Annotated in this window: 97 protein-coding genes and 2 pseudogenes (1 of these 99 running past the window's edge); 39 read left to right on the forward strand and 60 right to left on the reverse strand. The window is 39.1% G+C overall.

What is annotated here, in order from left to right:
- Window positions 1-58 precede the first annotated feature (58 nt).
- Both EKM65_RS00890 and EKM65_RS00895 read right to left on the reverse strand, forming a co-directional pair.
- Window positions 59-304, reverse strand: a complete 246-nt coding sequence (locus EKM65_RS00890) for a hypothetical protein (RefSeq protein ID WP_125604569.1) — start codon at window positions 302-304, stop codon at window positions 59-61.
- Between the two features lie 378 nt (window positions 305-682).
- Entirely contained in the window at window positions 683-1,807 is a 1,125-nt protein-coding gene (locus EKM65_RS00895; protein WP_125604571.1) for an A/G-specific adenine glycosylase, read from the reverse strand.
- A 196-nt stretch (window positions 1,808-2,003) separates the two neighbouring features.
- Here EKM65_RS00895 and EKM65_RS00900 point away from each other — a divergent pair, with 196 nt between their 5' ends.
- Entirely contained in the window at window positions 2,004-3,095 is a 1,092-nt protein-coding gene (locus EKM65_RS00900; protein WP_125604572.1) for an SLC13 family permease, read from the forward strand.
- Window positions 3,096-3,295: 200 nt separating this feature from the next.
- Here the strand turns inward: EKM65_RS00900 and EKM65_RS00905 are convergent, their stop codons facing one another.
- The gene (locus EKM65_RS00905; protein WP_125604574.1) at window positions 3,296-6,871 is read right to left on the reverse strand and encodes an FtsX-like permease family protein; all 3,576 of its coding nucleotides are present in this window, start codon (window positions 6,869-6,871) and stop codon (window positions 3,296-3,298) included.
- A gap of 10 nt (window positions 6,872-6,881) precedes the next feature.
- Window positions 6,882-7,583, reverse strand: coding sequence for an ABC transporter ATP-binding protein (locus EKM65_RS00910; protein ID WP_125604576.1), 702 nt, complete (start codon window positions 7,581-7,583; stop codon window positions 6,882-6,884).
- Between the two features lie 127 nt (window positions 7,584-7,710).
- On the opposite strand from EKM65_RS00910, the gene EKM65_RS00915 reads away from it, so the two are divergent.
- Entirely contained in the window at window positions 7,711-8,295 is a 585-nt protein-coding gene (locus EKM65_RS00915; protein WP_125604578.1) for a TetR/AcrR family transcriptional regulator, read from the forward strand.
- 660 nt (window positions 8,296-8,955) lie between these two features.
- Here the strand turns inward: EKM65_RS00915 and EKM65_RS00920 are convergent.
- Window positions 8,956-10,386 carry a 6-phospho-beta-glucosidase gene (locus tag EKM65_RS00920; protein WP_125604580.1) on the reverse strand — a complete coding sequence of 477 codons (1,431 nt, stop codon included), beginning with the start codon at window positions 10,384-10,386 and terminating at the stop codon, window positions 8,956-8,958.
- 150 nt (window positions 10,387-10,536) lie between these two features.
- Window positions 10,537-11,289, reverse strand: coding sequence for a MurR/RpiR family transcriptional regulator (locus EKM65_RS00925; protein WP_164506760.1), 753 nt, complete (start codon window positions 11,287-11,289; stop codon window positions 10,537-10,539).
- Between the two features lie 417 nt (window positions 11,290-11,706).
- Here EKM65_RS00925 and EKM65_RS00930 point away from each other — a divergent pair, with 417 nt between their 5' ends.
- On the forward strand, window positions 11,707-13,116 hold the full coding sequence (locus EKM65_RS00930) for a C69 family dipeptidase (RefSeq protein WP_125604584.1): 1,410 nt from the start codon (window positions 11,707-11,709) through the stop codon (window positions 13,114-13,116).
- A gap of 33 nt (window positions 13,117-13,149) precedes the next feature.
- Here the strand turns inward: EKM65_RS00930 and EKM65_RS00935 are convergent, their stop codons facing one another.
- Window positions 13,150-13,353 carry a hypothetical protein gene (locus EKM65_RS00935; protein ID WP_125604586.1) on the reverse strand — a complete coding sequence of 68 codons (204 nt, stop codon included), beginning with the start codon at window positions 13,351-13,353 and terminating at the stop codon, window positions 13,150-13,152.
- Window positions 13,354-13,966: 613 nt separating this feature from the next.
- Between EKM65_RS00935 and EKM65_RS00940 the strand changes: the two genes are divergently transcribed.
- Complete coding sequence (locus EKM65_RS00940; protein ID WP_125604588.1) at window positions 13,967-15,214, forward strand: MFS transporter; 1,248 nt, start codon at window positions 13,967-13,969, stop codon at window positions 15,212-15,214.
- An 81-nt stretch (window positions 15,215-15,295) separates the two neighbouring features.
- Window positions 15,296-16,414: an Mbeg1-like protein gene (locus tag EKM65_RS00945; RefSeq protein WP_164506761.1), complete on the forward strand. Its 1,119-nt coding sequence runs from the start codon at window positions 15,296-15,298 to the stop codon at window positions 16,412-16,414.
- A 177-nt stretch (window positions 16,415-16,591) separates the two neighbouring features.
- Here EKM65_RS00945 and EKM65_RS00950 read toward each other — a convergent pair whose 3' ends face one another.
- Window positions 16,592-17,710, reverse strand: a complete 1,119-nt coding sequence (locus EKM65_RS00950) for a baeRF6 domain-containing protein (RefSeq protein WP_125604592.1) — start codon at window positions 17,708-17,710, stop codon at window positions 16,592-16,594.
- Between the two features lie 612 nt (window positions 17,711-18,322).
- On the opposite strand from EKM65_RS00950, the gene EKM65_RS00955 reads away from it, so the two are divergent.
- Window positions 18,323-18,595 carry a type II toxin-antitoxin system Phd/YefM family antitoxin gene (locus tag EKM65_RS00955; RefSeq protein WP_125604594.1) on the forward strand — a complete coding sequence of 91 codons (273 nt, stop codon included), beginning with the start codon at window positions 18,323-18,325 and terminating at the stop codon, window positions 18,593-18,595.
- Window positions 18,588-18,848 carry a Txe/YoeB family addiction module toxin gene (locus tag EKM65_RS00960; protein WP_125604595.1) on the forward strand — a complete coding sequence of 87 codons (261 nt, stop codon included), beginning with the start codon at window positions 18,588-18,590 and terminating at the stop codon, window positions 18,846-18,848. Before EKM65_RS00955 ends, EKM65_RS00960 begins: the two co-directional genes overlap by 8 nt.
- A gap of 480 nt (window positions 18,849-19,328) precedes the next feature.
- Here the strand turns inward: EKM65_RS00960 and sdaAA are convergent, their stop codons facing one another.
- The 5 genes from sdaAA to EKM65_RS00985 all read right to left on the reverse strand — a co-directional run bounded on the left by sdaAA (window position 19,329) and on the right by EKM65_RS00985 (window position 23,747).
- Window positions 19,329-20,204 carry an L-serine ammonia-lyase, iron-sulfur-dependent, subunit alpha gene (gene sdaAA, locus EKM65_RS00965; RefSeq protein ID WP_125604597.1) on the reverse strand — a complete coding sequence of 292 codons (876 nt, stop codon included), beginning with the start codon at window positions 20,202-20,204 and terminating at the stop codon, window positions 19,329-19,331.
- An 11-nt stretch (window positions 20,205-20,215) separates the two neighbouring features.
- Window positions 20,216-20,881: an L-serine ammonia-lyase, iron-sulfur-dependent subunit beta gene (sdaAB, locus tag EKM65_RS00970; RefSeq protein WP_125604599.1), complete on the reverse strand. Its 666-nt coding sequence runs from the start codon at window positions 20,879-20,881 to the stop codon at window positions 20,216-20,218.
- 110 nt (window positions 20,882-20,991) lie between these two features.
- Window positions 20,992-22,122 carry an anhydro-N-acetylmuramic acid kinase AnmK gene (gene anmK, locus EKM65_RS00975; protein WP_125604837.1) on the reverse strand — a complete coding sequence of 377 codons (1,131 nt, stop codon included), beginning with the start codon at window positions 22,120-22,122 and terminating at the stop codon, window positions 20,992-20,994.
- A 715-nt stretch (window positions 22,123-22,837) separates the two neighbouring features.
- Window positions 22,838-23,482, reverse strand: coding sequence for a DUF1648 domain-containing protein (locus tag EKM65_RS00980; protein ID WP_125604601.1), 645 nt, complete (start codon window positions 23,480-23,482; stop codon window positions 22,838-22,840).
- On the reverse strand, window positions 23,466-23,747 hold the full coding sequence (locus tag EKM65_RS00985; protein WP_125604602.1) for an autorepressor SdpR family transcription factor: 282 nt from the start codon (window positions 23,745-23,747) through the stop codon (window positions 23,466-23,468). The genes EKM65_RS00980 and EKM65_RS00985 overlap by 17 nt, the downstream gene beginning before the upstream one ends.
- A gap of 256 nt (window positions 23,748-24,003) precedes the next feature.
- On the opposite strand from EKM65_RS00985, the gene EKM65_RS00990 reads away from it, so the two are divergent.
- From EKM65_RS00990 to EKM65_RS01015, 6 genes are read left to right on the forward strand one after another with little or no spacing between them, the layout of a single operon-like run.
- Window positions 24,004-24,153 (forward strand): teichoic acid D-Ala incorporation-associated protein DltX, encoded by a 150-nt coding sequence (locus EKM65_RS00990; protein WP_125604604.1) that lies wholly within the window; start codon window positions 24,004-24,006, stop codon window positions 24,151-24,153.
- Window positions 24,154-24,172: 19 nt separating this feature from the next.
- Window positions 24,173-25,678 carry a D-alanine--poly(phosphoribitol) ligase subunit DltA gene (gene dltA / locus EKM65_RS00995; RefSeq protein WP_125604606.1) on the forward strand — a complete coding sequence of 502 codons (1,506 nt, stop codon included), beginning with the start codon at window positions 24,173-24,175 and terminating at the stop codon, window positions 25,676-25,678.
- Complete coding sequence (gene dltB, locus EKM65_RS01000) at window positions 25,675-26,889, forward strand: D-alanyl-lipoteichoic acid biosynthesis protein DltB (protein WP_125604607.1); 1,215 nt, start codon at window positions 25,675-25,677, stop codon at window positions 26,887-26,889. Before dltA ends, dltB begins: the two co-directional genes overlap by 4 nt.
- A gap of 33 nt (window positions 26,890-26,922) precedes the next feature.
- The gene (gene dltC, locus EKM65_RS01005) at window positions 26,923-27,156 is read left to right on the forward strand and encodes a D-alanine--poly(phosphoribitol) ligase subunit DltC (RefSeq protein WP_125604839.1); all 234 of its coding nucleotides are present in this window, start codon (window positions 26,923-26,925) and stop codon (window positions 27,154-27,156) included.
- The gene (gene dltD, locus EKM65_RS01010; protein WP_164506762.1) at window positions 27,153-28,424 is read left to right on the forward strand and encodes a D-alanyl-lipoteichoic acid biosynthesis protein DltD; all 1,272 of its coding nucleotides are present in this window, start codon (window positions 27,153-27,155) and stop codon (window positions 28,422-28,424) included. The genes dltC and dltD overlap by 4 nt, the downstream gene beginning before the upstream one ends.
- Entirely contained in the window at window positions 28,421-29,644 is a 1,224-nt protein-coding gene (locus tag EKM65_RS01015) for a serine hydrolase domain-containing protein (protein WP_125604611.1), read from the forward strand. The genes dltD and EKM65_RS01015 overlap by 4 nt, the downstream gene beginning before the upstream one ends.
- A gap of 126 nt (window positions 29,645-29,770) precedes the next feature.
- Here EKM65_RS01015 and EKM65_RS01020 read toward each other — a convergent pair whose 3' ends face one another.
- Complete coding sequence (locus tag EKM65_RS01020; protein WP_125604613.1) at window positions 29,771-30,277, reverse strand: NUDIX hydrolase; 507 nt, start codon at window positions 30,275-30,277, stop codon at window positions 29,771-29,773.
- A gap of 194 nt (window positions 30,278-30,471) precedes the next feature.
- Between EKM65_RS01020 and EKM65_RS01025 the strand changes: the two genes are divergently transcribed.
- A complete protein-coding gene (locus tag EKM65_RS01025) occupies window positions 30,472-31,140 on the forward strand; it encodes an endonuclease III domain-containing protein (RefSeq protein ID WP_125604615.1) in 669 nt (222 codons plus the stop codon).
- Window positions 31,141-31,142: 2 nt separating this feature from the next.
- The gene (locus EKM65_RS01030) at window positions 31,143-31,484 is read left to right on the forward strand and encodes an iron chaperone (RefSeq protein ID WP_125604618.1); all 342 of its coding nucleotides are present in this window, start codon (window positions 31,143-31,145) and stop codon (window positions 31,482-31,484) included.
- A gap of 485 nt (window positions 31,485-31,969) precedes the next feature.
- On the opposite strand, the gene EKM65_RS01035 is transcribed toward EKM65_RS01030, so the two are convergent.
- The 4 genes from EKM65_RS01035 to EKM65_RS01050 form a co-directional block, all read right to left on the reverse strand.
- The gene (locus EKM65_RS01035) at window positions 31,970-32,170 is read right to left on the reverse strand and encodes a hypothetical protein (RefSeq protein ID WP_125604620.1); all 201 of its coding nucleotides are present in this window, start codon (window positions 32,168-32,170) and stop codon (window positions 31,970-31,972) included.
- A 123-nt stretch (window positions 32,171-32,293) separates the two neighbouring features.
- Entirely contained in the window at window positions 32,294-32,986 is a 693-nt protein-coding gene (locus EKM65_RS01040; protein ID WP_125604622.1) for a methionine ABC transporter permease, read from the reverse strand.
- Window positions 32,979-34,058 (reverse strand): methionine ABC transporter ATP-binding protein, encoded by a 1,080-nt coding sequence (locus tag EKM65_RS01045; protein WP_125604624.1) that lies wholly within the window; start codon window positions 34,056-34,058, stop codon window positions 32,979-32,981. Before EKM65_RS01045 ends, EKM65_RS01040 begins: the two co-directional genes overlap by 8 nt.
- Before the next feature lie 216 nt (window positions 34,059-34,274).
- Complete coding sequence (locus EKM65_RS01050) at window positions 34,275-35,096, reverse strand: MetQ/NlpA family ABC transporter substrate-binding protein (RefSeq protein ID WP_125604626.1); 822 nt, start codon at window positions 35,094-35,096, stop codon at window positions 34,275-34,277.
- Window positions 35,097-35,992: 896 nt separating this feature from the next.
- Between EKM65_RS01050 and EKM65_RS01055 the strand changes: the two genes are divergently transcribed.
- Window positions 35,993-36,856 (forward strand): helix-turn-helix domain-containing protein, encoded by an 864-nt coding sequence (locus EKM65_RS01055; protein ID WP_164506763.1) that lies wholly within the window; start codon window positions 35,993-35,995, stop codon window positions 36,854-36,856.
- A gap of 18 nt (window positions 36,857-36,874) precedes the next feature.
- Here EKM65_RS01055 and EKM65_RS01060 read toward each other — a convergent pair whose 3' ends face one another.
- The 11 genes from EKM65_RS01060 to EKM65_RS01105 all read right to left on the reverse strand — a co-directional run bounded on the left by EKM65_RS01060 (window position 36,875) and on the right by EKM65_RS01105 (window position 52,910).
- The gene (locus EKM65_RS01060; protein WP_125604629.1) at window positions 36,875-38,542 is read right to left on the reverse strand and encodes an ATP-binding cassette domain-containing protein; all 1,668 of its coding nucleotides are present in this window, start codon (window positions 38,540-38,542) and stop codon (window positions 36,875-36,877) included.
- Window positions 38,543-38,554: 12 nt separating this feature from the next.
- Complete coding sequence (locus EKM65_RS01065; protein ID WP_125604631.1) at window positions 38,555-39,676, reverse strand: lanthionine synthetase LanC family protein; 1,122 nt, start codon at window positions 39,674-39,676, stop codon at window positions 38,555-38,557.
- Window positions 39,660-40,274, reverse strand: a complete 615-nt coding sequence (locus tag EKM65_RS01070) for a thiopeptide-type bacteriocin biosynthesis protein (protein ID WP_125604633.1) — start codon at window positions 40,272-40,274, stop codon at window positions 39,660-39,662. The genes EKM65_RS01065 and EKM65_RS01070 overlap by 17 nt, the downstream gene beginning before the upstream one ends.
- Window positions 40,211-42,520 (reverse strand): lantibiotic dehydratase, encoded by a 2,310-nt coding sequence (locus tag EKM65_RS01075; RefSeq protein ID WP_125604635.1) that lies wholly within the window; start codon window positions 42,518-42,520, stop codon window positions 40,211-40,213. The genes EKM65_RS01070 and EKM65_RS01075 overlap by 64 nt, the downstream gene beginning before the upstream one ends.
- A 65-nt stretch (window positions 42,521-42,585) precedes the next feature.
- Window positions 42,586-42,729 carry a hypothetical protein gene (locus EKM65_RS11120; protein WP_164506764.1) on the reverse strand — a complete coding sequence of 48 codons (144 nt, stop codon included), beginning with the start codon at window positions 42,727-42,729 and terminating at the stop codon, window positions 42,586-42,588.
- A 765-nt stretch (window positions 42,730-43,494) separates the two neighbouring features.
- Entirely contained in the window at window positions 43,495-44,454 is a 960-nt protein-coding gene (locus EKM65_RS01080; protein WP_125604840.1) for an ATP-binding cassette domain-containing protein, read from the reverse strand.
- On the reverse strand, window positions 44,447-45,547 hold the full coding sequence (locus EKM65_RS01085) for an ABC transporter ATP-binding protein (RefSeq protein WP_125604637.1): 1,101 nt from the start codon (window positions 45,545-45,547) through the stop codon (window positions 44,447-44,449). Before EKM65_RS01085 ends, EKM65_RS01080 begins: the two co-directional genes overlap by 8 nt.
- Before the next feature lie 14 nt (window positions 45,548-45,561).
- Complete coding sequence (gene oppC / locus EKM65_RS01090) at window positions 45,562-46,503, reverse strand: oligopeptide ABC transporter permease OppC (protein WP_125604639.1); 942 nt, start codon at window positions 46,501-46,503, stop codon at window positions 45,562-45,564.
- A 2-nt stretch (window positions 46,504-46,505) separates the two neighbouring features.
- Window positions 46,506-47,993 carry an ABC transporter permease gene (locus EKM65_RS01095; RefSeq protein WP_125604641.1) on the reverse strand — a complete coding sequence of 496 codons (1,488 nt, stop codon included), beginning with the start codon at window positions 47,991-47,993 and terminating at the stop codon, window positions 46,506-46,508.
- Between the two features lie 75 nt (window positions 47,994-48,068).
- The gene (locus EKM65_RS01100; RefSeq protein ID WP_125604643.1) at window positions 48,069-50,075 is read right to left on the reverse strand and encodes a peptide ABC transporter substrate-binding protein; all 2,007 of its coding nucleotides are present in this window, start codon (window positions 50,073-50,075) and stop codon (window positions 48,069-48,071) included.
- Window positions 50,076-50,918: 843 nt separating this feature from the next.
- Complete coding sequence (locus tag EKM65_RS01105) at window positions 50,919-52,910, reverse strand: peptide ABC transporter substrate-binding protein (protein WP_125604645.1); 1,992 nt, start codon at window positions 52,908-52,910, stop codon at window positions 50,919-50,921.
- A 380-nt stretch (window positions 52,911-53,290) separates the two neighbouring features.
- On the opposite strand from EKM65_RS01105, the gene msrB reads away from it, so the two are divergent.
- Complete coding sequence (msrB, locus tag EKM65_RS01110) at window positions 53,291-53,725, forward strand: peptide-methionine (R)-S-oxide reductase MsrB (protein WP_125604647.1); 435 nt, start codon at window positions 53,291-53,293, stop codon at window positions 53,723-53,725.
- A gap of 78 nt (window positions 53,726-53,803) precedes the next feature.
- Here the strand turns inward: msrB and EKM65_RS01115 are convergent, their stop codons facing one another.
- The 4 genes from EKM65_RS01115 to EKM65_RS01130 are packed head-to-tail and all read right to left on the reverse strand — an operon-like array spanning window position 53,804 to window position 56,635.
- On the reverse strand, window positions 53,804-54,247 hold the full coding sequence (locus EKM65_RS01115; protein WP_225420364.1) for an NUDIX hydrolase: 444 nt from the start codon (window positions 54,245-54,247) through the stop codon (window positions 53,804-53,806).
- A 20-nt stretch (window positions 54,248-54,267) separates the two neighbouring features.
- Window positions 54,268-54,456: a hypothetical protein gene (locus EKM65_RS01120; RefSeq protein ID WP_125604651.1), complete on the reverse strand. Its 189-nt coding sequence runs from the start codon at window positions 54,454-54,456 to the stop codon at window positions 54,268-54,270.
- A 12-nt stretch (window positions 54,457-54,468) separates the two neighbouring features.
- The gene (locus tag EKM65_RS01125; RefSeq protein ID WP_125604653.1) at window positions 54,469-55,746 is read right to left on the reverse strand and encodes an ABC transporter permease; all 1,278 of its coding nucleotides are present in this window, start codon (window positions 55,744-55,746) and stop codon (window positions 54,469-54,471) included.
- Window positions 55,739-56,635, reverse strand: coding sequence for an ABC transporter ATP-binding protein (locus EKM65_RS01130; protein ID WP_125604655.1), 897 nt, complete (start codon window positions 56,633-56,635; stop codon window positions 55,739-55,741). Before EKM65_RS01130 ends, EKM65_RS01125 begins: the two co-directional genes overlap by 8 nt.
- Before the next feature lie 141 nt (window positions 56,636-56,776).
- Between EKM65_RS01130 and EKM65_RS01135 the strand changes: the two genes are divergently transcribed.
- Window positions 56,777-57,019 (forward strand): hypothetical protein, encoded by a 243-nt coding sequence (locus EKM65_RS01135; protein WP_125604657.1) that lies wholly within the window; start codon window positions 56,777-56,779, stop codon window positions 57,017-57,019.
- Window positions 57,020-57,687: 668 nt separating this feature from the next.
- On the opposite strand, the gene EKM65_RS01140 is transcribed toward EKM65_RS01135, so the two are convergent.
- Entirely contained in the window at window positions 57,688-59,373 is a 1,686-nt protein-coding gene (locus EKM65_RS01140; protein ID WP_125604842.1) for a glycoside hydrolase family 13 protein, read from the reverse strand.
- Between the two features lie 630 nt (window positions 59,374-60,003).
- Here EKM65_RS01140 and EKM65_RS01145 point away from each other — a divergent pair.
- Both EKM65_RS01145 and EKM65_RS01150 read left to right on the forward strand, forming a co-directional pair.
- Window positions 60,004-60,348: a helix-turn-helix domain-containing protein gene (locus EKM65_RS01145; protein ID WP_191987305.1), complete on the forward strand. Its 345-nt coding sequence runs from the start codon at window positions 60,004-60,006 to the stop codon at window positions 60,346-60,348.
- 99 nt (window positions 60,349-60,447) lie between these two features.
- Window positions 60,448-61,380, forward strand: a complete 933-nt coding sequence (locus EKM65_RS01150; RefSeq protein WP_125604659.1) for a TMEM175 family protein — start codon at window positions 60,448-60,450, stop codon at window positions 61,378-61,380.
- A gap of 115 nt (window positions 61,381-61,495) precedes the next feature.
- On the opposite strand, the gene EKM65_RS01155 is transcribed toward EKM65_RS01150, so the two are convergent.
- On the reverse strand, window positions 61,496-61,807 hold the full coding sequence (locus EKM65_RS01155; protein ID WP_125604660.1) for a hypothetical protein: 312 nt from the start codon (window positions 61,805-61,807) through the stop codon (window positions 61,496-61,498).
- 149 nt (window positions 61,808-61,956) lie between these two features.
- On the opposite strand from EKM65_RS01155, the gene EKM65_RS01160 reads away from it, so the two are divergent.
- Window positions 61,957-62,346 (forward strand): HIT family protein, encoded by a 390-nt coding sequence (locus EKM65_RS01160; RefSeq protein ID WP_125604662.1) that lies wholly within the window; start codon window positions 61,957-61,959, stop codon window positions 62,344-62,346.
- A 109-nt stretch (window positions 62,347-62,455) separates the two neighbouring features.
- On the opposite strand, the gene EKM65_RS01165 is transcribed toward EKM65_RS01160, so the two are convergent.
- Both EKM65_RS01165 and EKM65_RS01170 read right to left on the reverse strand, forming a co-directional pair.
- Window positions 62,456-63,427 carry an AEC family transporter gene (locus EKM65_RS01165; protein WP_125604664.1) on the reverse strand — a complete coding sequence of 324 codons (972 nt, stop codon included), beginning with the start codon at window positions 63,425-63,427 and terminating at the stop codon, window positions 62,456-62,458.
- Window positions 63,428-63,473: 46 nt separating this feature from the next.
- Window positions 63,474-65,120 carry a malolactic enzyme gene (locus EKM65_RS01170; RefSeq protein ID WP_318531106.1) on the reverse strand — a complete coding sequence of 549 codons (1,647 nt, stop codon included), beginning with the start codon at window positions 65,118-65,120 and terminating at the stop codon, window positions 63,474-63,476.
- A 245-nt stretch (window positions 65,121-65,365) separates the two neighbouring features.
- Between EKM65_RS01170 and EKM65_RS01175 the strand changes: the two genes are divergently transcribed.
- A complete protein-coding gene (locus tag EKM65_RS01175) occupies window positions 65,366-66,235 on the forward strand; it encodes a LysR family transcriptional regulator (RefSeq protein ID WP_125604668.1) in 870 nt (289 codons plus the stop codon).
- 619 nt (window positions 66,236-66,854) lie between these two features.
- On the opposite strand, the gene EKM65_RS01180 is transcribed toward EKM65_RS01175, so the two are convergent.
- Window positions 66,855-67,724, reverse strand: coding sequence for a helix-turn-helix domain-containing protein (locus EKM65_RS01180; RefSeq protein ID WP_125604670.1), 870 nt, complete (start codon window positions 67,722-67,724; stop codon window positions 66,855-66,857).
- A gap of 97 nt (window positions 67,725-67,821) precedes the next feature.
- Here EKM65_RS01180 and EKM65_RS01185 point away from each other — a divergent pair, with 97 nt between their 5' ends.
- Together EKM65_RS01185 and EKM65_RS01190 are read left to right on the forward strand one after the other, a co-directional pair.
- The gene (locus EKM65_RS01185; RefSeq protein WP_125604672.1) at window positions 67,822-69,408 is read left to right on the forward strand and encodes an ABC transporter ATP-binding protein; all 1,587 of its coding nucleotides are present in this window, start codon (window positions 67,822-67,824) and stop codon (window positions 69,406-69,408) included.
- Between the two features lie 664 nt (window positions 69,409-70,072).
- Window positions 70,073-71,617 carry a multicopper oxidase family protein gene (locus EKM65_RS01190; RefSeq protein WP_125604674.1) on the forward strand — a complete coding sequence of 515 codons (1,545 nt, stop codon included), beginning with the start codon at window positions 70,073-70,075 and terminating at the stop codon, window positions 71,615-71,617.
- 530 nt (window positions 71,618-72,147) lie between these two features.
- Here the strand turns inward: EKM65_RS01190 and EKM65_RS01195 are convergent.
- The 5 genes from EKM65_RS01195 to alsS all read right to left on the reverse strand — a co-directional run bounded on the left by EKM65_RS01195 (window position 72,148) and on the right by alsS (window position 76,747).
- Window positions 72,148-72,612, reverse strand: a complete 465-nt coding sequence (locus EKM65_RS01195) for a threonine/serine exporter family protein (RefSeq protein ID WP_125604676.1) — start codon at window positions 72,610-72,612, stop codon at window positions 72,148-72,150.
- 8 nt (window positions 72,613-72,620) lie between these two features.
- Window positions 72,621-73,379, reverse strand: coding sequence for a threonine/serine exporter family protein (locus EKM65_RS01200; protein ID WP_125604845.1), 759 nt, complete (start codon window positions 73,377-73,379; stop codon window positions 72,621-72,623).
- A gap of 371 nt (window positions 73,380-73,750) precedes the next feature.
- On the reverse strand, window positions 73,751-74,191 hold the full coding sequence (locus EKM65_RS01205) for a hypothetical protein (RefSeq protein ID WP_125604678.1): 441 nt from the start codon (window positions 74,189-74,191) through the stop codon (window positions 73,751-73,753).
- A 139-nt stretch (window positions 74,192-74,330) separates the two neighbouring features.
- Complete coding sequence (gene budA / locus EKM65_RS01210) at window positions 74,331-75,044, reverse strand: acetolactate decarboxylase (RefSeq protein WP_191987306.1); 714 nt, start codon at window positions 75,042-75,044, stop codon at window positions 74,331-74,333.
- 23 nt (window positions 75,045-75,067) lie between these two features.
- Entirely contained in the window at window positions 75,068-76,747 is a 1,680-nt protein-coding gene (gene alsS / locus EKM65_RS01215; protein WP_125604682.1) for an acetolactate synthase AlsS, read from the reverse strand.
- Between the two features lie 185 nt (window positions 76,748-76,932).
- Here alsS and EKM65_RS01220 point away from each other — a divergent pair, with 185 nt between their 5' ends.
- The gene (locus tag EKM65_RS01220; RefSeq protein ID WP_125604684.1) at window positions 76,933-77,370 is read left to right on the forward strand and encodes a MarR family winged helix-turn-helix transcriptional regulator; all 438 of its coding nucleotides are present in this window, start codon (window positions 76,933-76,935) and stop codon (window positions 77,368-77,370) included.
- Window positions 77,371-77,469: 99 nt separating this feature from the next.
- Entirely contained in the window at window positions 77,470-78,465 is a 996-nt protein-coding gene (locus EKM65_RS01225; RefSeq protein WP_125604686.1) for a tRNA dihydrouridine synthase, read from the forward strand.
- Between the two features lie 100 nt (window positions 78,466-78,565).
- Here the strand turns inward: EKM65_RS01225 and EKM65_RS01230 are convergent, their stop codons facing one another.
- From EKM65_RS01230 to EKM65_RS01250, 5 genes are all read right to left on the reverse strand, one after another.
- Window positions 78,566-81,106, reverse strand: a complete 2,541-nt coding sequence (locus EKM65_RS01230; protein WP_125604688.1) for a M1 family metallopeptidase — start codon at window positions 81,104-81,106, stop codon at window positions 78,566-78,568.
- Between the two features lie 276 nt (window positions 81,107-81,382).
- Complete coding sequence (locus tag EKM65_RS01235) at window positions 81,383-83,917, reverse strand: M1 family metallopeptidase (RefSeq protein WP_125604690.1); 2,535 nt, start codon at window positions 83,915-83,917, stop codon at window positions 81,383-81,385.
- 111 nt (window positions 83,918-84,028) lie between these two features.
- A complete protein-coding gene (locus tag EKM65_RS01240; protein WP_125604692.1) occupies window positions 84,029-86,011 on the reverse strand; it encodes an elongation factor G in 1,983 nt (660 codons plus the stop codon).
- Window positions 86,012-86,211: 200 nt separating this feature from the next.
- Window positions 86,212-86,679 carry a Dps family protein gene (locus tag EKM65_RS01245; protein ID WP_125604694.1) on the reverse strand — a complete coding sequence of 156 codons (468 nt, stop codon included), beginning with the start codon at window positions 86,677-86,679 and terminating at the stop codon, window positions 86,212-86,214.
- Between the two features lie 88 nt (window positions 86,680-86,767).
- Window positions 86,768-87,961, reverse strand: coding sequence for an acetate/propionate family kinase (locus tag EKM65_RS01250; protein WP_125604696.1), 1,194 nt, complete (start codon window positions 87,959-87,961; stop codon window positions 86,768-86,770).
- A 259-nt stretch (window positions 87,962-88,220) separates the two neighbouring features.
- Between EKM65_RS01250 and EKM65_RS01255 the strand changes: the two genes are divergently transcribed.
- Window positions 88,221-88,877 (forward strand): YoaK family protein, encoded by a 657-nt coding sequence (locus tag EKM65_RS01255; protein WP_125604698.1) that lies wholly within the window; start codon window positions 88,221-88,223, stop codon window positions 88,875-88,877.
- A gap of 145 nt (window positions 88,878-89,022) precedes the next feature.
- Here the strand turns inward: EKM65_RS01255 and EKM65_RS01260 are convergent, their stop codons facing one another.
- A complete protein-coding gene (locus EKM65_RS01260; RefSeq protein WP_125604700.1) occupies window positions 89,023-89,667 on the reverse strand; it encodes a nitroreductase family protein in 645 nt (214 codons plus the stop codon).
- Window positions 89,668-90,075: 408 nt separating this feature from the next.
- Between EKM65_RS01260 and EKM65_RS01265 the strand changes: the two genes are divergently transcribed.
- Together EKM65_RS01265 and EKM65_RS01270 are read left to right on the forward strand one after the other, a co-directional pair.
- On the forward strand, window positions 90,076-90,618 hold the full coding sequence (locus EKM65_RS01265; RefSeq protein WP_125604702.1) for an NAD-dependent epimerase/dehydratase family protein: 543 nt from the start codon (window positions 90,076-90,078) through the stop codon (window positions 90,616-90,618).
- A 32-nt stretch (window positions 90,619-90,650) separates the two neighbouring features.
- A complete protein-coding gene (locus EKM65_RS01270) occupies window positions 90,651-91,124 on the forward strand; it encodes an Rrf2 family transcriptional regulator (protein WP_125604704.1) in 474 nt (157 codons plus the stop codon).
- A 137-nt stretch (window positions 91,125-91,261) separates the two neighbouring features.
- On the opposite strand, the gene EKM65_RS01275 is transcribed toward EKM65_RS01270, so the two are convergent.
- Window positions 91,262-92,212 carry a GNAT family N-acetyltransferase gene (locus EKM65_RS01275; protein WP_125604707.1) on the reverse strand — a complete coding sequence of 317 codons (951 nt, stop codon included), beginning with the start codon at window positions 92,210-92,212 and terminating at the stop codon, window positions 91,262-91,264.
- Window positions 92,213-92,247: 35 nt separating this feature from the next.
- A pseudogene (locus tag EKM65_RS01280) lies at window positions 92,248-93,151 on the reverse strand (PhzF family isomerase).
- 185 nt (window positions 93,152-93,336) lie between these two features.
- On the opposite strand from EKM65_RS01280, the gene EKM65_RS01285 reads away from it, so the two are divergent.
- Window positions 93,337-94,053: a sulfite exporter TauE/SafE family protein gene (locus EKM65_RS01285; protein ID WP_125604709.1), complete on the forward strand. Its 717-nt coding sequence runs from the start codon at window positions 93,337-93,339 to the stop codon at window positions 94,051-94,053.
- A 231-nt stretch (window positions 94,054-94,284) separates the two neighbouring features.
- On the opposite strand, the gene EKM65_RS01290 is transcribed toward EKM65_RS01285, so the two are convergent.
- The 6 genes from EKM65_RS01290 to EKM65_RS01315 form a co-directional block, all read right to left on the reverse strand.
- Window positions 94,285-96,441, reverse strand: a complete 2,157-nt coding sequence (locus tag EKM65_RS01290; protein ID WP_125604711.1) for an ATP-dependent Clp protease ATP-binding subunit — start codon at window positions 96,439-96,441, stop codon at window positions 94,285-94,287.
- A 51-nt stretch (window positions 96,442-96,492) separates the two neighbouring features.
- Window positions 96,493-96,714 carry a transcriptional regulator gene (locus EKM65_RS01295; RefSeq protein ID WP_125604713.1) on the reverse strand — a complete coding sequence of 74 codons (222 nt, stop codon included), beginning with the start codon at window positions 96,712-96,714 and terminating at the stop codon, window positions 96,493-96,495.
- Window positions 96,715-96,827: 113 nt separating this feature from the next.
- The gene (locus EKM65_RS01300; protein ID WP_125604715.1) at window positions 96,828-98,060 is read right to left on the reverse strand and encodes an MFS transporter; all 1,233 of its coding nucleotides are present in this window, start codon (window positions 98,058-98,060) and stop codon (window positions 96,828-96,830) included.
- Window positions 98,061-98,554: 494 nt separating this feature from the next.
- Complete coding sequence (locus tag EKM65_RS01305; RefSeq protein WP_125604717.1) at window positions 98,555-99,202, reverse strand: TetR/AcrR family transcriptional regulator; 648 nt, start codon at window positions 99,200-99,202, stop codon at window positions 98,555-98,557.
- Between the two features lie 9 nt (window positions 99,203-99,211).
- Window positions 99,212-100,828: an ABC transporter permease gene (locus tag EKM65_RS01310; protein ID WP_125604719.1), complete on the reverse strand. Its 1,617-nt coding sequence runs from the start codon at window positions 100,826-100,828 to the stop codon at window positions 99,212-99,214.
- Window positions 100,818-101,747, reverse strand: a complete 930-nt coding sequence (locus tag EKM65_RS01315; RefSeq protein WP_125604721.1) for an ABC transporter ATP-binding protein — start codon at window positions 101,745-101,747, stop codon at window positions 100,818-100,820. The genes EKM65_RS01310 and EKM65_RS01315 overlap by 11 nt, the downstream gene beginning before the upstream one ends.
- Before the next feature lie 248 nt (window positions 101,748-101,995).
- Here EKM65_RS01315 and EKM65_RS01320 point away from each other — a divergent pair, with 248 nt between their 5' ends.
- The 8 genes from EKM65_RS01320 (at window position 101,996) to EKM65_RS01355 (ending at window position 110,574) form a co-directional block, all read left to right on the forward strand.
- On the forward strand, window positions 101,996-102,538 hold the full coding sequence (locus tag EKM65_RS01320; protein ID WP_125604723.1) for a CvpA family protein: 543 nt from the start codon (window positions 101,996-101,998) through the stop codon (window positions 102,536-102,538).
- Window positions 102,539-102,562: 24 nt separating this feature from the next.
- On the forward strand, window positions 102,563-103,381 hold the full coding sequence (locus EKM65_RS01325; protein WP_125604725.1) for a Cof-type HAD-IIB family hydrolase: 819 nt from the start codon (window positions 102,563-102,565) through the stop codon (window positions 103,379-103,381).
- Between the two features lie 336 nt (window positions 103,382-103,717).
- The gene (gene treR, locus EKM65_RS01330; RefSeq protein WP_125604727.1) at window positions 103,718-104,422 is read left to right on the forward strand and encodes a trehalose operon repressor; all 705 of its coding nucleotides are present in this window, start codon (window positions 103,718-103,720) and stop codon (window positions 104,420-104,422) included.
- A gap of 13 nt (window positions 104,423-104,435) precedes the next feature.
- Entirely contained in the window at window positions 104,436-104,921 is a 486-nt protein-coding gene (locus tag EKM65_RS01335; RefSeq protein WP_125604729.1) for a PTS sugar transporter subunit IIA, read from the forward strand.
- A 25-nt stretch (window positions 104,922-104,946) separates the two neighbouring features.
- A complete protein-coding gene (locus EKM65_RS01340; RefSeq protein WP_125604731.1) occupies window positions 104,947-106,461 on the forward strand; it encodes a PTS transporter subunit EIIC in 1,515 nt (504 codons plus the stop codon).
- A 138-nt stretch (window positions 106,462-106,599) separates the two neighbouring features.
- Window positions 106,600-108,942, forward strand: a complete 2,343-nt coding sequence (locus EKM65_RS01345; RefSeq protein ID WP_125604733.1) for a glycosyl hydrolase family 65 protein — start codon at window positions 106,600-106,602, stop codon at window positions 108,940-108,942.
- A 1-nt stretch (window position 108,943) separates the two neighbouring features.
- Window positions 108,944-109,618, forward strand: coding sequence for a beta-phosphoglucomutase (pgmB, locus tag EKM65_RS01350; RefSeq protein WP_125604735.1), 675 nt, complete (start codon window positions 108,944-108,946; stop codon window positions 109,616-109,618).
- A gap of 194 nt (window positions 109,619-109,812) precedes the next feature.
- Window positions 109,813-110,574, forward strand: coding sequence for a MerR family transcriptional regulator (locus EKM65_RS01355; protein ID WP_125604737.1), 762 nt, complete (start codon window positions 109,813-109,815; stop codon window positions 110,572-110,574).
- Window positions 110,575-110,747: 173 nt separating this feature from the next.
- On the opposite strand, the pseudogene EKM65_RS01360 reads toward EKM65_RS01355, so the two are convergent.
- The 3 genes and pseudogenes from EKM65_RS01360 to EKM65_RS01370 all read right to left on the reverse strand — a co-directional run.
- Window positions 110,748-111,485: pseudogene (locus EKM65_RS01360) on the reverse strand (DUF7916 family protein); the annotation flags it as partial.
- A 156-nt stretch (window positions 111,486-111,641) separates the two neighbouring features.
- Window positions 111,642-112,610, reverse strand: a complete 969-nt coding sequence (gene manA, locus EKM65_RS01365) for a mannose-6-phosphate isomerase, class I (protein WP_125604739.1) — start codon at window positions 112,608-112,610, stop codon at window positions 111,642-111,644.
- Window positions 112,611-112,716: 106 nt separating this feature from the next.
- Window positions 112,717-114,090 carry a glycoside hydrolase family 1 protein gene (locus EKM65_RS01370; RefSeq protein WP_125604741.1) on the reverse strand — a complete coding sequence of 458 codons (1,374 nt, stop codon included), beginning with the start codon at window positions 114,088-114,090 and terminating at the stop codon, window positions 112,717-112,719.
- A gap of 157 nt (window positions 114,091-114,247) precedes the next feature.
- Here EKM65_RS01370 and celB point away from each other — a divergent pair, with 157 nt between their 5' ends.
- On the forward strand, window positions 114,248-115,343 hold the 5' portion of the coding sequence (gene celB, locus EKM65_RS01375; RefSeq protein ID WP_125604743.1) for a PTS cellobiose transporter subunit IIC. It continues 176 nt past the right edge of the window; only the first 1,096 of its 1,272 coding nucleotides appear in the window; its start codon is at window positions 114,248-114,250; its stop codon lies beyond the right edge, outside the window.

Genomic DNA, 115,343 nt, shown 5'->3' on the forward strand with positions numbered 1-115,343 from the left:
TCGACTTATGATTCCGACTACTACGGCTCATAGCGGACTTTCACCGCCTAGATAACAATCATGCCGAGCGCACCAAACTTTCTTGTAAGTGGTAAACCACTAACAAGAATGCCGCGGCTGACCGCGATTTCCCTCCGGCACTGACGAACGAGATGATATGGCGTGTTTTAATAGCAAATTTGTGCTCCTGAAAGTTAGAAGCACTCCAACCACTTGTTAATTCAGCGCTTGCGCAAAGGTTGCCATCTTGCTTGTTTAGTGAGGGAAAATAAATACCGCTCAGTAGTGACATTAATGTTGGCAATTTATTGCTTACATTAAGGCTCGTATTTGAGACGATTTGTACTTCAATCGGCTCAAATCGACGCCCACTACGTTCCAGCGACTAGTATTTATTTGCCGCCACGTTACCCCGCACATTTCATAAGCGACCTTTGCGTAAGCGCGAAGAACCACAACAAAACAGTTTTAGTTGCCACTACCTTAATCAGCAGTGCCCACCACGTTCCAGCGAAAGTATTTATTTTTCCTCACGATACTCGCTACACTTCGTATGCAACCTTTGCGTAAGCGCGAAGAGCGGCAATACAATAGTTTTAGTTTCCACTATCTTAATTAGCAACGCCCACTAGTTCCAGCACAAAATATTCCTGTTTTCTCGCCGCAGCATAGCATTTTAGCCCTACTTTTCAAATAAACGACGATTGATTTTCTCCTGAACTGTTGGCATGGGTAGATTTTTTAGATCAGCTTGGGCAACCCACTGGCCCGGGAAGAATTCCAAATTTTCTGCCGTTGTTAATTCAGCTGTTACGATCGTAATTTGCCACTTTTGATGGGTGAAAGTATGCAGCACCGGCTTTAAGTTAGCATCATGAAGAACCAACTGAATACCAGACTGCTCAGTAAAAATAGTAGCTAATTGTTGTAAACTCGAAGTTGACGCCTGATCATCAAGATCATCAGCTTTAATCAAGGGCAACATCCATAAATGAGCTAACATTCCCTTTTCCGGACGTTGCTCAAAAAGCCAACCCGCTGGACTATGAATTGCTAAAGCATAGTAATTAATCAGCACCGGTTTGGCTTTTTTAGTGCGCACAGGATAGTTCAATTCGCTACCATCCTGCCAACTGGCATTAAATTCACGGACTGGTGAGTGTATACTATCAGGATTCTTCGCCGTCATATAACTTGATCCTAAATCCATAATTGCTTGATTAAATTCCCCAGGCCGTTGAGGATCGATCAACTGATTGCCGATTGCTTGAAAGACTGGTCGCGTTTTAGGCTTCGTGATATCCAAATCGATTTTCAAAAGCCGGGCAAGAACACGGAAGGCATTGCCATCAATAGCTGCCACTGGTTCATTAAAGGAAATACTAGCAATGGCACTAGCTGTATATGGCCCGATTCCAGCAAGGCTTTGTAATTCTACTGCAGTTCGCGGCCATTCCTCTTGATAGTCAATTACGATTTGGCGGGCCGCCCTTTGCAAGTTGCGTGCGCGTGAATAATAGCCCAATCCAGCCCAAACATTTAGCAACTCAGTTTCAGACGTATTGGCTAAATCAGCTACCGTCGGAAACCTAGTCAGGAAGTTTTGATAATAGGGCATGACGGTTTGCACTTGCGTTTGCTGTAACATTAACTCGCTGATCATAATATGGTACGGATCCTGATCAACTCGCCAAGGTAATTGCCGGCCTTCTTGATCGTACCAAGTCAATAATACCTTACGAAACTCACTAATTTTAGCTGGTGACCATTTTAAGAATCGGCTTACTTGCAACTCACTTGTTGTCATTACATTTACTCCCCACAATTCCACTCTTAGTAACGATAGTACCATATCATTTGTCGAATTCTCAGATTTCGTCATGATAAATTACGATATTAAAGCGCTGTCATTGTTCGGAAATAGAAAAAAGGCTTGCTGATAGCGGTTTTAAGGCGCAAAATAGTAATGTTGGACTCACGTTGAAAGGATTTCATCTGATAATATGATTAAATCGATCTTGAAAGATCGGCTCCTACAAATTACAGCCGTTCTTGCAGTATTGAGTTTGATTATGGCAAGGCCAAGGTTAGCGGACATTAACTTTGACACCTTGTGGTCACTCACTGCGATGATGATTTTGATTCAGATTTTTAACTATCTACACATCCTCGACTATTGTGCCTATCGCTTAACTGGATATGCAAATAATACACGACAATTAGTTTGGTTATTCCTGGCCTTAGCATTTATAAGTGCCATGTTTTTGACTAATGATGTTGCTGTTCTAACTTTAGTTCCCTTATATCTTTATGTTGCCAAACAATATAAGTTACCAGAAATTCTGCCAGTAACGCTGATTACCATGGCCGCAAATCTCGGTAGCGCTATAACGCCGTTCGGCAATGCTCATAACATCTTTGTTCTGGCCAAGTTTCACGTTAACGCCATGCAATTCTTCTCTTGGACGATTCCCATCGCCATTTTCAGCATCATTATGGCAACTGCCTATACTTTTTTACTGAAACCTACTCCAATTGATCACATTAGTACGCAAAAGATTTATATTCCCACTCGTCCGACGGTGCTGGCTGTTATTGCGGCACTGATCGTGTTCGCTGGTGTTTTAGGATTCATTCCCGCCTGGACCGGTACGATTGTTACCGCTGTTCTCGCGACGACCTTAAAGCCAAAAATTATGACTAACGTTGACTATGCTACTATTCTCACCTTTCTAGGCTTTTTCATTATTGTCAGCGATGTTAGTCAAAACGCCTTCGTTAAGCAAACCATTGCCAATTTTGTCACGACCCCTTCATCCGTCTATTTTGGTGCAATCGGTGTTAGTCAATTTATTTCTAACGTCCCAACAACAGTTTTATTTGCGAAATTTACCCACCATGTCGCCGCTTTACTCTATGGTGCTAATATTGGTGGCCTGGGTACTTTAGTCGGCTCTATGGCCAATTTATTGGCGTTTAAACAATATACCCGCTATGGAACGATCGATAGCCGCAAATTCCTAGTTCGCTTCACCGCATTAAACTTATTAACACTAACTATTTTCACCCTGTTTGGTTGGTTCGTCATTAAATAAATCAGAGTGCTCAAGCCAACGGGTTGGCGATATGAATTTAAATGGGAAGATCATTGCGTGACAGCGCAAGGAGATTCACACTTAAAGTCACTACCGCCAGTTGCTTTGAGCACATTTCAAACCACAAAGTAAAAGGAACTGAGATTTTTTTATCTCTCAGTTCCTTTTATATTGCATCATATTCACTTCATACATAACCATTAATCAACTGACTTCAATGCCTCTAACATATCAATATTTCTCAGTTTACGATTAACAACTAAACCTAGAATTGCGGTGATTAAGCCAATCATAACGACTGGACGCAGGAAGCTTAGTCCGGCTAGCGCAGGGTTAAACATTACGTCATCTGGCGGCACGACCGCAAGAATATAGCGATACAGAACATCGCCAATTCCGAAACCGGCTAAAATACCAATCAGTGTTAATAAAATTGTTTCGCGATAAATGTACATCGTGACTTCGTTATCGAAGAATCCTAACACCTTAACCGTCGACAACTCGCGAATACGTTCGGAAACATTAATGTTGGTTAAATTATAAAGAATGACAATAGCTAATAAAGCGGCAACGATGATCAAAACCATCATAATCTTGCTCAGTGACTTAACGATAGTGGCAATTTGATTCGTCAAGGTTGTATTTTGAACCACACCGGCAGTAGCACTTAGTTTCATAAACTTGGCCGCTTGGGTTTCCGTATTATTTCGACTACCGTTCTTGAGAATAATTAAATTACCATTGGTTTGATATTTTGTACTAAAGAATTTCTGATAAGCGGATTGATTCATTAAGATAAAATGTCCCATGTACATTTCTGTAATGCCACTAATCTTAATCTTACGTGATTGATTATCCGCATCTTTAATGGTAATTGTATCTCCCACTTTAACATTAAGCAATGTGGAAAGCCGCTCGGAAATAATCACACCATCGTTACTAAATGTAATTTTATCGTGTGACTTACGTGCGCGAACATCAATATAATCATTGAAGTGCTTCGTTGTTTGGGGAACGATTAACTTAATCTCTTGATTATCATGATTAGCACCCGCAACTTTCGTCAATTCTTCATAATGAACTGGTGCTTGTTGGGCAATAGCCTGACCGTGCAGTAAATTCTGATAATCAGTCTTCTGGTCAGCCGTCAAATGATCGTTTTGCGCCACAATCATATTGTAATGAATAATATCACCGAACTGAGTTTCACTCATTCCGGCCACAGAATTCCGCACACTGTAACCGGTGAAAAGCAACGCCACTGCACCGGCAACACCAAAAATTGTCATCAACATCCGTTTCTTGTAACGAAAAATATTACGTGCTGTAACTTTATGTGTAAAACTCATGCGCCGCCAAATTGGCGTGATTCGTTCCAATAAAATCTTTGAACCAGCAGCTGGTGGCTTAGGTAACAACAATTCGGCCGCACTAGCATTTAGTTCACTTTTAGCAGCAATATAAGCTGGCAAAACGGCACTCAGCAAGGCCAGTGCAAATGCAACTAACGTAATACCTAAATGGAAATGCAATTCAATTTCAGGAATTGTAAAGCCAGAATGATAGGCGTTATGAATAATTAACGGCAACAACGTGTGACCGAGAATCACCCCAGCCAAAGTGCCCAGCATACTCGACATAAAACTATAGAACGTAAACTTACGAATCACATCGCGATTGTCATAACCTAACGCTCGCAAAGTGCCAGAATTAATCCGTTCTTCATCTACAAAGCGCCCCATAGTTGTGAAAGTAACCAAAGCAGCAACAAAATAGAAGAAAATTGGAAAGACGTTAGCCAGAGCAGCAACGATTTCTGAAACCGTAGTATAAATCTTATAACCTTCACCACCAGGCATTTCTCGGCGGCTATTTAACGAATAAACTGGTGCTGTTAACTGTTTAATCTTACGCTTAGCATTGGTTAAAGTTGCCTGTCCAGCGGCAATCTCGCGTCGAGCTGTTGGTGCTTGGTCCTGATATTTCTGTTCTTGTTGTTGATATTCGGACTCTTTTTGCGCTAAGGTCGTGCGCGCCGTTGCTAATTGTTGTTCGCCATTTGCTTTTTGCGTTGCTAATTCAGCTTTACCTTGAGCTAGCTCAGCCTGCTTTTGTTGAAATGACTTTTGACCAGCTTGATATTTAGCTAGATTTTCTTGATAAAGCTGCGTCTTTTGCGCAAGTGTTTGTTCACCTTGAGCCAATTCAGTAGCACCTTTTTGATATTGTTGCTGGCCTTGCTGATAGGTTGCTAACTTCGTATTGTAGGTGGCTTGTCCTTGCTGCAATTCATGCTGTTTTTGTTGTAACGTTTGTTGATTAGCCGTTAATTCTTTTTGACCAGCAGCAATTTTTTGCAGGCCAGGATTATACGTTGTATTTTTAAAATCGGCATATTTTACTTGAGTTTGTTGTAGTTGAGCTTGTAATTCAGCTTGTTTTTGTTTTAAAGCCGCCTGTTGTGCTTCAGGCAAGTTCGGCGTTTGTAATTGTTGCGTAATCGCGGCGAGCCCTTGTTGAAGTTGCGCAATCCCGGCTGTGTATTGTTGATTTGCAGCTATTAATTGTTGCTTGCTCTGATTTAATTCCCTTTGTTTACTAGTTAAGGTTGCTTGACCTGTGGCAATTTGTTGCTTAGCACTTGTTAGTTGCTGTTGTGCTTGGTCCAATTGTGTTTTAGCAGTCTGTAGTTTTTGCTTAGCTGCTGCTAATTCTTGTTGCTTACTCGTTAACGTTTTTTGACCAGCGTCTAATTGCACTTTGGCTTGAGTAAGTTGTTGTTGCGCGGTTGTTAATTGGCTTTGAGCCTGTTTTAATTGAGCGGCACCATCTGCCAGTTTTTTGTTGGCAGCGGCAACTTTAGTATCTAATTCTTGCTGTTTAGTTTTGATCTCTGCAGCACCAGCATCTAATTGTTTACGTGCTGCACTTAATTTAGTTTTAGCGTCATCAAGTTTTTGCTGCGCATCATCAAGCTTGCGCTGATTTTTTGTAACTAACTTTTGAGCTGTTGCTTTAATCGCCGCCAAACGCTGTGTAGGTTGGCTTTTTAATTCCTGATTCAGCTTATCCTTATGAGCTTGTAGTCGATCTTGATAAGTGTCCGTATATGGATTAACATTGGCCAAATTCGTAAACGTCATCCGCGCGGTCATATAAACATCAGAATCAAACACAGCCGGCAAAACAACAGCATACCCCTTTAATTCACCAGTCCCGGCCGTTGTTTGACCTAAATTCACATCTGATAAAATTTCACCTGAATACACAAAACCGACAATTTTAAAGTTGGTGCGGCGCAGAACTTTATTTCCCGTTGCATCAGCCTTTTCACTAAAGCGAATTGTTTGGCCAACTTTATAGTCAGATGCGTATTGATAATCAAGGGCAATTTCATCGTTATGCTGTGGTAAACGTCCTTTTTTAACTTCATAAGTTGAAATTGACTTCGGTGCCGAAAACAATCGGAAACTTGTCTTGGTATTTTTAACCACCACATCTTTTAAATAGCCATATTCAACTTTTTTAAGTCCCTTGGTATCGTTTAAGATTTCACGATCACTTTTATCTAAGCCATAATTACTGACCACGGTTAAATCCGCCGCGTTTAATCGTTTAGCATAATTAGCTTCGGTGATCTGCATATCGGGGCCAGCAACTTTCAGCCCCACCAACGCGAACGAACCTAATAACATTAAGCCAAAGATTGATAAGAACCGACCTTTAGATTTACGGATTGATTGCAAAATATCGCGCCATAATATTTTCTTACTCATTGCACTTCTCCTACCACTCAATATTGGCTATTTCTTCAGGATGAGCATTAATCTCAACGCGTTGGATACGAGCATCGCGCAGATGGATAACGCGATTACCGATTGGCGCAATAGCGGCGTTATGGGTCACAATAATAACCGTGGCCCCCTTCTTGCGACACATGTCTTGAACAATTTGTAGCACTTGTTTACCTGTTTCATAATCCAGCGCACCAGTTGGTTCGTCACATAATAAAATTTTAGGATTCTTGGCAACAGCACGCGCAATCGCTACCCGCTGTTGCTCCCCACCAGAAAGTTGGGCCGGAAAATTATCAATTCGGTTAGCCAAGCCCACATCTTTTAGTGCTTGAGCAGAATCCTGAGCACCCTCAACAATTTCAGAAGCTAATTCAACGTTTTCTTTAGCCGTCAAATTAGGAACCAAGTTGTAGAACTGAAATACGAAACCAATATCCTTGCGCCGATATTCGGTTAATTGTTTCGCGTTATAATTGGCAATGTTTTGGCCGTCAATAATCACATCGCCCTCACTATTCGTATCCATACCACCTAAAATATTTAACACCGTTGATTTACCAGCACCAGAAGCACCAAGGATAACCGCTAACTCACCTTTTTCAATTTCGAAGCTAACATCATTGTTAGCTAAAATTTCCGTTTCGCCCATTTGGTAGCGTTTATAATTATGCTTAACTTCGATGTAACTCATTTTATTTTCTCCTTATTTAAACAACGTGTTGATTTAATATAGTAGTTATTATAAAATGAGTTCATCAGTATAACAATAAACAATCGTAGCAAAACTGTTGATTTAAGGAAGAAAGGAACGATTTTTCTTGCAAAAACGTCAAACCAGTTCAAAAACAAATATCAAAAAAGCCTTTGTCCATTTATTACAGACAAAAGGCTTGGAAGCATTGAGTGTTAGTGATATTGCCCGCGATGCACAAATCAATCGCGGTACTTTTTACATGCATTATGTTGATAAATATGATTTGCTGGCGCAAATTGAAGATGAGTTGATTGAACAGTTCACCGTATTACTGCTTGCACCAGATAACGAGGCAGCGGTTAATAATCCCCGGCAAATTATTCCTTATCATGCTATTTTAAACGCGCTATATTATGCTAAAGTAAATTACGACTTACTTAATGCCTTATTAATGGGCAACGATCCTAAATTCATCACTCGTTTTAAGGCCTTGCTTGAACAATTAATTGAACAACAAATTAAAAATTCTAAAAAACTTCGGCTAGCACGCCAAGGACTGCCTGAAGATTATGCCACAGAAATTCTTTTATCTAGTATTATCGGCATCATCACACTGTGGCTGCATAAGGGTGCTATCGAGTCACCGGAAACCATTGCAAATATCATTAGCAAAGCCAAACAAATTTCTCCTTATGAATTATTGATGTAGAATTATCAGCTACATCTCAAGATTCTCTAGCTGTAAAACAAATAGGCACACTATCAAAAAAAGACCAGCGACGATTTAAAGCGTTGCTGGTCTTTTCGGCATGTGGAATGAAACTGAATAAAGATTTCAATCCGTTTTTATTTTGATGTAGGGATGCTTACCCAGAGACGTGTATTTTTGAAACGTGCTTAAGCAACTGATGGCGAATAATTTAAGCGTAAATCTTGCTGCGTTGCCACGCATCAATCTTTCCATTTAAATTAATGCCATCAATCCGTTGTTTTCTGCACTCTGATTTTGAAACGTGCTGTGAACAACTGACTGCGTATAATTTAATCGTAAATCTCGCTGTGTTAACACACATCGATCTTTTCGTTTAAATTAAGGCAGTCAATCCGTTGTTCTCCGCACTCTGATTTTGAAACGTGCTCATGCCAACTGATTGCTATGCTTAAAGAGAAATCCCATCTGGGTTGGCACCCAGCTGTGCTTTCTCTTTAAGGCTACGCAATCAACCCGTTGCTTTTCGCACTCTGATTTGAAACGTGCTCATGCCAACTGGGTGTCGTGTATTTAAGCGTGAATCTCCTTGCGTTAACACGCAATGATCTTCCCGTTTAAATACAAACACCCAACCCGTTGGCTTTCGCACTCTGATTTTTACAGTTCATCACCATTACTAGCAATAACATTCTTGTACCAATAGAATGAATCCTTTGGTGAACGTGCTAAAGTACCGTGGCCTTCGTCGTCTTTATCAACATAAATGAAACCATAACGCTTGGACATTTGACCAGTTCCGGCCGAAACAAGATCAATACAGCCCCAAGGTGTGTAACCCATTAGATCAATGCCATCGTATTCAACAGCTAACTTCATTTGTTCAATGTGACGACGTAAATAATCAATGCGATAGTCATCATGGACCTTGCCGTCTTCAGTCATTTGATCAACGGCACCAAATCCGTTTTCGACAATAAACTGTGGTAAATGATAACGATCATTAAACCAGTTCATGCCATAACGTAGGCCCTCTGGATCAACTGCCCAACCCCATTCAGATTCCTTTACATATGGGTTCTTAGTGCGACCATGTTCTTCATCATAGTGATACTCTGGTCCATTATCGTGATCTTCAATTGCATTTGACATATAGTAACTGAAGCCGATGTAATCAACTGTTCCTGCTGCCAAAACATCCAAATCTTCTTCAGTAATATCAAGATTATAGCCATGACGTTCGAAGAATACTGGCAACCAGCTTGGGTAACGGCCATTGCAATGAACATCAGCGAACCAATAACGTGACTGCATTGCTTTTTCAGCCATCATAATATCGGCTGGCTTAGCTGTTAATGGATAAATTGGCACCATGGCAATCATGCAGCCAACTTGGTTGTTAGGGTCAACTTCATGGCCTTTTTGAACTGCTAAGGCACTGGCAACTAATTCATAATGAGCTGCTTGATACATTGTCCGTTCCATATCCTCACCGGGATGAACGGCCAAGCCAGAATTAGTCATTAATGCAAAATCACTGTCATAATTCGTTTGGTTGTTAATTTCGTTGAAGGTCATCCAATACTTAACTTTGCCTTTGTAACGTTTGAAACATACTTCGGCAAACTTAACGAAGAAGCCAATCAACTTACGGTTAGACCAACCACCATATTCAGTGACTAAGTGATAAGGAATTTCGAAATGAGACAAAGTAATCACGGGTTCAATGTTATATTTGTGCATTTCATCAAATAGATCATCATAGAACTTCAACCCTGCTTCGTTAGGTTCAGCATCGTCACCATTTGGGAAAATACGAGTCCAAGCAATTGACGTCCGGAAACATTTAAAACCCATTTCCGCAAATAATTTAACGTCTTCTTTATAATGGCCATAAAAGTCAATGGCATCATGATTAGGATAATTCTCGCCAGCAACAACACCAGCAGTAATTCGACGAGGCACACCATTAGCACCAGCAGTCATAATATCAGCAACACTGACACCTTTGCCGCCTGCTTGCCAACCGCCCTCTAATTGATGAGCAGCCACTGCGCCGCCCCAGAGAAAATCTTTTCGTAATTTCGACATTATTAACCTCTCCACATCTCATTTTCGGTTCAATTTTATTATAAAGAATTTCCTAAGCAAAAAATACGTTAACGCATAAATTGAAACAAGTTATTAAAAAAGAACATGTTTCAAACGGAAAACATGTTCCAACAATAGTGACCTTAGTGACTAAAGTTCTGGTGATTGACCACTTGCTTCAACAAATTGATTAACAAAAGTTTCTAGCAAATAAACCACCGGGACCTGAGTTGTCATGTTGGTGTGATTTTTAGTGCTTCGTTCTGGCATATAATAAGAAATTGTCAAATCAGCTAACTTGGTAATTGGCGAATTTTCATGATTAGTAATCGCAATAATCTTTGCATGACGCTGTTTAAAATCAGCCACCTTAGCTAAGACGTTTTCGGTATTTCCGGAAACGGATAATGCGACGACTAACGTTTCATCTAAATTATATTCACGAATAAACGCCGGACGAACAGGATCCGTCAACGCGAATGAAAAACCGCCAGCATTATTCAAAAAACGAGCGCCGTAGCTGGCGAGATTACCACTACTACCGATACCTACGAAAACAATAATTTTAGCAGCTAATGCCATCGCTACCCAGCGCGAAAGTTGTTCATCAAATTCATCACGAGAAACCTTAGTGAAGAAATCGGTCAATGGCGTGCTAATGTCATAGCTCGAGTAGGTTCGTTGCTCAGTTTGCAACTCATCGCGAATAACATATTTCAATTCGGAGTAGCCACTTAAATTCATCTTTTGACAAAAACGACTAATCGTTGTCGTCGAAACATGTGCTTCTTTAGCTAATTGCCGAATCGTCAATTGTTGAATCTTTTTAGGATGACTAATAATGTAGTTATAGACATCAAGTTCTAATTCGCTCAAACTTTTCAGATCAATATTGTGAAACATACCCGCATCACTCCTCTGCCCATATTGTAACATGTTTCAGCCTTGATAAAAGTTAATTTCACCCGATCTTTTCAACGAAATTGTTATTGGCATTAGGCCGTGAGTAAACCTACTTTTTTGCTAACTCAGGTGAATTAACATTTTAATTCACGATCCGCTGTTTTCTGTATTGCTTAGGAATTAAATTTTTAATAACGTTTGCTCCACCAATGTCACTGTGATCCAACGGTCCGAATTTAAACATCTTAACGACGACCACTCTGTGCAGCTAAAAATCTGAGTAAACAGAATGTCCTAGTTGATCATCAAATACCATTCATTCTTTGCAAGTTCAACGACTAGCCTCGGTTCGTCTTTATTTTTGATCAAGATTGGCATACAATTAACCCACTAACACTTTTATAAGGAATGATAGTTATGACAAAACGTTTCAAAGGTTCTTGTACTACAATTTTGGTCGGCAAAGCTGCCACGATTGACGGTTCAACATTGATCGCCCGGAATGAAGACGGCCCCGGCCCACTCGATCCAGAAAAATTCGTCGTCGTTAACCCCGAGGACCAACCTAAGCACTATCAATCAGTTTTAAGCCCAGTAGAGATGGACTTACCTGATCATCCCTTACGTTATACTTCAACTCCTGAAGCCGATGGTTCTAACGGTATTTGGGCTGCTGCTGGTATTAACGCCAATAACGTCGCCATGACTGCGACCGAGACCATCACCACCAATTCACGCATTCTTGGCGTTGATCCTTTAACCGACGACGGTATTGGCGAAGAAGATTTCGTCGTGATAACGTTGCCGTATATTAATTCGGCCCGCGAAGGTGTCCAACGTTTAGGTTCATTGTTAGAAAAATACGGCACTTATGAAACTAACGGAATTTGCTTCTCCGATCAAGATGAGGTTTGGTATTTTGAATCCATCGCCGGACATCATTGGGCAGCAATTCGCGTTCCTGACGACGCTTACGTTATCGCGCCAAATCGGTTCAACATTACAGAATTTGATTTTAATTCTGACGACACAATGTGCTCTACCGACTTACCAGAATTAATCGAGAAATATCATTTGAATCCTGACCGCGATCAAGTTAATTTACGGCATATTTTTGGCAGTGCCACGATTAAAGATACGCGCTACAATAATCCTCGCGCATGGTACGGCCAGAAATACTTCAACCCTGAATTTACAACTACACCATTTGATCAAGATTTGCCCTTTATTTGCCGCACTAATAAGAAAATCAGCGTTGAAGATGTTAAATTCGTTTTAAGTTCTCATTATCAAAATACTATTTATGATGCCTATGGTTCATTAGGTACTGAAGCTGAGAAGAAGTTATTACGGCCAATCGGAATTAATCGCAACCAAGAATTACACATTTTACAAATTCGTAACGACGTTCCTGCGGAAATTGCCGGTATTCACTGGCTGGCCTTTGGTCCGAATACTTTTAACGCAGTCGTTCCATTCTATGCCAACGTGACCGATACACCAGAAAATTATAAGAACACAAAGCCAGAATTAAATCCTAATAATATTTATTGGTTAACTAATATTATGGCTTTGATTGGTGACAGCGACTTCGACTTGTACGAAGATGAAGAAAATATCTTTGAACAAAACACCGTTGCTGCTTGCCGGCACTTACAGATTGAGGCTGACCAAAAATATCAGGCGCATGATGACATTCAAGCTTACCTAGGCGAAATCAATAATAAGATGGCAGACTTATATCAACGAAATGCCAACACCTTATTAGGTCAAATGTTAGCTTTTGGCGAACCAAAGATGAATTTACAATATCAATTACACGATTAATTAATTAATTATTAATCACCAGTGTGGCCGCAATTAAATTTGTTGCCACACTTTTTTAATACCTTCTTTGTGTTCTTTAAATAGCATCGTGAAGTTAAAACTGTTTCGTTGTGGTTCTCCGCGTTTGTGTAAAGGTTGTTTACGGAACGTGACGCGTTGTCGTGGCGGCGAAGAAATACGTAACGCTGGAACGTAGTGGGCATTGCTTGAAGCCAATTTTTGCAAAATTGTCTCCAAGACAAGCCTTATTGTAGGTGATAAATCACCAACAATAATTTCACTACTGAGCGGTATTTCTTCGCCGCCACTAATCTAACTAGAGGGCAACCTTTGCGCAAGCGCTGAATTGACGAGTGGTTAAACTACCTTCTAATTTTGGAAGCACAAATTTACTATTAAATCACACCAACACATCTCTTTACTCAGTGCCGGAGGGAAATCGCGGTCAGCTGTGAAATTCTCGTTGGCGATTTATCGCTTACGAGAAGGCCGAGCTTTAAGACAAATTTATTTGGCTTAAAGTCGAGCCCACAGCGTTCCACCAGCGTATTTTCCGTAGGCACGAAGAAACGCTAGCATAATAGTTCTAGGATTTACTACTAGCATCAGAACGCATAACTAGTCATTCTGCCACTGCAATTAACTCATACTATTTCTCAGCAAAATAATTGACATCACTTACACAAGGTCTAAAATTATTCTTATATCAAGTATAAAAATTCAGGTCTTTTCGATTATCGGCAGCATCGTTTTTCACGCTTATTTCGCCATTATCAATGCCGTACACGACGATTAACATGAAGGTAGACTCATTGATCGATTTTCCCCAGATCTCAAGGTAGGGATCATTATGGACGTTTTACGCAGTACTTTTTCATCGCTTCGTTCTAAAAATTTCAGATACTTCTGGATTGGTCAATGTGTCTCGGTCATGGGTACTTGGGTTCAGCGAACCGCCCAGACCTGGCTCGTTTACGAAATGACGAAGTCAGCTTTTCTAGTCGGCCTATTGTCTGCTTGTCAATTTGCACCAATTCTAATGTTCACCTTAGTCGCTGGTTCATTAATTGACCGCTATCCCAAGCGCCGTATTTTAATGATTACCCAAGCTGGTTTCTTAATCCTAGGTGTCATTATGACCGCACTTGTTTATTTGAAAATTGTCCAGTACTGGCAAGTTTTATTAATCGCTGTTGGCTACGGTATTCTCCAGAGCTTCGATACCCCCACTCGACAATCTTTTGTTGTCGAATTGGTTGGCCATAAGGATTTAATGAATGGCATCTCCTTAAACTCCACCGTTTTTAATCTAGCAAAAATCGCCGGACCTTCCTTAGCTGGTTTGTTGATGGTTAAATTCAGCGTTGGTTTTTGTTTCTTAGTTGATGCCATTAGTTATCTCGCCGTTTTACTTGGTCTGTTCTTGATTAAGCAGGAACATGCTGTGGCAAGTCACTCTCATAGACGAATTTGGAACGATGTCAAAGACGGTTTATCTTATGTTTGGTCGCATGCAGAAATTCGCTTAAGCGCGGAATTAATGATTGTCATCTGTACCTTAAATTACAACAACAACGTGATTATCCCTATTTATGCCAAAACTGTTCTCCATTCCGGCGCCCAAGTTTACGCTAACCTACTCTCCGCCACCGGAATTGGTTCGTTAATCGCTGCGTTTCTAATGAGTTATTTAGCCCGGTTCGGATTACAACGGAATATTTACTTAATGGTTGGTATTAGTACGGCCATTCTGCAAGCCTTGATGATTTTCGTTCATAGTTACGGTCTGGCGATGATTGTGATGGTGGCCGTGGGTTTTTGTAACATGATTTTCCTTAACCAATCCAATGCGTCGTTCCAATTTGATATTCCCAATGAATTGCGTGGTCGCGTTATGAGCGTTTATGTTTTGCTCAATCAAGGAACCACCCCCATCGGCAGCCTATACGTCGGTGGCATTATGGATGTTGCCACAGGCCTTTGGGGGTTCCCAGCTTGCGGTATCCTCGCTTTAATTTTACTGGTTCCCATCCTTTTGACGCATCAGCCAACAGTCCGCAAATGGCTTCATTCTAATAACACCAGCTTCTCTCACTAACTATTAACTATTTTCTTCGTTTTACCCCTTAATTCAGCTATACTAAATGTAAATTAGCCTTGCCGATTAGAGGTGCTTTATTTGAAAAATATTATTAATTACGTTGAGAAATATGGCCAGCAAACTTTTGCAGAATTGCCGTTCAATGAATTGGACGGTACTATTTTAGCCCAGTTGGCTTATTTTGATTACACAATTCTTGAGCAGCAACCCAGCTTTAAATTTGTACGAATCACGAGCCAAGCACTCCTTAATCAAGCCTGCGCCGAAACGTGGAATCCCAACGCTAATTTTCAACTAATTCAAACACTGCAAAAAAGTCGGCGTTACCAAAATTTGAAATGGCATAATTGGGAAACCAAAACCAATGTCAAAGCTGAGGAGCAATTTAGTGCTGTAACGCTTGAGTTTGCGCCGAAGCAATATTTTGTTGCCTTTCGCGGTACCACTTCAACGCTCGTCGATTGGAAAGAAGACTTCAACATGACTTTCCTCGAGACAATTCCCTCGCAAAAAGCGGCCCTACACTATTACCAGCGCATGACTCATTTACATCCTGGTCGTTTCTACGTTGGTGGTCATTCTAAGGGTGGTAACTTAGCAACTTACACCGCAATTCATAGTCAAGGAATGGCACAACAAGTTCTAAAAGGTGCTTATAGCATTGACGGACCCGGTTTAAAAACACCACTCCCCCTAAACATTAAAGCAAAAATTCATAAATATATTCCTGAAGCATCAATTATCGGTTTGTTATTGGAACCAGAAGATAATTATCAAGTTGTGAAAAGCAGCGGTACCGGCATTAAGCAACATGACCCCTATACATGGCAAATAAAAGGGCAGCACTTCCAATTGATTGCTACACCCAACGAGTTATCCCAATTTACGCAACATACTGTTGCCAATTGGTTAACAAGCCTTGATGATGATACGAAGCAAGAATTTCTGGATTCTCTATACACAATTTTGAAAAATATCGATGCCGATCAAATTAACGACGTTCATCAGAATTGGACCACACTAATTAAACTATTAGCCCCAGAAGTTCTTAATTCCAAACACGAAACGAAACAACAATGGCGCTTCGTTACTAACAAACTATTAAATTCAATCATTGGCGAAGCTAAACTTGTAATCAATGAGAAACGGCCCCATCCGAACTTGAAACTTCCCCATGACAATCGACGAAAAAAATAGGAACCAATAAACTGTAAAAATCGAACAAAGTTTAAATTGATATTGTACATTACCAAAACTAGCGGCTAAACCCACAGATGGATTTAGCCGCTAGTTTTTTAATCATCGTTGTTAAGTTTTGTTACTTAGCTCATTTTTGGCAATCTTTTAGTATTTCATTGATTAACCAACAAATTTCTAATAGCGCAAAATTGCCAATAGACTTCTTGAACCAGGCACAAATTTCTGCTCTAAAATGTGCGCCTCACCTTTATTTTGCAAAGCATTAATCGCCATTGTGTTTAATATTTGACGCCGATCATATTCGGCGTCAGGATCTTCTCCATAACCATCAACTAAGTTCGAAGTGGCAATAAATAAATTAGCCACTTTACCTTCCTCAGAAGCAGGAACGATGTCACCAAGTTGGTCGATAAATTTTCTATCCAATGCGTTTTGGTAAGCTGCTGCTTCTTTTTCAGATAACTGTTGGGCAATTTCTGGAATGACCCGACTGCCAATTTCACTATCGGTCAAAGTTGACGGTGAAATATCAATTGCTGCATCTGTACTGAAAAAATCGACCTTAGCATATTTTTCGAACATCGCCTGATTTTCTGGTAAGGCAAATAAATACAACGGATAACCAGCATCATTATTTAAGTCTTCACGTAAGAAAGTCCCAACTGCCTGATAATAGTTCTTCCAATCGATTGTTACTTCTTCATCTTTAGTGTTAACACCATGATAAGTGACGCCTTCTTTAGTGCCATTGCGTCTACCCTGTGACGTATAACTAATATCACCGCTCCGCTTTTCTTCACCTAAAGCTGTTGGCACATCAATTGGTGCATCCGCTGGCAAATCAACCGCACTAATTTGCTCATTGTCCACGAAATACAATTTCATTGAGTTACGGTTTAGAGCTAACAAGTAGTAGGTGTAATTAAATTGTGAATTACGAATCGCCGCTAATAAATATGGCGTGTCACCAACATAATATTGATCGTCAGTATGGATACTTAAATAATGAACCAACGTTTGATCCTCTGTTAAAAAGATTGCGACACTAGCCGCGTCATTGCGCCAGAATAATTGGTCCGCCAACAATGCATCAATCTTAGCTTGGTAACCATCCCATTGGCGATCTGGATATTTCTTCAGGAAACGCCGCTTCGCCTCTCTAGCAAAATTTTTCAATTTAAGTTGTGCTTTTTCCACACCCTGATGGTCCGCGGGAGTGTTAAGCATCATTGTTACAAAAGGTCCGGTTGCTACTGTGAGTTGTGCTAATAATTCTCTGCCTGCTTTTGTCATAAGCAATTTCCTCCTATTGGTAACGATTCAGATGATGGCGCAAACTTGTAATGGCAATACATTACACTAACCAAAGTTTAACACGCTCACATTTTTCACAAAAGAAATACGATTAGGAGAAGAAACAGTTGTTCAGCAGTTTGAAAAAAATCTGGCTAGCCGCGCAAATTGGCTTATCCGAAATAGTTGCATTCGATATTCTTTAGATAAAAACTCATCATCGAAATAATAGTAAACAAGTAACCAATCAGGCTTGGTGAAAAGCTCATGTATGACGGTATTGCTGATATAGTCATGGAGAGCAGATGGTCGTTCATTCTCTTCGGTAAATCAGCACCATTTAAGAGCAAATCTAGAACTCCTTCAAAATCTTTCGACTGATAACGCCCACCTTGAATTTTAGTTGTGACTTTAAAAGGTAACTCGTCTTGTATGATAATCTGGCGATCGATAGAGTAAATTCACTGCGTCCATAAAGAACACGTTTTTTTGTTCCCCTTAAAAATCACGTGACACGGATAATTGACGGTTGCTGAGATGTATCGCTTGAATTAACGTACAGGATACTGTACGATAACGCTATGAGATTAAAAGATAGAAAGGGTGTTGTTGATGGAAGCAGTAGGTTATACTAATTTTCGCAATAATTTGAAGAAATACATTAAACAAGTTAATGATGACGCGGATACGTTAGTCATCACGAGTAATAGTGACCCCGATGAACAAGCAGTGTTGATGAGTAAACGCGACTATGATGCTATGAAAGAGACCATGTATATCATGAATAACCCGTCATTGGTTAGCAAAATCAGACAGGGACTAAAACAGATTGATGAGCATAAAACACAAGTGCACGAGCTGTTAACGGATTACAGCGATGATTAAGGCGTTCACTGACAGAGGGTGGACTGATTATGAATATTGGCATAATCAAAACGATAAAGTTGCAATTAAACGGATTAATAAGCTGATTAATAATATTGAGAGCACACCGTTTGAGAGCTTAGGTAAACCGGAGCCTTTAAAATATGAATTCTCCGGTGCATGGTCACGCCGTATAACAGATGAGCACCGACTTATTTACAAAGTAGAAAATGATGTGATTTATATTATTTCTTGTCGCAATCACTATGAATAATATTATATTAGAGTACGAAAACCGACCCTTCAAGAACTGATAATCCAGTTTTTAGAGGGTCGGTTTTTGTTTGATTAATTAAATATTTCATCGCGCTGTCAGCGTTATTAAAACGAATGTAGTCATTGCTTTTACATTCGATATTCTTTAGATAAAAACCCGACAACTTGAATGAGTAATAACGCCGCTGGAACGAATTTACATTCAATACTCTTTAGATAAAAACGACAACCAAGACATCTGCGTCGGTGTAGAAGCCATAAATTTACATTCAATACTCTTTAGATAAAAACCCCTACATGTAATTTTACGCATGATTACGGACTCTTTACGGCTAAATCTGTCAATCTAACTTAAAAAACTAAAAAAATAGAATAAAAATTGTTTCAAATTCTACAATCTTTATTCTAGCAGTCTTGCACCCACCTGTCGATCTCCTAGGAAAACAACGTTATCCTATATCGACAGATTTTTTAATGATTATTTATCCTTATTACCCCAAATTTCCTCTTTCAATCGTAAGGCTGTTGGGGTGGTAGCCATACCGCCTTCTGCTGTTTCTTTGAAGGCGCTCGGCATTTGTTCACCGACGCGACGAACGGCTTCAATTACTTCGTCTGTTGGAATAACCGAGGTTAATCCGGCAAGGGCCATATCTGCTGACACCATTGCTTGACTGGCACCCATCGCATTGCGTTTCACACAGGGAATTTCTACCAGACCGGCAACTGGATCACAAATTAATCCCATTAGGTTTTGCAATGTGATCGCAACCGCATAGCTTGCCTGCTCGACGTTGCCGCCACTAGCTAAAACAGCCGCGGCTGCAGCCATTGCGCTAGCAGAACCGACCTCTTCTTGACAGCCGCCTTCTGCTCCAGCGATTCCGGCATTGTTACCAATAACTAAGCCGAAAGCACCGGCAGTGAAGAGAAAGTCAACCTGTTGGTCGTGACTTAAATTTAAACGATCACGAATAGCGAATAGAACACCGGCCAAAACACCAGCAGAGCCTGCTGTTGGCGTTGCACAAATCAGTCCCATACCAGCATTAACTTCATTAACCGCGATGGCGTTACGAACAGCAGTCATCACCAAATCGCCAGACAAAAAACGACCAGCCCGCAAATAATCAGCCATTTTTTTGGCTTCACCACCAGTCAATCCTGTTAATGACTTAACTCCGGCTACACCCTTACTAATAGACTCTTCCATCGCGTCAAGATTGCGTTCCATTAGCCTGCGAATTTCTTGCTTATTGCGTCCAGTATTATCGATTTCTGTCGCAATCATTAAATCTGCAATAGAAGGGTAGGCCTTACTTTGTTCGATTAACTCTTTAATTGAATAAAACATCGAATCCCCTCCTATTCGAAATATCTTGCACTCAATATATTGGGTAATTCCTTTAACTCAGATTCAATGCTGTGACGAATTTCATCCACTTCAATGATCATCATCGCCTGTGAACCCTTCCCATTGCGGCGCACCGTCATGGTACTGATATTAATATGTTCGCGATTAAGTAAGTCAGTTACTGAAGCAACCACGCCAGGAACATCACGTTGAATAATGACATAAGTGGGCCGACTCATTGATAATGAAACTTTGAAACCATCAATTTCAACAACCCGAATATTGCCACCACCAATTGATTCACCAACAATTGTTAATTGATGATTGTCGTTTTTCATAACAATTTTTGTTGTGTTAGGATGCTCAGTCGGATCATTTTTAGGGACAAAGCCAACTTTAATCCCTTTTTCATAAGCAATTTTCAATGAATTTCGTAAATCTGCATCATCAGGATTCATTCCTAGAATGCCACCGACTAAAGCCATATCTGTGCCATGACCGTGATAGGTTTTGGCAAAAGAACCATAAAGATAAATCGTCACTTTTTCTGGCTGCTCACCAAAAATATTACGCGCTACTCGGCCAATTCGGGCGGCACCAGCAGTGTGAGAAGAGCTCGGGCCAATCATGACTGGCCCAATAATATCAAATACACTATTAAATCTAACTTCTGTCATGACTTTTCTCCAAATTTTTTCTTGTAAAGATACTACGCGTATTATCTATTCTAAAAAGAAAACTGTCAATCTTGAATTTCCAGATTGACAGTTTATCAGTGCTAATTGTTTTAATAATAAGTAACCTTGCCCAAAATGACTGGCTTACTGGCACCAGTAGCACTAGGCACGTTGCTCGGTTGTCGCTGCAACGTTTGGTTCCCTAAGATCGTCATAGCAATCGCCTCTTTAGCATCAGAGGAATAGCCTAAGTCCTCTTGAATCATGACGTTGATATTAGGCAATGCCATTTTGATCATTTTAACGAGCGTTGGATTGTAACTACCACCGCCACCAACAATTAATTCGGTTTGACCATCAGCAAATTGTCGCACAGCTTGAGCAATAGTTTCGGCCGTTAATGCTGTAGCCGTCGCAATCCAGTCGTCCGGCGCCAATTGATATTTGCTGAGAATTTTTGTGACATATTCGGTACCGAATTCTTCACGACCAGTTGTTTTAGGAAAAGGCTTGGCGAAATAGGAATGCTGTAATAACTTTGCCAAAACTTTTTGGTCGACTTGACCATTAGCGCCGTGCGCACCGTCACGATCATATTCTTGACCATAAAAACGACGACACAACTCATCAATGATCATATTTCCAGGCCCTGTGTCAAATGCCGTTAGCTGTTCCAATTGACCATTGCGCGGAATCACCGTGGCATTACCAATACCACCAATATTTTGCAAAATTCGGGTACTCTTTTGGCTGCGATACAGAATATATTCAGAGTATGGGACAATAGGCGCACCTTGCCCACCAACGGCCATATCACGATAGCGAAAGTCAGAGACAACATCAGTTTTAGCAATTTCACTAATCATGGCCGACTCGCCAATTTGTAAAGTTGATGGCACTAGTTCAGGATTGTTAGGTCGTGGCAAATGATAAATTGTTTGTCCGTGAGACGCAACAAAACCCAGCTCTTCACTGTTAATGCCATCTTCCTGACAAATTTTCACAACTGCTTCGCCAAAATATCGTCCCAGTTCAAAATTAAGGCTACAAATTTCTTCCACATTTGAAGTAGCCACAGATAAGGCTGCTTTAATTCGTTCCTTGACAGCTTCAGTAAACGGATAACTATTAAATTTCAATAATTCTAACCGCGTTGTTTCATTAACGCCGGTAATTTCTACTAACGCCGCATCGATGCCATCTAACGACGTTCCTGACATTAATCCTACTGCTAACATAATTGCCTCCCAAGTGATCGTCACATTTCCACCCTATTCTACATGAAAATGTATAACTAGGCCATTTTGTTAAGAAATCACTTGTTGAACTCGATGTCGTCCTAAAACTGTTGGATTGTGTTCATCACGTTGACGCAAAATCTGCTTACGTTGTTAACCTGTGATCGTAGAAACTAAAACGGTTTTGTTGTGGTTCTTCGCGCTTGCGCAAAGGTTGCATACAGAACGTGCGCGTTGCCGTGGCGGCAAAAGAATACTTAGCGCTGGAACGTAGTGGGCATTGCTTGAAGCCAATTTTTGCAAAATTGTCTCCAAGACAAGCCTTATTGTAACAGCCAAGGCTGCAACAATAATATCACTACTGAGCGGTATTCTTTCGCCGCCACTTAACAAACAAGAGGGCAACCTTTGCGCAAGCGCTGAGTTGACGAGTAGTTGAATTGCCCCTTTAAAACTTTGAGAAGTACAAACTTGAAGTTTAGTCGAACTAACGCACTTTAGTTAGTGCCGGAGGGAAATCGCGGTCAGCCGCGAAATTCTTGTTAGTGGTTTACCACTTACAAGAAAGCCGAGCTTTAAGACAATCTGTGATTGGCTTAAAGTCGAGCCCGCAGCGTTCCACCAGCGCATTTCCCGCAGGCACGGAGAACAGCAACATAACAGTTCTAAGGTTTGTACTGACAACAGAGCTCGCACGGCAAATCGATTTTAACCCGATCTATTCTTTTAACGCACCATAAAGTGAAAAAACACCGAGTAAAATAATCACAACATTTACGATAACCACTGAAACCCACCACGGAAAGAATAGACTGATCAACACTAAAATGCCACCAAACACCATGGTATAGCCTAGCCTTCGACTAACAAAGGCCCAGTTGCGTGGGTTACGGGGCTTGGGATAATGACGCGATCCAACTTGTTGCTCATAGGTGACAGTTGGCATGTAATTGCCTAATGCAATAAACATGACACCAATTAAAAGCAACGCAACTTTTCCAGTATTGATTTTTTCACCCATCGCAATATTCAAAGTAATGATATACAAAACCAAGTTCAAAATTGGCACGATTGAAAACGTCACGAGTTCCATTCGCTGGGCACGACTCTTTATTCGCGTGTTCAACGCATACATACCAATCATGAACCATTGAATCAACATCATTAGTACTGGAATGCCGAAAACCGCTAAGGGACGATTGGTCCAGCCATTCGGTTGATTATTCACACCCCAATGAATCGCAATTCGCATTGGTAATTCAGCATACACAGCCACACCGTAAAAAATGGGCAATAAAATAATCAACGACGTCAAAAATATGACGCGCTTTAAATTAAGTGGTTTCTTAGTCAGCTTGACCATTTTTCTTACCTCCAACTTGATAAATCCAAGTTAAAATATCTTCAAAAACTGTACTATTCAAAGAATAATAAATGAAATTCTTATCTTTCATTTCTGAAATAAAACCAGCTTGCTTCAACAATTTCAAATGATAAGAAACAGTCGCATTCGTTAATTCAAATGAGTTGGCAATTTCACCAGCCGTTTGTGGACCTGTTTTTAACTTCTCAATAATCTGCCGACGAACTGGATCAGCCAACACTTTCATTGATTCAGAAAGTCCCATCTATTCACTTCCATAATCTATTTAGAAATATATCTAAATAGATTATGACAGATCTTCCACGAAAAGCAACTTTCTAAGTCAACTTTTTTTATGATCAAACAAATTGTGAACGCGTTGGTGCCAGTAAATTTTTCTAGAAAACGGCTACCTTACAAGATTGTTAGATGAACGGAAGGAATCGTTAGACCATTCCCACGAAAAATCCTTTGTAGACGATTAAGCTAGACTTAATATCAAAAAGTTAGGGGGCTTCAAAATGGCAGATAAGAATAAAACACCGCGACAACATGAGGTTCGTACTTTTATTTTAAAGACACTATTTTATTTCGTCATTATTTTTATGTTGGTCTACCTATACAGTTATGTTGGCATCAACGGAGGCCACTTTATTTACAACGAATTTTAGGTAGGGGGAATGAACGAACATGGTTACTAATATTATCACTGCAATTAATAATATTTATCGAACAATGCCAGAACAAGCGGCTTACAATTATTTGGGCACGACCTATTCTTATCGCGAATTAACCGAACGATCTAACGCACTCGCTCAAGTTTTGCTGAGGCACAATTTACCGGAACAGGCGCCACTTATTGTTTATGGTGGTCAGCAATTTGAAATGCTGGTCGCTTTTCTAGCCGCAGTCAAAACCGGTCATGCCTACATTCCCGTAGACAGTCACTCGGCCAAGGATAGATTATTGATGATTCAAGACACTGCCCACGCGCCATTAGTGATTGCAATCGAACCGTTACCAATAACTTTACCAAAAACTAACATCATCACATTCGACGAGATCAAGGCGCTCACACCGATGACGTATTTAACGGGTAATCATCCAGTCGCTGGCGCGGATACTTTTTATATTATCTTTACATCTGGAACCACGGGTAAACCAAAGGGTGTGCAAATTTCTCACGATAATTTATTAAGCTTTGTTAATTGGTTGCTAGCAGATTTTCGCTGGCCACACCAACCTAATGTTTTAGCACAAGCGCCATTTTCTTTCGATCTCTCAGTGATGGGACTATATCCGACACTAGTCACTGGCGGCACATTGCAAGCATTACCGCGAGCAATTACTGAAGATTTTAAACAACTGTTTGCCTTACTACCCCAACTGCAACTTAACGTTTGGATTTCAACACCATCTTTAGTAGAAATTTGCTTATTGCTCAAAGATTTTAACGCCGAGCACTATCCAACCTTGACCCACTTTCTTTTCTGTGGTGAAGAATTAAGTCACAAAACTGCGGCAACTTTATTAACTCGCTTCCCTGACGCTCATATCTACAATACTTACGGACCTACCGAAGCTACCGTAGCTGTTACCGGCGTCGAAATCACACCAACAATTTTAGAAAAGTATGATCGTTTACCGATTGGTTACGTTAAAGAGGACACTAAAATCTCGATCAAGCCAATCGATCACACAGAGATCGGTGAAATTCTGATAAGCGGTCCTAGCGTTTCTAAAGGCTATCTTAACTTACCCGCAAAAACCGTAGCTGCCTTTGCAGAAGAGACAGATTTTCCCACTTATCGCAGTGGTGACTTAGGATTCTTTGGTCCTGACAATTTACTATTTTATCGAGGCCGAATGGATTTTCAAATTAAGTTTAACGGTTATCGAATTGAACTCGAAGAGATTAATTTTTACTTACGGCAAAGTTCTTTAATCAAACAAGGGGTCGTTGTTCCCCGTTATAACGCCGATCATCGCGTCGTTCAATTAATCGCAGTTATCGTGCTAAACAAGCAGCCAAGTAGCACTGAAAAAGAGTTAACGCGCTCAATTAAAGCGGAACTAATGGACAACATCATGCCCTACATGATGCCGCAACGTTTTGTTTATCGTCCTGAACTACCGCTATCAGCCAATGATAAAGTTGACATTAAGGCTTTGATCCAGGAGGTCAATTCACAGTGATCAACTTACAACCGTATAACAATCCCACTTACTTCGCGATTATCTTAACTGGTTTATTACCAGTAATGATTGGTCTTTACTATGGCAAACGCTTGCGGATTTACGAATCATTGATCTCAATCGTCTTCTTAGTCTTAACATTCGGTGGTGATCATTGGCAACAAGGCATGGCATTAATTGGCTATACTATCTTTCAAGTCATCTTAACGATGAGTTACGCCCACTATCGCCACCAAAAGAAGAACCAGACCAACGTTTTCATCGCGTTGATAATTCTCAGTATTCTGCCGTTAGTGATCGTTAAATTAACCCCGCTATTTCCTAATCATCATGGCTTTAACTTAGGATTTTTAGGTATTAGTTATTTAACCTTTAAGACCGTTCAAGTGTTAATGGAATTACGTGACGGCACAATTAAAGAAATTTCAGCTAGTCAGTATTTACACTTCTTACTATTTTTCCCGACGATTTCTTCCGGGCCAATTGATCGTTACCGTCGTTTCTTAAGGGATTATGAAAACCCGCCCGCTCGCAAAGATTATTTACAATCAATCAACAAAGCGGTGTTTTATCTGTTTCAAGGTTTTCTTTACAAATATATTCTCGGTTACTACTTTGGCACTCGTTTATTACCCGTTGTTACGCATTTAGCATTAGGACAACGTTTGGCCTTTGGTGGCACGGGCATTTCTTGGTACTTACTAGCCTATATGTATGTCTACAGTCTCTATTTGTTTTTTGACTTTGCTGGTTACAGCTTGTTTGCAATCTCAATCAGTTATTTCATGGGCATTCAAACACCACCCAACTTCAATAAGCCCTTCATTGCTCATAACATTAAAGATTTCTGGAACCGTTGGCACATGACCCTATCCTTTTGGTTCCGCGATTTTATCTTCATGCGTTTTACCTTCTGGATTATGAAACATCGCTGGTTAAAAAATCACGTTCGCATTTCACAGCTCGCGTACTTAGTTAATTTTTTGATCATGGGCTTCTGGCATGGCGTTACTTGGTATTACATTGTTTACGGCCTATTTCATGCCACGGCGATTATTATTAACGATTATTGGCTCCGCTTCAAAAAGCAGCATCAAGATAAAATCCCCCATAATCGTTTCACCGAATATTTGGCAATCTTTTTAACCTTTAACATTGTTTGTTTCAGCTTTTTAATTTTCTCGGGCTTTTTGGATAAGCTTTGGTTTTAAACACAACATTTAATTTTGAGAGGACGATTTATGATGACAGATACAGAAAAAATTTATCAGATTTTGAAAGACTTAACTGACGAAGACTTTAGCGACAAGGGTGATACTAACTTATTCGAAACAGGTTTATTGGATTCCATGGCCACTGTGCAATTATTATTGGAGATTCAAACTGAGCTTAATGTTGACGTACCCGTTTCAGAATTCGAACGTTCAGAATGGGCAACACCTAATAAAATTATCGCCAAGGTTCAAACATTAAAATGAAAAGTGCAAAAAAACTTGGGCTGATTTTTGGCCCGGTGGTTATTGCTGCTGCGCTGGTTTGGGGGATTCTTTTATTACCGCTTAATCATCGTCGCGTTACCAATACCGAACTCAATCATAGTGCTGTTTCACTTTCAACCAATGTTTATCACGGGACCATGCTCAAACAAGCTGCCTTTGCAAAGGATTATGTTCCCTTCTTAGGCTCATCAGAACTATTGCGAATGGATCCGCTGCATCCATCTGTTTTAGCAGCGAAGTATCATCGCCCTTATCAACCGTTTCTTTTAGGTAGTGCAGGTAGTCAGTCGTTAAATCATTTCTTCGCGTTACAAGGTGTCCATCGCCAACTACGTGGTAAAAAAATCGTCTTCATTATTTCGCCACAATGGTTTACTAAGCATGGTCAAGCACCAGATGCCTTTAGTTACTTCTATTCGCCGCTCCAAGCGATTGATTGGCTCCTGACAGCCAAAGATACCACCTCAACTCGTTATGCTGCTAAACGCCTGTTAAGCATGCCTTCTGGAGAATCCAGTACTGTGTTGGCCCACGCGTTGCAAAAAATTGCTGCTGGCGAAAAGATTTCTCATTCTGAACGATTATTTCTAGAATATCGCCGGCAAATGTTGCGTAACGAGGACGCACTATTTTCTAAAATAAAGCTTGATCGTCGCTGGCAACATGTTCAAAAGGTAGAACGCCTATTACCTGCTGAAGATTCTAATCAACTGTTAACCACAACAGCAATTCACCTCGCCCAAAAGCACACCAACAATAATAATCTTGGTATTGATAATCACTTCTACGCGCAACGTTTACGAGGGTCGCGGATCAACGCATTACGCGGCAGTCAAAAACATTTTGACTATCGTTGCTCTCCTGAATATAGTGATCTAGAATTACTACTGAGCGAGTTTAAGCAGATGCACACCAATGTTCTGTTTATTATTCCACCGATTAATCAGAAGTGGTCGCACTACACTGGCTTATCTTTGCCGATGCTACGCCAAACCGCCGACAAGTTGGCCTACCAACTGAATAGTCAAGGATTCAATCACGTGCTAGATATGACCAGCAATTCGCACCAGAAATATATGATGGAAGATACCATTCACTTGGGCTGGCTTGGCTGGTTAAAGATGGACGAAGTGGTCAAACCTTTCTTAACTCAACCCCAGGCTCAACCTAACTATCATCTGAATAATTACTTCTATACCAAGAAATGGCAACAAACACTATTTAGCAAAGAAGGTGGTCATTCATGATGACCCCGAATTATACGCCTAAAACAAATCATCGACGCCTAAAACGACGTCGATATTTTAATAGACAATTTGTTTTAATCGCTGTCTTAATCGTAGTCAGCGCCAGTTGTGTTGGATTAGCAGGCTACTTTTACGGGCAGCATCGTGCTAAAACACTTGATCAACAATTCTATCAACAGCAATTGAAAAAGCAGCGCCGGCAAGCCCAAATTACAACGCAAAAAACTAAGAATTTATCATTAGCTAATTTTTTCCAAGCCCAATTAAATGCGATTGCGCAAAAAAATCATTATTTAGGCACGGCCGAGATTGTTTATCATAATCAAGTGGTCGCAACCTGGGTGGACGGCTACGCTAATTTTGCCCAGCAGCAGGCTAACACGTTAAATACTGGTTTCGAGATCAATTCCTTACAAAAGGGAATGACTGGCACATTATTAATGCAACAAGTTGCATTAGGCCGCGTTGCTTTAACCGATCAGCTTAGCCGCTACTATCCAACTGTGCCCGGTGCTGATCAAATTACATTACGCGAATTGCTCAACATGACCTCGGGTTTGTCAACGCCCCACGGATTTACCAATCCGCAAATCGTTACTGACCAGCAGCTTATTAAAAACGACATCGCCAAAACAATTTATAATCCACAAATGCATCATAAGTGGCACTACCAAGCAATTAATTTCATCTTGATTGCAGGAATTATTGAAAAAGTCAGTCATCAAACTTATTCACAACTGTTCCAAAAACAAATTATCGACAAACTCCATTTAAAGCACACCGCTTTTGCCTATGCTTTGCCAGAAAATTATCAACGCGCAACAGGTTATTATTTTAAAAAAGGAACAGATCCAGCCACACCTTATTTAAAGCCCGCGTTAACTACCGCCGCCCAACAACATTCAGAATTAGGCACTGGTCAAGTTTATATGAGCATTCACGATTTATATCAAGTTGAGAAAAGCATGCTTAACGGTAAATTGTCAAAACTGCATCAACAACTTTTCGTAGACGGCAGTACTAGTCATTACGGTGGTGGTTATTACAGTTACCCAATTTATAAAAGTGTTAATGGCGCTGGCAGCGGTTTTGAGTCGCGTGTTCATATTAGTCCTGACGGTCAAACAGCGCTGGTTTTACTAGCCAACGTGACTAGTTCGCGCACCAATATGGATGGCATGTCCAAACAATTAGATCAATTATTGTTTCCTACTAAATAAAGTACGCAGCGTTTTTGTGAAAACGAACATACTTAGCACTAAAACGTAGTGCGTTCACTTGAAGTCAATTTTTTGTAAAATCGTCCCCCAGACGAATTACTTGAAAACTTGCTGCCAGTCTTATTTTCAATTATTAAAACTACTCAATCTTTGCCAATTAGAATAAACAGGCGCTTGAAGTGACTTCTCGTTTCCCAAAATTTCCTGTACAATTCTAAGCACTAACGGTGATGAATTTTCGCTGGTTAGCTGATCAAGCGCTACCCACTGAACACCGTCAGAATCATTCTTACCGTCAGCAACGACTAATGGAATATCAGTCACCCCTTCAGAAATTTCAACAGAATAAACTGCAAAAATATGGTGAACCATATATGTTTTTCCTTGCTCGGCAACAAACACATCATAAACACGATTATCGTCAATTTTTTTCAAAGAAAAGCCTGTTTCTTCGCGAAATTCTCGTTGAATCGTCTCAACAAGTCCTTCGCCAATTTGTTGCCCACCACCTGGTAAATCAAAGCGATTTTGATACGGCCCAGCATTCTTCTTAATACACAATAGTTGCTGTCCCTTTGTCAGAACGCCATAGACACCAAAATGCGTCCGGATTTCTTGTCCTTGTTGGACCATAAATTCTCACCTCATTATTAAAATTCAGAACTGCTTAAATTTTGATTTTTTAATTAAGAATAGATTAATCATTTAATCTGTTTAACCGATCTGTTCCGCGCGCACTCAACGATGAGCGATTATCTCATAATTGCGATCCTTTTTCTCAGCAGTCATTGATGGCTTTTATTGAAACAAGCGCTTAGAATAAAGTCATGACCAGAAAGAAAATTACCCTCGCAGAACTTTATGAGCTTTTATATGATCATTTAAATAGTAACGGTTGGTGGCCAGCACGGACTGATTGGCAGATTGTTTGGGGCGCTGTCTTAATTCAAAATACCAATTGGAAAAACGTTGATTATGCTTTGGCAAATCTGAAACAAGCAACAGACTTCCTGCCAGCTAATCTTCGCCGACTGTCCAATCAAGAGCTAGAACAAATTATTCGCAGTGCTGGTTTTTATGTTCGCAAAGCACAAACGATTAAAAATCTGTGTGACTATTTTGCAACTTATCACGATAATCTAGCTCAGTTACGAATGAAACCAGCCGCTGAATTACGTCAAGAACTACTAGCCTTATCTGGAATCGGTCATGAAACGGCTGACGTAATCTTACTTTACGTACTAAGCAAGGAGACTTTTATCGTTGATGTTTATGCGCGTCGCTTATTTGACCACCTTGGCATTGTTTTGCCTAAGACTTATGATGCCGCGCAAGAATTAGTCATGCCTGATTTGACCCTATTCACACTGCGCAGTCTTCAAGAATTACATGCTTGTATCGTTCTGACTGGTCAGACTTTTAAAACCGAACAAGATTGGCAGAACAATTTTCTCACCCCTTATCAACTACAACTTGGACCAAGAAGAGGAGAATGATCATGACTGTTATTACGGATTATTTAGCAACGGTACCTGAAGAGCATCTTTCTTATACCACGGAAATGTACGAGCTGCTAAAAGAGCTGTTACCCAAGGCAACTGAACGAATTTCTTACGACATGCCCAGCTTTTGGCGCGGTCACACACTCGTTTATTTCGCCGCTGCAAACAATCATTTGGGATTTTATCCGACACCACAGCCAATTGTTGCCTTTGAAAAAGAACTAAAACCGTATAAAACCAGTAAAGGTGCCATTCAACTGCCATACGATCAGCCATTACCGCGAGAATTAATTACCCGAATTGTTGAATTCCAGAAACAACGTTATCAAGTCAAATAAATCTTACCTAAATAAAAACAGTGTCCCAAGGAGCAAAAGTACCTCACAATCATTAGACTGTTTGTCTAATGATTATGAAGCACTTCAAAACGATAACTTCTGGGATACTGTTTTTTTATTTTCAATTATAAGCTACTGTATTTTGGTTCTTCGTACTTTTGGAAAATCCGCTAGTGGAACGCTGCGAGCTTGGTTTGAGCTGAATCAAATCCAATTCGTTTTGAACGTGAGCTTTATTGAGAGCGGCAAACCCTAGAACTGTTATGTTGCTGTTCTCCGTGCCTACGGGAAATGCGCTGGTGGAAACGCTGCGAGCATTGGTTTGAGCCGAATCAAAACCAATTCGTCTCAAACTCAAGCTTTGTTGTAAGTGGTAAACCACTAACAACAATTCCGCGGCTGACCGCGATTTCTCTCCGGCACTGACTAAAGTGCGTTAGTACAACTAAACTTCTAATTTATACTTCTAAAAATTGGAAGGTAGTTTAACCACTCTTCAATTCAACGCTTGTGCAAAGGTTGCCCTCTTGTTTGTTTAGTTGCGGCAAATAAATACCGCTCAGTAGTGACATTAATGTTGGCAATTTATTGCCTACATTAAGGCTCGCATTTGAGACGATTTGTATTTCAATCGGCTCAAATCGACGCCCACTACGTTCCAGCGTCAAGTATTTATTTGCCGCCACGATACCCCGCACGTTCCATATGCAACCTTTGCGCAAGTGCGGAGAACCACAACCTAACAGTTTTAGTTTTCACTGCATTAGCTTGATGACAATTAAATACTAATTAATTAGCATCAAACGTTCTTATCGATGATCGATTCGTCTAGCCCAAAAGTCACCAAGACCCTGAATGACAAAAACAATGACCAAAATCAATAACGTTGCGACAATCGTGATATCATTTTGATAACGTTGATATCCTTTACTGACTGCGATATAACCTAAACCACCGGCACCAACTGCACCAGCCATAGCTGTCAAACCAATTATGGAAATAATCGTTAACACGGATGTTCGAATTAAGTCTGGTAATTCTTCACGTAGATAAACTTGTGTAATAATCGTCCACGGACCATATCCCAACGCCTCGGCTGATTCGATGACACCAGAATCAATTTGCACTAAAGTGTTTTGAACTTGACGTGCGTAAAAGGGTGCCGTTCCGATAATCAATGGGACTAACGCGCCTTTAGGGCCGATTGTGGTCCCAACAATGAACTGAGTAATTGGGAAGACAACTGATAGTAAAATAATAAATGGAATTGAACGGAAGATATTAACGAACTTATCTAAAACATTATAAAGAATTTTGTTTGCTAAAATTCCATGTTCGTCAAAAACAACCAACGCCACACCCAAGGCTAAACCGATTATGCCACCGATTAAAGTCGTCCAAAAAGTCATATAAAGGGTTTGCCAAATACCTGTCACCATGCCCGTGTCGCCAGTCCAATTCGTAACGACATTAGGCATAATATTATTTAAGAAATTAAGCATTTGGTCGTACCTCCTTATCCCCTGACTTTAGTATCGTTACTTGCACATCACTCTCTTGCATGAAGACTAGGGCTTTCTGTGTCTCCTTGGGTGTCCCTGAAAGAACAACTAATAAATTACCAACTGGCGTATCTTGCAAAATTTCCAAATTACCAAATAAAATATTCGCACTAACATTGAACTGTTTATACAATGTGGTAATTAACGGTTGATCAGTGGACTCACCGACATATCCTAATTGTACTAAGACTTCACCCGGCTTCAAGTTCTGAACAATGGCTTGTTTCTCAACAACTTCCAGCGATGATTGAATATGCGTCGTCGTATCAATGAAATCCTTGGTTAATTCGGCTCTTGGTTGACTAAAGACTTGTAACAGATCGCCCTCTTCGATCAGTTTACCAGCATCCATTACTGCCACGCGATTACATATTTGTTTGACTGCATCCATTTCATGTGTGATCAGAACAATTGTTAATCCAAGTTTACGATTTAAATCTGCTAACAAATCTAGAATTGATTCAGTTGTCTTAGGATCTAATGCACTCGTCGCCTCATCAGAAATCAAAATATCAGGACGATTGGCCAGCGCGCGCGCAATCCCCACTCGCTGTTTTTGACCACCAGATAACTGATTCGGATAATCATGACTCTTATCAACCAAACCAACTAATTCTAGCAACTCAGTAACTCGTTTGCGTCGATCGTCTTTATTTAACCCCGATTTTTTCAGGGCAAAATCAACATTATCAGCAATCGTCAGCGATGTCATTAAATTAAAATGTTGAAAGATCATTCCGATGTTACGCCGCTTAGCTTGTAACTCTTTGGCCTTTAATTGCAGCATATCTGAGCCACTAACTCTGACAACAGCATCCTGATTAGTCGGTCGTTGCAGAAGGTTAATCACCCGCACTAAAGTTGATTTGCCAGCACCGGAATAACCAACAATGCCAAAAATATCACCTTTATTAATTGATAATTGTACGTTATCAACAGCATGCACTTCGCGTTCAGGTTCTTTAAAGACCACATCAATATTTTTTAATTCAATAATTGGTTGATAACTCAAAAGTCATTCATCCTTTCAGGTGACCGATTGCTAATAATAATTTAATGCTTAAATCGAATTACTTTCCGTTGGGCACTTGCAACAGTCGCGTATCAAACGTGGCGCGTTGTCGTGGCGGCGAAAAAGCACTTAATGCTGGAACATAATGGGCACTGCTTGAAGTCAATTGAGGCACGAAGAACATTAACAGCAGTCCTAGCAGTCCCTAATCCTTGTTTATTTCGTCCAGATTGGTTCTGCAGTTCCTTTGTAAACTTTAGCAATGGCCTTAGCTGTTGCTGCAGTCCGATAAGCTTTAACGACTTTCTTGTAGACCTTGTTATTCTTATCTTTCTTATTAGCAGCAATGACATTAATCCATTGTTTTGAACGGTGGTTAACGGTTTCTCTATAAATTGCTTGGCTTAACTTCAAACCCGCATTGGCAGAAATATCATTAGTCACAATTGCTGCAGTGGCATCTGATAACGAACGAGCCGTTTGATCATTCTCTAATTCAGTGACTTTTAAATCTTTAGGATTTTTCACGATATCTTTAACTGTTGGTAAAGTGACATTCTTCTTTAAGGTAATCAACCCTGCTTCTTCCAAAACGTTTAATGCGCGTCCCTCGTTAGTAGCGTCATTAGGAATCGTGATTTCGTCACCTTTTTTAATCTCTTTAAGGCTCTTAATCTTCGTTGAGTACAAATCCAAAGGTGCAATATATGTTTCGCCAATTGCAACAATATTAGTCTTATGAGCCTTATTCCAACTGTCTAAGAAATTATAGTGTTGGAAAGAATTCAAGTCGATCTGATGATCCGTTAAAGCTTTATTAGGCGTATTGTAATCAGAAAATTCTTTTAATTCCAAGTTAATGTCTTGTTTCTTTAATTTCTTAACGATTGGCTTCCAAATATCTTCATCTGAACTCATAATACCAATTTTGACTGTCGTCGTGCTGTTGGCTGCCTTTTTATTCCCACATCCCGCAACAATTAATCCTGCTAATAAAATTGTTGCACCTGCTAATAATCTTTTTACTGTCTGTTTCATTTTTATTTCCCCCATCAATTCGGTTATTAATTAGTTGACACATAAAAATTATTTCTGTAAACAAAAAGAGCTCGTTTCTAAATTAATAGAAACGAACTCTGTCGTGATTACCATTCTAATTTGAGTTAACCTTACAGTTGAACTCCTCAGCAACGCACAGAAGCATTCCGGAATACTTCAATACGCGTGCACGATAATGAGTGCCAATCCATCATCGCCTTGCTAAACGTTCAACGATGCCAATCACCGAGCCATTTTCAAACGATCGTAACTACCTTGCTCTCATCAACTACAAGTTTTCTGTACAGTCTTAATCGATTTACTTACTCGTTCAATTTGTTTATGAAATGAATTTTTATAATGGCTTAACTTTACCCGAGGTTGAATTAACTGTCAAGTGTTTTTATTAAAAAATAGATTTTTTCTCATAAAATACCCATTAATTATTAAAAAGTGGGATGAAACCTGCGACGGGTTCAATGAATTGCTTAGTCATTCAGTTTGATCAATTTTTTGATTGAACAAAACGGTACAATTAATATATTCAAACTCAGACTTTCATCCAACGATAATTAAAGTGTAAAAAGTAACGAGTTTCCAGTACAAATATAAAAAAATTAATAAGTGTCTACACAGTAATACGAATAAAATCACATATACTATCAGATACGATACCACGAAATTCTTTAATACATTAAATAGTCCAGTCACCGTCCCCTTGAGGACTTGGAATTGGATAAGGATTCATATAATCACCTCCTCAAATATCTACATATTCTTACAATTGTACTATGAACGCACCTAGATAGCCAATTTTAGGAATTGACGTCAGTAGCTTATAATATTAAACTATAAATATTAATTTAATTATATTCGAAACGAATGGGGAATGAATATTGTCTGAGGTTCATGGTGAATTGATCAAAGAAAAGCGCAAAACTTTGGGACTGACACAAAAGCAATTAGCGCAAGATATCTGTAAGCAGGCAACAATTAGCAATATTGAGAACAAAAATTACTGTTTCAGTGCTAAAATTTTAACACTTATTTGCCAAAGACTTAATATCCCACTACAAGATGTTTTAATCATTTCTGAAGACAGCAACATCAAAGCAAAACTTGATCAGATTGAACAATTGTGTAAACTTAACCAGAATTCTGAAGCTATTCACCTTCTCAACCAGATTGACATGAATGCCATTACCGATTCAGAAACTCGAACTAAGTATCTGTACTATAAAGCTGGTTTAACCTTCTTAGTTGAGCAAAATCCTGATTCTGCATTCTTTTACTATAACCAGGTTCTCGCTAACACCAACAAAGACGATCTTTACGCACTACTTTCAAAGTTGGGAATTGCAATTATTTATACCGAAAAAGGCGAAACTAACTTTGCCCAGAGTTACTTTGAATCACTAATTGATACTGTTAATAACGAAAATAAAGAGCTGTTGGACTACAACAAAATTTATTACAATGCCGCCAAGTTTTTTTCCTCTAAAACAAATTATCAATATGCGTTAACTCTTTGTAATCAAGGAATTGAACTTAATCAAATTCATAACTCGACAGAACTACTAGAACAACTATTGTATGAACGTGCCTACAATGCAATGAAGTCAAATGACCCTAAGTACTTAAACTTCTTCTATGAAGCAGCTCAAATTGCAAAGTTTCGTAACAATCAGCATATCATTCAAACAATCGAAAAAAATCTACAATGTTCAATTGATCAATTGTCAGTTATTATAATTTCCTAATTATTAAGGCAGATCTAATTACGAGATCTGGCTTTTTTTAATTACCAAACTATTTTCTTCGATTATTTGCCCATTTTTAACCATCAATATTCGATCAGCCTTATTTAATAAGTCCCGATCATAATTATGCGTAATATAAATAAAACCAACATCAGTAATTGAAAATAAATCGTCCTCTAGTCTGGTTGCCGTCTCATGATCTAAACCACTAGATAATTCATCAAATATCATAAATTGTTTGTGTGCTAGTAAATTGCGCGCTAGTCCTAGCCGCTGACGCTCTCCACCAGAAAAAACACTGCCGTGAGTTTCAATCCGTTGTTGTAACCACTGTTTAACATTATGTTCGGGTATATCAAGATCAACCCGCTTTAATGCAGCAATCACATCCACGAGACTATAGTTAGACTCAAACATCGTGATATTATCCCAAACTGTACCGTTGAATATAAAAGTATTTTGATTTTGAAAACCAATTAATGATGGTACATAAGTCGAAGCCATTGTTTTAATATCACGTCCAGCAATCATAAGCTCGCCTCGACTGATCTCATGGTAACCAAACATCGTATTGACCAGTGTCGATTTACCAGATCCACTTTCACCAATCAAAACCACTTTTTCAGTCTGATCAATATTCAAATTTACATCTTTTAAAATCGGTTTGCTTACAGGACCAATATCGACATGACGATAATTAATGAACTTACTTGGGCGATTCGATTCTGCTGTCACAGAATCTTTCTTCAAAGCATCTTGGTCTTTCAGTAAATTCTGAAACTCTCGATAAATTTTTTGACCGCCAAAAAAGTCAGCCAGTACATCTGCAGATGACTCGATTGGAAATGAGATTGAAACTGCCAATTGTGTAAAGGCTAAAAATGATGCCATATCAATTCGTTGTTGTCGAATAAAGTAAGCCCCAATTACCCAAGTTCCGAAATAAACTAAATCACCAAAGAATTGCGATAATCCACTAACAATCTTACGTATTAAGATATCCCGGTTTTCAGCATCACGTACTTCAACTGCAGCTTCTTGATGCATTTTTGAAAAAACTAAATCACGCCCAAAATTCTTGATTGTTGAAAATCCAGATAACCAGTTTGTTAGCTTACTTGTATAACTTTCTAAAGAGATTAAAATAGGTTCTTTGACGTTCTGTAAATAATGGCGTGCCCAGATTGGTAATAAAAAGGACGGAATTTCCAACAATAAAATTAATGTAGTTAAGCGAACATCTAACATCAACCCAAAAGTAATCGCGAACACAAATTGAAACAATAGTGATAAGCCATCTAAGAAGCTATTAACATAATTTTGCTGAACAAGATCCAGTTTGTTCGTAAAATAAGCAACCTTTGCACCAACGGTATCTTGCTGAAATTGTTCAACTGAACGATTAGTCAGACGTTGAAACATCGATCGTCGTAACCATAACATCGCATCATTAGAAACACATCCTTTTAAATAGCCACCCAACACATTAACTATCGCGGCAATAATCGCAAAGAACGAGCAAAATAAAGCAAGCCAATAAAGCTTAACTTGAATTTTTCCCATAGCATAATTCGTTAAAAATTGGACAACCGAAGCATATAATGTCGTAATTGCAGCGTGAGAAAGTAATATGAAGAAGAAAATGCCAAATAGTCTTCTTTGATGTTTTATTAGTAGTTGATACATGATCGAACTCCTTTAATTATTTTGCATCAAATCTAAACAAAAATAAGAATCAGAAGAATTGCTATGATAAAACATACATAACAATACATAGATAATACCTTCAATACCGTTTAGAATTGTATCTTCACTCAATTTTTCTGCTCTTATCTGTTCAATGCTAATCTTCTGAAATATAAACCGAATAGACTGCTCTACAATTGTTTGAGAGTATCTTTCTCTAATACATTTCGGATATAAGCGTAAAAATAGCAAACTACTACCGTATCCATGGCACAAACCATCATTCACAGCTAGAGCCTGAGTTGAGTCGAACATATTACCTTCGTGCCAATATCTATTTAGCGAATGATCACTTTGCTCTAATTTCAGTTCTTGACATAACCCTATAGCAGAGCAAATTATAGGGTAACTTCCATGGCACCATGTAAAACGCATTGCTTCTGCTTTAGGAGACGCATTTCTCCAGTATGGCAATGAGGAACTGACCAGTTTATCATCAAGTAAATAATTAATGAAATTTATAGATGCTATCTTTAAGTTTTCTCGAACTCCATAAGAGCCATCTTTGCTGAGGACCAGTAAGAGACTAGGTAGGCCATGAGCAAATGATATGTCATGCTTATAATGATCCGCACCGTTAATATCGTCTAGTATTTCATCAAACTTATTCACGTTAGATGAAATACTTGTATTTTTCAAATTTGGATCAATTCTTTGCAAAATCTGAAGATAGCCGGAAACCCCACCCATTATTCCTAGATCATTTATTCCAGAATAATTCATTACTAAGTTCTTCACCTTGTTACAATAAATCTCTGTCAGTTCAAAGTAATACTTATCTCTTTCAGTTGGTGTTAATAAATTAACTCCTTTAGGATTATCTATCAGATATTTCATTATCAAGGAAAAATTATTTAAAACTAGATCCTCTAATCCAAGAAACAGTTCTTGAAACCACTTGATATCAATCACTTTCAATCTTAACGATGAATAATCATTTATTATCAAATAGCTAAGATAATGGAATAATAAGTTCTGTACACTAATTCCGTTCTTGAAGTCAATAACAATGCATTTCTTTAATATTCCAAGAGTTTGACTTAATAAATAATTGTCTTTATCGTGTATGTTCATACGTTGCAACAACTCTTTTCAATAAATATCTAGCCAAATTTTCGAAAGTTTGATTCCCTGAGAACCTATTACAAGCCATATGAAAAACACTATAAAATATATCTAACAACTTTATCTCAGTGTCATCACTTAAAATCAGTGTCTGCCAAAATTGCCCTAATACTGTATTATATAAGGGCATTTCCGCTATGCAACTTTGCTCTCCTAAACTATCAATAACTTGATTAAATATCGGCTCATAGTCAACACGTTTAAATCCACTAGCATTAATATTTTTGAAAACGTTTTGATAGGAAATGGATTTTATGCTCTGTGAAAATACTTGGTATTGGACAAAACCCAACTGACATACATAAACCAGCTGTGCTATGCTCGATTCATTCATATGCTCAAACGCTATTTGCGACTCACAAATGAATAGTTTTTCAATTTGCTTTGTTGCTTCAGCTCCACCATATCTTTCAATCTCTGGTCTATATGGAAGAAGTTCATACGTAGATATTAATCCAGAATGAATAAGTTCATTCGCGATATCTAGAATTGATCCAACAGCACATATTTTATCCATATCAGAGTTGAATTTTGCTCTAATTCTAATTTCAGAATTGTTCTGAAAATAACGAACAAAAAAACATTATTGTTTAGTTTGCTTGAGAAAGAAAATACGCGTTTAATAACCTCATTTTCCTCATTCATACTCGTATGTAGCTTGATATAGATCCAATTAGACTTGAGCGGTAGCTCCAGTATGCTACTTTCATCAGAGATATAATTTCCTATAACGTTAGTGTTGCCTTGAACTTCTTGTTTAAAGGTATCTTTTCCTCTAATACTCCAAATTCCCTGAGTTATTTTCTGAACTTCACTTGGATTCCAGTCTACTAATTCAACAGTAACAACGCGATCTTTTCCAATAGAGCTCTGTATTAAATAAAACAGAAAATCTTTATTACTCGTATTACAAACAATAAAACTATCTCCAAAATACACTTTTACTGTTTTATCTTTGCCAACAACATCAACTAATTTATCAATTTTGTCGATTGATACATGATCTAAGACAAAATTCCAACGTTCTGGCATAATTATTACATTATGATATTTAATTCCAGGTTGGTGTTCTTGAGTTTTGTTTGAAAAAATTTTAGATAGCTTCATCAAATCATTATTGATATATGGAGAAATATCCATCAATAATCTTGAAGCAAAACTGTGTCTCTGTGGAATTAATAAATTAGTTTGAATCGCATATGTTGGATTATTATACTTATCGACCGAGATCAAACAATGTTTTTTTAAATCATAAGTAATAAAAATATCATTCATTGCTAATCTATTTTGTCTTCTATGGCTCACATCGGACAAACTATGTTTTACCATTGAAAAATTATTTTGAAGTTCCAAAACTTCTCCTGAGTCTTCTGCTTCAAATAGATTAAAAAGGTTATCCATTTGAGGATCCCCATTCCAAAAATCATGGGATAAATCAAATAGACGCGAAAAACGGCCATATGCTGAGCCGGAACAACTCGTTACCGTTGAAGGAGCAAAAACAATAAAATGATCTATAAAATCAAAGCCAATATCGTAACTAAATCGTTGATCAGATGTTAATCTATTCTTAATTGCAATATCGTCATCGGATAAATGAACGTAACCATCATCACTCAATTTTCTACCCAGAATCTTATTCCGATAGAATAGACTAGTCGATTGGGTTGTAATAACGTCCTCAGACTGCATATACGAATTTGGAACTCCGATTCCATCCTTTTCTGATAATAGTTCCAAAATAGGAACACTTCGTTCCAAGCCATATTTCTCAATAAACTTATTAGTGTACTCATCTAATGGATCCGAAAAAGACAAACTTTTTGCAAGACTAACTAAATACTCCCCACAAGCAAGTGCATCCGCCTGTTCTACATTACTTATCTCACATTCCGTCAAGTTTTGAAATGCAATCGCTAAATAATTATTTGATTGAAACAAATTGGACATCTTTGTTTCGATAGCCTTTAGTAAAGAGAGCCCATCACCCACACATTGTCGACCGTAATCAAAAATTAGAGAATCAATTATATCGAGTTCGTGAATTATATCAGCAAAGTGCTTTTTAGCATCCTCACAATTTGAAAGTTGAGTTATCAATTCTTTAAGCTGATTATACGAGTTGCTCAAATCCGTGAGACTACTTTTAACAACACCATAAGATATTAGTGTCGCTATCCACGCTGTAAGTTGTTCTTTATTAAATGGCCATTCATTTAAGATTTCGCCATATGTAACATACCTACCGCTAAGTTGCTTCAATAAATATCTAATTTCTGGAGTGATCTTTAATGATATTCTTTTATTATTATCAAAGAAATAGTAGATTATATCCCCACGAATAAAATAATTATTATTAAATGTATATTTTAAAAATTCTAAATTTAATTCATCATTCTCAATTTTTTGAGCTACTCCGAATAACCAATCTAAGGTCGCATTAACTTTTTTTATTTTTTGAAAAGTAGGATGTCTCTTTTTGTCTTTTCTAATAGCGACAGAAGCGCTGTATCCAAACGGAATGGGTCGAAAAGACATTCTATTTAAATAAGAGATCATTGAATAATATATTTTCTCAATCTGTTTCTGAGACGAATTAATTGATAACTGATTAATAGCATCGTACAAACTATGGCTTGAGACGAATAGCGCCTCTATAAATTCAGAATTAGATTTCATTTCTAAAATAAAATCTAATTTATTTACCGATGAATTAGCTAAACTTCTCTCTCTAATCTTATTGTTAGTAGAAAAGAGCGGCTTTCTTTCAAGAAAGAAATCTGATACTTTCATTTTTATAATCCCTAACACCTACAAAAAACAGTGGCCTAATTAGCCACTGTTTTTTACTTATCTAATTAAAATAACATTTGACATGAACTTGTCGTTTTCTTGTTTTCTCGAATAGATCCATTAAGAATGTTTGCATTGCTTAAAAGATTAATAGGACTACCTTCGTTGAGTTCAAGTTGTTTAGCAATTTCTGCTTTGTTCTTTGACATATTGTCGTCTCCTTTTATTAATATATTTATATTATAGAATAATTACATTGATAAGTAAATGATTTTTTTATTTTTTTCAATAATATTCTCACCAACCGAATTATTGAATGGAAATTGCTTCAATAATTTGAGATTAAGAAGTGCAATACGGTGGTATTGGTACAGTGTCTATGCGACGCTTGGCCCTCTTATTTTCTCTCATAAATATATCTATTTTATTATTATGCACTTATAATATATCTAATAATGAACAATCCTACCCCACAATGAATACTAGAAAGAAACTAGATACACCAATATGCTCAACTTAACCTTTAATTTCCAAAACTAAATAAGCGGAAATTAACTTCTATGATGCCAGAACTGATTAGTTGATTAGCACAGTATAAAATAACAAAGGACACGATCTAAATGTTTACAAATATCTCCAAATGATATTAAGAGAGTTACCTAAATTTAACGTTTGAGTCCTCATTAGACATATTTACTACGATTTGAAATAGTCAAAATAGTAATCTACAGATAAATAAAATAAACTGCTGGGCTCCAAGCGGGTGTATTATTATCCAAACTGAAGTTCGACAGTTTTTGTATATTCGTAATTTATCAACTTATTACTCTAAATCGACACGACTCGTATCTCGATTCAATCATAAAAAAAGATCACAAGAACCTACTATAGTAAGTTCTTGCAATCTTAATTTAGGAAGTACATCCCAGTTCCTTCGTTCATCAATAATAATCGAATATATTCTTAGAAGATGATTAACTTTCTGTCGGATATGCCTTAGCAAGACGCTTACGGTATAAGCTCTCTTCTTGTTCATTAGCCCAAACAAAGTGACCTGGTCTAACCTCAACGAACTTAGGCTTATCAGTCTCGTAATGGTGAACACTCATGTCATAAACCGTTAACTTCTTCTGCTTAGCAATCGCAGGATCAGGAACCGGCACAGCTGAAAGTAAGGCCCGTGTATACGGATGAATTGGATTAGTAAATAATTCTTCTGTCTCAGCCAACTCAACGATCTGTCCTAAGTGAATAACGGCAATTCGATCAGAAATAAAACGAACAACAGATAAATCATGGGCGATAAATAAATAAGTCAAGTTATCTTCACGTTGGAATTTCTTCAACAAGTTCAAAACTTGCGCCCGAATTGAAACGTCCAAGGCAGAAATCGGCTCGTCAGCAACGATCAATTCTGGCTCCATAATTAAAGCCCGTGCAATCCCAATCCGCTGCCGCTGACCACCTGAGAATTCATGAGGATAGCGGTACAAATGTTCTGGCAATAACCCGACTGATTCAATCATATTCGTCACTTTATCAAGACGATCCTTCTCATCTTTATACAAGTGGAAGTTGTACAAACCTTCAGAAATAATATAATCAATCGTTGCCCGTTCGTTCAGAGATGCTTGAGGATCCTGGAAAATCATCTGAATTTTACGGGTTAGGTTATGTCTTTCTTCATTGCTCAATTTAGGCTTATTGATTTTTTTACCGTTGAAAATAATGTCACCATTACTTGTTGGTGTAATGCCTAAAATTGAACGGCCAATCGTTGTTTTACCTGATCCAGATTCGCCAACTAGGGCAAATGTTTCGCCACGATAAATATCGAAATTAGCATTTTTTACAGCAACGAACTTATTCTTACCAGAACCGAAAGAAATTTCCAAATCCTTGGCTGATAATAACACATCTTTGTCTTTACTCATCGTCATCCGAACCACCTCCCATTTCTAGTTTTACAGCAGCATCTGAAGCCTGCATATCCATAAAACGTTGGTGTAGATTCTGAATCAAACTAGGCTTTTCAACTTTTGGTGCTCGTGGATCAAGTAACCAAGTCTTGGCATAATGTGTTTCAGTAACCTTGAACATTGGTGGTTCTTCTTCAAAATCAATCTTCATTGCATAAGGATTACGTGGTGCAAATGCATCACCTTTAATGTCTTTATAAAGTGAAGGTGGCGTACCAGGAATCGAGAACAACTCGCCCCCACGTGCTGCTAACTGTGGTAATGAAGACAGCAAACTCCAAGTGTATGGATGCCGTGGATTGTAAAAAATCTCGTCAGCCTTACCATATTCGATAATCTGTCCGGAATACATAACGGCGATACGATCGGCGATTGATGCGACAACACCCAAGTCATGGGTAATAAAAATTGTCGTAAACTTATATTCCTTCTGTAATTCCTTAATCAAATCTAGAATTTGTGCCTGAATCGTCACGTCTAAGGCAGTTGTTGGTTCATCACAGATCAAGACCTTAGGCCGGCAAGCCAACGCAATGGCAATAACCATCCGTTGCCGCATACCACCAGAATATTCAAAAGGATATTCACTGTAACGATCAGCTGCATTCGGAATCCCCGTCCGTGCCATCAAATCGATGGCCATCTTCTTGGCTTCCTTGGCAGTTTTACCTTGATGTTTAACAATGACTTCAGAAATTTGCGACCCAATCGTCTTAATTGGGTCAAGACTTGTCATAGGATCCTGGAAAATTGTGGCAATTTCTTTACCACGAATGCCGATCCATTCCTTGTCTTTCTTCAGGTCACTCAGGCGTTTGCCGTCATAATCAATCGTACCATGTGTAATGCTACCGTTTGACTCCAACATCCCTGTAAACGTCTTAGTTAGAACTGACTTGCCTGAACCAGACTCACCAACAATAGCTAATATCTCTTGATCATGTAGCTCCAGAGAAACATTACGAATGGCCGTTAACTTACGACCACGAACTTGGAAGCCAACTGATAAATCTTTAACACTTAAAATACTTTTTGCTTCGTCAGACATAAATGTTCTCCTTTCTACATATGAGTTCTTGGATCTGAAGCATCAGCCAAATTCTGACCAACGATATACAATGACACCGTAATCATCGCTAAGACTAATACTGGCAACCAGAACAAGTAAGGGTAGCTTGTCATATATGGTGCATACTGAGAAATTAAACGACCTAATGACGGAACGTCTGGGCTTAAACCAACCCCTAAGAACGATAAGAATACTTCGTAACTAATAAACGAGGGTAGTAACTGGGAAACTTGCGTCACAATAACCGAAGTTAAATAAGGCAAAATATTACGCGCAATCAAACGACCAGTTGGTGTTCCTAACGTCCGTGAAGCCACGTTATATTCACGATCGCGCATGATCATAACCTGCACACGAATGAAATAAGCCGTTCCTAACCAACTTGTCACTGTCATGGCAAAGATTAAATTCCAGAAACCATTACCAAAAGTATATGACAAGACAATGATGATCAGAAGTAAGGGCACGTTAGAAATAACATTGTAAAGTTCCAACATGAAGCGATCAATTCTCTTAGAACTGCCCCAAATAGCACCTACCACAACACCAATAACTGTTGTAATTAACGTGGCAATCACACCGATTGAGATAGAAGTACGAGCACCAGCCCAGATAGCATCAAATAATGATTTGCCATCTGCATCGGTACCGAACCAATAAGTGGCGTTCGGCCAATTATAACGCGCATTAAAGTCATTGACTTTGGAAACATCCATTAAGTTATAACCACTAAACAATGGTTGGATAAAGGACATCAATAAGATAATGACCACTAAAATCAACATTGCGACTGTCATCTTTTTAGAGAAAAATTGTTTAGCGACAGAACCCCAATAAGAGTACTTAGGCGTGTCGATCTTCTCGGTAATCCGATTGTCGACTTCAACAAGCGTGAAATCATCATCATGGTTTAACTTATTCGTTGTATCTGCCACTGTTAATCATCTCCCGTCTCAAGTTTGATTCGTGGATCAACAATTGTCATCAAAATATCACCTAATAGCACAGAGAATACGGCGATCGTGGTGAAGATGAAGACAAGTGAAATAACTAATGGGTTATTATGAGCCATGATTGAATCTGGTAACATTTTACCCATACCAGGCATTGCAAAGATTGTTTCTGTCATGGTGGCACCAGTAATCAAGCCGATAATTTGACCAGGAATACCTTGAACAATTGGAATCGAAGCATTCTTGAAGATATGTTTACGATAGATTTCGCCATCATCAAGACCCTTGGCCTTAGCAAACTTAACGTAATCTGATGACTGTTGGTCAATCATATAACGTCTGAACCAGATGACCATACTTGAAACAGACAAGAAGCCCAAGATAAAGGTTGGCAGTACCCATGAATTAATATTCTCTGCACCCAGAGTTGGGAAAGAATCTGGGAAGCCAAATAGCGCACTACCTACATAACGGAACGCGTAAATAAAGGCCAAACTTGGTACAGAAATCAAGACAGTAACAATACCTGTCCCGACTTTATCAAAGAGACGTCCTTTAAAGCGCGCCATTAAAATCGCCATTGGGATAGAAATTAAATACGTGAGGATTAAAGCAATAAAACCAGATTTGAAAGAAGTACCGATCATTGAAGGATCAGAGTAAGTCTGATTCGTCTTCGTATAATGATCGCCGTAACGTTCCTTGGCCATATCATCTTGCGTTGCCGACGTTTGATATTGACGTGAGTAAACATTATCAGAACTGTTTAACTTCTGACCATTGGTGAAGGTGTAAGTCTTAGAAACAGCCTGACCTTGACGTTGGCCTAAGACGCTAGACACGGGTAAACCAGCGTAAGTTGGATAAGAGGTTCCTAAATTGATATGAATAATATTTTGATGGATAAATGGGAAGGAGCTGTTGAAATAAAGTTGATATTTATATTTCGTACCAGAACCAACCAAAGCAAAACCGGCAAGTTTGTCATTTTCAAAACGCAAATAACGTTTCATATTCGGGTTTTTAGGATCATGAACTGCCCAAGGGTTGTCGACTTCAATTAGATTGCCGTAGAAGCGGCCTAATCGTTCCAACAACGGTAAATCGCGGGTAGCGTAGTAATCCTTACTTACCTCGTAACGATGAACCTTAAAGCCGTTTTTCTTAGCCCACGCGTCAATTGCCTTTTTGTTCTCGGCAGTGTGTGCTGCGGTAACCTCGTTGTCCTTCGTACTTGCTTTAGCAATCAATGACTTTGTATCTAGATATTCGAGATAGTTCATCTTGCTATAAGCATTATCCATGTAGTCCGTCAACTTATCAGGATCTGATTTTAGCTTGCTGACCATTGCATCATTCTTGAACACATCCCGCCGTGGTACTAACGAGTAAATGATGATGTAGGTCAAAGTTGTCACTAAAAAGATACTGACAATTGATCGAAGAATTCGAAAAAACAAATATTTTCTCATACCAATTGTCTCCTCCTTATCGTATTTACGGAAAAAAGGCTAGTGAATCTGCTAGCCTTTCCCCTCTAACAGTGCTTAATTATTAGAAGATTCTTCTTGTTTAGCAATTTCTGCACGTTTAGCCAACCATGCTTTACGTGCTTTGTTCTGTTGAGCAATTGTTACTGGCTTAGCCTGGATCTTAACACCTTTGAAGGATGTACTTCCTTGTCGTGAATCACCAGATGTAAATAAGCCAGATTGTGCATATGGACCAGAATATGGCACAACGCGTGAAACAGAAGGGGTGCCGCCTAATGAGTTCACAGTGATTTGAATACCACTATTTAATAACCATGCTTCTGCCTTTGCATAAGCAGCATAACGAGCATTATTATCATTGGTAATGGCATCAGCCTTAGCTAGCAATTCACCATATTCAGACATGTTGATCGACTTCTTGGCTGCAGCATCACCTGCTGTCTTTGAAGTGCCAACATCTAAACCAAGGTTCATTAAATTCGAGCCGCTATTAGGGTTGTAAATTTCTAGATATGATGACGGATCATCAAAGTCTGGGCTCCACCCCGAAGCATTACTCAAATCATAATCACTAGCTGCAGCAGTTGTTGCTTGGTAAGTTGCTGCGAGATATTTATCCTCTGATAACAATTGAATATCAATAATCACGTTATCTTTGCCTAAGTTTTTCTCAACAGTACTCTTGAATGACTTAGCTTTATTTAATGTTAAAGCAGCTTTTTGATCTGCTGGTAAATCTAAATGAATTGGGAATGAAACGCCTTGTGCTTGTAATGCTTTTTTAGCTTTAGCCATATATTGCTTGGCCTTAGCAGCATCAAAGGTACCATCTTGAGCATCAGCAAGGTTAACCCCACTAAATGCTGCAGGATCAGATTGAGCTAAATCTTGGGCAACAGCATCACCGTAATCTTTGCCATCAACTTGAACGAAGCTAGGTGGCGTTAATTCATTACGTAGTGATCTAGCCGCACCGGCATCACCAGTAGACTGTGCATTATATGCCGACTTGTTAAAGCCAAAGCGAATTGCTAAACGGAAATCACGATTTAGAATTGCTTTCTTCGTATCTTCTTTAGCTTTAGTTGTCTTCTTTGAAGTCGCAGTATAACTCTGACGGTTCAAATTAAAGACGAAACCATAATTTGATGAATCTTGATCTGACCAAGTGATGTTATTCTTGCTTTGCTTAACAACATTCTTGTAATCAGCAGATGTTGGGTAAACACGCGCTTGAGTGTAATCACCCTTAATGAATGATTTATACAAGCCATCAGGATTACTTCCGTCGTTATAAGTCAACTTAACATCATTAAGATAAACGTGCTTCTTATCCCAATAATTCTCATTCTTCTTGTACTCAATAACGGATTTAGAAGTAAAGTTTGACAAGATAAACGGTCCATTATAAAGAATGCCGTTTGTCGTAGCATTACCAAAGTTCTTACCTTGTGACTTCAAGAATTTGGCATTAACTGGGTACATAACACCATAAGTCATCTTAGAATTCCAATAACTTTCAGGCTTGAGTAAGGTATATTGAACAGTTTTAGAATTTAAAGCCTTGACACCAACTTTAGAAAAGTCTTTCGTCTTACCACTTGCATAGTCGCTCAATCCAACAATACTATTTTGAACAACATATAAAGTTTCTGACTTAGCATCAACGGCATGTTTCAAACCAGTAACAAAATCTTGAGCGGTAACTTTAGCGTAAGGATTACCTTCACTATCAACCCAATTAATGTTGTTCCGTAAATGATAAGTATATGTCTTACCATCTTTACTAACATCCCAAGACTTAGCCATTGCGCCAACTAGGCGACCATACTTGTCGTTTTCTAACAAACCATTAACAAAGTTAACTAAGTGAGTACTATTGGTTGCGCGAGAGGTTACTGTGTAATCAAAATTATCGGGATCTGTTGCGTACACATAATCATACTCGCTTGTCTTATTACTATTATTACTACTTGAGTTCGACTTATTACCACAAGCCACGCCCATTAAAGCAATACCCACTAACATTGTCGTGAGTAAGCCCTTCTTTTGCCACTTCATTAAAAAGCCTCCAACCTATATTCTAAAGTTCCTAAATTTCCGTTCAGAATGATGCACCTAATCGTTTTGGAAATTGGTAAAATAATACAATTATTAGAGTTTGATGTCAATAGCGGGTACCGAATTTTTTCGGTACTTGCCGTATAAAAGCCACGATTAGCACTGATATACCAAAGTATAACATCATAATCTTAAAAATACTATTTGATTTCTTTTCTATGAAGAAACGATGAATTATCATTGCTAATATTCAGCTTCAAGTTTCTTTTATTAGAAATCCATGAGCAACGATAATTCTCATTATTTTAATCAATTAATTGACTTTAGAATATAGTGGATAGTGCTTGGCAATCGTACTGTTTGATTACTTTAGGAATTGTTTTAATAGAATATAGGAAGTGCTATTTAACTTAGCGTATTTCTTTGTAATCTCAGAAAACGTTCGATACAACGCAGTGAGTAGATCTTAAAACTAATTGAAAATATCTTTGCGACTAATTTTACCGTTGGGATTGGAGTGCCAACAGTAATTTCGTCACTGAACGATATCTTCTTGGTGTATGACTGAACTAAACTGTGCTTGACTAGCTTAAATTATGTTTTTTGCTAACATCTCCTTTGTTGGCACCTGTGGAAAATTATGGCCGATCACACAAGGAGCTAAAATAAAAGTGTGAGGGCATCGGCAAGTTTTCCAGCGGTGGGTAGCAATAATTCTAATATCAGCATGATCAGGCAATGATGATCACACCTTGTACCTAATGACCTGCTTGAATGAAAGAGGGATGGGGAACATTTCCCCATCCCTCTTCATCATCCACTCATCATCAAATACTTGTTAAATTATTTTGCTGCTTCTTTTTTGGCAATTTCTGCACGTTTGGCTTGCCAAGCTTTACGTGCTTTATTACTTTGTGCGGTAGTAACAGGTTTAGTCTGAAGCTTAACGCCTTTAAAGGCCATACTTGTTGAACTTGGAGAGAATAATCCTGATTGTGCGTACGGGCCAGTATATGGAACAACCTTAGTAACACTTGGTGTGCCACCTAATGATTTAACTGGAATCTGAATACCGCTGTTTAATAACCAAGCCTCTGCTTCAGCAAATGCTTTGTAACGAGCATTGTTATCAGTTGTGATTGCTTCTGCTTTAGCTAACAACTTAACGTATTCATCCATGTTAAGAGCCTTCTTGGCTGCCGTGTCACTAGCATTACCTTTACCTAAATTCAAGCCGATAGTAGTTAAACTTGCGCCTGAGTTAGGGTTGTAGATTTCCAAATATGATGAAGGATCATCGTAGTCAGCGCTCCAACCAGAAGCGTTACTAATATCAAAATCACTAGCTGCAGCAGTCGTTGCTTGATAAGTTGCTGCTAAATATTTGTCTTCTGATAATAATTGGATATCAATAACCAAGTTATCTTGGCCCAGACTCTTTTCAACAGTGCTCTTGAATGACTTAGATTGATTCAATGTTAAAGCTGCTTTTTGATCAGCTGGTAAATCTAAGTGAATTGGGAATGATACGCCTTGAGCTTGTAATTCCTTCTTCGCCTTTGCGAAATATTCTTTTGCTTTAGCTGGATCGTAAGTGCCATCTTGACCATCAGTTAGATCAACACTACTAAAGGCGGCATTGTCTAATTTATCAAGATCTTTCTTGACTGAATCACCATAAGGCTGGCCATTAATTTGCACAAAGTTTGGTGGTGTCATTGTATTACGTAATGACTTTTCAGCACCAGCACTACCAGTTGACTGAGCATTATAAGCTGCTTTGTCAAAAGCAAATTGAACTGCTAACCGGAAATTACGATTTAAAACTGCTTTTTTCGTATCTTCCTTAGCCTTGGTCGTCTTCTTAGAAGTTGCATTGTAGCTTTGACGGTTCAAGTTAAACGTGAAGTTATAAACCGTTGAATCTGGATCAGACCAAACAATATCCTTCTTGCTCTTTTTCAAAACGTTCTTGTAATCAGCAGATGTTGGGTAAACACGTGCTTGGGTGAAATCACCCTTCATGTACGATTTGTACAAGCCATCTGGATTACTACCATCGTTATAAGTTAACTTAACGTCTTTGATATGAACGTCTTTCTTATCCCAATAGTTAGTGTTCTCTTTATATTCAATCACTGACTTCGAAGTAAAGTTAGCTAAGATATATGGGCCGTTGTATAAAATACTATCGGCAGCAGCTTTACCAAAATCTTTGCCTTGTGACTTCAAGAACTTAGCATTAACTGGATACATTACCCCGTAAGTTAATTTAGAGTTCCAATAACTTTCAGGTCTATTCAATGTATATTGAACTGTGGTGTCGTTAAGTGCCTTAACCCCGACCTTAGAGAAGTCAGTCGTTTTACCGGCAGCGTAATCGCTTAAACCTTTAATACTGTCTTGCACAACGTATAATGTTTCAGACTTAGCAGCGACTGCATGCTTAAGACCAGTTACAAAGTCTTGCGCAGTAACCTTGCCGTAAACATTACCTTCGCTATCAACCCAATTAATTCCTTTTCGTAAATGATAAGTATAAGTCAAACCATCTTTACTAACATCCCATGACTTTGCCATAGCGCCGACTAATTGACCATACTTGTCATTCTCTAATAAACCATTAACAAAGTTTACCAAGTGGCCGCTATTAGTTGCCCGCGACGTTACCGTGTAATCGAAGTTATCCGGATCCGTGCTATAAACGTAATTATATTGACTTGTTGCTGAACTTGAACTGCTAGTAGTTGATTTGGAATTGTTGCCGCAGGCTGTAGCCAGCAAAGCAACCCCAACTAACGCAGCGGTTAATAAACCCTTTTGCTTCCATTTCATAATTTTAAAAACCTCCCGTTGATTTCACCGACACACTACAAAACAATCTACCTTCGTTTCATGAGTTGATAAAATAATATAATTATTAGAGTTTAATGTCAATAAAATAATATTATTTATTTTTCTTATTTTTGTCAAATACTGCGACAACCGTTGTTAGACAAGCATACATGGCCGAGAAAATAATTTAAATAAAAATTTTCTTTTTAATCCTAATCGCCATGTGCATTAGAGAAACCTGATTTTATTATTTATTCTCATATGTGTTTATTACCATGAAAAATTCAGTCGGCAAAGCAGTTTCAACTGCGATTTGTTAAAATTCTGGTATTGTATGTTTAGCTAGATGTTACAAAACATTTTTGAAAGGCGGCAATTTGATGAATGAACATAAAAATTTTGACAAGCAAAAAGCTGAATTAACACCCTTGCAACGCGCTGTAACCCAACAAGCACAAACAGAACGCCCCTTCTCTGGTCAATATGACAATTTTTATCAATCGGGAATTTACGTTGATGTCGTTAGTGGTGAACCATTATTTTCATCTCAAGATAAATATGATGCTGGTTGCGGCTGGCCTTCTTTCACCAAACCGATTGCTAAACTGGCTGAACATCGAGATACCAACTTCGGAATGGAGCGCACTGAAGTCAGAAGTAAAGCGGCCAACTCACATCTAGGCCACGTCTTTACTGATGGTCCCCAGGCTCAAGGTGGCTTGCGATATTGCATTAATTCCGCCGCGCTTAGATTTATTCCCGTGGCAGAACTGGAAGCAACGGGTTATGGCGAATATCTAAAATTGTTTAACTGATAAGTATGTAAAAAAAACGTAGAAGTCGGGACTTTATCCCAGTTCCTACGTTTTTGTCGGTTCAAATGACCAATTTGACTATTGGAAGCTAATATAATGCTGCAATTCATGCTTTTTCGTTTTAATGAGTCTGTTTATGATCTCCGGTTTTATACTTTTGATATCAGCAACATCCCGCCATCGAATATCTGCACCTTCTTTACAATGGCCTAGTTGCTCACTCTTTTCAGCAAGTGAGACGCCATAGACAAAAACGATTTGTTGGTAATTTTGGCTGTTTAAAGCAAAGAAATTTTCAATAATTGCTACCAATTCAGTTCTTGTTATGATTAAACCTGTCTCTTCTAAGAATTCTCTAACCACCGCTTGCTCAGTGGTTTCACCAATCTTGACCGCACCGCCAATTAATGTCATTGAACCATCAGCCTTATTGGACACCAAGATCCTGTCATCAATCTGTAAAATCCCACAAGCACGAGTCTCAAATTGAACGTGATTTAATTCAGTTCTGATATCTGTCACTTGCAACCCCACCAATTCTACTATTTTTTACGCGATCGAAAAATCGTCAGTACCGTTAATATAATCCCAATAATTAACAAAATCACCATTGGTCCATTTAAAATACCAGTTTGTAAATAATCTTTTATCACTAAGTAACCACCAACACTCCAGAGCAACACGGCAATATAAGTCGTCAAAGTAATGTTCGAATTTACTGATCGTTTCAAAATTAACACCTACTAATTTTTACGTTTCCGATTCGTTAAGATATTAAATGAATGGCGCATTGATTGCCAAACATTGCCATCAGAATAAACTAATACATTCGCGCGATATAACGCCAACGCGGCAAAATACAAAAGTACCATTAACCCTGCCGAAATCAACAGTGAAATAACGGCTTCACTTGTTCCAGCCGCTTCTGTTGCCAAACGGACCGGCATCACGACTGGCGCTATCAGAGGAATATAAGCGCTTGTCTTGACTAACACACTATCTGTTCCATTAGCTGCCATTAAGCCAATGAAATAAGCAAGCAACGCAAACAGCGTAATTGGCATAATCACCTGTTGAACTTGCTCAACCGCCGATACCAACGAACCAAGCATCGCTGCCAGGATTGTATACGTTAAAATACCAACGATGAAAAAAGCTACCGTCATTAAAATCTGGGTCGACCAAATACTTGGTAATTGCAACGAGCCCAACAACGCTTTAATTTGTGGATATTGTTTGGCAATAATTTGATTAACCAGTGAACGTCCGCCGATAAACAACACGCCATAAATCAGTAACTGAGTGATAATCAAGGCAAAAATTCCGCAAATCTTACCAAGAAATTGTGTTTTGACATCAACACTGGACAAAATAATTTCCATAATCCGCGTACCTTTTTCAGAAGCAACTTCACTAGCAATCATGCCGGCATAACTCATGATGAACATCATCATAATAACCGCAGTCGCAGTAGCCAACATGACGTTAACTGCGCGTTGATTATCATTGCGAGAAACTTGTTTACCATCCTTAAACGAAACAGATTTCTGCTTTGTTTGGACAGGCTGCAATAACGTCGCTAGCTGTGTCGCGCTCATTTTTAACCGCTGTGCTTGAAATTGTAGATTGAGTTGTGTGAACTGTGCATTGAGCTCGGTTACAGGCAAACTTTGTCCATCTGTTCGCGATACGTAATTCACATGAAGATTATTTTTAACAATTGTAACTTCAGCATAACCGTCAATTTTTTCTTGACTCAAGGCCTTTTGAGCTGCCGTTGTCGTCGTGATTGCTTTTTTTATCGTTAAATCTGAAACTTTAACTTGTTTTAAAGTGGCACGCAATTCAGTTTGTGATGTCACGATGGCCATTTTAGTATTCTCTTGGCTTTTGAAGATGAAATATCCGACAAGCCCACCAACAACAGCAATCACAATCGGCGCTAACACCATCCAAATAAAAGCGCCACTGCGTAAATTTTTTAAATAAACCTGGCGAAAAACCGTTCGAAATTTATGCATTAGGTTCACCCGCTTTCAATTTGAAAATTTCTTCTAAAGTCGGTGGTTGCTGATTGAATTCTGGAATATAACCGTTGGCCGTGGCTAAATCAAAGATCCGACGACCAACTGCCTCATCAGCGAGTGTTATTTCAAAATGTCGCTGTTGTTGTGCCACGGCTATAACACCGGGAACAGCCAACAACTGTTCTTTAGTCAGCGCCGACTCTAAGTACAGTTTAATCCGGCCAAAACTTTGCCGCACTTCTGCAACTGGTCCGTGTAAAACCATTTTGCCAGAACGCAGCATGACCAATTGATCACTGACTTGTTCAACATTATCCATATTATGGTCTGAATAAATAATAGCTGCCCCTTGCTTCTTCAAATCCATAATACCATCGCGTAATAAACTAACGTTAACCGGATCAAGTCCACTGAACGGTTCGTCTAAAATAACCAGCTTAGGATGATGAATTAACGTAGCAATTAGCTGAACTTTTTGCGCATTGCCCTTTGATAGATCTTTAATTTTATCTGTTGCTTTAGCCTTAACTTCAAAGCGACTTAACCACTTAGGAATTTCTTGACGAATTTCTGCGCGTTTCATTCCCCGTAATTCCGCAAAATAAATGATCTGATTTTCCACGGTCATTTTTGGAAAAAGTCCCCGTTCTTCCGGTAAATAACCAAGTTGATCATATTTACTCTGTGTAAAAGGCGCATCATTCCAGCTAATTGTTCCCTGATCTGGTTCAATAAAGTTAAGAATCATCCGAAATGTTGTCGTTTTGCCAGCACCATTTTGCCCAATCAAACCCAGAATTTCACCATGATGCAATTCGAAATCTACATCATCAACGGCCTTCATTGTGCCAAATGACTTTGACAAGTGTTGCAAAGATAGCATAGTGACCCCCCCTATTCCTCTAGCCTATTTATTATCATCATGATATCTTATTAAATCGCTTACTGCAATTAGAACAGGCACATTATCGTAGCAGTGAAAACTAGAACTGTTTTTTTGTACTTCTTCGCGCTTGCGCAAAGGTTGCATAGCAAACGTGCGAGGTACCGTGGCGGCGAAGAAATACTTTCGCTGGAACGTAGTGGGCGTCGATTTGAGCCGATTAAAATGCCAATCGTCTCAAATGCGAGCCTTAATGTAGGCAATAAATTGCCAACATTAATGTCACCACTGAGCGGTATTTCTTCGCCGCCACTAAACAAACAAGAGGGCAACCTTTGCGCAAGCGCTGAATTGACGTGTGGTTGGACTACTTCTAATTTTTAGAAGCACAAATTTGCGGTTAAATCACACCACATCTCTTTCGTCAGTGCCGGAGGGAAATCGCGGTCAGCTGTGAAATTGTCGTTACTGGTTTACCATTTACGACAAGGCCGAGCTTTAAGACAATCGTAGATTGGCTTAAAGTCGAGCCCACAGCGTTTTTTCACCAGCGTATTTCCCGCAGGCGCGAAGAATATCAATCTGACAGTTCTGAAACTTAGCACTTCCCCCAGAACGAAGAAACACAGTCATAACAGTTTTAGTTCCAGTGCACAAATACCCATCTGGCAATAGTCGTAACGCTGTATCGGTCGCTAGTCTGATTTTAATTTGCTTAAGGTTTTCGTCACAAAATCTTCACATTTAACCGTTATATTATATTCATAGCTGATAAGGATTACCCCTTCCTTTGAAGCTAGCCCATAGTAATGACCCAACTTTTTCATTTCATTCTTACTCCTCCAAAGACAAGAATGACAAGTAGAGACCTCCTCTACAAAACCCCATATAAAAAAGCCCACCAGTTGCCCGCTGGTGGGTTTTTGTTTGTTCAAATATGTTAGAAAGCTAGCTGTAAATAATTTAAGCGTAAATCTCACTGTGCTAACGCGCATCGATCTTCCCGTTTAAAATTATATCGCCAACCCGTCGTTTTTCGCACTCTGGCTTGATTAGAAATCAAAGACAGTCCGTTGTTGATCAACTTGACGATTAGGATATAAATAAGCCTTTGATTCGTATGGTCGAATTGTTTGGCCTTGATTGTCAGAATAGTTAGAAATAAGCACATCTTTAATTGCACTCAACTCTGGTAAGTCACAAGTAACCGTTTCGTCCGTAAAATTACTGACAACTAACAATGTCTGTTTATTGTCGTTACGCTTGTAAACCCATAGGCGTTCATCATTTGGCAATAACAACGAATAATTACCATAAACAATAATCGGAAATTGGTGCCGTAAACCATTAATTCTTTGATAGAAATAGTAGATTGAATTAGGATCCATCAACGCATTATCTGCATTAACAGTTGTGTAATTAGAGTTAACTGCAATCCACGGATCAACGCCTTCATCAGCAAAACCGCCGTTAATTTGATTATTCCACTGCATTGGTGTCCGAGCATTATCGCGCGACATCTTGTGCGCAGCTTCAATAAATTCTTGATTGGTCAGAACATGACGGTCTTCAACTAAATCACGATAAGCATTAATTGCCTCAATATCGCGATAATCAGAAATCGAATTAAAGTCATAATTATTCGTCATGCCTAATTCTTCACCCTGATAAATATAAGGCGTCCCTTGCATGAAGTGTAGCGTCAATGCCAACATCTTAGCAGAAAGAACTCGATATTCTTCAGTTGTATCGTTACCAAAACGAGAAACGACCCGTGGTTGATCATGATTATTCCAATAAAGTGAATTCCAGGCCTTACCGTGTAATTCAACCTGCCATTTACTCATGATTTGTTTCAATTCAGATAGTTTATATGGTTTTGGCCGCCACTTACCTAATTCTGCGTCTTGGTCAACACCCATATGTTCGAATTGGAAAATCATATTTAATTCATGACGATCAAATCCAGAATAACTGATAGCATCATACGGCTTAACATCTGGGGTTTCACCAACTGTGATTAAATCATCATTGTTCAAAACCGCTTTGTTCATTTCTTGCAGATATTGGTGAACGTAAGGACCATTAGCAACTGACCCGCCTTTTTTGATATCAATTGGCTTAGAGATCAAGTTAATAACATCCATCCGAAAACCGTCGACACCTTTATCTAACCACCAAGCCATCATTTGATAAACCGATTGACGAACGTCAGGATTAGTCCAATTTAAATCAGGTTGCTTCTTAGAGAATAAATGTAAATAATATTGACCGGTCTTTTCGTCAAATTGCCATGCTGGCCCACTGAATGAAGACTGCCAATCATTAGGTTCATGTCCGTCAACAGGATCATGCCAAATATAATAGTCACGATATTTGTTTTCACGACTTGAACGGCTCTCAGCAAACCAACGATGTTCATCAGAAGTGTGGTTAACCACTAAGTCCATCATAATCTTGAGGCCACGATGATGTGCTCTAGCCAACAATTCTTCAAAATCAGCCATGGTGCCAAAATCTTTCATGATCTTTTGATAATCTGAAATATCATAGCCATTGTCATCATTTGGTGACTGATAAATTGGATTCAACCAAATCACATCAGCACCTAATGTCTTAATATAATCCAAGTGTTTGATTACGCCTTGCAAGTCGCCAATCCCATCATGATTCGTATCTTGAAAACTCCGGGGGTAGACTTGATAGACAACTGCTTCTTGCCACCAATGCTTTTTCATCATGATACCTCCAACAATTAATTATCTTTAGATTAGTTGAATTCACACCCCTTTGCAAGCAAGATAGATGAGTTTTCTCCATTAATTTGCAACAGCGACATCTTTTTCAAAAACCAAACCCTTTTTTGACGAAATTTTAGGCCACAATCCCACTAAATTATAAAAGATCAAACGAATTACATTTGATTTGACCTCAATTAAGGCTTGTCGCGTTCTATCAATGTATTTTTTGAAGGTGTGGAGAAATAAAGCTGTTAATTTCCGTACAAGTTGCTAATCTAACTATAAAGGAAGTCAGATTGTGTTCGCTGGTTGACCTAGTTGCGCTATCTGACTTGCCTTTTATTTGAACAAATCGTTGCTGCTACGGCATTTGAATTCGAATTTTTACCTTATAACAACGCAAAACACTCGGGGCTAGAATTTTTGCCCCGAATGCCTTGTCACACCGCTATAACGGCGCAACCTGTTTTTGTACAAAAATTTAGCCTTAGTTGCGGCGTTTGCTATGCTAAGTTGCGCTTGTTTATGAATAAAATGCGTTATTCAAAGCATTACTACTAGACTTTTCCGACGATTCACGGGAAACTAAACTTAGGCAAGGGAAAGCAAAAGAAGGAGTTGAAAATCATGGAATTTGCCACTCAAGTTAAAAAATACCGTGAACAGCAACATTGGTCACAGGAAGAATTAGCGGATAAATTATTTATCTCACGCCAAGCTGTTTCGAAATGGGAAAATGGTGACGGTACACCAGATTTAGATAAATTAGTCGCATTAGCAACTGTTCTTAACGTTAGTTTGGATACACTCGTTCTTGGCAAAGAAACCGCCTCTTCAACCACTCCACACAACGTTGATCAACACGACAAGGGTTCTAGACCAATGAACGGCTGGGAGTTTTTATCTCGTTATTGGTGGGTTTTAATTGCGTTGATTTATGCACTGGGTTACTTAATCAATCGCTTTAATTAGCCTGATGTGTTCAAATGATTAAAATTAATGCTAATATGTTCATTCTCCCCCGTTTTCTGCTATGATTATTCTGTTAATTATTGCGCGGGGGATTTTTTTATGCAGAAGTTAAAGAAACGATTGGATGCATTTAGTGATGCGATTATTGCCATCATTATTACGATCATCGTCTTAGAATTACCGATTCACGTTGTTAATGGTACCGTTGATTACGTTCAATTATTCCGTTCTGTCGGTATTTATATCGTCAGCTTTTGTTTCGTCGCTAATTTGTGGTATCAACACGCCATCACCTTTGAAGAAGTCGATAAGGTTACGAACCGTGATGTGGTAATGGACCTGCTCTTTCTCATGTTATTGTCTTTAATGCCAACCTTCACCCGCTTGATGAGCACGGATCCAATTCGTTCAACTGTCATGCTTTATGGCGGCTTATACCTATTGATTACCATTGTCTTTCATCGGCTAGCAAGTGGCGTTATTAAAAATAAATATCAATCTCACGAGGATTTACATCGTGTTTATAATAATATTTATGGCACTCGAAATGGCCGACTAATTTATGTAATTATTATTGCCTTAATTATTCTTGGTTACTTCGCACCGCGGTTAGCAATGGTCGGCTATATTACGATTCCAATTCGTTCTTTCTTGTCCAACTCTCAAGAGCGTGAAGAATTAAATGATATCGGGCAAATGTCTGCTGACGGTCAAAAAAGATTTATTGGTATGTCCGATCACGATAAGATGCGTTACGGTCGCCTGGTACGCAATTACATGAACAAACTTCGCCGCTTACCGGATGATGATCAAGCTGGTCGTAATGCTGCCTGGCAAGACTTCGCTAAACAAGCGACCAAGGAATTCAATATTTCCGAAGAGGTTCTTTCGGGCTGGTTTCATCGCTATGAACAAATGATGCACCAATACAAAAACGGCGGTGATCCACGCCGACGTCAGCAATTACAGCAAGCGAAGGAACAGTCACCGCACAATTCTGATGCTGGACCATTCGACAATCATCATCACTAAGTACCAAATAATAGGCACAAAAAAAGAAGTGAGATAAAACTCCCGATTCCATTTGCTGCGCGTTATCAGCAAATCCAAACGAGTTGTTATCCCACTTCCTATTTCGATCGTTCTCCTATTTACTTGGGCGCTTAAATTGAATAACATTATCCTTAATTGGTGTACTTTCAGTATCGGGTTGTAGCAACTCGTTCATTAATTCGTCATGGTCACTTTCAACACCATTCATTGGTAATGCTAACTCTAATAACAGGCTGTTAAATAAATCCTCTGCTTGTTCCTTGGTTAAATCTGGCGCAATCGTATGGACAAGTGCTCGCGCAATATTCGCTAACACGTCTAAATCGGCATCAGGGTTGCGGTCGATCCATAATTGACCATCGGCAGTGAAACCGGCTTGTATCACTAACTTGTCGTCTTTTTTCATAGCTACCTCCCCCAATTCGCATTCATTTCTCTTTACAAGTCAATTATACAGGTTTGCTCGTAAATTATAAACATAGCTGCCAGATGGCTCAAGCAATTTATTGCTGGTCATACAATTATTTACACTAGCTTTATAAACGAAACACCGAGGTGAAGAATTTGCTGGATCAAAACTGCACATTTTGCCAACCCGAAAATCGTCATTATGTTATTGAAAATCAAAACGCCGGCCTACTTTTTGACACACATCCAGTTTCTAAAGGTCATGCTTTAATCATCTGTAAAGAGCACTACCCAACTTTCTTCGATGTTCCCAAAAATGTGGTTAATGACATGTACGCCTTAATTATTGAAGCTAAGAAATTAATCGACGGGAAATACCAGCCAGATGGTTATAACCTTGACGTTAATGTTAATCCAGCAGGCGGCCAAGCAATTATGCATTGCCACATTCACATCATTCCTCGCTATCGCCATCGTGATCCCTTCCGCAATATTCCCACGCATGAATTATTACCTGGTGACAAAACCAAGTCTTAAAACAAAGGACCAACTATCATTCGTCATTGAACTGGGCGAGTGATTAGTTGGTCCTTTTGATTAAAATACTTGAATGTGAAATTGTCATTGATACTTTAGCGTTAATACATTAAATAAATTGAATGATCTGCATTAAGATTGGCATAACAATGACGAATAGAACGGTACTAGTGGTGACAACATTCGTCGCATATTCAACATCACCATGCGATTGACCAACCAAAATTGGCAGAACTGCTAATCCTGGTGCTGCTGATTGAATAATCAACGTATTTTGTTCCAAAGTAGGAATCGATTGACCCATGCCTTTAAATGTTAACAAAACGGCGATCATAATCAGTGGTGCGATTACAAAACGGCCGGCCAATGCGCCAATCGTATCTTTATCAAAGTGGATTGATTTCAATCCAGCATCGGCTAACACAATTCCGATATAGATCAATGACATTGGTGTGACAATACTACCAACCATTGAGAACGTGCTTTGGAAGAAAGTCGGGAATGGTAAATCAAACAATAACCAAACTAACGCCACTAAAAAGCCAACCAAAGGTGCGGGCAATAATTTTTTCCAATTAAAGTCTTTCTTGACTTTCTGATCACCTTTAGTAACGGTTGGATCATCATTAGAGATAAAGAAAACCCCAACAGCCCAAGTCGAAACAGTATTCATCACATAATAAATCAAAAAGTAAGGCATGCTGACTTTACCAAACATCGCCATGTTTAAAGGCAAGCCAATAAAAATAGTATTGGCATTAACGAACATGTTAATAAATGTACCACGGCGGCCAGGACGGACCTTTAAAAGTTTAGTGGCAATGATCGCCACGATATAACCCAACAAGAAACTGGCTAGCGTATATTCCAAACCTGAAGCCAAACTAAATAATTTATCTCGTGTTAAGTTCTCAAGAACAGAACCGAAAATTGAAGCTGGCAGCGCGATATTCATAATTAAATATGAAATGCTACCCTTAAATTTTGCATCCAATTTCCCAGAAGAACGGAGCCAGTAGCCTAATGCAATGACGACGACAATCTCGCCAACACTTGATAATGAAGTTAAAAATGCAGTCATAGTGTAGATACCCCTTTATTTACAATCTATTTTTTAAACGAGCCTTTTAGTCTAAATTTGCGTACTCTGGCACCCATTTTTCGTTAGCAACGGCGAATTTTGCATCAGCAATTGGTTCACGATTCAAGCCTTGTGCCAAAACATCCTCGGCAACGGCTTGCGCAACAGTTTGTGAGAAAGCATCTAGCTTTGAAACGGGAGGTAAAATTGCAGCACCAGCTTGTTCAGGATCAACAATCCCGCCGAGTGAATGAGCAGCTTTACTAATCGTCCGGTCGTTTAAAACTTTAGCGGTTGAAGCAATCACACCTAATCCTAGTCCAGGATAAACCAAAGCGTTGTTAGCCTGACCGATTTCATACGTAACGCCGTTATAATCAATTGGATCTGTTGGAATCCCTGTTGCAACAAGGGCCCGACCATCAGTCCACTTAATTAAATCAGCGGCTTTAGCCTCAGCTAACTTCGTTGGATTAGATAATGGTAAGATAATTGGTCGTTGAGTATGGGCAGCCATTTCTTTAACAACTTCTTCATCGAATGTGCCGGGTTGTGTTGAGGTACCGACTAAGATTGTGGGGTGAATTGCCTTAACAACAGCAGCTAAGTTGGTTAATTCAGCAGCATTAGCAAATTCCTGACGTTTTCTAGCAAACGGCTTTTGCTCAGGTGTTAAGTCAGTCATGTCATCAAACAATAAACCTTGTTTGTCAACCATGTAGAAATGTGCACGTGCTTCTTCTTCAGAAAGCCCAGCCTGAATCATTTCTGCCATCACCCGTGACGTTATCCCAGCACCAGCAGTGCCAGCACCAAAGCATAGGTAAACTTGATCCGTAATCTTTTGCTTAGAAATGTTTAAAGCGCCTAAAACTGAAGCCAACACAATAATACCTGTACCTTGAATATCATCGTTAAAGACGACGTTATCTTGTTGATACTTCTTGAGAATTTTAGCAGCAGTACTACGACCGAAATCTTCAAAATGCAAATAAACATTGGGGAATAACTTCTCTGCGGCACGCACGAACTGATCAACAAATGCTTCGTAACGTTGACCGCGAACACGTTCATGACGGTTACCTAAATACAAAGGATCTGCTAACAAACTCTGCCGATTGGTGCCCACATCAAGAGAAACGGGCAAAACTTCACTAGGATCAATCCCGGCAGCGGCGGTGTAAACCATCAATTTACCAACAGAAATGTCGACACCTTGTACACCCCAGTCACCAATCCCAAGAATACCTTCACCATCGGTCACAACAATTAAACGAATTTTACGATCGCTAGCAGCGTTCTTTAAAATTGATTCAATTTTATCTGGTTGATCAATTGAGAGGAAAGCTGCATTTTGTGGTTGAACAAAAAGCGCACTGTAATTCTCAATTGTATCGGCAATTGTTGGATCGTAAACGACGGGCATGAATTCAGCGATATGCTGGCTAAACAAGTGATAGAATAAAACACGATTTTCATTGAAGATTGACATCAAAAAAATTCGCTTTTCTAACATAGAAGTTTTAGTCTGATACTGGGCATAGGCTTGTTCTGATTGTTCATCAATAGTTTGAATCTGGCTAGGAACTAAGCCAGCCAACCCGAAGTTGTCGCGTTCTGCCTGCGTGAAGGCTGTTCCTTTATTTAAAAATGGATTATTCATAATTTCTTGAGCTGATTGTTTCATTTTGATAATCTCCTCAATTTTTATTTGGCTAAATCGTACTAATTTTGTTTTGCAACGTCATTGTAGAGCGTCACTAAATTTATAGTCAAAAGCTGTAGTGACTATAAATTTTGTTTATAACGAGAGTGCAAACTGCGCTATAATAGTATTTTTAGCACGTTTATTAATGATCAGTTTTTTTCAATAAAATATTCTTTGAAAATTTTTTTGTATTTTTTAAAAATTTAGGCTAATTTTCTGGGGGGATTAAAATGAAACTTCAAGATATGATTTACTTCGACAAATTAGTCGAACTAAAGAGTTACAGTAAAGTCGCTGAACATTTCCAAGTCAGTCAACCAACAATTTCCTATGCCATTAAGCGATTAGAAGAAGAATTCGCCGTTTCTCTAGTCGATCGCAACGTTCATCAGCAAATTATCATCACACCTAATGGTTTACAATTCGATCGCCACATTAAAGTCGTCATTAATGAATTAAATATCGCCCAATTAGATCTAGTTAGTGCTCGGGAAAAAGTGACCAAGTTTGGGTTACCACCAATTATTGCTAACTATTATTTCTTAAAATTTGTTGATCAATTATTGAGTGAACAATTATTAACTGGATTAAGAACCATTGAGGCCGGCTCCAACGATTTATTGGCCCGGTTAAAAAAAGGTGAGTTAGATCTATCACTATTAGGCTCGCTGGCACCAATTCGGACGGCTCAATTACAATCACAAGTTTTAGCCCAAGATGATTTCAAGATTATCGTTGCCAAGAACTCCCCATTAGCCCAACAAAAAAAGATCGCTTTTGCATCGCTACAAAACGAACCTTTTCTAGTTTTAGGCGACGGATTTGTACATCGCCAAGTTTTTGATCAATTAACGGCTACACAACATATTTCACCGATGATTGTTTACCAAGTCAACGATGTTGAACTGCTAAAACGTTTAGTAGCCCAGGGAATGGGAATTAGCCTACTAACGGAAACAGCCATCGCGCCTAGCGACGATTTATGCGCCCTTGATTTAACTGACGAACATTTACCAAAGTTTGTTATTTCCTTAGTTTATCGCAACTCAACTTTACTAACACCAACGCAGCAACAATTGATTGATGTTTTTGCAAGATGAGTTTGTGCTGCTTCGTAATAGATATCGTGCGTTGTCGTTGCGATTTGACGCTGGCATGTGACGGGCCTTCTTGAAGCTAATTAAAGCAAATTGTCTTCAAGTCAGACCTTGCTGTAAGATATATTACTAAAAATAACTTCATTACTAAGTGAAATTTTTTCTATCAAAAACTCTCAGCATTGAAATACGTTGAGAGCCACCTCTTTAGTATCTTTAGATCGTGAAGCGAGTGAGACAACAAATTACCCGTTGATTATCATTAGCTCAGGATAATAAAATGGCAATTCTTCTATACGCGTAGAAGAATTGCCATTTTTGAAAAATTAAGGAGTCAATTTATAAATTTCATGGTTACAACATCTTTGTAGTACATATTATCATGACATGATAGCGAATTGTCTATAGACTATCAGATCGCTACATATGATGTCCTATCTCCTCTTTTCTTTTTCTATATGTTTAAATCTTGATATCAATAATAGTAGCCATAGATATTGTGGACTAGCATTTATCTTTTTAGAAATCGTCCTCTCCCCCTATCTATATTGGCTAACCCAATAAATTAGGATGGTACAAAACATATGAACTTTACGAAGACAATATTAGCAGGTGAAGTATATCATGGCTTTTTTGTTTCCTTTTTGAAAATATCAGCCTGACCTTTATAAAAAAGATAAAAATCATTAGAATTTATCAATTTCTGCACTTCTAAGAGCCGATCAATCTTAGATTCGTGGTCTGTGCTCGGATCAACACGATAGTTATAAAGTGCTTGTGCATACGCAATGAGATATCGTTCAGATATTAACTCTTCACCCACATTAATATTTTTCATAATTCGTAAAAATGTGTTAGCTGATTTTTCGTCTTCAGCAATTAAATCAAGTTCTACAGCGTTGTAAAGTAAATTAACAATTAAGGTTAAATTTGATTCCAATTCACGTGCGTCTTCTGTTTTAATAGCTAACTCACGAGTTAAAGCGTTAACAGTAGTTAATGGTAAAACAGACATTGTATTTCCAAAGAGAATTAATTCATAACGCGTCCACTCTTCTACTCTGAAAAGGTAATCAGAAAGAAATGCGATATCTTTTTTATTTAGCTCCTGATCATTCATGGAGCAAATCATGGCATTTACCATTATCAGCATTAAATGGTTGTATAAGCCTGGTTGCTTTAAAAGATGTTGTTCTGCACGTTCTCGGACCAAATTAGCTTGGCCGTTATTTTCGTTAATAATTGCTTTGGTAATATCAGCTAATATTTCACGTTCATATTGTTGATTTTGATTATTTAAGATGTGTCCAAATTCTGCAAGTGTAATGTGAAGTTGTTCAAGCATTGCAATTAGTTTATCGGCACTAACCGTTGTTAGACCGTTTTCAAATTTGGACATCTGCGCCTTTGACAGAATACCGTTGCTTAGCTGAGTTTGACTAATCCCTTTACTTTCTCGAAGATCTCGAATTGTTTTTCCTATATTTTTCATATCTTGATCCTCTTTTTCTTATTCGAAACTAATTTCGTTTTCGATATTATAGCACATATACTTTTGTTAACGAATATCAAAAGAGGAGATAATTATTATGAAATCAACATTTAAACTACTTACAAATCACAAAGGATTAACAGCATTATCTTTTATGTTCATCATTGCTATGGCAATTAGTAGTGTCGCTAGTTCTCTTACATTAGCTCCACTTACCGATTCTTTAGTAACGCATGACGTGAACGCTTTAATTCATTGGTTACTGCTTACAATTATGTTTTGGGTGATCACACTAAGCCTGAATTATGTCAATTCGCTGCTGCAAGCACAAATTGTTCGGAAAGTCGCCAACGAATTACGAATGAAAATTGCGGAAGGTCTTAATGGAATTTCTATTCCAGATTATCAGAAAGTTGATCATAACGAGTACGTCTCTTGGTTGACCAACGATGTGAACTTAATCGAGACTAATGGGCTACAAACAATGTTTGATTTGATTGGAAGCAGTGCCGTATTGATCCTATCGGCTGGTGCATTGTTCTTCTATCATTATTCGCTGGCGTTGGTAACTATTTTACTGGCTGCAGTCACAATGGTCGTACCTAATTTGTTTGGCAAGTTTATGGAGCGTGAAACCACCCGAATTTCAAAAGCAAATAGTCGACTTCTTGCACAAATAGAAGATACGATTGCTGGATTTTCCGTATTTTTCTCTCATAATATTGGTAGTGCATTGACGAAAAGAATTGCAATGGCATCAGATGAACAAGGTGCTCAGCAAGTTACTTATACGCGACGTACAGGGTTAATCGAGTTGCTGATGGGTCTTCTCAGCGTTTTTGCACAAATGGCAACAACAGCATTGACTAGTTTTCTTGTATTAGGCGGATATTTCTCCATTGGGGTTATCTCTTCCAGTGGTCAGATTTCTGGTATTGTTTTTAGTAACTTAAGTAAAGTAATCAGTGATATTTTCAAGATACAATCAGTATCTGCAATTCTTAAAAAGGATATCAAACCAGACCGAAGCATTGATACAACAACACCACAAGTAGGAGACTTTGATACAGCATTAACACTTGATCACCTTAGCTATGGATATACCACTGATAAGTCTGTGATTAAAGACCTCTCTTATCGTTTTGAAAAAGGTGGTAAATATGCGATTGTTGGCAAAAGTGGCGTGGGCAAGTCGACATTGATTAACTTGATCAGTGGTCGAATTAATGATTATGGTGGGAGTATCAAGATCGATGATCAAGAACTTCAGTCGCTCTCCACGCCAAGTTTGAATTCAAAAATTGAATTAGTAGAGCAGAAGTCATATATATTTAACGAATCAGTTGAAGAAAATATTACATTAGGTGTTCAAAAGGCTAAAAGCCTACTAAACTCAGCAGTATCATTTCTTGGAATAGACAAGTTTACAACAACCGAGACGCTCTTGTCAGAGCATGGACAGAATCTTTCTGGCGGTCAACGGCAAAAATTAGCTTTGGCTCGCGCCTTGACTTTTGATAAGCCAATCTTGATCATTGATGAAGTAACGGCTGGAATTGATGCTGAGAGTGCACAACAAATTGAAGACACATTACTTGCAGATAAAGATAGAACAGTTATTATGATCACCCATACACTTACAGACAAAACAAGAAGCCAGCTAACAGACGTTGTCGAACTTTAAGCGGTTGTTGGTGGGAAAAACCGCAAGATGAGAGTTTATATACATGCAGTCATCAATTGTGAAATAGAAAAGTAGATATTTCAAAAAAAGCTACTAACAAACTTTTAGGCAAAAAGAATAATAGGCATCAAGATTTTTTTAATAATAAATAAACTAGAAATATAAGAATAGTTTAGATTTTAGATAATAAAAGACGTCATAGTTGACGTCTTTTTACTTTTTTAACCATCATTTTATTTTCTGTCAACAATTTCACAACCGATGGCAACTTTGCGTCTAAGTGGGCAGCCAAGTGGTCAAACCATCTTTGAATTTGAGAAGTGCGAACTTGAAGTTAAATTACACTTCGGCTCATTTGTCAGTGCCGGAGGGAAATCGCGGTCAGCCGCGGCATTGTTGTTGGTGGTTTACCACTTACAACAAAGCTTGCGTTTGAGACGAATTGGGTTTCATTCGGCTCAAACCAATGCTAGCAGCGTTCCACCAGCGTATTTCCCGTAGGCACGAAGAATAGTAACATAAGAATCATGACAAACTCTATCAGTAAACTAAAAGCCCGAATTTTCTAATCATTCCACCATACATCAAAGTCGACTTGCGGTATAATTAAGTTAAACTTGATAATTAGAATCATTCTAATAATTATCAATGAGGAGGAATGGCAATGTCTGAAGAAACCGATAAAGTTTATACAGATTATTTCTTTGATGAGCCCGCATATAACACGCACGATGGCGGCTACGTCCCGTTGGAACGGATGAAAGTTCCCGAACAACGTTTAAAGGTACCCCCACTATTACAACCCGATCAAGAAACTGAAACGGATACTTATTATACGTTAATTGCTCAGGCTGGTGAAACACAACTTTTACCAGGTGAACCAACTAAAACTTGGGGTTATAATACTAGTCTACTAGGAAAAACACCCGTCTTTAAAAAGGGCAAACACATTCACATTACGCTAAAAAACGAGTTACCAGAATTAACGACATTCCACTGGCATGGCTTAAATGTTTCTGGCCCAATTACTGATGGCGGTTGTCACGCCCCTGTTTATCCTGGCGAAACAAAACACATTGACTTCACTTTGGATCAACCCGCAGCAACAACTTGGTTGCACGCTCATCCATGTCCATCAACCGCTGAACAAGTTTGGCATGGTTTAGCGGCCATGACAATTGTTCAGGATGATGTTGAGGCTAAGTTACCCTTCCCACGTCATTACGGCGTCGATGACATTCCGCTAGTCTTACAGGATCGGCGCTTCCACGAACATAATCAATGGGATTATCGTGCTGATTATGATCCTGATGGCGTTCAAGGACCCACTGCTTTGATTGATGGTACCGTTAACCCTTACTTTGATGTCACCACGCAAAAGGTTCGCCTGCGAATTTTAGACGGCGCTAATCGGCGTGAATGGCGCTTGCACTTCAGTGATGATTTAGCTTTCACTCAAATTGGTTCCGACGGCGGTATTCTACCAGCACCCGTTAAGATGACAAAATTGATGCTAACTTGTGCGGAACGCGCGGAAATTATTGTTGATTTTGGCAATTATCATAACGGCGATGTGGTGACGTTATACTCCGATGATGTTCCAATTGTACACTTTAGAATTGGCGACTATGAACCCGACAACACCGTTATTCCCGCTCATTTAGTTGATATTCCTAATCCTGAACCAACAACTAATCTACCCATTAAAAAAGTGATTATGTCTGGTATGGATGAAGAAGTGATGTTGGATGGTAAGAAGTTCGACATGCAACGAATCGACGCCACACAAAAAATCGGCGATGTCGCGATTTGGGAAATTCACAACACGAATGATATGGAAGGCGGGATGGTTCATCCATTCCACATGCACGGCTGTCAATTTTTAGTTTTGGCACGGAATGGACATGAACCTTATCCGAACGAACATGGTTTCAAAGATACCGTTGGCATTAACCCTGGCGAAACTGTTCGCATTAAAGTCTGGTTCACTCTTCCTGGTGTTTATATGTATCACTGCCACATTATTGAACACGAAGATGGTGGCATGATGGCCCAAATCGAGGCCTTTGATCCAGATCATCCGCAAACCTACAAGTTAATGGACATGGATACATTAGCCAACGCCTTTGCTAAAGAACGTGGCATCGACGTCAAGGATTTATGGATGGCCGGAATGGACTCTTATGATAAAATGGGCATGAAGATGTAAGCTTTCTTAAGTGCCTCTGATTTTGAAACGAGCTGTAAACAACTGGTCACAAATAGAATGGCATTCTTTACAAAATTGATTCACCAGCTGTAAAAAAATCTCGGCAAAAGCCTAGTGGCATAATTTAAACAAACTATTCTAAAACAGCGGCTATTTGCGTCTAACTGAGAAAATATCGCTCACTTTTAACACCGTTTGAATTTGTTTGACATAGCACTTGCAAATCATAAAAAATATCACGACAATGACGTCATCAGAAATAAAATAACCACTCTAAAGAACGCTAGTACCAATAGCTTTCTCGGAGTAGTTATTTTTTTACGATTGCATACAAAAAAGGTTGGAACAAAATGTTCCAACCTTTTCGCGTGATACTTAATCTAAGATTAAGCATTTAGGTTCTGCTCCACAACATTCCCTAAACATATCGACTCACAAATCCGGTGAGCTGCTAAAAGCAGTAGATATCCCACTCATCTCGTAAAACGAGGTATACGACTCATCGCATGAAGTTATTATAACACATCTATTCACGGTTTAATAGAGGTTCGATATTGTCGAATTTTGGTCGTGATTTCACTGAATAACGACGTCAACATAAACCCAACGGCAATTGCACCTGCAACCAACAACACCCTAAAGGTATAAATGGCCGCCTTACTAACACTGCCTAGTACCATTTCATAAACAGCTTGATAAGCAGTCGCGCCTGGAACTAAGGGCACAATTCCAGGAATATTAAATAGGATTGCGGGCATTTTTTTCTTACGTGCAAAATAAAGGCCCATTAAACCTAACACCAACGAACCCATGACATTGGCGACCATGCGGCCACTGCCAATTCTATACAGGCTCCAAAAGGTCAGCCAACCCGCTAGCCCGCACCAGCCGCACGCATTCAGCGCTCGACGTGGAATATTAATCATAATAGCAAAGGCAATCGTTCCTACATAACTGAACGTTGTTTGCACAATCAGTTCCATCCAAATTGTCATAGTTTCACCTAAAAGAAAATTCTAAACGCTAAGCCAATACCTGCACCAATCGCACACGCTGTCATTCCCGCCTCAAGCGCACGCAATGTTCCAGTCATTAGATGCCCGGCAAACATATCTCGCAACGCATTCGTAAGCGGAACCCCGGGAACTAGCGGCATAATGGCACCTATTAAAACATTATTAATATTTTGCCCAAGGTGCAATTGTACCGCCAAGTACGCAATAAAACCGACCAAAAATGCTGCTACTAATTCGCTCAAGAATTTAACTCGCGTCCAAATATTGATGTAATAGTTAGCTAGAAACCCAAGGCCACCAATTACACCGCTAATAATCAGATCGTTCCAATCATAAACACCCGAAAACAAAATCATCATTGTCGAGCTGACCACAACCGAGGCCAAAAATTGTAACCATAACGGAAAAAGCGGCGTATTCTGATCAACATCTTCCAAAGCATCGTGTAACTCGCGTAGTGAAATTTGTTTTTCAGCGAACTTTCTTGATAATGTATTCACTCGCTGCACTTTTTCTAAGTTAATGGTACGCGAATTGATCTGCCGCAATTCAGAAACGGCTGAACCTTTAACACTAAAGAATAGTCCTGTCGGTGTTGTGTAAATCACACTATTTTCAACACCCGCGTTATGAGCGATGCGCGTAATTGTATCTTCAACCCGATACATTTCCGAACCGCTCTCAATCATAATTCGTCCAGCTAACAAGCACGTGTCAATCACTAACTGAATCCGCTCCGACGCCATTTCTGCTACAATCGTTTGCGCATCTCTCACCGCATAACCCCCGTTTCACCTAGCACCAATTCAACAACCTTCTAGTCACTGAGCTGGCAATAATATTCTAACTCAAAGTGTAACAAAAAAAATCGCATTTGTGCGGATAAAAAAGACCACAGTAAAATATTTTTACTGTGGTCACTAAATAAATCGATTAACATTTCTTTGATGATAAAACTGATTGGTTTTCAATACGGTCCTTATTAATCTGATCAAATCCGAAAATTGCTATGTCGCGGTTCTTCATGCCTGCGGGAAATGCGCTGGTGGAACGCTGCGAGCTTGGTTTGAGCCAAATAAAATTTAATTCGTCTTAATTGTGGACTTTGCTATAAGTACTAAGTCCTAAAATTGCTATGTCGCGATTCTTCGTGCCTGCGGGAAATGCGCTGGTGGAACGCTGCGAGCTTGGTTTGAGCCGAATTAAGCCCAATTCGTCTCAAACTCAAGCTTTCTTGTAAATGGTAAACCATTAACAAGAATTCCGCGGCTGACCGCGATTTCCCTCCGGCACTGACTAAAAAGATATAGTGGTGTGATTTAACTTCAAGTTTGTACTTCTCAAAATCAGAAGCAGTCCAACCACACGTCAATTCAGCGCTTACGCAAAGGTTGTCATCTTGCTTGTCTAATGGCGGCAAATAAATACCGCTCAGTAGTGACATTAATGTTAGCAATTTATTGCTTACATTAAGGCTCGTATTTGAGACGATTTGCCTTTCAATCGGCTCAAATCGATGCCCACTACGTTCCAGCGACAAGTATTTATTTGCCGCCACGGTACTCACCACATTCCATAAGCAACCTTTGCGCAAGCGCGAAGAACCACAACCTAACAGTTCTAATTATCACTATCTCAAGATCGCGTTAGCAAAAAACAGCGCCACAAAACAATGACATCATTCAAAAATCTAATCGTTATTTCTCCGCTTGTTCAATATCGTTAGCAATGTTATCGGCCGCAAAATCATGTGCCATAAATTCTGGGTCATCAAGTGGGAAATGCTGTTCTAAGGTCGTAAAAGCCTGCACCTGCACTTCTGCGTCATTAATCGTATAATCTAACACATGCCCACCAAAACCGTAACCAGCGGCTAAAAAATGGCTATGATAACCGCCGACTGCCACACCATTAAATAGTTGCGGCGCATAATAACTAATTAATGTACCTTCAATATCTTCAGCATTAAAAATCTTTTGTGCTTTAGCAGTTGCTAATAAAGTTGGATAGGGTGATTCTGACTTAGCAACTGCTCGCGTTTGTATCTTTTTAAAACGGCCACTCACTTTAACAGCAAAAAAAATATTTTGATAATGTGTTGCCGCCAAAATTTGTGTTTCCAGTTGCTTGCCAGCTAAATGATTCACGGCAAATAAAGACTTGAAGTCCGCAAAATGTGCATTAGCAAATGGTACTGTAAAGTTTGCAGATACAGCCTTAACTTCGCCAGTACTTCGCACCTGATAAGGTTGTCCATCAAGAATAATTAATTCACCATCTAACCCTTCGCCAGTGCCAATACCAGTATCACCATGTTGCAGCAGTTCACTCATCTTCAACGTTCCTTTTAATAGTCCGGGAACTAAAGTTGCTAAGGTACTGTGCTGATATAACGTTTTTTTATCGATCAAAATTGTCGCTCCTTAACTTAACCCTAGTTAAATTTATCGGGTAACATTTCCTTCGCTAATACAGCATTATCCGCGTAATCAACCGGAATATCGACAACAACCGGGCCTTCCGTGGCAAACGCTTGATCCAAGACAGCGCCTAATGAATGATCACGATCAACACGCAGCCCAGTAGCACCGAAACTCTCCGCATACTTGGCAAAATCAACTGGCCCAAATTTCACGCCAGATTCACGACCATACTTGGTCCGCTCTTGGAAACGAACCATGTCATAATAACCATCATTCCAAATTAATTGCACAATATTTAAATGTTCCCGAACAGCCGTCTCTAATTCTTGACCAGAGAAAAGAAAACCACCATCGCCAGAAACAGAGACGATTTGTGTATTAGGACGAACTAAAGCTGCCGAAATCGCCCAAGGTAAAGCAACCCCTAATGTTTGCATCCCATTGCTAAATAACAAATGACGTGGTTCATAACTACGAAAATGACACGCCATCCAAATGTAATGACTACCAACATCAACAGTTACCGTCATCGAATCATCAACACGTTGTTGCAATTCTTGAACAATACTTAGTGGATGAACTAAATCTGGATTTTCTGTAGCAGGTGGTACGTCACGCTTCTCTAGCTTATGACGTAAGCCGTTTAAATATTGATTCGTCTCTGGAGATAACGTGAAGCCCAAAGCAAACGCATTGCTAACAGCCTCTAAAGAAGTCGCAATATTACCTTGTAAAATTAAATCAGGTTGATAATCGGCAGTTAACTCTGGTAAAACACTGTCCAAGTTAATCACTTGTCCTTGACGATCATGATTCCAATTACGAGCTTCATATTCAATCGGATCATAACCAATCGCAATCACTAAATCACTCTGCTTCAAAAGTAAATCGCCTGGTTGATTGCGGAATAAGCCAACTCGACCGAAATAGGAATCTTCCAAATCGTGTGCAATAATTCCGGCACTTTGATATGTTTCAACAACTGGTAACGGAATTTTCTTCAAAAAGTGACGAATTCCAGCAGCTGTTTCATCATCAGAAGCCCGCATTCCCGCCAAAATTACTGGCAATTTAGCTGAACGAATGGCATCTGCTAGTTGCTTCAAATCAGTTGGGTCAGGCACACCTTGATGAACTGGTTTGGGTGCTTTCATGACTGGTCGAGTAACAGAATCACTCAAGACGTTTTGCGGTACCGAAAGGAAAGTAGCGCCTTTTTTTGCTTGCATCGAAATTTGATAAGCGTTGGAAAAAGCTTCAGATAAATTATTTGCATCTTGAATTTCAGCGGTAAATTTAGTTGTGGGTGCCATTAAAGCTGTATTAGCAATACTCTGATGAGTTAACCGTGCTAAATCATCACGCTTAACCTGACCACCAATGGCAACAATGGGATCGTTTTCTGCTGTGGCAGTAACTAGGCCAGTCGTTAAATTCGTTACGCCGGGGCCAGAAGTTACGGCGACAATTCCTGGTTTGCCAGTTAAGCGACCAATACCACTGGCCATAAAAGCGGCATTTTGTTCGTGCCGAACAATGATTAACCGTGGTGCTTTTGGATCATCACTATATTGAAGATCATCAAATAATTGATCAACTTTAGCCCCAGGAATGCCAAACACGTATTTAACATCGTGATTGATTAGTGATTGTGTAATGGCCTTAGCACCGTTCATTTTACTTTTAGTCATAAAAAAATCCCCCAAATCAAAAAACAGGTTAGTTAGTTTTTGTATGTTGCATTATCATGTTGAATTGTCAACTAAAATAGAATATCGCGAGTATGTTGAATTGTCAACTAAGATACGTTACGCTATTCTATAGTTAATTCGTGGAATCGCAAAATAAACTGGCACTACTTTTTGGAGGCATTTATATGGACAGTCTAGGCAATCTTGCTCAGGATATTTCAATCTTACATCGCCAATATTATAAAGACACAGGGAGCTTGTTTAAAGAATTAAGTTTAAATCCAACTGCTACCTGCATTTTATTAACAGTTAATGATCATCCTAATATTAACCAACAGGAAATTTCCGAACGTCTCGTGATCGATAAAAGCTTAACTGCCCGCGAGATCGATCGAATACAAAAATTAAACTATTTAAGCAAAGGTAGTGGCAAAGGCAAGTCCGTTACGATTAATCTGACTGATTTGGGCCGCAGTCTCATCCCACAACTACGTCATATTCGTGAACAATGGTGGGCAGATAAGTTTGCTGAAACCGGCATTAACCCTGATAGTCCTTTAATGAGCAGCATTCGAACTGTTGTTGAACAAATTACTGGCTACAATAATAATGCTAAGAAATAATTGTTGTATCGCACGAACTTCAGACCACTAAGCTTGCTGCCATTCAATTTCGTGGTAAAATTAATTAATAATTTTTAATTTAGCAAGGAGTCTTACATCTTGGAACTGTCCCCATACTGGCAGCAAATTGCAGACAAAACTCATCAAGAACAGCGATCATTCTTAAGTCTAGCCCCTATGGAAGCTGTCACTAACGCTGTTTTTCGTCAGGTCGTTGAAGCTGCAGCTGCACCCGACGTTATTAATACTGAATTCGTTAACGCGTTAAGCGTAACCCACCCACTGGCTAAATTCTCTGCACAAGGTCGGCTCTACATTTCTGATCAAGAAAAATTGAAACCAGTGATTCAACTTTGGGGTAATCAAGCTGAAGCCTTTCGCAAGGCAGCCTTTGCTGTTAAGGAACGCGGTTACCAGGCCATTGACATTAATATGGGCTGTCCAGACGCTACGGTCATCAAAAACCATGGTGGTAGTGATTTAATTCGTCATCCGGACGATGCTGCTGCAGTCATCGCCGCCACTAAAGAGGCCGGCTTACCTGTTAGTGTTAAAACTCGTCTTGGTTATAGTGAAACAAGTGAATTTGCAGACTGGATTCCTTTTTTGCTACACCAAGAAATTCAAGTACTTACTGTTCATGTTCGAACCCGACAAGAAATGAGCAAGGTCCCCGCACATTATGAATTGATTGATGAATTAGTAAAAATGCGCGATGAGTTTGCTCCTAATACATTGCTGGCAATTAATGGCGATGTCAGTGATCGTGACGCCGCTAATCAGTTAGCCGCTGAACATCCTGGTGTTGACGGCGTTATGATTGGCCGCGGTATTTTCAATAATCCATTTGCTTTTGAAGAACATCCTCATCAACATACTACTGCCGAGTTGATTGATCTATTACGATTACAATTAGATTTATTCGATGACTTCGCTACACGCTATGATTCACCAAGGTTCCCATCGTTGAAACGTTTCTTTAAGATCTATGTGAAACGAATTCCTCATTCAGCTGATTTGCGGGCGCAATTAATGGATGCAAAATCGACCGACGATGTTCGGTATCTTTTAAATCAGAGCGAAATTCTCAAATAACAATCTGCTAAAATACAAAGAACCAAAAATAAAGGGGCTAAATCCAAAAAATGGATTTAGCCCCTTTACTGTGAACTGTTGCAGTACTTTATAAATAACTTTATTTAGGTGTTATTTCCTGGGCAATAGCCGCATTCACAATCGCTTTTTCACTTTTAATCAAATCAACTCGCGCTTCAATAACTTTCTTATCCATTAGAATTTCTCGAGTTAAGCCTGGCGTATTAATCTTTGGCCCGAAGAATTGTTGATATTCAACCAAACGCGCCTGTGTCTTGAAGGCCTGACCAACAGCATTAACGTAAGTGGTAAAGCCCATACCACCACCGACTGTCTTTTCAAGCCAACGCCAATCACTTTGCAGCCAATCCCACGTAGCTTGTTGTGCGGCATCATTATTAAGCAGTGCTGGGACCCACGCACGTAAATCCTGAGGTTTAATCATAGCGGGGTTCTCTAAAGCAACAATAAGCTGCTCGATGAATTGCGCATCCGTAGTACTGGTTAAGGCAACTTGAAGATCGGTCTTGAAACTGGCATCACTAGATTTCGCATAAGTGGTCAATAGTTGAGCAAACAAGTCAGCATTACCATAATTTCTCACTTCGTTAGTCATGACTAGTGCCCGAACCTCTGCTGGTAAAGCGGCTAAGTTATCTTGGTTGGTCATAAATAAGTCATGAGTACCAGCCAATGCCACTTGGTTCTTAGCATATAACGCTGCTTTCAAAATTGCTGGACGAATAACCAAATCGTCTGCGCTATCTTCAGCACGATTTACGCAACCGAGACGTTCAACTTGTTTAGCACTTAATTCGCCAAAGAAAGTTTGCAAGTTTTTTTCTTCAGCACTATCCACTGTGACAAATTGTTGTAAATCGTTGGCTAAACGATACAGGCCAGTAATCACGATTGCTGATTGGCTATTAGCAAAACGGCGTAATAACGGTAAAGCAGCAGCAAAGGAAATTTGGCGTCCCTCCGCTAACAAACGCATATCTTGAATAATCTGCAATTGTGCAATGGCATCATATGAATCAACCTCAGCCATGATATCAGCCATTAAAGTGTCATCATACTTCACGATAAAGTGTGAGTTGTTACCGACATTTAAGCGGAACGCTTGACCATTATTCTGGCGTAAAGTGTGATAATCGCCTAATTGTACTGTTACGTCACGCATAATTGTTGGTGCTTCTTCATAATTACCATTCAAAGGAATCTGCCACAAACGGCCCTCATCCTTCCCCGCGCCAATGAAGAATTGCTTTTGGCTTAATGTTAATTGTCCGTCAACAACAGCTGCCGTAACAACAGGATACCCTGGTTGTTCCAACCATGAATCCATCATTGAACCAATCTTTTGTCCAGAGGCATCTTCTAGTGCTTGCCACAAATCAGCACCTGTTGCATTACCATAATGATGAGCAGCAAAATAATTTTTCAACCCTTCACGTAAAGCCTCGTTGCCAATTAACGAACGAACCATGACTAACATTCGTGACCCTTTGGCGTAAACAATCGCACTATCAAAAATAGCCGCAATTTCTGCCGGATTTTCCACCTGAACATGAACAGATTGAACACCGTCGGTTGCATCACGTTGCAATGCTCGCGGTACTTCAAGTGTTTGGAATGTTTCCCAAGCTTGCCACGTCGGTTCTAAGGCATCAACTGCCACGTATTCCATCATGTTAGCAAAACTTTCATTTAGCCAAAGATCGTCCCACCACTTCATCGTCACTAGATCGCCAAACCATTGATGGGCCAATTCATGTGTAACAGTTGTGGCAACATGTTGCTTAGTTGCCATCGAGGCATTGTCTGGATCAAAGAGTAAATATGATTCCCGATAAGTAACCAAGCCCCAATTCTCCATAGCGCCAGCAGAAAAATCTGGTAATGCTAACTGCCATGAATGTGGTAATGGATATGGTGTTTGATAGAAGTCCTCGAAAAACTCAATTGCTCGTTTGGCAATATCTAATGGGAAATCTAATTCATTTAGCGCGTGTGCTTTAGTAGTGAAGACACCAATTTTAACACCGCTCTTTGTTTCAGTTTGTTTGCTTTGTAAATCACCAAATGCAAAGGCCAGCAAGTACGTTGACATTCGCATCGTCGTGTCGAAATAATGAATCCCATTTTCAACACGATTTTCTGGCATGTTAGCTAGAATTGTTTCACCAGGTTGCTCATCATATTTAATGGCCAGATCAAAAGTTGCCTTAGCTTCTGGTTCATCAATACAGGGAAAGGCTTGTCGTGCGGACGCCGCTTCGAATTGTGTGCCAATAAGCTCTTGTTTAACACCGTCTAATTCATAGTACGATGGATAAATACCCATCATCGTATCTGTTAATGGTGCTGAATAAGCAATTGTCATTGTGACGGCACCACTTTGGGGCAATTCGATCCGAATTGCATCACTGGTATCATCAAGCGCGAATGGCACATCTCGGTTACCAATCTTAACTGATTCAATCGTCAAGAACTTTTGGTGAATGGCAATTTTTGATTGAATCGCTGCGCCGGTAATTGTTGATGTACCAGTAATTAATTTCTTTTGCCGGTCGATCTTAATCATCAAGTCATAATGTTCTGGCTTAAATAATTCGTAAAAATGGGTTGCTTCTGTCATGAGTTACCTCCTGTTATGTGTCGTTCATTTTTATTATAATGTTTTCACCGTCACTTCGCTATTTACATCGTTCATGGTATCAGCCAAGGACAAAGCAAACTGCCATAGAAAATCGAGTAAAAGTCAAGTTGCGCCTCCTAATCAATCATAACTGTCCTATTTAGCGCGCTTTAATCGCATAAAGCGCCGTAGTTAAGCTACCTGAACTAAAAATTTTATTTTACGACCGTAAAATAAAAGAACTGGAATATATGTCCCAGCTCTTTACTATTCTCACTAGATTGTTAGTTGTGCAATTGCTGCATTAACGTCATCTTTTTCACTTTCAACTAAGTCAACTCGTGTTTCAATCACCTTAGTATCCATCGTGATTTCTCGAGTTAAGCCCGGCGTGTTAAGCTTTGGTTCAAAGAATTCTTTAAACTCGGCTAGGCGTTGTGGTGTGTGGAAGACATTGGCGATTACTGTGATATAAGTTGTGAACTCCATATCACCACCGACAGTCTCTTGAAGCCAACCCCATCGATTGCGAATCCAGTCCCAAGCAGCTTGTTGACCATCTTTATTTGCTAAGAGGCGGTAGAACCAGCCCCGTAAATCTTGCGGTTTGATTGTATCAGCGTCTTCAAATTTTTCAATTAATTGAGCAATCAAGGCTGCATCACTCGTGCTAGTAATCGCTGCACTTAACCCAGATTGGTAACTGCTGTCAGAAGTGGTCTGGTAAGCTGTTAACAACTGGTCAAATAATTTAGCGTTACCAAAATGTTGAACCTCATTACGCAAAACATAAGGTCGAATATCAGCTGGTAAACTGCTCAATTCATTTTGATGAGCAACAAACAAATCATGTGCTGCAGCAATAGAATCAGGGTTTTCAGCATATAACGCTGCTACTAAAACGTAAGGTCGTGTTAATTGATCGTCATTTGACTCACCAGCTTTAGGCAGCCAGCCTAAACGAGTAACTTGTGCCGCACTTAGCTGATTGAATAACGTTTTTAATGATTCTTCTTCAACGGAATCAGGCGCGACAAACTTCTTCAGGTCATTAGCTACCCGATATAACGCCGTATTAACAATGTTAGACTGACTATCTGCGAATTGTAATAGCAACGGTACCACACTAGCATAGCTAATTTGGCGACCTTCTGCTAATAAACGTTGATCTTGCAAAATCTGCAATTGATCAATCGCAGATAAATTCGTCACATCGTTTAAAATATCATGCATTAAAACATCGTCATATTTCACGATGAAGTGTGAATCATTGCCTACGTTAACTCGGAATGGTACGCCGTTTTCTTTACGTAATTGCTGATAATCACCTAGTACGATTGTTTCGTCAGAGAAAATCTTTGGTGCAACGGCATAATTGCTATTCAATGGTACTTGCCATTGACGACCAACATCTTGACCGGCACCAACGAAGAATTGTTTCTGATTCAATGTTAATTGACTATCAACAACTGCCGCCGTAACGACTGGATAACCTGGTTGTTCCAACCATGAACTCATAATGGATCCAACATCAAGATTAGCAGCTGCACCTAACGCTGACCATAAATCAGCACCCGTTGCATTTCCATACTGATGCTTAGTGAAATAGTTTTTCAAACCAGCACGTAAGGCGTCATCACCAATTAAAGCACGCACCATCACTAGTAAGCGTGCACCTTTAGCATAAACGATTGCACCATCAAAGAGTGAATCAATTTCTGCAGGATCTTCTACTTGCACATGAACTGATTGCACACCGTCAGTTGCATCACGTTGTAATGCAGCAGGTGCTTCAGAAGTTTGGAAGACTTCCCAAATGTGCCAGTCTGGTTCTAAAGCATCAATTGCCACATATTCCATCATGTTAGCAAAACTTTCGTTTAACCAAAGATCATCCCACCACTTCATCGTCACTAAATCACCAAACCATTGGTGAGCTAGTTCGTGGGCGATGACAGTTGCAACATACTGTTTCACGCCCAGTGATGTATTATCAGGATCAATCAATAAACAAGCTTCACGATAAGTGACTAAGCCCCAGTTCTCCATAGCACCTGCGGAGAAATCTGGCAAGGCCAATTGCCATGAATGCGGTAAGGGATATGGTGTTTGATAGAAGTCTTCATAGAATTCAATTGAGCGCTTCGCAATATCCAAGGCAAAGTCTAATTCATTAGCCTTATGAGCTTTAGTCGCAAAGACCCCAATTTTAACGCCGCTCTTAGTTGTGGTTTCCTTAGCGCGCATGTCGCCAAAAGCAAACGCAATCAAGTAAGTTGACATCCGAACAGTCGTATCGAAATAATGAACGCCGTTTTCTGTCTTAATCTCAGGCATATTGCCTAAAACAGTCTCGCCCTCATGCTCATCGAATTTAATAGCCACATCAAAAGTTGCCTTAGCTTCCGGTTCGTCCACACATGGAAAAGCTTGACGAGCAGCGTTGGTTTCAAATTGAGTCCCAATTAATTGCTTTTTGACACCATCTAACTCGTAATATGATGGATAAATACCCATCATCGTATCTGTTAATGGCGCCGTATAATCGATTACTACCGTCACTTTACCAGCATTTGGCAGCGTAACATTAATCGCATCTTGATCATTATCAACTGCGAAAGGAACAGCCTGATCCGCAACTTTCACCGAGTTAATGGTCAAATACTTTTGATGAATTGCAATTGCGGTATCCTTTGCTTCACCAGTAATGATACTTTGACCACTAATTGTTTTTGTCTCGCGATTAATATCGATATAAAGATTATAATGCGATGGTTGGAAAAGTTCATAGAAATGCGTAAATTCAGCCATACTCTTACCTCTACTTTTATTAGAATAAAATTATTATACAACTTTATCGAAAACGTTGCTATTAACGGCAATAATAATTTGTTTAAACGACTTTTCTGTTAGTTTAATTCACTATTTATGAGAATACGTATATGGAACATGCGCAGTTTGTGGTACTTGATCCCATTGCACCAGATAACCAGCACCATGCGCGCAAAAAACTGAACCGGGAACATTATCTAAATCCGTCACCGGATCGTATTGCGTTGCCGCAACAATTGCTGCAGCGTTGTGACAGGGACGATAACCGGCCACGACACATTCTAGTTGTCCTAATCCATGAGTGTAAGCTTGGACATCTTGAGCATAAGCTTGCATTTGTTCAACCGGAGCTGTACCAGTTAAAGTCGTCATTAACGCTGTTGGTGTGGTATTCGTCGTTTCACTAGTCGACATATCTAATTCACCATGCATGCGTTGAATATCGTTCATCGCCCGACCAACCTGGTTTTGATCAACCGTTAAACGGAAACGATACCACGGTTCCAATAATTGGCAATGATTAGTTGCTTTTAACATCATTAGACCCTGACGCACCGCACGCCACGTTGCCTCGCGAAAATCACCACCAACTGTGTGCACAATGCTGGCGCGACCGGAAATTAACGTCACTTTCATATCGGTGATTGGCGCACCGATCAAAACGCCTAAATGTTCTTTAGCTTGTAAACTGGTCAAAATTTGGTGCTGCCAATTACGGCCCAACATTTCTAGTGAACAATCGCTAGCAAACGTTAAACCACTATTCGCCGGTGCCGGTGTCATTAACAAATGCACTTCAGAATAATGCCGCAACGGTTCAAAATGACCAACACCTTCAACTGCGGCTGTGATTGTTTCTTTATAAAGTACATGTCCTTTACCAAAACCGACCATTAAATGATAGCGATCGGCCAAAAGTTGCTGCAAGATTTCCAATTGAACTTGCCCCATGATCTGTACATGTAGCTCTTGTATATTTTTCAACCAAGTGACATGAAGTTGCGGATCTTCATCTTCTAATTGTCGTAATGCTGCTAAACAAGCCTGAATTTCTTCACCTTGTGGATCCAGTGCATAATTCAAAACTGGTTGGATCATTGGTGGGGTATTATTAGTTGCTGCACCTAATCCTTGTCCTGGATAGGAGGTTGTTAGTCCCGTCACCGCTGCAACGCCACCAGCTTGAATTTCTGACGCAGTGGTGAACTTTGCACCATTGTAAATGCGAATTGCGTTGACCTTTTGTTCGGCCAGCAGAACATCTTTAGTGTGCATAACACCACCAAGAACTCGAACCCAAGTTAAACGCTCATCTTTATCCGTGTGCGAAATTTTGAACACCCGCGCGGCAAAATCAGTCGTTGGCGTTGCTGCTTTACTCCAACGCTCTAGACCAGCTAATAAAGTTTCAACGCCGTGCAGCTTTAAAGCCGAGCCGAAATAAACCGGGAACAATTTGCGCTGGCGAATTAAAATTTGTACTGTTTCATCAGAGATTGCACCAGTCCTCATTAATTCATCTAACGCTGCTTCATCACATAAACCAATCTCTTCATAATTAGCCGCAGAAATTTCAGTCGTTAAGTCATCGTTTCCCGAATAAGCGTTGAAGGCGACACAATTAGCTGTCAATTCCTTTTGCACTTGTGTCAAAACTTGCTGCTGATCAGCTCCAGCAGCGTCCATTTTGTTCACAAAAATAAACGTTGGCACTTGATAATGGGCTAACAAATCCCACAAGGTCCGTGTGTAGCCTTGAATACCATCCGTGGCCGAAATTACCAAAATCGCGTAATCTAAAACACTTAGAACCTGTTCAGTTTGGGCCGCAAAATCCACATGTCCGGGCGTATCTAGCAAGGTTAATTTTAAATCATTAAATTGAACACTTGCTTGATGAGAAAAAATCGTAATGCCTCGTTTCTTCTCTAGAGCATCAGGATCTAAAAAGGCGTCACCATTATCGACTCGACCCAATTTACGCAACGCACCTGTTTGGTACAGCATCGCCTCAGATAGCGTCGTTTTACCAGCATCAACGTGCGCCACAATCCCTGCAACAATCTCTTTCATAGTTGCCGTTCCTTTCTTAACACCACCTGTTAATTATCCCACAGAATAAGCGCTAACCACAGGAAAAATAATTAAATTAATCTGGTCCTAATTCTAATCAATAAAAAACGATTTGATCTGAGAAAACTTTCCCAAATATCAAACCGTTTAAAACTTTATATTTTTCTCAAATGTAACAGAAAACTAGGCGCGTTGATAGTTCACGCATCAATTTCCGGCGCTTTGCCTAAATGCGCTTGAATCATCCAAATCCGTTTTTCTGTCGCCGTCTTAAATTCGATAAAGATATCTTGTGTTGAATCGTCGCCTTCAGCACCAGAAATCTCAATTCCTTTTTGATAAAGGTCGGCCAAATAGCGGTAATCCTTAACTAAGGTTGCTAAACGCTCTGTCATCGTGTGATCCCAAGTGCCCGTTTCATCGGTAATCTCAGTATGGTCAGCCATTTCTTGTAATGTTGAAAATGGGGCACCATCTAAAGTAATTAATCGTTCTGAAACGACGTCTAATTGATCATTGATATCATCCATAAATTTATCCATCATGGGATGCAAGGTTAAAAAGCCGTTACCACGCATATACCAATGAGTTTGATGAATCACCATCGACATTTGACTCAAATCAGCAACGAGCTGATTCAAAACCGCTTTAGTTTTTGTGTACTTCATTTTGTGGCCTCCTCTAATTTATCTTACCCAATTAATGATAGATGAACGGCGACATGAAGTACAATTAAACGCTTTATTAGAATTGTAATTACTTAATTCCACCCAAAGTCACAACATCGCGAGCAATCATCAATTCTTCATTTGTTGGTACAACTAAAACTTTTACTTTTGAACTTGATGTACTGATCATTTGTTCGACACCATGAGTTGTTGCATTAACTTTTTCATCAATTTCGATACCTAAATAACTTAGTGCGTGTGCGATCCGACTGCGAATTTCCGCCTCATTTTCACCAATTCCTGCTGTAAAAACTAATGTATCTAACCCATTCATTTGGGCGGTATAGGCACCAATATATTGGACAATTCGATCAATAAAAATTGCTACTGCAACTTTAGCTCGAGGATTAGTTGCCTCACTGGCCAATAAATCACGCATATCTGAAGAGACACCTGATAATCCTGGCAGACCAGATTTAGTATTTAACAAATCGATGGTCTGTTCAGCAGATAAATCAAGTTTTTCTTCCAAAAAAGCGACTAATGAAGCATCGATATCACCAGAACGCGTGCCCATGGTGGCGCCTGCTAACGGTGTGAAGCCCATACTCGTGTTAAATGATTGACCATCTTTGATTGCATCAAGCGAAACCCCATTACCTAAATGAGCAATGACCATTTTTAAATTAGTTAGCGGTTGCTGCAATAACTCGGCAGTTCGTTGAGAAACATAACGATAACTTGTCCCATGAGCACCATACTTACGCGCGCCGTATTCTTCGTAGTATTCATAAGGAATACTGTACAAATAGTTAACTGCTGGTAATGTTTGATGAAACGATGTGTCAAAAACGGCCACTTCTGGAACGTTCGGTAAGGCTGTCATAAAAGCACGAATGCCAGCTGCTTCAGCTGGATTATGCAATGGCGCATATTCTGCTAATGATTCAATTTGTTCTAAAACCTGTTCATCGATCAATATTGATTGGTGGAAGATTTCGCCACCGGCCACTACTCGGTGACCGACGCCAACAATTTCGGAAAAATCTGTGATAATCTGGTTTTCAGTTAGCGCCTTAAGTAACATTTCCACAGCAACTTGATGAGAAGAAACGCATAATTCTTGTTCCCATTTTTGACCATTCGCAATAACTTTAATCTCACCAAGTTTTTGACCAATTCGTTCAGCAGATCCCTTGGCAATAACCTGTTCAGCGGGCATTTCAAATAATCGCCATTTTAAAGATGAACTTCCCGCGTTGATTGCAAGTATTTTCGACATAACAACAGCTCCTTGAATAGGCACCAATATATAATAAGAAAGTTATTGTTTCATCGCCTATATATCTTATGATAAACAATATCATACTGAAAAAAATTTCAAAAAGCAATCAAGATGCAGCTTATAATAACGCTGTTTTATAAGCGAACGGATACAATCATTCCCGCAAAAAAATATTAAACTTCTAAAATTTAAGGATAATTCATGATACGATAATAGATATTAAATTCACTGAAAGTAACACGAGGAACAACTGACCATGAAAAAAGCAATTCACGCTTACGAACAACCTGTATTCGGCGCCTTATTGACCATGACCGCCGGGGCAATGGATGCTTATTCATATTTACTTCACGGAAAAGTTTTTGCTGGTATGCAAACGGGAAATCTAATCCTGTTAGGTATTCGTTTGGGTGAGCGGCAATTTAATCTATGCTGGCGTTATGCTATTTCTTTGCTGGCATTTTTTACCGGTACGTTAATTGTACGAATTTTTCAGCGCAACAAGCTGTTCAAAACTCACGGGACTAAAGGACGTCAAATTATCCTGCTATATCAAGCTTCATTATTAATTCTAGTCGCAATTCTAGGAACTCATATTTCTAACTTTGGTGCGACAATTATTTTGTCTATTGCTGCGGCAGGAGAGTTACAAGCATTTCATCAACTAGACGGTGTGCCCTTTACACCACTGATGATGACCGGAAATTTACGAACACTTGCCGAAACAACTTGGGACACTGTTGTTTATCACGAATCCGCGGCCAGGCATCGCTTAAGCACGACCTTATTAATCTTTATTGCCTTTACGATTGGCTCTGCTTTAATCGCTGTAACAATTCCTTATTTAGGAACTGCAGCAATCTTAATTCCTGCCGTCATTCTACTATTAGCCTGGTTAAAATTAGCACATTAAGTACCATATCGTCGTTATATCGATCGTTTTTTACTTCTTCGTAAAGTAAATGATCACTGAATTCCCAGTGCAAAATAAAAGTCGTCTAACTTAAATAATATTGAAGTTAGACGACTTTTTTACTTATTCAATTGTACGTTAATTTTTACAAAAATTCGGTTAACGTCTTAGCGTCATAACGATCAGTCTTCAGAATCTTCTCGCCAGTTGCAGGTTTACCAATTGCAATCGCCATTACTGGCACAAAGCGTTTCTCATCCAAGCCCAATGTTGAAATAATTGTTTTGAAATCATAGCCGGACCAAGCGTTAGCCTCGTAACCGTGAGCGCGAGCCGCTAATAACAGTTGCATACCCACCATTGAACCATCAATTGTGGCGTCCAATGTCAAAAATTCTGGTGATGCATTCTCATATAATGGTAAGAAGGTATTAAAAATTGAGTCAAGTTTGGCTTTATCAATTTTACCCGCTTCATATACTTTCGTCCAAACATCCCGATAAACTTTATGTGATTGAGTATCGCCGGCAACGAAGATAATTGCTGAACTTGTGTCGATTTGGGGATAGTTGAATTTCATCGCTGATTTTTTCAACTGTTCCTTGCCCTCAGGCGTATCAATTACAACGAAGTGCCATGATTGTAAATTACAAGCTGATGGAGCCGTTGTTGCTTGAGCAATCATTTCTTGCAATTCATCTCGTGAAATTTTGACACTAGGATCAAATTTACGAACAGAGTGACGGTTAAGCATCACATCTGCAAAATCATTATTAACTAATTGTGCCATTAAAAATGCCTCCAAAAAGATTAAATTTTATAACTAGTAGCCTGCGAATTAAGGACACCGCGATTAAAGCAACTTGTCAGCAAACATGATGTTGCAACATTCGTATCTACCCGCTCTTATTGTAACGTATTATGCATGGCAGCGATATCAAAATGATACCAACTTTAATACTTATTTACCTGCACGCTGTCAGTTATGTCAGCTGGCTGGAACTTATTTTAATACTTTACTAGCTGAATCCAGTATCGTTTACCGAACCAAAACTTTTTATTTTATCCGGCCATAATTTTTAACAGCGTGATTTGATTAGTCACACCTTAACTTCTGTGCGATTAAATGCATTGACAAATAAAACTCGTGGAATTATAATTTCCATAGAAATAATAATTCCACGAAAGAAGCTATCTTATGACAAATATTGTACTTTTAGGCGGCAATGGTTATCTCGGCCGTGAACTCAGTAAACAATGGTTAGCCCGCAATCCGCAAGCGGCGCTCTATATTGTTTCGCGCTCTGGTAACAATCAATTCCAAAACTCGCAAGTCTATAACTTAAAGGCTGATGTTACTGACTTCAACGCTGTTAACGCATTGCTTCCCGATCAGGTTGATTATATCGTCGATTTAATCGGTGCGCCCGCCAAGGACCCGCAACAATTAATCAATATTAACCAAAAGCCTGCAGACGTAATGCAAAAGATTGCTGAACAAAAACAAGTCAAATCAATGGGAATAATTGGTGGTATTCTCGGACCCAAGTCATTCGTTACAATCAAAGCTAAATTAATTCGGCAGCTCAAACAATCAACGATCCCTTTGGCCTATGTTGAACCGACGTTAGTTTATGGCGCTGGTCGTTCTGATTCGATGGCAAAGATGGTTCCTCTGCTTAAATTCTTTGGTATTTTTAGTCGGAAATTAAAACCGGTAACAGTAACGTCCGTTGTCTAGCAACTACTCAATCAATTATTAGAGGCGTAATTATGCACTTACCTAAGAATTTTGAAACAAGTGTTTTCGTGTTACTAATCTTAGCGACACAAAAGCAACATCTACCGCTGAAAAGTACCCAACTTAGTAATTTATTACAAGTTTCTGATTCATCATTGAAAAAAACATTGCGCAAACTCGTCGTGGCAGATTTGATCTCCTCTGATGCTAAACGTGATGGCGGCTTTACGCTAAAAAAGCCTATTACTAAGATCACACTAGCCAACGTCTTGTTGGCAGTTGAAGATGAGCAATTATTTGATTACGAATCGTCCACTTTAGCAACAACTTTATTCCCGCATTTACAACATGTACAACAAAGTGAACAACTCATTAGCCAAACCCTCGATCAAGGTGCTGCAGCGTTTACTCAAGCGTTGCAAAAGGTTACGCTAGATCAGTTATTAGAGACTGATACTTTTCAAAGCGGCGTGATTAATTGGCAAGCACGATTTGAATCTTTTTAAAATATTTCGACACAATCGATCTAATTTGAAACAGACGATTGCAATCGATATAACAGATTATTAATTCTAAAAAGCACATCCTTATTATTTTACCAGCAGTTCATCGCTAGTAAAAAATATCGGACATGCTTTTTTATTTACAATTGTTGGGGAAACCATTGTTGTGGTCGCTTGGTGAACCGTTCATTAAAATAATCGGCCTGTTCAATCGATAAACTTTCAAAAAAATCATTCTCTGCATAAACACCAGGGATTGAGCTTAGTCCTTGTGGTTGCAATTCATAACCCATTAAGAAGTTCGGTGTTGTGCCATCAGCCAATGTGATTCCGAAATGGTCTGTAGTTTGAAAACCTTGGCGTAAATAAAAGCTAGGTACACCAGTCATGACGATACCACGATAATTAGCTTGCGTTGCTAACACCAAAGTTTCTTTTAATAGCTTGGTCCCAATTCCAGAGCCCTGCCAATGAGGTGCGACACCTAATGGTCCAAAAGTTAGAATTGGTACTTCTCGATCAACTTGCTGGATAATTGCTTTTGAGTAAAAAATACCGCCAACAATCTCACCGTTCACAACGGCGATACGACTCAACTCCGGCAAATAAATAGGCGATTGCCGCAACTCGTGCACTAAATAGGCATCCTGACTTCCTGGTTGAAACTTATTCCAAAAGGCCTGATTAATCATTGACTCAACTTCAGCAAAATCTTTTTCTGTTTCTTGACGAATTTTCAATGTCGTCAATTTTAACGGTTGCGGCCGTTGCCACACTAGATTCGCACCAATCGCTTGAAAATTATTTTTTAAAAACAAGTCACGATTTACTGGATCGATTAAAATAATTCGTTGCCGATTTTCTAATGCTGCTTGTTCCAGAACTAAATCAATAAGAGCCTGACCACTATCATCAGTGGTAACTTCGAAGGCGACAATTTGTAATGTATTGGTTGCTCCATCTGGGATTGTTTCAACAACTGCGATTAATTGGGCTTGCTGATAAATACCCCAGGCGCTATCATCAGCGCGGTGACTAACATAGTGTGACCATTGCTCACGAGTTAAATGTTTGATTGGTAGTAACGCCATTGGTTAATGAACTCCTTCACCATAAAATTAACGCATTATAAAATTAGCGTTGTTTGAAAGGCAATAACAGCCTGACCGGCAATCTTTACAAGAACAGGTTTACCGGATTTCACCTCAACTAGAACCTCAATTCTACCAGGCCGGCCAAGTGCCTCGCCTTGAATTGCTGTAAAAGAAAATTGATCACCTTGTACTGCCACTAAATGATGCATAACCAAATATGCGCCTAATGGTCCGTTGGTTGCCGGTAACTGGATCTTCGACAATACCGCTAGCCGGTGCAAACATGCGGCCATGAACTAGATTTTCCTGACCCGGTGTCAAAACAAAGGCATAATAACCATTACATTTTATTTGTTGACTGATCGCTGCTAACTTAGTCAAATCAGGTTGTAGATTATTTAATTGCACTAAATCATTCAAGCCAATTAGCACCTTACCATTGCCAGTTGAAACGATTTGCAACGGACAATCGGATCGCAAATCGGAAACCTTTAGTCCTAGTGCGGCTAAAATCTCATTTTGAAAATCTGCACTTAACACCGGACCAACTTCAATCGAGCCTTGCGTCATAACGACGCGATAATCGTCGGCAGTTTGTATTGTTGTCACTGGCAAAATACCAACTTGCGTCTTTTGCAATAGTTGCGTCACACCTTGTAATCCTTGTTCTTGAGCATTAACGTAATGCGTCGCAATTGTTGCATGACCACAAGTTGGCACTTCGACTGTTGGTGTAAAAAATCGAACCCGTAAATCATAATCAGTACGACGATCATGAAAGACAAACGCCGTTTCTGAATTATTTAGTTCACGAGCAATTTGTTGCATCTGCACGGTTGTTAAACCGTCTGCATTAATTACTACACCAGCAGGATTACCCGTAAACTTTGTTTGAGTGAACGCATCAACCTGATAAACACGATATTCTTTGACCATCGCTAATCTACCTCTTCGCTGACATTCTTGAGTGCCCTTATTTATATTTTACACGAATTCAGCAATAATACGCAGCTGGTTTCTTTCAATTCACCCCATACTTAACTGCCAATAAAACTTATTGACACATTAGCAAATAATATCCACACTAAATAGTAGCGTTAACTTAAAAGGCGGTTTGTGTAATGATTTGGTTATTAATTGTTGTTCCAGCTTTAATTGCTGGACTGGTTCAGGGACTAACTGGTTTTGGTGCGGTAATTATTATGATGATCTTTTTCCCATCAATTTTGCCGATGGACAAAGCTGCCGGCATTGGTGGCGTTATTATGTTAACTAGTGTATTAGCCTTGACTATTCGTTATCGTCACGAATTCAAACCTAAACGAGTCCTAGTTCCCTTTTTAGTTTATGCGACCGTTGCAACCTGGTCTGTGCACCTAGGCAGCGTTTTGGACACGCACCTTTTGCGGTTAATGTTAGGCGGCTTATTGGTTGCACTCAGTTTGTATTTTATTTTTTCAAAAAGTGCGGGTAGTCAAAAATACCCCTGGTACATCGCCGGTTGTTTCATGATCATCTCTGGCTTTTTCAATGGCCTCTTTGGGATTGGTGGACCATTAATGGCCTTATATTTCTTATCTCTGTCTAGTTCCATGCCCGATTATATTGGAAATATTCAGGGTTTCTTCTTAATTGATGCTGTTTATATTACTAGCGTGCGTATTGCTAATGGTATTTTAGCTACACCAGACATTCCGTATATTCTTGCCGGCATGGTCGCCGCAACAATCGGTACAGTTATTGCGACTAGGTTATCAACACGTTGGGATTTAACCACGATTAAACCGTGGATTTATGGTTTTATCGGCCTTAGCGGTATTTATTACTTATTTTTCTAATCACAGTTTTAAAAAAGCAATTAAACGAAGTTCGGTTCGACAATGACAATTAAAAACAACTAAAGTTCGGCCCCAATCAATAATTCGTGCGTACGAGAAATATGTTAGTGAGCTACTACAAGCTCGATTTACGCCAGGTAAACTCAATTCGTCGTAAATAAAAACCACCTGGTTATGTACCAAGTGGTTTTTATTTGCTTATCTGAATTTAATCATACTTTTTCGTTCGCCTTATTTTCCTGCTGAGGCAGTAGTTGCCTGACCGGTCGTAGCGGCACTGATCACAATTGCATCGTCTTTAACATCGGCTTGTAATGCTTTAACATCCAAATGATCGAGATAGAAATCAGTCACCTTATCACGAATTTGTTGTTCAATTACCCGACGTAATGGCCGTGCACCCATTGCTTCATCATAGCCCTTTTCAACTAACCAATCTTTGGCTGCGTCACTGACAGTTAACGTGATATTTTTCTTGGCCAAAGTTGTGTTAACATCGCCAATCATTAAATCGACGATCTGGTGCAAGTCTTCTTTATTAAGATGACTGAATTCAACGATGCCATTAAATCTGTTCAAGAATTCTGGACGGAAGTATGGTGCGAGCCGAGTCATTAAGTCCTCGTCCTTAGCTTTGTCAGCTGTTAAACTTTCGTTACCAAAGCCAGCATTAGAAGTCGCGATGATAATCGTATTCTTGAAGTCAACCATATTACCCTGACCATCCGTTAAACGACCATCATCCATCACTTGCAACAATAAAGTCAAAACTTGAGGATTGGCTTTTTCAATTTCGTCTAACAAAACAATTGAGTAGGGATTACGACGAACTTTTTCAGTTAACGTATTGGCGTTATCATCATAACCAATATAACCAGCTGTGGTACCAATCAACTTGGAAACGGCGGTTTGATCAGCATACTCACTCATATCCAAACGGATAATCGCTTCTTTACTACCAAACATATCCAAAGCTAATTGCTTAGCCAATTCAGTCTTACCAACACCCGTTGGCCCGACGAATAAGAAACTACCAATTGGGCGATTACCTTCGTCAAAACCAGCCCGATTACGCCGAATCGCTTTGGCAACCATATCAACAGCTTCATCTTGGCCAATAACCTTACCCTTTAGTCGTTCGTTGATGCTCTTCAACCGTTCAATATCACTGGCACCCATTTTAGAAACTGGAATACCAGTTAATCTTTCGACCGCTGCAGCAACATCGTTTGGTTTAGCGATAACTTCTTCAGCACCATCTTGATCATTTAATTTATTTTGAATCTTTTCAATTTCTGCCTTAGCCTTGGCTGCGGCTTCGAAATCTTCATCGTCGGCTGCTTTTTGCTTCTTAACATCTGCTGCATGCAATTGTTGCTCTAATTGAACCTTATCCGTGACAGGATGTTTAGCAGCTAAATGCGCAGCAGTCATATCCAACAAGTCAATTGCCTTATCTGGTAATGAACGTTGCGGAATATACTGAATTGAATAGTCAACGCAAGCCTTCAAAACATCATCAGGTAATTCAACATGGTGATGTTGCTCATACAAACTCCGAATACCCTGCAAAATTGCCAACGTATCTTCAGGACTTGGTGCGTTCACCGTTACATCATTAAAACGCCGTGCTAAAGCGGCATTCTTCATAATGGTGTTACGATACTCATCTTGAGTTGTTGCGCCAATAACCGTTAATTCACCACGACTTAACGCTGGTTTAATAATATCAGCAAGGCCTTTACTACCCTCGCCATCACCAGCAGAACCAGCACCTAAAATCTGATGAATCTCATCAAAGAACAAGATCACGTTGCCTCGTTCTTTAACTTCTTTGATTAAGTTTTGAATATTTTCTTCAAACGAACCACGATATTGTGTCCCAGCCTCAAGCCCAGAAATATCAATAGAGATTATTTCCTTATCTTTGATAGCTGCTGGTACATCGCCACTGATAATTGCTTGAGCCAAACCTTCAACAACAGCCGTCTTACCAACACCGGCATCACCAACTAGAATCGGATTGTTCTTAGTCCGCCGGCTGAGAATTTCAGCCGTCTCTTGAATCTCTTTGTTCCGACCAATAACCGGATCTAATTGACCTGCGCGTGCTTCTGCAGTTAAATTACGGCCTAATTTTTCAAGAATACCGTCTTTTTGCTGCTTGTTATTTTTTGCTGTTGTAATAGGAACTTGATTTTGCTCCCCAGCAGGTAATTTACCTGTTGCTCGATATTGCGCAAATTCTTCCGGTGTCATTTCACGTCCATTAACTAAATAATGCGACTCTGAATTAAGACCGTTTAATCTGCCCATCAGTTGATTAAAAACATCATCCATATCGCGATCGAATGGATCGTTTGAATTTGAATAAAATGAACTAGCCATAAGAATACCCCCCGTATACTTGATAACTACTTGAAATTTTAGTCAAGAGATTTAATTCATGTAATGGGTCTCTAAGTCTTTCAGTACTTCCCACATTGCTTGATGCTGTGCTTGCGCTAACGCATCCAAGTCACGAATATTAATCGGTGTTGCACTTGTTTGAGCTTTATTGAATGACTTGTGCAACGTGGTATAACCATAACCGCTGCGTTTGGCAACTTCATAAATTGTCAACCCATTCATTCTTAGATAGGTTTTGACATCTATTTTCATCACATGTAACCTCCTACCAAAAAATATTATAGCACATCTGTGAATGTTTTACATTTGTGAAGCACTCGAAGACGACAATCTTTTCAAATTTATGGACAAATTTTATTTTGATGCTATTGATGATACCTCTTTAATTCCTGTTGACGATATTTCGCCATCGTGGTTAGAAAAACGAAGCCAACAATAATATTTAAAATACCTGTACCCAAGAAAATCCATTTAATATCAAGCACATCGGCTAATGGACCAAAAAGTAATGTCCCAATCGGCGTTGTCGCACCAACAAAAATTCCAAATACCGAAAAAATACGGCCCATATAATGATGCTCGACATTTTCTTGAATTAAAGTGGTATCGGCCGTTGGTAATAATGGAAAGATCAAACCACCTAATGCCATAATCACGCAATACCACCAAATCGTTGGCGCAAAACCAATCACGCCAAAAACAACGCCACAGACTACCATGACTAAAGCAATTGCGCCAATTTTATCTTTAATGACTTTTTTCATAGCGACTAAAACGCCGCCGATCACTGAACCAAGTGACCAAGCAACCTCTGACCAAGTTAAGAACATGACATTATGACCATAGGCCCGCTCAACAAAAACTGGCGATAACACACTAGCTGGTGCTAACAGAATGAAAAAAGCAAAGTAAGCAATCATTAGACCTAAAATCAGCGGCCGCATCTTAATATATTTTAATCCGGCGGCCATTTCAGTAAAAATTCCTGCCGGTTGACGTTGCTGTTCTCGCTGCTGTAATTTAATTAGGCTCATCATTGAAATCCCGATGATTGCTGTCACCACATCCAGACCAAAGGCAAAACGCAAATCAAAATTAGCTAAAATAACACCGCCCATTGCTGGCGCCATTAGCTGCGAGAAGGAACTTAAGGTATTATAAATACCATTAACTCGGCTTAAATGACTTCCTGGCACAATATCAGCCACCAATGCATTAACCGCCGGCGACTGAATACCATTACCAGCCGAACGTGCTGCTAAAAGAATTAACAATAACCATAAATCGCGAATGCCCATGGCAAATAAAATTGCCATTAACAATGTGACTAAAGCAATTCCTGAATCGGCTAGCATTGCCAAATATTTACGGCTATATCGGTCCGCCCAAACACCTGCCCATAAAGATATGATTACTGAGGGGATAGTATTTGCTAATGTCGCATAGGTTACCCATAACCCTGATCCTGTGCGCAACGTAATATACCAGACCACCGCAAAACCACTAACCATCGAGCCAAACATCGAAACGGTCTGGCTAGAGAGCAACAGGCCTATACGCCGCTGCCAATTTTCATAACGTGTCGTTCGTTCTATCATAATTTTTCCTTAGCTTACTCGAGCTTTCCTGAGTTTTCTGATGGTGAAATAAAAAGTAATCGTGCAAAGATCGATTTGCGTCCGTTGATTAATGACGGCGTTCTGCTCGATCCAAAATCGAGGCAGACAGAACAACATCATTAAGACATTTACGTTCAGGTTTTCGTTCCATAGCAAAACAATAATGAATGCTCTTTTTTTACAAAATACCATAGACAGCCTAACTTGCCAAATAAATTTACAACTGGTAACGCAGAGAAGCGTACTTACCGCACTTATCCTTGATCATAGCTAAGAATCTGCCCTAACTTTTCAAGTACCTCAAGAAGCAACTAAGGATAAATCACTGCATCGTCAATTTCAGTTAAGGTATACAAATTAACATGTGACAAAAATCTAGCAATTTTATTTATAAAAATAGAGTGCTAAACCTAAAATTTAGATTTAACGCCCCGTTTTTTACTGATCAGATTAAATTAATGTTCAATTCTTTTTTAGTTCGACGCCATAAAACCATGTTCAAAAATTTCGAAATATTTAGTCAATTGTTCGATTATCTCATTCATATCTTCAATACTAGTAATTTCAGGATGGGTTCCTAAATATTCCTGAATTCGTCCGTAATAACCATTTTCAATCCAACGAATCATTTCATAAACATCATCAATGCTAACCCCAGGTTTTAACTTCGACCGCTGCAGTACAGGTGTTAACATTTTCTTCTGCAAATCCGTGTTGCTGATAAAAGTAGTATTAACGTAATCACCAATCGCTTTAGGTAACTGGCTCCCTTGTACAAAGGCATTTAGTAGCAACTTGAATTCGCGCGGAAATTTCAATTGCAAGCTAATTTTGTAGCGAGTAGCATTAACCACCATCGCCACCAAATCCTCGGAATCCTGCCAAATGTTATAATCGGCAATCGCCATAAATTTTTGCGTTGCAGATTTTAATGTCGTTAAATATAGATTTTCTTTACTTTGATAATACTTAAAGACGAGCCCTTTCGAAACTTCAGCTTGGTCGGCAATTTCCTCTACATGAGTTTTACGATAACCATGCTCAGAAAATTCAGTCAGTGCTGCCATTAAAATTCGTGCTTCTTTTTCAGGATCTCTTGCTAAACGACTTGTTGTACTCATAAACTCATCCTATTTTGTAATTTGATCGCGTCTTTGGAAACCAATCACTGCAATTATCAACAATACTAAGGCAACGACTAATAGCCCTGTAAAATTCGCCCAATTAATTGCTTTAATTGGCAAATTGCGCATCCAACCGTACGGTACTAGTTTTACCATCCAAACTTTCAATTTAAAGATACTATGGAAATACATCATAATAAACCCAAAGCCAGTATACAAGAGTGTCAAATTCTTTAGTCGCGGAATGAATGCTATTAGAATTGCTGCAATTGCAATCATCAAAAGAATAGCAACGCTATAACCATTAAACAAGCGAATAAAGTATTTAAGCGCTAGTGGGTGTTTCATTACGGCTAAATTCCCAGCATATAATCCAGCTAATCCAGCGGCAAAAACCAATAAGCTATTAACGACTGCATAACCAATATAAGTTACAAAAATTCGGATTCGACTAATCGGTTTAGCTAATAATTGTTCCAAATAACCTTTTTTGGCATCACCATCAATCTGATTAACTAGAAAGATACCGCGTAACGTCGCTACAATCACAAAAATAATTGCCAATGTCGCCATAAATTGTAGTAGCAACGCATCACTGGCTTTTTGTTTCATCGCCGTTGAGAACATCGTTGCCATGAATTTATTTGACTTAATCACATCTGTAATACTATCAAAAATTGAACCATACATTAAGCCTAAAATAATTGCACCGAACAACCAAGACCAAAATGATTTAGCGTCAACTTTAATTAAAGCCGTTAGTGGTCCACGTAAAAACCAACTCTTCGCTTTACCATTGCGGACAGCAATTAATCCTGCGCCGATATCACGGTGACTACTAATAGCCATCGCAACCAGCAATATTACGAAAGTAGCTAATAACAAATACACGGCTGGCAACCAATTATTCCGATAATAAGCACCGCCTTGTTCAATCCAACCTAATGGTGACCACCAATTATATTTCGGTTGCTTAACATCAATTAACATCCGTACAATATAGGCAGCGCCCAGAACTGTAATAGCCGCAGTGGTTGCTGTACGTGCTTCACTGGCAGCTTGTGCTGTTAAAATACCAATTGCGCCGAATAACAATCCCACACCAGCTAATAAAGCAGCCGACAACCAATTTCCACTCGTGTTAGCACCGGACATATTGGCCAGTTGTAAGCCACCACCGACAATTAAAAATAAGAACAGATTAAAGACGATTGATTCTAGAAAGGCAGCTAATAACAAAGCCTGACGACCAACTGACTTAGCACGTACTAACTCAGTTAATCCTTGATCTTCATCGCCACGAGTTACATTAATTGCCAACAATAAACTGGCTAAACCATAGAATAAACCCATAAAGACTAACATTTCACCAGAAAACAACGTTGCTTCCGTTATTGATATTGACTTAGGAATATAACCTAGCACTGCAATCATTGCCGGTGAGCGCAACGTCACAACTAATGCGTCAACTGATTTTTGACTCGTATAAATAACACCAATTTTGCTCGCATAACCGACCATTAACCCAGCCAGAACTAAAAACCAAACTAGCAAGCGCCAACGATCACGCTTTAAATTAATCTTTAAAAGACGACCAGATTGTGCAAATAGATTACTCAGCACGACCACTCACCTCTTCTGCATTTGTAGCGCCGTAATAACGCATAAATAAATCTTCCAACGTAGGTTGAGCTACTTGAATATTAAGAATTGTTTCGTTAGTTAATGCCTGCATTACGGCTTGCAGTGCATCTGAATCAACGGAAAACTCCGCAATCTTTTCAGAATCATCAGTAAATTTAAATTGATGAACACCCTTCAAAGTTTTGATTGCTGCCAAACTTTGTGCAGCAGTTACAGTAATGTTGGTTCGTGTTAAGTGACGCATTTCTGCCAACGAACCTGCTTCAACAATGTTACCTTGACGAATAATAACAATAGTATCGCCCATTTTCTCTACCTCAGACAAAATATGACTAGATAATAGAATTGCTTTACCTTCCTGCTTTAAACGTTCAATTTCCTTTTGAAAAATCACTTCGTTTAGTGGATCAAGGCCAGAAGTTGGTTCATCAAAAATATAAAAATCGACATCACAAGACAATGCTGCAATCAAGGCAATCTTTTGACGATTACCTTTGGAGTAAGTTTGATTCTTCTTAGTCGGATCTAACTCAAACTCTTTAATTAATTCATCAGTTTTAGCATTGTGCTTTTGCCCGCTCATTTTTAACAGTAAATCAATTGTTTGCCCACCAGTAAAATTAGGCCATAAATAGACATCACCCGGTACATATGTTAACCGTTGATGAATCGTCACTGATTTTGACCATGCATCTTCGCCGAAAACTTTAACTGTGCCGCCATCCGCTTTTAACATTCCCAATATTGTTCGAATTGTTGTTGATTTACCTGCCCCGTTAGGTCCGATGAAACCGACGACTTCACCTTGATGAACTTGAAATGTAATATCTGTTAATGCTTGAAACTTGCCAAACTTCTTTTGTACATGCTGCACATCTAAAACAATTTTAGCGGCCATTTTTAACTCGCTCCTTAATTTAGTAAAATTCAATCATATCAACGTTAATGCTGCAATAAATTCTAGAACAAATGGATTATAGTCCTAAGTGACTAATCGGTCAATGACTTTTCAGTCACTTTTAAAAATAATCTGTTAAATTCGATTTGAATTAAATTAAATAATTGCAAAAAATAAGTCTCTAGCTTGATTACAAACCACATTGTTATTGCTAAACTAATATTATCAAATAAGGACAGTGAAATTTTATGATACTTTCAATAGTTATTGCACTTTTACTTTTATGGGCATTTATTCGCGGTTACCGCCGCGGTTTGGTTAAAGAAATTCTCTTTACCGTCGGAACGTTTTTCGTCTTCTTACTTGGTCTTTACTATGATTCAAATTTAGGTGATTGGCTACTGACAATTTCTAAGCAAGGCGATCCCACTGACCCCTTCGCTCATTTTGTCGCGCAAACAATTGCTTTTGCCATTATTGTGCTTGCTGGACGAATCGTGATTAGCTGGATTGCCCGGCTATCACAAGCAATTACCTGGTTACCTGTCATCAAGCAGGCTAATGGCTTGGGTGGCGCTTTAATTGCAATTGTCGTGGCTTACTTGGTTATTTTCCTGACAATTGCTATTCTTAATGTTATCCAACCATCTTGGTTCGTTGAGCAATACAACAATTCAGTCGTGGCTCAATTTATGATTGAGAGGACACCAATCGTTGGTCAAAAGGTAATTGATTGGCTTTTCAATACGCAAACTCAAACTTTCGCTTTTAGCACATTATCGTTATACTAAGTAAATTCAACTGGGGTAAATTCAATGTACAAATTAATTGTAAGTGATTTAGATGAAACATTATTACGCGACGATGGCACTGTTGCTGAACAGGATTTACAATGCATTAAAGATTTAACAGCTAAAGGCGTTAAATTTGTTCCCAATAGCGGCCGCGGTTTTGCGTCAATTCGTAATCTGTTAAAGAAGATCGGTACTGTCGATCAAGATGGTCAATATGTGATTTCATATAACGGTGGTGTCATCGTTAATAATTATCAAAATCAAATTTTAGTTAGCCATTTCTTGGACTGGTCAATTGCAAATTGTCTTTACGTATTGGCACATCAACGCTCCAATTTAGGAATTCACGTTTACACATTAAATGACGTTTATATTTATAATCCTTCCGCAAGTGAACTGGCCTATCTACAGACACGGCGCGTGCAATATCACGATTTTAATGAACCTGATTTAGCGGTCTTTAAAAATACGCCGATTGTTAAAATTATTATGGAAAACACCGATCACCAACAATTGGCCGACTTTAAAGCTCAGGCCTTATCAGAAATAGCCAAGCCATTAACTGTTGCTTACTCATCAAATCGCTACGTTGAATTCAATCCTGCCGAAGTTAATAAAGGGCGTGCTACGTTAGAGTTAGCCAATCAATTACAAATCAAACCAGAAGAAATCATCGCAATTGGTGATAATAGTAACGACTTAAGTATGCTTAAGGCTGCCGGAATGGGCATTAGTGTCCAAAATGGCATTGCGGAAGTTAAAGCTACTGCGAACCTAATTCTTAGTGCCACTAATAACGAGAAGCCGATTACAGAAATTTATCAGCACTTTTTTGGATAAATTTCACGTCACATCATAGAATTCAAATTAGTTATCGATCCCAGTACTAATTTACAACAAGAAAAGCGTAAGACAAAAAGTCTGTTGAAGCTACTTAAGAGAACTCGGGTCTAAATCCACAAAAATAAATTTAGACGCTGATTCTCTTAATGTTCGTTAGCAACTCGACTTTTATCCTACGCTTTTTTCGTCTAATAAATTAAAAAACTTGTCTAGTTTAGTTTCTTAGTATTAGCGCATTTCCTGTCAACTTGTCTATGTTTTTCGTCAAGAACAAGAGCCTTATCCATGTAAGCCTTACCATAATGTGCTAGTATAACTTTTAGGGAGCATCGTATGAAAAAGTATTTGCAAATCTATCATGATTTATTAACGAACATTCAAACCAAGAAGTTTAAGGAAGGAGATCTCTTACCTAGCGATACCAAATTAGTCATGAAATATGACGTGTCCAGAGAAACAGTTCGGCGTGCAATTAAGTTGCTCTTCGATGAAGGTTATATTCAAACGATTCGTGGCAAAGGTAGCATCATTCTAAATTCTGATCGCATTATGTTCCCCTTTTCTAGAATAGAAAGCTACAAGGAACTCGTTACGACTAGTCATCTTCATTCAGAAAACAAAGTTATCTCAATGCAAGAACATGTTGACGTACCTCAGAACTTGTTATTCGGTGCTCCTAGTATGACGACGCAATTAGTCGTTCGTAAACGGATCGTTAACGATATTCCAATGGTAATTGACTATGATTATATTAACGAAGCAGTCGTAGCCAATGTTCCTAAGCAAGCAGCCCTAAATTCATTATTCTATTATTTTGAGCATGACTTGGGACTCAAGATTAATTATGCCATCAAGCACATTACCGTTGAACCCGCAGACTACGACGATTTACATTACTTAGAGATCGATCGTCATGTCCCAATTGTCGTTGTACGCAGTGAAACTCGTCTTTCGGACAACCGTATTATATCTTATACAGAATCGCGTCATCGGGCAGATAAATTCAGTAGCGTTGAATTTGCCCGTCGCCACGAATGAAAGGAATGATGATATGTTTGGTTTTGGAAAAAAACCTGCCGAAGATAACCAACTTTATGCACCTACTACAGGTGAGGTTGTTAATCTTGAAACTGTCTCTGATCCCGTCTTTGCACAAAAGATGATAGGTGACGGTTTTGGTGTAAAACCAGATACTTCTGAGGCAACAATCGTTGCACCAGTTGCTGGTGAAATTACATTAGCGCAAGGTCATGCCGTTGGTATTAAACGTTACGACGGATTAGAGGTATTAATTCATTTAGGAATTGATACTGTCTCACTTAAGGGTGCACCATTTGAACTTAAAGTTAAGCCCGGTAAAGTTGTCAAGGGCGGCGATCCATTGGTCACAGTTGATTGGGAACAAATTAAAACCGCTAAATTGGATAACGTGGTTTTAGTTCTAATTACCAATACTAAAGATGCTTTGGCAAGCATAGATATTAACTATGGCCCTTGCCAATCTGGCACAGTATTGGGTAAGGCCGTAGCAAAATAGTCTTTAAAACTGGAGGATAAATATTATGGCACAAAAAGATTACACACAACTGGCAACACAGATTATTAAATATGTTGGCGGTAAGGATAATGTTGATAAAGTTATCCATTGTATTTCACGTTTACGTTTCTACCTAAAAGACGAAACTAAAGCACAAACAGATAAAATTCAGGAATTAGATGGTGTGGCTGGTGCGTTATATAACGCCGGCTTAGGTCAATATCAGGTCGTGATTGGACCAGCTGTTCCTGACGTTTATGATGCGGTTGTGCAACAGCTAGGTGCTGGTGTTGTTGATCAAAAAGCAACTGCTGAAGCCGTTGCCGCAACAGAGGCCGCTGCCGAACCCGAGAAGCCTAAAAACTTATGGGGTTGGATTACTCGTGGGTTCCAATTATTAATCGGAACAATTACTGGTTCAATGATTCCAATTATCGGTTTGTTAGCAGCTTCTGGTATCTTAAAAGGTTTCTTGACATTATTTACATTTAATTTGAATTGGATTGACGCTAAATCAACGACTTACATTATCATCAATGCGATGGGCGATTCAGCGTTCTACTTCTTACCAATTTTAGTTGGTTATACGGCCGCTAAACAATTGAAGTCGGATCCAATCATCGTTGCGGCAATTGCCGGTGTTTTAATTCACCCAAGTATTGTTACTTTACAATCCGCTTCAACAAAGGGTATGCAAACACTATTAGGTTTACCAATTAATGCTAATTTCTTCGGTATTCCCGTTCACATTCCTCAATACACTTATTCAATCTTCCCAATTATTTTTGCAGCCTGGCTAGCACGTCCTGTTGGTAATTGGTTCAAGAAAGTATTGCCATTAAGTTTACGTTCTATTTTTCAACCACTATTTACTGTCTTCATCGTTTCTGCAGCTGTCTTAGTCGTCTTCGGGCCACTTATTTCCCTAGTTTCTGCAGGATTAGCCGCCGTAATTAACTTCTTAGTCACAACTAACGAAGCGGTTGCCGGATTTATTATTGGTGGCTTCTATCAATGTTTAGTTATCTTCGGTTTACACTGGATGGTTGTTCCGCTAATCTCCAACGATATTGCTTCAACCGGTCACTCAGTATTAAACGCTTTGGTTAACTTTACAATGATTGCTCAAGGTGCCGGCGCATTAGCTGTTTGGGCTAAATCAAAACGTGCCAATATTAAAGGCTTAGCATTAGCTGGTGCTCTTTCAGGTTTCGCTGGTGTTACTGAACCAGCAATGTATGGTATTAACTTGAAATATGGTCGCGTCTTCTGGATGGCCAACATCGGTGGTGCTATTGGTGGTTTAGTCGCTGGTCTAATGAAGATTGACATGTTTGGTTTCACCGGTTCATTAATCGGTTTCCCATCATTCTTCTCCAAGACTAACCCTAATAATATTTGGGCCTTTGTCATTGCCAGTGCGATTACTTTGATTGTTTCCTTCGCCTGTGTTTACCTTTGGGGCTTTTCAGATGCTGACGTTGACAAAGCTAAAGCAGCAGAAAAGAAGAATGTTTTCAAAGATGCCGTTAATGGCTAATGATTAGATTTATCAACTCAAGCTCTTCTTACGTATAATTTAGAAAATCTGAATGATGTACTATCAATCATTCAGATTTTCCTACTTATGCTTGAATTGCGTTTAATTTACAAGCAAACAATCAATAGGAGGAAAATAATGGCTAGCGATTGGCAAATTGATTATAAAAATATCCACCCTTCAGCAGCCGAATCATACGGTCAGGAGTCATTACTAACACTGAGCAACGGCTATCTCGGTTGGCGCGGCGCACCGATTATGACGACCTACAGTGAGGATCACTATCCTGGTCTATATGTCGCTGGTGTCTTCAATCAAACATCAACACCCGTAGCTGGTAAAGATGTTATTAATGAGGATATGGTTAACCTTCCTAATCCTCAATTATTTGAATTAGAAGTTGCCGGTAACAAACTCGACTTCAATCCAATTATCCGCGAATCAACCTTGAATATGAAAGATGGTACTTTAGTTGAACGTTATGTCTTCCAATTAGTTCAAGGTAATATTCAAGTAACGGTTACCAAAACAGTGGATCCCATTTGCTATCATCAATTCGCTGAACAAATAGAAGTTGTCGCCGATTTCGACACTGATATTAAAGCCTCAGCCATTATTGATGGTACGGTTACTAATCAAAACGTTAAACGTTATCGCGATTTCAATTCTCAAGAGTTTAAGGTCAGCGCGACTCAGAATCATTATCTTCATGCACAAACATTAGCATCGAAAATCGATATGATTATCGGTGGTACTTTTAAATCAACCGTTGCATCAACCAAAACTGATTACTTCGACCAAAAAGTTATTGAGCATATTACAACCAAGCTTAAAATTGGTGAACCGATAACTTTTGAACGCGTTATGGCCGTCGCCACCAGTTATGAAGATAAGAATCCCATTGCAACAGTTATGCAAGCTTTAAACAGCGCAACTTATGATAAAATTCTTCATGCCTCTCAGAATTATTGGCATGAAGTTTGGGCAGCCAACGACGTTAAGTTAACAAGCCCAACTAAAGATTTACAAATGTTAATTCGTTTGAACATTTTCCACCTCCATCAAGCCGCGCAACATAATGCTAACCAAGACCTAGACGCTTCTGTTGGTTCACGTGCATTAACCGGTGAAGGTTACCGCGGTCATATTTTCTGGGATGAATTGTTTGTTGTCCCATACTACGCAGCCAACGAACCAGAAACAGCTTACGATATTTTGCAGTATCGACTTAAACGGCTTGAAGCCGCTAAGAAAAATGCTGCTTCTGAAAACGAAGCTGGTGCAATGTATCCTTGGCAATCAGCGATGTATGGCGATGAGCAGGCTCAGATTATTCACTTAAATCCTGTTGATAATTCTTGGATTCCTGATAATTCTCGACTGCAACGTCATGTTTCCTTAGCCGTCGTTTATGATCTTTGGATTTATACTCACTTAACGAATGATTATCGTCTCATGAATAATGGCGGCTTAGCAGTCCTCCTAGAAACATCTAAATTCTGGCTTAATAAAGTTAACCACAGTAGTGAAAAATATCATTTGTCCGGTGTAATGGGACCTGATGAATTCCATGAATCTTATCCTGATGCCACCGAAGCCGGTATTCGTGATAATGCCTACACTAATATCATGTTAACCTGGTCCTTGAATTGGCTCTTAGCTTTACAAAATAATGATCAAATTGATTTCGCTAAAATCGCAACCACCCATAATTTCGATGAAAAATTATTGCAAAAAGCTCAGAATGTTGCCCACAGTTTGGCACTCCACTTGAGTAAACAAGGTGTTATTGAACAATATGCCGGTTATTTCGACTTGAAGGAACTGAACTTTGCTGACTATACTAAGAAGTATGGTGATATCCATCGGATCGATCGGCTTCTTAAAGCCGAGGGTAAAGATTCAAACGATTATCAGGCTAACAAACAAGCCGACTTTTTAATGTTGATTTATAACTTTGGTGCACAAGTAACCGCTGATTTAATTAAGCAGCTCGGTTATTCCCTACCAGAAAACTGGCTGCGTTTAAATCGTGATTATTATTTGGCCCGAACAGTTCACGGCTCAACAACTTCACGGCCAGTTTTTGCCGGAATTGATGTTGCCTTGGGCGAAACTCAACGTGCGTCTGAATTTCTTGAAACAGCGATTAAGTCGGATTATGATGACATTCAAGGTGGCACTACTGCTGAAGGAATTCATATCGGCGTTATGGGTGAAACCTTGGCTGTTATTCAAAATGGCTTCGCAGGTGTTGATTTACGTGGTGAGCAAGTCACTGTTGATCCGCTACTTCCACAAACTTGGGAAAATTTAAGCTTTACCCAACGCTTTAGAGGCGTGCTTTTAAACTTTAATTTTACGCAGCAACAAGTTATGATTAAAGCAGATCAAGATATTGTAATTAAAGTTCAGGGTAAGGTTGTAACGTTACACCAAAATTTACCCGAAACAATTAAGTTGGAAAAGAGGAATAAATAAAATGGCACACTTTGATGATGTAAAAGGTTTTGCATTCGATTTAGATGGCGTTTTGGCAGATACTGCCAAATTCCATTCTCAAGCTTGGCGACAAATTGCCGAAGAATTAAATATTACTTGGACGCCAGAATTAGAATCCGGAATTAAGGGTATCGATAGAATGAGCAGTTTAATGCTTATTTTGAATTCCGCAGATGTTGCAGGCAATTACACTGAGGAACAAAAAGAAGCGCTAGCAACGCGTAAAAACGACCATTACAAGGAATTAATTGGTACATTAACACCTGATGATGTTTTACCAGGTATGCACAAATTCCTAGATGAATTGAAAGCCAATAATTTGAAGATGAGTATTGCTTCAGCTTCCAAAAATGCACCTTTTATCTTAGATAAACTGCAAATTTCTGACTACTTCGTTGGCGTTGTTGACCCAAGTAAGGTTAAGGAAGGAAAGCCAGCGCCAGATATTTTCGCTGAAGCTGCTAAGATTCTCGACCTTGATCCAGCAACAGTTGTTGGTCTTGAAGATTCAGCTGCCGGAATTACCAGTATTAATGCAGCCGGCGAAATTTCAGTGGGTATCGGCGATAAAGCGTTGCTTCACGAAGCTAAGATTAACTTCCCAAGTACGGCTGATGTTACCCTGGCTAAAATCCGTGCCCATTTAAACTGGTAATTAATTCAAAAAAGCGTTAAATAAAAGACATTGAGCAACTGCCATTGCAGCCATCAATGTCTTTTTATTAATGGTCAGTTAAATTGGTTTGATTTTATTAATGGCAAAAAACCACAAAAAATAATAATGAATAATGCGATTTTTGCTTGACCTTTTCGTTGCGTCAATGTGTATGCTGTCATTATGGAGGTGACATGATGTCCTATACCATTAAAGAACTTGCGGACTTAGTTGGCATTAGTCCACGGGCCTTACGTTATTACGATCAAATTAATTTATTAAAGCCCGCCAAAACTAGTACTGCAAATTATCGACTTTATGAAACGCCGCAAGTTCAACGATTGCGTGAAATTATGACTTATCGCGCGCTAAACTTTAGTCTTGAACAGATCCAACAATTGCTATACAAGAAACCCAGTCAACGTCAAGCTGACTTGCAACAACAATTACTTAAATTGCGACAAGAACAGAATAAGCTAAATTCAACTATTCAAGCAGTGCAACAACAGATTCTAATTAACCAAGGAGTAAGCAAAATGACAGATGAAGAACAATTTGCAATTTTTAAACAACAAAAAATTACTGCTAATGAGACTGCGTTTGGTAAAGAGATTCGTCAGAAATATGGTGAAACAACAATTCAACAAGCTAACCAACAATATGCGAATTTGACTGCTGAGAAATTCACCGAGATGCAGACAACCGAAACGCAATTAATTGAGCTACTACAAACTGCCTTAGCCAATCACAAGACAACGGCTGAACAGGGCCAAGAGATTTATCAATTACATCGCCGCTGGTTGAGCTTCACTTGGCCAAAATATTCTACGGCAGCGCACCGTGGTTTAGCAGAAATGTATCTGGCTGATCAACGCTTTATTGATTATTACGATCAACGCGCTGGAAGTGGCGCAACCCAGATCCTTCATGATAGTATTGAACAATTTGCTAAATAGCATTCTCATTTACACCATATCTTAAAAAGAGACCAAATCCAATATGCTGGATTTAGTCTCTTTTCGTTTTAATGCGAATTATTAAATCAACTTTTATCTTACTTCGATTTATTTTGGGGAGGTTAACTGTAAAAATTCGGTATTGATTAACTTACTTTCATCAAGTTTAAACTTTATCTATTTATTGAACGAGCCATCCTTTCAATCGTATGACTAATTCCTCGCAAAGCTTTGCTGAGTGCAAAAATATTTTCCAATGGCGTTTCAATACCCCAGGCTGCATCACCCATATGTTGAATATCGACGCCACATATTTTATTACGAATAGCAATATTTTCTATAAAGTGTGCTCCAGATCCTTCCTGACTTGTACCGATTGTACTCATTACAAGGGCATGCTTTTTATGTGCAAAGTCAACAATTTCACATAATTGTTCATCCCTAAATCCCGGTACCGTTCCAACTGCTGGAACTAAAATCACATCTGCGCCTGCATCGAGAAATGATTCAACAGATTCTAGACTGACAACAGACTCATTGACTCCAGAACCATGCATCTTTCCGGCGATTACTAGGCCAGAAAATAATGATTTAGCCAATTTAACGTTCTCTGAAATTTGCTCATTGGTCACACCACTACCAGGGTTACCTGTCAAACATACAAAATTAAATCCCAACCGCTCAACTTCTCGTAACGTTTTGATACTAGCCGTTCGACCTTCAGGAACAACCGTCCGCGTTTCATTCATATGTGCGAGTGGATCAACCGGTTCTAGGTTAACGCCGATGGGCCGTCCAACCAATCTTTGTAAATGACGAATAATTTGCTCATCATGATGTACGCGTGCTGTTTTGAGATCGGTTTCTCCTTCGTACAAACTCAATATTAAGGGATTAAATACATCAAAAATTTCGCCAAAACAATATTCTTTACAAAATCAACAAACATCGAAACGTTAATATGTGCATATTAACTATCCATTTTTATTTTGGCGGTTTTTAATTTATTGCATCGGACTAAAAAAGACTCAGTTCATTAAATGAACTGAGTCTTTTCGTTGACTTTTTTATTCAGTTAAGCCAGCCTCACTGGCAATAATTTGAAGATCACCTTTTAACTGCCATGACTTAATTGGAAACGGCAAGATGAAATGATCGCCTTTAGCAATATCAAAAGTCTTGCCATCGCAAGTAATTGAACCTTTACCATCAACAACTGAAACCAGCGTATATGGTGCAGCTTCTCTTTGTAAATCAAGTTCACCCTTAACACGCCATTCATAAACACTAAAGAATGGTGATAGTGGTGCCTTAACAAACGTCTTAACGTAAGAAGCACCGTAGTCTTTTTCAGTAATAGTTAATTTTGGATCAACATGAGGAACTGTGGTTACATCAATTGACTGTTGCAAATGTAAGTCACGTTTCTGGCCGGTTTTAGCATCAACACGATCGTAATCGTAAAGGCGATAAGTCGTATCGCTACTTTGTTGTGTTTCTAAGACAACAATTCCTTTATTCAAAGCATGAATAGTTCCACTTGGCACGTAGACAAAATCACCTTTTTTAACAGGATAGTGACGCAATAAATCTTTCCAATCCCCATTATCAATCATTTCTTTCAATTCTGCACGAGTTTGTGCATGATGACCATAAATTAAATAAGAATCTGGTTCAGCACTTAAAACGTACCAGCACTCAGTTTTGCCTAATTCATGTTCGTGCTCTTCAGCATAAGCATCATCAGGATGAACTTGAACAGAAAGACTATCCTCTGCATCCAGAATTTTTGTCAATAATGGAAAAACATCACCCTTAGCATCGCCAAACAAGTCGCGATGTTGTTCCCATAGTTCTGCAACATTTAAACCTTTATATGGGCCATTTTTAACAGTGCTTGGGCCATGAGGATGAGCAGAAATTGCCCAACATTCACCGATTTTGCCGTCTGGTAGTTGATAACCCCAGTCAGTGGCTAATTTGCGGCCACCCCAAATTTTTTCTTGAAAATATGGATTTAAAAATAATGGTTCCACTAAATAAACTCCCCTTCTAAGAAATCGCTACCGCTATTGTAACCGCAATATTCACGATTGTACATAGAAACTTCACTCTTTTAGTGATTGCAATCACTGATTAATTTTATAATATCTGACCATTGCTTTTAATTACTTTTTTCAACCAATGATAGCTCTTCTTGGGAATTCTCTTCAGATCGCGTAAGTCATGATTCGTTCGATTAACATATACAACGCCATAACGCTTACGCATATCGCCTTGCGAGCTCAAAATATCGATCAATCCCCAACCAAGATAGCCCACGACATCAACACCATCAATCTCAACAGCATCTTTCAGCGCTTGAATATGGTCACGGTGATAAGCAATTCGATAATCATCTTGAATCTCGTCTTTGCCGTCCCATTCTTCAATCACACCAATCCCATTTTCGATTGGGAAAATTGGCTTTCGATACCGATTCCACATTTTAACGATAATATTACGAAAACCTAAGGGATCAATTTGCCAATTCCATTCTGTCGTTCTCAAATTAGGATTATCTTGGAAATAATCATCTGTATTCGTTAATAAGTCCGCAACATCTTGAACTTTATCCGCGTTAATCGTCGTTGAGCGATAATAACTAAATGGCAAAAAGTCACTTGATTGATCGCGAATAATTGCTAAATCACCCGGTTGAATCATCGTAAATTGCTTCTGTTCGATTAAATTAGTAAATGCTGGTACGTAACCTCTGCCGGTAAAAGCATCCAACAAATTATAATTATAAAACTGATTAATTTGTTCTGTATAAAAATTATCTTTAGGTTTAGAGGTTGCTGAATAGAGTTCGGTATAGGCTAACATTCCCCCAATTTCGTTAGTTGTCTGCTCGTGTAAATATTTCGCTACTTGCGCATGAGCCAACATCACATGGTGAGTAATTGTCAAAATGTTTTCCAAAGTAGCCGGTGTAGCCAATGCACCAGCATAAGTCGGTGCACTTGGTGTTGAGTAAAGATTCTGTTCATTAAATGTCAACCAGTATTTAACCCGATCTCCAAAACGGTCAACCATTTCCTGACCATAACGAACAAAGTCCGCAACAACTTCTCGGCTCATGAAACCATGATACTTCCTAGCCAGATTCAGCGGCATATCAAAGTGGTACAAACAAATCATCGGTTCAATCCCACGCGCAATTAACGCATCAATGAAGTCGCTATAGAATTGAATACCTTCTTCGTTAAATTCACCCTCACCATCAGGTTGAACCCGACTCCAAGAAATTTGAAAACGATAGCAGTTCATTCCCAAATCTTTCATCAAATCAAAATCTTCTTGATAACGATGATAATCGTCGGTTGCTACTTTCCAATCTGAACGATGCTTACCAGACTCGATTAAATCATAAACAGATGGGCCTTTACCGCCTTCATTGTATGCACCTTCTGTTTGCATACTAGAAACGGAATTACCCCACAAAAAATTTTTACGTAACGTTTTCGTTGTCATACGAAACCTCCGAAAGTAATTGTTAGTTGTATTATAACCGATTGGCTTCAAAAAGAAAATCAGTCTTTAATAAATAAAAGTATAGACTTTTGAAATTTGCAATGCTACTATTTAATTTGTTAACCGGTTACAAAAATCTGAAAGGTGTTGAACATTCTTGAATAAATTCATTGATTTTTTAAATGAAAAAATCATGCCGATTGCTAGTAAACTCGGTAGCAATCGTTACTTAACAGTGTTGCGTGATGCTTTTATGCTCTCATTTCCGCTGACGATGTTTGGATCAATTATTGTCGTCATCAACAACTTGCCCTTCTTTAGTAAAGATACTCAGGCAACATTAAACCAGTTACTTGGTAACGGGCAAAATGCCACTATGAGTATCATGACCGTTTTCGTTACGTTCGGTATTGGCTACTACTTGTCAAAATCTTACGATGTTGAAGCTATTTTCGGTGGTGCTATTTCTTTTGCTAGTTTCTTACTATTAACACCTTTTACTGCGACAACTGACAAAGGTGCCAAAATTTCTGGCGTGTTAAGTTTAGATCGTCTTGGCGCTAAGGGAATGTTCGTTGGTATGTTGGCTGCCTTCGTTGCCGCCGAAATTTATTGCCGTATCACAAAAAAGGGTTGGCAGATTAAAATGCCAGATGGCGTTCCACCAGCAGTTGCGAAATCATTTGCGGCGATGATTCCTGCAATTATTACATTATCAGTTTTCTTAATTATTAATGCTATTATGACTGGTATCTTCAATACTAATTTAAACGATGTCATTTATGATGTTATTCAAAAACCATTAACGGGTTTGGGCGCAAGCTTACCTGCAACGTTAATTGCACTCTTCTTCGTGCAATTACTTTGGTTTTTTGGTCTACATGGTCAAATTATCGTCAACTCAGTTATGGATCCAATTTGGAATACACTGATGTTAGATAATTTGGATGCTTATAAGGCTGGTAAGCATCTACCTCATATTATTACCAAACCATTTATGGAAACATTCACTGTTGGTTTAGGTGGCTCTGGTATGACCCTTGCTGTTGTATTGATCATGGTTTTCTTACTAAAGAGTAAACAATATCGTGACATTGGTCGATTAGCATTGGCACCGGGAATCTTCAACGTTAACGAACCCGTTATCTTCGGACTCCCAATCGTTTTGAATGCTTCAATCTTTATTCCTTGGATTATTACACCACTCATTGTCACTTCATTAAACTACGCTGTAATGGCTATAGGACTTGTAC

Source organism: Lapidilactobacillus bayanensis (assembly GCF_003946695.1).
In the GTDB taxonomy this organism is placed as follows: Bacteria; Bacillota; Bacilli; order Lactobacillales; family Lactobacillaceae; genus Lapidilactobacillus; species Lapidilactobacillus bayanensis.

What these genes read in the sequence shown, in the direction of transcription:
- EKM65_RS00895 (WP_125604571.1), bottom strand. Translation starts at nt 1,807, where the DNA reads ATGACAACAAGTGAGTTGCAAGTAAGCCGATTCTTAAAATGGTCACCA.
- EKM65_RS00900 (WP_125604572.1), top strand. Translation starts at nt 2,004, where the DNA reads ATGATTAAATCGATCTTGAAAGATCGGCTCCTACAAATTACAGCCGTT.
- EKM65_RS00905 (WP_125604574.1), bottom strand. Translation starts at nt 6,871, where the DNA reads ATGAGTAAGAAAATATTATGGCGCGATATTTTGCAATCAATCCGTAAA.
- EKM65_RS00910 (WP_125604576.1), bottom strand. Translation starts at nt 7,583, where the DNA reads ATGAGTTACATCGAAGTTAAGCATAATTATAAACGCTACCAAATGGGC.
- EKM65_RS00920 (WP_125604580.1), bottom strand. Translation starts at nt 10,386, where the DNA reads ATGTCGAAATTACGAAAAGATTTTCTCTGGGGCGGCGCAGTGGCTGCT.
- EKM65_RS00925 (WP_164506760.1), bottom strand. Translation starts at nt 11,289, where the DNA reads ATGTTTCACAATATTGATCTGAAAAGTTTGAGCGAATTAGAACTTGAT.
- EKM65_RS00930 (WP_125604584.1), top strand. Translation starts at nt 11,707, where the DNA reads ATGACAAAACGTTTCAAAGGTTCTTGTACTACAATTTTGGTCGGCAAA.
- EKM65_RS00940 (WP_125604588.1), top strand. Translation starts at nt 13,967, where the DNA reads ATGGACGTTTTACGCAGTACTTTTTCATCGCTTCGTTCTAAAAATTTC.
- EKM65_RS00950 (WP_125604592.1), bottom strand. Translation starts at nt 17,710, where the DNA reads ATGACAAAAGCAGGCAGAGAATTATTAGCACAACTCACAGTAGCAACC.
- EKM65_RS00955 (WP_125604594.1), top strand. Translation starts at nt 18,323, where the DNA reads ATGGAAGCAGTAGGTTATACTAATTTTCGCAATAATTTGAAGAAATAC.
- EKM65_RS00960 (WP_125604595.1), top strand. Translation starts at nt 18,588, where the DNA reads ATGATTAAGGCGTTCACTGACAGAGGGTGGACTGATTATGAATATTGG.
- sdaAA (WP_125604597.1), bottom strand. Translation starts at nt 20,204, where the DNA reads ATGTTTTATTCAATTAAAGAGTTAATCGAACAAAGTAAGGCCTACCCT.
- sdaAB (WP_125604599.1), bottom strand. Translation starts at nt 20,881, where the DNA reads ATGACAGAAGTTAGATTTAATAGTGTATTTGATATTATTGGGCCAGTC.
- EKM65_RS00980 (WP_125604601.1), bottom strand. Translation starts at nt 23,482, where the DNA reads ATGGTCAAGCTGACTAAGAAACCACTTAATTTAAAGCGCGTCATATTT.
- EKM65_RS00985 (WP_125604602.1), bottom strand. Translation starts at nt 23,747, where the DNA reads ATGGGACTTTCTGAATCAATGAAAGTGTTGGCTGATCCAGTTCGTCGG.
- EKM65_RS00990 (WP_125604604.1), top strand. Translation starts at nt 24,004, where the DNA reads ATGGCAGATAAGAATAAAACACCGCGACAACATGAGGTTCGTACTTTT.
- dltA (WP_125604606.1), top strand. Translation starts at nt 24,173, where the DNA reads ATGGTTACTAATATTATCACTGCAATTAATAATATTTATCGAACAATG.
- dltC (WP_125604839.1), top strand. Translation starts at nt 26,923, where the DNA reads ATGACAGATACAGAAAAAATTTATCAGATTTTGAAAGACTTAACTGAC.
- dltD (WP_164506762.1), top strand. Translation starts at nt 27,153, where the DNA reads ATGAAAAGTGCAAAAAAACTTGGGCTGATTTTTGGCCCGGTGGTTATT.
- EKM65_RS01015 (WP_125604611.1), top strand. Translation starts at nt 28,421, where the DNA reads ATGATGACCCCGAATTATACGCCTAAAACAAATCATCGACGCCTAAAA.
- EKM65_RS01020 (WP_125604613.1), bottom strand. Translation starts at nt 30,277, where the DNA reads ATGGTCCAACAAGGACAAGAAATCCGGACGCATTTTGGTGTCTATGGC.
- EKM65_RS01025 (WP_125604615.1), top strand. Translation starts at nt 30,472, where the DNA reads ATGACCAGAAAGAAAATTACCCTCGCAGAACTTTATGAGCTTTTATAT.
- EKM65_RS01030 (WP_125604618.1), top strand. Translation starts at nt 31,143, where the DNA reads ATGACTGTTATTACGGATTATTTAGCAACGGTACCTGAAGAGCATCTT.
- EKM65_RS01040 (WP_125604622.1), bottom strand. Translation starts at nt 32,986, where the DNA reads ATGCTTAATTTCTTAAATAATATTATGCCTAATGTCGTTACGAATTGG.
- EKM65_RS01050 (WP_125604626.1), bottom strand. Translation starts at nt 35,096, where the DNA reads ATGAAACAGACAGTAAAAAGATTATTAGCAGGTGCAACAATTTTATTA.
- EKM65_RS01060 (WP_125604629.1), bottom strand. Translation starts at nt 38,542, where the DNA reads ATGTATCAACTACTAATAAAACATCAAAGAAGACTATTTGGCATTTTC.
- EKM65_RS01065 (WP_125604631.1), bottom strand. Translation starts at nt 39,676, where the DNA reads ATGAACATACACGATAAAGACAATTATTTATTAAGTCAAACTCTTGGA.
- EKM65_RS01075 (WP_125604635.1), bottom strand. Translation starts at nt 42,520, where the DNA reads ATGAAAGTATCAGATTTCTTTCTTGAAAGAAAGCCGCTCTTTTCTACT.
- EKM65_RS11120 (WP_164506764.1), bottom strand. Translation starts at nt 42,729, where the DNA reads ATGTCAAAGAACAAAGCAGAAATTGCTAAACAACTTGAACTCAACGAA.
- EKM65_RS01080 (WP_125604840.1), bottom strand. Translation starts at nt 44,454, where the DNA reads ATGAGTAAAGACAAAGATGTGTTATTATCAGCCAAGGATTTGGAAATT.
- EKM65_RS01085 (WP_125604637.1), bottom strand. Translation starts at nt 45,547, where the DNA reads ATGTCTGACGAAGCAAAAAGTATTTTAAGTGTTAAAGATTTATCAGTT.
- EKM65_RS01095 (WP_125604641.1), bottom strand. Translation starts at nt 47,993, where the DNA reads ATGAGAAAATATTTGTTTTTTCGAATTCTTCGATCAATTGTCAGTATC.
- EKM65_RS01100 (WP_125604643.1), bottom strand. Translation starts at nt 50,075, where the DNA reads ATGAAGTGGCAAAAGAAGGGCTTACTCACGACAATGTTAGTGGGTATT.
- EKM65_RS01105 (WP_125604645.1), bottom strand. Translation starts at nt 52,910, where the DNA reads ATGAAATGGAAGCAAAAGGGTTTATTAACCGCTGCGTTAGTTGGGGTT.
- msrB (WP_125604647.1), top strand. Translation starts at nt 53,291, where the DNA reads ATGAATGAACATAAAAATTTTGACAAGCAAAAAGCTGAATTAACACCC.
- EKM65_RS01125 (WP_125604653.1), bottom strand. Translation starts at nt 55,746, where the DNA reads ATGCATAAATTTCGAACGGTTTTTCGCCAGGTTTATTTAAAAAATTTA.
- EKM65_RS01130 (WP_125604655.1), bottom strand. Translation starts at nt 56,635, where the DNA reads ATGCTATCTTTGCAACACTTGTCAAAGTCATTTGGCACAATGAAGGCC.
- EKM65_RS01140 (WP_125604842.1), bottom strand. Translation starts at nt 59,373, where the DNA reads ATGAAAAAGCATTGGTGGCAAGAAGCAGTTGTCTATCAAGTCTACCCC.
- EKM65_RS01145 (WP_191987305.1), top strand. Translation starts at nt 60,004, where the DNA reads ATGGAATTTGCCACTCAAGTTAAAAAATACCGTGAACAGCAACATTGG.
- EKM65_RS01150 (WP_125604659.1), top strand. Translation starts at nt 60,448, where the DNA reads ATGCAGAAGTTAAAGAAACGATTGGATGCATTTAGTGATGCGATTATT.
- EKM65_RS01155 (WP_125604660.1), bottom strand. Translation starts at nt 61,807, where the DNA reads ATGAAAAAAGACGACAAGTTAGTGATACAAGCCGGTTTCACTGCCGAT.
- EKM65_RS01165 (WP_125604664.1), bottom strand. Translation starts at nt 63,427, where the DNA reads ATGACTGCATTTTTAACTTCATTATCAAGTGTTGGCGAGATTGTCGTC.
- EKM65_RS01175 (WP_125604668.1), top strand. Translation starts at nt 65,366, where the DNA reads ATGAAACTTCAAGATATGATTTACTTCGACAAATTAGTCGAACTAAAG.
- EKM65_RS01180 (WP_125604670.1), bottom strand. Translation starts at nt 67,724, where the DNA reads ATGAAAAATATAGGAAAAACAATTCGAGATCTTCGAGAAAGTAAAGGG.
- EKM65_RS01185 (WP_125604672.1), top strand. Translation starts at nt 67,822, where the DNA reads ATGAAATCAACATTTAAACTACTTACAAATCACAAAGGATTAACAGCA.
- EKM65_RS01190 (WP_125604674.1), top strand. Translation starts at nt 70,073, where the DNA reads ATGTCTGAAGAAACCGATAAAGTTTATACAGATTATTTCTTTGATGAG.
- EKM65_RS01195 (WP_125604676.1), bottom strand. Translation starts at nt 72,612, where the DNA reads ATGACAATTTGGATGGAACTGATTGTGCAAACAACGTTCAGTTATGTA.
- EKM65_RS01200 (WP_125604845.1), bottom strand. Translation starts at nt 73,379, where the DNA reads ATGGCGTCGGAGCGGATTCAGTTAGTGATTGACACGTGCTTGTTAGCT.
- alsS (WP_125604682.1), bottom strand. Translation starts at nt 76,747, where the DNA reads ATGACTAAAAGTAAAATGAACGGTGCTAAGGCCATTACACAATCACTA.
- EKM65_RS01220 (WP_125604684.1), top strand. Translation starts at nt 76,933, where the DNA reads ATGGACAGTCTAGGCAATCTTGCTCAGGATATTTCAATCTTACATCGC.
- EKM65_RS01230 (WP_125604688.1), bottom strand. Translation starts at nt 81,106, where the DNA reads ATGACAGAAGCAACCCATTTTTACGAATTATTTAAGCCAGAACATTAT.
- EKM65_RS01235 (WP_125604690.1), bottom strand. Translation starts at nt 83,917, where the DNA reads ATGGCTGAATTTACGCATTTCTATGAACTTTTCCAACCATCGCATTAT.
- EKM65_RS01240 (WP_125604692.1), bottom strand. Translation starts at nt 86,011, where the DNA reads ATGAAAGAGATTGTTGCAGGGATTGTGGCGCACGTTGATGCTGGTAAA.
- EKM65_RS01245 (WP_125604694.1), bottom strand. Translation starts at nt 86,679, where the DNA reads ATGAAGTACACAAAAACTAAAGCGGTTTTGAATCAGCTCGTTGCTGAT.
- EKM65_RS01250 (WP_125604696.1), bottom strand. Translation starts at nt 87,961, where the DNA reads ATGTCGAAAATACTTGCAATCAACGCGGGAAGTTCATCTTTAAAATGG.
- EKM65_RS01255 (WP_125604698.1), top strand. Translation starts at nt 88,221, where the DNA reads ATGAAAAAAGCAATTCACGCTTACGAACAACCTGTATTCGGCGCCTTA.
- EKM65_RS01260 (WP_125604700.1), bottom strand. Translation starts at nt 89,667, where the DNA reads ATGGCACAATTAGTTAATAATGATTTTGCAGATGTGATGCTTAACCGT.
- EKM65_RS01265 (WP_125604702.1), top strand. Translation starts at nt 90,076, where the DNA reads ATGACAAATATTGTACTTTTAGGCGGCAATGGTTATCTCGGCCGTGAA.
- EKM65_RS01270 (WP_125604704.1), top strand. Translation starts at nt 90,651, where the DNA reads ATGCACTTACCTAAGAATTTTGAAACAAGTGTTTTCGTGTTACTAATC.
- EKM65_RS01275 (WP_125604707.1), bottom strand. Translation starts at nt 92,212, where the DNA reads ATGGCGTTACTACCAATCAAACATTTAACTCGTGAGCAATGGTCACAC.
- EKM65_RS01285 (WP_125604709.1), top strand. Translation starts at nt 93,337, where the DNA reads ATGATTTGGTTATTAATTGTTGTTCCAGCTTTAATTGCTGGACTGGTT.
- EKM65_RS01290 (WP_125604711.1), bottom strand. Translation starts at nt 96,441, where the DNA reads ATGGCTAGTTCATTTTATTCAAATTCAAACGATCCATTCGATCGCGAT.
- EKM65_RS01295 (WP_125604713.1), bottom strand. Translation starts at nt 96,714, where the DNA reads ATGAAAATAGATGTCAAAACCTATCTAAGAATGAATGGGTTGACAATT.
- EKM65_RS01300 (WP_125604715.1), bottom strand. Translation starts at nt 98,060, where the DNA reads ATGATAGAACGAACGACACGTTATGAAAATTGGCAGCGGCGTATAGGC.
- EKM65_RS01305 (WP_125604717.1), bottom strand. Translation starts at nt 99,202, where the DNA reads ATGAGTACAACAAGTCGTTTAGCAAGAGATCCTGAAAAAGAAGCACGA.
- EKM65_RS01315 (WP_125604721.1), bottom strand. Translation starts at nt 101,747, where the DNA reads ATGGCCGCTAAAATTGTTTTAGATGTGCAGCATGTACAAAAGAAGTTT.
- EKM65_RS01320 (WP_125604723.1), top strand. Translation starts at nt 101,996, where the DNA reads ATGATACTTTCAATAGTTATTGCACTTTTACTTTTATGGGCATTTATT.
- EKM65_RS01325 (WP_125604725.1), top strand. Translation starts at nt 102,563, where the DNA reads ATGTACAAATTAATTGTAAGTGATTTAGATGAAACATTATTACGCGAC.
- treR (WP_125604727.1), top strand. Translation starts at nt 103,718, where the DNA reads ATGAAAAAGTATTTGCAAATCTATCATGATTTATTAACGAACATTCAA.
- EKM65_RS01335 (WP_125604729.1), top strand. Translation starts at nt 104,436, where the DNA reads ATGTTTGGTTTTGGAAAAAAACCTGCCGAAGATAACCAACTTTATGCA.
- EKM65_RS01340 (WP_125604731.1), top strand. Translation starts at nt 104,947, where the DNA reads ATGGCACAAAAAGATTACACACAACTGGCAACACAGATTATTAAATAT.
- EKM65_RS01345 (WP_125604733.1), top strand. Translation starts at nt 106,600, where the DNA reads ATGGCTAGCGATTGGCAAATTGATTATAAAAATATCCACCCTTCAGCA.
- pgmB (WP_125604735.1), top strand. Translation starts at nt 108,944, where the DNA reads ATGGCACACTTTGATGATGTAAAAGGTTTTGCATTCGATTTAGATGGC.
- EKM65_RS01355 (WP_125604737.1), top strand. Translation starts at nt 109,813, where the DNA reads ATGATGTCCTATACCATTAAAGAACTTGCGGACTTAGTTGGCATTAGT.
- EKM65_RS01370 (WP_125604741.1), bottom strand. Translation starts at nt 114,090, where the DNA reads ATGACAACGAAAACGTTACGTAAAAATTTTTTGTGGGGTAATTCCGTT.